Annotated in this window: 105 protein-coding genes and 1 riboswitch (1 of these 106 running past the window's edge); of the genes, 82 read left to right on the top strand and 23 right to left on the bottom strand. The window is 44.7% G+C overall.

Annotated features, from left to right (window positions below; genetic code table 11):
* The 3 genes in view from M2444_RS20105 to M2444_RS20095 are tightly spaced (at most 47 nt apart) and all read left to right on the top strand, a layout consistent with a single transcriptional unit that may run on beyond the window.
* Window positions 1-553, top strand: partial view of a glycosyltransferase family 2 protein gene (locus M2444_RS20105; protein ID WP_280787878.1) — the 3' portion only. 431 nt of this gene lie to the left of the window's left edge; the window shows 553 of its 984 coding nt (coding positions 432-984); its start codon lies off the left edge, out of view; it ends in the stop codon at window positions 551-553.
* Window positions 550-1,287: a glycosyltransferase family 2 protein gene (locus tag M2444_RS20100; protein WP_094871692.1), complete on the top strand. Its 738-nt coding sequence runs from the start codon at window positions 550-552 to the stop codon at window positions 1,285-1,287. The genes M2444_RS20105 and M2444_RS20100 overlap by 4 nt, the downstream gene beginning before the upstream one ends.
* Window positions 1,288-1,334: 47 nt before the next feature.
* The gene (locus M2444_RS20095) at window positions 1,335-2,066 is read left to right on the top strand and encodes a sugar phosphate nucleotidyltransferase (protein WP_094876884.1); all 732 of its coding nucleotides are present in this window, start codon (window positions 1,335-1,337) and stop codon (window positions 2,064-2,066) included.
* Window positions 2,067-2,163: 97 nt separating this feature from the next.
* Here the strand turns inward: M2444_RS20095 and M2444_RS20090 are convergent, their stop codons facing one another.
* Entirely contained in the window at window positions 2,164-3,042 is an 879-nt protein-coding gene (locus M2444_RS20090) for an AraC family transcriptional regulator (RefSeq protein ID WP_094876892.1), read from the bottom strand.
* Window positions 3,043-3,318: 276 nt separating this feature from the next.
* On the opposite strand from M2444_RS20090, the gene M2444_RS20085 reads away from it, so the two are divergent.
* From M2444_RS20085 to wsfD, 10 genes are all read left to right on the top strand, one after another.
* Window positions 3,319-8,478 (top strand): glycosyl hydrolase family 8, encoded by a 5,160-nt coding sequence (locus M2444_RS20085; protein WP_280787877.1) that lies wholly within the window; start codon window positions 3,319-3,321, stop codon window positions 8,476-8,478.
* 203 nt (window positions 8,479-8,681) lie between these two features.
* Window positions 8,682-8,969, top strand: a complete 288-nt coding sequence (locus M2444_RS20080) for a hypothetical protein (RefSeq protein ID WP_042191504.1) — start codon at window positions 8,682-8,684, stop codon at window positions 8,967-8,969.
* 24 nt (window positions 8,970-8,993) lie between these two features.
* The gene (locus M2444_RS20075) at window positions 8,994-9,338 is read left to right on the top strand and encodes an alpha-helical endospore appendage domain-containing protein (RefSeq protein ID WP_042191502.1); all 345 of its coding nucleotides are present in this window, start codon (window positions 8,994-8,996) and stop codon (window positions 9,336-9,338) included.
* Window positions 9,335-9,637 carry a hypothetical protein gene (locus M2444_RS20070; RefSeq protein WP_042130853.1) on the top strand — a complete coding sequence of 101 codons (303 nt, stop codon included), beginning with the start codon at window positions 9,335-9,337 and terminating at the stop codon, window positions 9,635-9,637. Before M2444_RS20075 ends, M2444_RS20070 begins: the two co-directional genes overlap by 4 nt.
* A 4-nt stretch (window positions 9,638-9,641) precedes the next feature.
* Entirely contained in the window at window positions 9,642-10,058 is a 417-nt protein-coding gene (locus tag M2444_RS20065; RefSeq protein ID WP_094876886.1) for a FliH/SctL family protein, read from the top strand.
* Window positions 10,059-10,264: 206 nt separating this feature from the next.
* Window positions 10,265-10,783, top strand: coding sequence for a GNAT family N-acetyltransferase (locus M2444_RS20060; RefSeq protein WP_094876887.1), 519 nt, complete (start codon window positions 10,265-10,267; stop codon window positions 10,781-10,783).
* Window positions 10,784-11,367: 584 nt separating this feature from the next.
* On the top strand, window positions 11,368-11,886 hold the full coding sequence (locus M2444_RS20055; RefSeq protein ID WP_280787876.1) for a hypothetical protein: 519 nt from the start codon (window positions 11,368-11,370) through the stop codon (window positions 11,884-11,886).
* Between the two features lie 123 nt (window positions 11,887-12,009).
* Window positions 12,010-12,108, top strand: a riboswitch (purine riboswitch).
* Window positions 12,109-12,186: 78 nt separating this feature from the next.
* The gene (locus M2444_RS20050; RefSeq protein ID WP_094876889.1) at window positions 12,187-13,524 is read left to right on the top strand and encodes a 5'-deoxyadenosine deaminase; all 1,338 of its coding nucleotides are present in this window, start codon (window positions 12,187-12,189) and stop codon (window positions 13,522-13,524) included.
* Between the two features lie 239 nt (window positions 13,525-13,763).
* A complete protein-coding gene (locus M2444_RS20045) occupies window positions 13,764-15,611 on the top strand; it encodes a sulfatase-like hydrolase/transferase (protein ID WP_280787910.1) in 1,848 nt (615 codons plus the stop codon).
* An 8-nt stretch (window positions 15,612-15,619) separates the two neighbouring features.
* Window positions 15,620-17,035 carry a glycan biosynthesis hexose transferase WsfD gene (gene wsfD, locus M2444_RS20040; RefSeq protein ID WP_280787875.1) on the top strand — a complete coding sequence of 472 codons (1,416 nt, stop codon included), beginning with the start codon at window positions 15,620-15,622 and terminating at the stop codon, window positions 17,033-17,035.
* 51 nt (window positions 17,036-17,086) lie between these two features.
* On the opposite strand, the gene M2444_RS20035 is transcribed toward wsfD, so the two are convergent.
* Window positions 17,087-17,842 carry an AAA family ATPase gene (locus M2444_RS20035; RefSeq protein WP_094876891.1) on the bottom strand — a complete coding sequence of 252 codons (756 nt, stop codon included), beginning with the start codon at window positions 17,840-17,842 and terminating at the stop codon, window positions 17,087-17,089.
* Window positions 17,843-18,355: 513 nt separating this feature from the next.
* Here M2444_RS20035 and M2444_RS20030 point away from each other — a divergent pair.
* The 3 genes from M2444_RS20030 to M2444_RS20020 all read left to right on the top strand — a co-directional run bounded on the left by M2444_RS20030 (window position 18,356) and on the right by M2444_RS20020 (window position 22,245).
* Entirely contained in the window at window positions 18,356-19,372 is a 1,017-nt protein-coding gene (locus tag M2444_RS20030; RefSeq protein ID WP_094879007.1) for a CgeB family protein, read from the top strand.
* A gap of 51 nt (window positions 19,373-19,423) precedes the next feature.
* A complete protein-coding gene (locus M2444_RS20025; RefSeq protein ID WP_094879008.1) occupies window positions 19,424-20,539 on the top strand; it encodes a CgeB family protein in 1,116 nt (371 codons plus the stop codon).
* Between the two features lie 242 nt (window positions 20,540-20,781).
* Complete coding sequence (locus M2444_RS20020; protein WP_280787874.1) at window positions 20,782-22,245, top strand: glycosyltransferase family 4 protein; 1,464 nt, start codon at window positions 20,782-20,784, stop codon at window positions 22,243-22,245.
* 16 nt (window positions 22,246-22,261) lie between these two features.
* Here M2444_RS20020 and M2444_RS20015 read toward each other — a convergent pair whose 3' ends face one another.
* Window positions 22,262-22,504 carry a hypothetical protein gene (locus M2444_RS20015; protein WP_280787873.1) on the bottom strand — a complete coding sequence of 81 codons (243 nt, stop codon included), beginning with the start codon at window positions 22,502-22,504 and terminating at the stop codon, window positions 22,262-22,264.
* Window positions 22,505-22,574: 70 nt separating this feature from the next.
* Here M2444_RS20015 and wecB point away from each other — a divergent pair, with 70 nt between their 5' ends.
* The 8 genes from wecB to M2444_RS19975 are packed head-to-tail and all read left to right on the top strand — an operon-like array spanning window position 22,575 to window position 29,548.
* Entirely contained in the window at window positions 22,575-23,669 is a 1,095-nt protein-coding gene (wecB, locus tag M2444_RS20010) for a non-hydrolyzing UDP-N-acetylglucosamine 2-epimerase (protein ID WP_094872670.1), read from the top strand.
* Entirely contained in the window at window positions 23,659-24,645 is a 987-nt protein-coding gene (locus M2444_RS20005; RefSeq protein WP_042191479.1) for a polysaccharide biosynthesis protein, read from the top strand. Before wecB ends, M2444_RS20005 begins: the two co-directional genes overlap by 11 nt.
* Window positions 24,642-25,481, top strand: a complete 840-nt coding sequence (locus tag M2444_RS20000) for a dTDP-4-dehydrorhamnose reductase family protein (RefSeq protein WP_094878005.1) — start codon at window positions 24,642-24,644, stop codon at window positions 25,479-25,481. The genes M2444_RS20005 and M2444_RS20000 overlap by 4 nt, the downstream gene beginning before the upstream one ends.
* Entirely contained in the window at window positions 25,478-26,461 is a 984-nt protein-coding gene (locus tag M2444_RS19995) for an SDR family oxidoreductase (RefSeq protein WP_094878004.1), read from the top strand. The genes M2444_RS20000 and M2444_RS19995 overlap by 4 nt, the downstream gene beginning before the upstream one ends.
* On the top strand, window positions 26,458-27,174 hold the full coding sequence (locus M2444_RS19990) for a glycosyltransferase (RefSeq protein ID WP_094878003.1): 717 nt from the start codon (window positions 26,458-26,460) through the stop codon (window positions 27,172-27,174). The genes M2444_RS19995 and M2444_RS19990 overlap by 4 nt, the downstream gene beginning before the upstream one ends.
* 7 nt (window positions 27,175-27,181) lie before the next feature.
* Window positions 27,182-27,757: a class I SAM-dependent methyltransferase gene (locus tag M2444_RS19985; protein ID WP_094878002.1), complete on the top strand. Its 576-nt coding sequence runs from the start codon at window positions 27,182-27,184 to the stop codon at window positions 27,755-27,757.
* 31 nt (window positions 27,758-27,788) lie between these two features.
* Window positions 27,789-28,511 (top strand): glycosyltransferase, encoded by a 723-nt coding sequence (locus M2444_RS19980; RefSeq protein WP_094878001.1) that lies wholly within the window; start codon window positions 27,789-27,791, stop codon window positions 28,509-28,511.
* Window positions 28,508-29,548 carry a glycosyltransferase family 4 protein gene (locus tag M2444_RS19975; protein ID WP_280787872.1) on the top strand — a complete coding sequence of 347 codons (1,041 nt, stop codon included), beginning with the start codon at window positions 28,508-28,510 and terminating at the stop codon, window positions 29,546-29,548. The genes M2444_RS19980 and M2444_RS19975 overlap by 4 nt, the downstream gene beginning before the upstream one ends.
* Before the next feature lie 63 nt (window positions 29,549-29,611).
* On the opposite strand, the gene M2444_RS19970 is transcribed toward M2444_RS19975, so the two are convergent.
* Window positions 29,612-30,682 carry a glycosyltransferase family 4 protein gene (locus M2444_RS19970; protein WP_280787871.1) on the bottom strand — a complete coding sequence of 357 codons (1,071 nt, stop codon included), beginning with the start codon at window positions 30,680-30,682 and terminating at the stop codon, window positions 29,612-29,614.
* A 202-nt stretch (window positions 30,683-30,884) separates the two neighbouring features.
* On the opposite strand from M2444_RS19970, the gene M2444_RS19965 reads away from it, so the two are divergent.
* Window positions 30,885-31,994, top strand: coding sequence for a YhcN/YlaJ family sporulation lipoprotein (locus tag M2444_RS19965; protein WP_280787870.1), 1,110 nt, complete (start codon window positions 30,885-30,887; stop codon window positions 31,992-31,994).
* Between the two features lie 88 nt (window positions 31,995-32,082).
* On the opposite strand, the gene nagA is transcribed toward M2444_RS19965, so the two are convergent.
* From nagA to M2444_RS19925, 8 genes are all read right to left on the bottom strand, one after another.
* On the bottom strand, window positions 32,083-33,270 hold the full coding sequence (gene nagA / locus M2444_RS19960) for an N-acetylglucosamine-6-phosphate deacetylase (RefSeq protein ID WP_094877997.1): 1,188 nt from the start codon (window positions 33,268-33,270) through the stop codon (window positions 32,083-32,085).
* Window positions 33,258-33,986: a glucosamine-6-phosphate deaminase gene (gene nagB / locus M2444_RS19955; RefSeq protein ID WP_094872656.1), complete on the bottom strand. Its 729-nt coding sequence runs from the start codon at window positions 33,984-33,986 to the stop codon at window positions 33,258-33,260. The genes nagA and nagB overlap by 13 nt, the downstream gene beginning before the upstream one ends.
* A complete protein-coding gene (locus M2444_RS19950; protein WP_280787869.1) occupies window positions 33,986-34,864 on the bottom strand; it encodes a MurR/RpiR family transcriptional regulator in 879 nt (292 codons plus the stop codon). The genes nagB and M2444_RS19950 overlap by 1 nt, the downstream gene beginning before the upstream one ends.
* Before the next feature lie 236 nt (window positions 34,865-35,100).
* Window positions 35,101-36,078 (bottom strand): LacI family DNA-binding transcriptional regulator, encoded by a 978-nt coding sequence (locus M2444_RS19945; protein ID WP_280787868.1) that lies wholly within the window; start codon window positions 36,076-36,078, stop codon window positions 35,101-35,103.
* 288 nt (window positions 36,079-36,366) lie between these two features.
* Entirely contained in the window at window positions 36,367-38,166 is a 1,800-nt protein-coding gene (locus M2444_RS19940) for an FTR1 family iron permease (protein ID WP_280787867.1), read from the bottom strand.
* A gap of 57 nt (window positions 38,167-38,223) precedes the next feature.
* Complete coding sequence (gene efeB, locus M2444_RS19935) at window positions 38,224-39,555, bottom strand: iron uptake transporter deferrochelatase/peroxidase subunit (protein WP_280787866.1); 1,332 nt, start codon at window positions 39,553-39,555, stop codon at window positions 38,224-38,226.
* A gap of 5 nt (window positions 39,556-39,560) precedes the next feature.
* Entirely contained in the window at window positions 39,561-40,460 is a 900-nt protein-coding gene (gene efeO, locus M2444_RS19930; RefSeq protein WP_094872648.1) for an iron uptake system protein EfeO, read from the bottom strand.
* A gap of 548 nt (window positions 40,461-41,008) precedes the next feature.
* Entirely contained in the window at window positions 41,009-41,176 is a 168-nt protein-coding gene (locus tag M2444_RS19925) for a hypothetical protein (RefSeq protein ID WP_179281690.1), read from the bottom strand.
* Window positions 41,177-41,423: 247 nt separating this feature from the next.
* Here M2444_RS19925 and M2444_RS19920 point away from each other — a divergent pair, with 247 nt between their 5' ends.
* The 16 genes from M2444_RS19920 (at window position 41,424) to M2444_RS19845 (ending at window position 60,543) form a co-directional block, all read left to right on the top strand.
* Window positions 41,424-41,648 (top strand): helix-turn-helix domain-containing protein, encoded by a 225-nt coding sequence (locus M2444_RS19920; protein WP_019908812.1) that lies wholly within the window; start codon window positions 41,424-41,426, stop codon window positions 41,646-41,648.
* Between the two features lie 390 nt (window positions 41,649-42,038).
* Window positions 42,039-43,028, top strand: coding sequence for a LacI family DNA-binding transcriptional regulator (locus tag M2444_RS19915; RefSeq protein WP_280787865.1), 990 nt, complete (start codon window positions 42,039-42,041; stop codon window positions 43,026-43,028).
* 21 nt (window positions 43,029-43,049) lie between these two features.
* On the top strand, window positions 43,050-44,027 hold the full coding sequence (locus tag M2444_RS19910) for an N-acetylglucosamine kinase (RefSeq protein ID WP_280787864.1): 978 nt from the start codon (window positions 43,050-43,052) through the stop codon (window positions 44,025-44,027).
* On the top strand, window positions 44,024-45,322 hold the full coding sequence (locus M2444_RS19905) for a 6-phospho-beta-glucosidase (protein ID WP_280787863.1): 1,299 nt from the start codon (window positions 44,024-44,026) through the stop codon (window positions 45,320-45,322). Before M2444_RS19910 ends, M2444_RS19905 begins: the two co-directional genes overlap by 4 nt.
* A gap of 24 nt (window positions 45,323-45,346) precedes the next feature.
* Window positions 45,347-46,273 (top strand): ABC transporter permease, encoded by a 927-nt coding sequence (locus tag M2444_RS19900; RefSeq protein WP_280787862.1) that lies wholly within the window; start codon window positions 45,347-45,349, stop codon window positions 46,271-46,273.
* A 95-nt stretch (window positions 46,274-46,368) separates the two neighbouring features.
* On the top strand, window positions 46,369-47,259 hold the full coding sequence (locus M2444_RS19895; RefSeq protein ID WP_094877989.1) for a carbohydrate ABC transporter permease: 891 nt from the start codon (window positions 46,369-46,371) through the stop codon (window positions 47,257-47,259).
* Window positions 47,260-47,293: 34 nt separating this feature from the next.
* A complete protein-coding gene (locus M2444_RS19890; RefSeq protein ID WP_280787861.1) occupies window positions 47,294-48,940 on the top strand; it encodes an extracellular solute-binding protein in 1,647 nt (548 codons plus the stop codon).
* 37 nt (window positions 48,941-48,977) lie between these two features.
* Window positions 48,978-50,711, top strand: a complete 1,734-nt coding sequence (locus M2444_RS19885; RefSeq protein WP_280787860.1) for a family 10 glycosylhydrolase — start codon at window positions 48,978-48,980, stop codon at window positions 50,709-50,711.
* A 187-nt stretch (window positions 50,712-50,898) separates the two neighbouring features.
* Window positions 50,899-51,924: a helix-turn-helix transcriptional regulator gene (locus M2444_RS19880; protein WP_094872613.1), complete on the top strand. Its 1,026-nt coding sequence runs from the start codon at window positions 50,899-50,901 to the stop codon at window positions 51,922-51,924.
* Window positions 51,925-52,094: 170 nt separating this feature from the next.
* The gene (locus M2444_RS19875) at window positions 52,095-53,876 is read left to right on the top strand and encodes an ABC transporter ATP-binding protein (protein ID WP_280787909.1); all 1,782 of its coding nucleotides are present in this window, start codon (window positions 52,095-52,097) and stop codon (window positions 53,874-53,876) included.
* Window positions 53,873-55,612, top strand: coding sequence for an ABC transporter ATP-binding protein (locus M2444_RS19870; protein WP_094872611.1), 1,740 nt, complete (start codon window positions 53,873-53,875; stop codon window positions 55,610-55,612). Before M2444_RS19875 ends, M2444_RS19870 begins: the two co-directional genes overlap by 4 nt.
* Before the next feature lie 32 nt (window positions 55,613-55,644).
* Window positions 55,645-56,034, top strand: a complete 390-nt coding sequence (locus M2444_RS19865) for a hypothetical protein (RefSeq protein WP_094872609.1) — start codon at window positions 55,645-55,647, stop codon at window positions 56,032-56,034.
* Window positions 56,035-56,318: 284 nt separating this feature from the next.
* A complete protein-coding gene (locus tag M2444_RS19860) occupies window positions 56,319-56,609 on the top strand; it encodes a hypothetical protein (protein ID WP_094872608.1) in 291 nt (96 codons plus the stop codon).
* 145 nt (window positions 56,610-56,754) lie between these two features.
* Entirely contained in the window at window positions 56,755-57,654 is a 900-nt protein-coding gene (locus tag M2444_RS19855; protein WP_280787859.1) for a hypothetical protein, read from the top strand.
* A 92-nt stretch (window positions 57,655-57,746) separates the two neighbouring features.
* On the top strand, window positions 57,747-58,211 hold the full coding sequence (locus M2444_RS19850; RefSeq protein ID WP_280787858.1) for a phage tail protein: 465 nt from the start codon (window positions 57,747-57,749) through the stop codon (window positions 58,209-58,211).
* A 379-nt stretch (window positions 58,212-58,590) separates the two neighbouring features.
* Window positions 58,591-60,543, top strand: a complete 1,953-nt coding sequence (locus tag M2444_RS19845; protein ID WP_280787857.1) for an AraC family transcriptional regulator — start codon at window positions 58,591-58,593, stop codon at window positions 60,541-60,543.
* A 129-nt stretch (window positions 60,544-60,672) separates the two neighbouring features.
* On the opposite strand, the gene M2444_RS19840 is transcribed toward M2444_RS19845, so the two are convergent.
* The 3 genes from M2444_RS19840 to M2444_RS19830 form a co-directional block, all read right to left on the bottom strand.
* A complete protein-coding gene (locus M2444_RS19840) occupies window positions 60,673-61,842 on the bottom strand; it encodes a DUF4179 domain-containing protein (RefSeq protein WP_280787856.1) in 1,170 nt (389 codons plus the stop codon).
* Window positions 61,829-62,362 carry an RNA polymerase sigma factor gene (locus M2444_RS19835; RefSeq protein WP_094878715.1) on the bottom strand — a complete coding sequence of 178 codons (534 nt, stop codon included), beginning with the start codon at window positions 62,360-62,362 and terminating at the stop codon, window positions 61,829-61,831. The genes M2444_RS19840 and M2444_RS19835 overlap by 14 nt, the downstream gene beginning before the upstream one ends.
* 419 nt (window positions 62,363-62,781) lie before the next feature.
* Entirely contained in the window at window positions 62,782-63,336 is a 555-nt protein-coding gene (locus M2444_RS19830) for a TetR/AcrR family transcriptional regulator C-terminal domain-containing protein (protein ID WP_280787855.1), read from the bottom strand.
* Between the two features lie 165 nt (window positions 63,337-63,501).
* Here M2444_RS19830 and M2444_RS19825 point away from each other — a divergent pair, with 165 nt between their 5' ends.
* From M2444_RS19825 to M2444_RS19765, 13 genes are all read left to right on the top strand, one after another.
* Window positions 63,502-64,422, top strand: coding sequence for an alpha/beta hydrolase (locus tag M2444_RS19825; RefSeq protein ID WP_280787854.1), 921 nt, complete (start codon window positions 63,502-63,504; stop codon window positions 64,420-64,422).
* Window positions 64,423-64,905: 483 nt separating this feature from the next.
* Window positions 64,906-65,196: an ArsR/SmtB family transcription factor gene (locus tag M2444_RS19820; RefSeq protein WP_481857511.1), complete on the top strand. Its 291-nt coding sequence runs from the start codon at window positions 64,906-64,908 to the stop codon at window positions 65,194-65,196.
* Window positions 65,197-65,212: 16 nt separating this feature from the next.
* Window positions 65,213-66,211, top strand: a complete 999-nt coding sequence (locus tag M2444_RS19815; protein WP_280787852.1) for an NADP-dependent oxidoreductase — start codon at window positions 65,213-65,215, stop codon at window positions 66,209-66,211.
* 135 nt (window positions 66,212-66,346) lie between these two features.
* Window positions 66,347-66,760 carry an NUDIX hydrolase gene (locus tag M2444_RS19810; protein WP_280787851.1) on the top strand — a complete coding sequence of 138 codons (414 nt, stop codon included), beginning with the start codon at window positions 66,347-66,349 and terminating at the stop codon, window positions 66,758-66,760.
* A gap of 76 nt (window positions 66,761-66,836) precedes the next feature.
* Window positions 66,837-67,331, top strand: coding sequence for an NUDIX domain-containing protein (locus M2444_RS19805; protein WP_348536925.1), 495 nt, complete (start codon window positions 66,837-66,839; stop codon window positions 67,329-67,331).
* 151 nt (window positions 67,332-67,482) lie between these two features.
* The gene (locus M2444_RS19800; protein WP_094872799.1) at window positions 67,483-68,127 is read left to right on the top strand and encodes a hypothetical protein; all 645 of its coding nucleotides are present in this window, start codon (window positions 67,483-67,485) and stop codon (window positions 68,125-68,127) included.
* Between the two features lie 138 nt (window positions 68,128-68,265).
* On the top strand, window positions 68,266-68,823 hold the full coding sequence (locus M2444_RS19795) for an RNA polymerase sigma factor (RefSeq protein ID WP_280787850.1): 558 nt from the start codon (window positions 68,266-68,268) through the stop codon (window positions 68,821-68,823).
* On the top strand, window positions 68,820-69,773 hold the full coding sequence (locus M2444_RS19790) for a hypothetical protein (RefSeq protein WP_094872796.1): 954 nt from the start codon (window positions 68,820-68,822) through the stop codon (window positions 69,771-69,773). Before M2444_RS19795 ends, M2444_RS19790 begins: the two co-directional genes overlap by 4 nt.
* Window positions 69,774-69,988: 215 nt before the next feature.
* Complete coding sequence (locus M2444_RS19785) at window positions 69,989-70,924, top strand: LytTR family transcriptional regulator DNA-binding domain-containing protein (protein WP_280787849.1); 936 nt, start codon at window positions 69,989-69,991, stop codon at window positions 70,922-70,924.
* A gap of 104 nt (window positions 70,925-71,028) precedes the next feature.
* The gene (locus M2444_RS19780) at window positions 71,029-71,874 is read left to right on the top strand and encodes an ABC transporter ATP-binding protein (protein WP_094878724.1); all 846 of its coding nucleotides are present in this window, start codon (window positions 71,029-71,031) and stop codon (window positions 71,872-71,874) included.
* Window positions 71,871-72,581: an ABC transporter permease gene (locus M2444_RS19775; protein WP_280787848.1), complete on the top strand. Its 711-nt coding sequence runs from the start codon at window positions 71,871-71,873 to the stop codon at window positions 72,579-72,581. Before M2444_RS19780 ends, M2444_RS19775 begins: the two co-directional genes overlap by 4 nt.
* A gap of 139 nt (window positions 72,582-72,720) precedes the next feature.
* A complete protein-coding gene (locus tag M2444_RS19770; RefSeq protein ID WP_280787847.1) occupies window positions 72,721-73,164 on the top strand; it encodes a hypothetical protein in 444 nt (147 codons plus the stop codon).
* A 195-nt stretch (window positions 73,165-73,359) separates the two neighbouring features.
* Complete coding sequence (locus tag M2444_RS19765; protein WP_280787846.1) at window positions 73,360-73,707, top strand: hypothetical protein; 348 nt, start codon at window positions 73,360-73,362, stop codon at window positions 73,705-73,707.
* Window positions 73,708-73,886: 179 nt separating this feature from the next.
* Here M2444_RS19765 and M2444_RS19760 read toward each other — a convergent pair whose 3' ends face one another.
* The 4 genes from M2444_RS19760 to M2444_RS19745 all read right to left on the bottom strand — a co-directional run bounded on the left by M2444_RS19760 (window position 73,887) and on the right by M2444_RS19745 (window position 81,646).
* A complete protein-coding gene (locus tag M2444_RS19760) occupies window positions 73,887-76,508 on the bottom strand; it encodes a family 16 glycosylhydrolase (protein ID WP_280787845.1) in 2,622 nt (873 codons plus the stop codon).
* A 165-nt stretch (window positions 76,509-76,673) separates the two neighbouring features.
* Window positions 76,674-78,245, bottom strand: a complete 1,572-nt coding sequence (locus tag M2444_RS19755; RefSeq protein WP_280787844.1) for a response regulator — start codon at window positions 78,243-78,245, stop codon at window positions 76,674-76,676.
* Window positions 78,246-78,248: 3 nt separating this feature from the next.
* Window positions 78,249-80,087 (bottom strand): sensor histidine kinase, encoded by a 1,839-nt coding sequence (locus tag M2444_RS19750; RefSeq protein ID WP_280787843.1) that lies wholly within the window; start codon window positions 80,085-80,087, stop codon window positions 78,249-78,251.
* A 146-nt stretch (window positions 80,088-80,233) separates the two neighbouring features.
* Window positions 80,234-81,646, bottom strand: a complete 1,413-nt coding sequence (locus M2444_RS19745) for an extracellular solute-binding protein (protein ID WP_280787842.1) — start codon at window positions 81,644-81,646, stop codon at window positions 80,234-80,236.
* On the opposite strand from M2444_RS19745, the gene M2444_RS19740 reads away from it, so the two are divergent.
* Window positions 81,603-81,902 (top strand): hypothetical protein, encoded by a 300-nt coding sequence (locus tag M2444_RS19740; protein WP_280787841.1) that lies wholly within the window; start codon window positions 81,603-81,605, stop codon window positions 81,900-81,902. The genes M2444_RS19745 and M2444_RS19740 overlap by 44 nt on opposite strands.
* A 58-nt stretch (window positions 81,903-81,960) precedes the next feature.
* On the opposite strand, the gene M2444_RS19735 is transcribed toward M2444_RS19740, so the two are convergent.
* Both M2444_RS19735 and M2444_RS19730 read right to left on the bottom strand, forming a co-directional pair.
* Window positions 81,961-82,845: a carbohydrate ABC transporter permease gene (locus M2444_RS19735; RefSeq protein WP_280787840.1), complete on the bottom strand. Its 885-nt coding sequence runs from the start codon at window positions 82,843-82,845 to the stop codon at window positions 81,961-81,963.
* A gap of 17 nt (window positions 82,846-82,862) precedes the next feature.
* Window positions 82,863-83,783, bottom strand: coding sequence for an ABC transporter permease (locus M2444_RS19730; protein ID WP_094872777.1), 921 nt, complete (start codon window positions 83,781-83,783; stop codon window positions 82,863-82,865).
* A 148-nt stretch (window positions 83,784-83,931) separates the two neighbouring features.
* Here M2444_RS19730 and M2444_RS19725 point away from each other — a divergent pair, with 148 nt between their 5' ends.
* Entirely contained in the window at window positions 83,932-84,675 is a 744-nt protein-coding gene (locus tag M2444_RS19725) for a glycoside hydrolase family 16 protein (RefSeq protein ID WP_280787839.1), read from the top strand.
* Window positions 84,660-84,884: a hypothetical protein gene (locus M2444_RS19720; protein WP_280787838.1), complete on the top strand. Its 225-nt coding sequence runs from the start codon at window positions 84,660-84,662 to the stop codon at window positions 84,882-84,884. The genes M2444_RS19725 and M2444_RS19720 overlap by 16 nt, the downstream gene beginning before the upstream one ends.
* On the opposite strand, the gene M2444_RS19715 is transcribed toward M2444_RS19720, so the two are convergent.
* Window positions 84,881-85,807, bottom strand: a complete 927-nt coding sequence (locus tag M2444_RS19715; RefSeq protein ID WP_280787837.1) for a phosphotransferase enzyme family protein — start codon at window positions 85,805-85,807, stop codon at window positions 84,881-84,883. The genes M2444_RS19720 and M2444_RS19715 overlap by 4 nt on opposite strands.
* 258 nt (window positions 85,808-86,065) lie before the next feature.
* Here M2444_RS19715 and M2444_RS19710 point away from each other — a divergent pair, with 258 nt between their 5' ends.
* From M2444_RS19710 to M2444_RS19635, 16 genes are all read left to right on the top strand, one after another.
* Window positions 86,066-87,460 carry an SMI1/KNR4 family protein gene (locus tag M2444_RS19710; RefSeq protein WP_280787836.1) on the top strand — a complete coding sequence of 465 codons (1,395 nt, stop codon included), beginning with the start codon at window positions 86,066-86,068 and terminating at the stop codon, window positions 87,458-87,460.
* A 192-nt stretch (window positions 87,461-87,652) separates the two neighbouring features.
* Window positions 87,653-89,059 (top strand): hypothetical protein, encoded by a 1,407-nt coding sequence (locus M2444_RS19705; RefSeq protein WP_280787835.1) that lies wholly within the window; start codon window positions 87,653-87,655, stop codon window positions 89,057-89,059.
* Between the two features lie 34 nt (window positions 89,060-89,093).
* The gene (locus tag M2444_RS19700; RefSeq protein WP_280787834.1) at window positions 89,094-90,302 is read left to right on the top strand and encodes a hypothetical protein; all 1,209 of its coding nucleotides are present in this window, start codon (window positions 89,094-89,096) and stop codon (window positions 90,300-90,302) included.
* Window positions 90,303-90,422: 120 nt separating this feature from the next.
* Window positions 90,423-90,860, top strand: a complete 438-nt coding sequence (locus M2444_RS19695) for a GNAT family N-acetyltransferase (RefSeq protein WP_280787833.1) — start codon at window positions 90,423-90,425, stop codon at window positions 90,858-90,860.
* A 227-nt stretch (window positions 90,861-91,087) separates the two neighbouring features.
* Entirely contained in the window at window positions 91,088-91,609 is a 522-nt protein-coding gene (locus tag M2444_RS19690; RefSeq protein WP_280787832.1) for an S-layer homology domain-containing protein, read from the top strand.
* On the top strand, window positions 91,578-91,766 hold the full coding sequence (locus M2444_RS19685; protein WP_280787831.1) for an S-layer homology domain-containing protein: 189 nt from the start codon (window positions 91,578-91,580) through the stop codon (window positions 91,764-91,766). The genes M2444_RS19690 and M2444_RS19685 overlap by 32 nt, the downstream gene beginning before the upstream one ends.
* Window positions 91,767-92,008: 242 nt before the next feature.
* Window positions 92,009-92,557: a cupin domain-containing protein gene (locus M2444_RS19680; protein ID WP_280787830.1), complete on the top strand. Its 549-nt coding sequence runs from the start codon at window positions 92,009-92,011 to the stop codon at window positions 92,555-92,557.
* 134 nt (window positions 92,558-92,691) lie between these two features.
* A complete protein-coding gene (locus tag M2444_RS19675; RefSeq protein WP_280787829.1) occupies window positions 92,692-94,965 on the top strand; it encodes an S-layer homology domain-containing protein in 2,274 nt (757 codons plus the stop codon).
* 194 nt (window positions 94,966-95,159) lie between these two features.
* The gene (locus M2444_RS19670; protein ID WP_280787828.1) at window positions 95,160-96,041 is read left to right on the top strand and encodes an AraC family transcriptional regulator; all 882 of its coding nucleotides are present in this window, start codon (window positions 95,160-95,162) and stop codon (window positions 96,039-96,041) included.
* Between the two features lie 578 nt (window positions 96,042-96,619).
* Window positions 96,620-97,549 (top strand): phosphotransferase family protein, encoded by a 930-nt coding sequence (locus M2444_RS19665; protein ID WP_094878539.1) that lies wholly within the window; start codon window positions 96,620-96,622, stop codon window positions 97,547-97,549.
* A 268-nt stretch (window positions 97,550-97,817) separates the two neighbouring features.
* Complete coding sequence (locus M2444_RS19660; RefSeq protein WP_280787827.1) at window positions 97,818-99,479, top strand: extracellular solute-binding protein; 1,662 nt, start codon at window positions 97,818-97,820, stop codon at window positions 99,477-99,479.
* 90 nt (window positions 99,480-99,569) lie between these two features.
* Entirely contained in the window at window positions 99,570-100,475 is a 906-nt protein-coding gene (locus tag M2444_RS19655; RefSeq protein WP_280787826.1) for an ABC transporter permease, read from the top strand.
* A gap of 34 nt (window positions 100,476-100,509) precedes the next feature.
* The gene (locus M2444_RS19650) at window positions 100,510-101,394 is read left to right on the top strand and encodes a carbohydrate ABC transporter permease (RefSeq protein ID WP_280787825.1); all 885 of its coding nucleotides are present in this window, start codon (window positions 100,510-100,512) and stop codon (window positions 101,392-101,394) included.
* Between the two features lie 45 nt (window positions 101,395-101,439).
* Entirely contained in the window at window positions 101,440-103,173 is a 1,734-nt protein-coding gene (locus M2444_RS19645) for a sensor histidine kinase (protein WP_280787824.1), read from the top strand.
* Window positions 103,174-103,186: 13 nt separating this feature from the next.
* On the top strand, window positions 103,187-104,869 hold the full coding sequence (locus M2444_RS19640) for a response regulator (protein WP_280787823.1): 1,683 nt from the start codon (window positions 103,187-103,189) through the stop codon (window positions 104,867-104,869).
* A gap of 92 nt (window positions 104,870-104,961) precedes the next feature.
* Complete coding sequence (locus M2444_RS19635; protein ID WP_280787822.1) at window positions 104,962-106,239, top strand: Gfo/Idh/MocA family protein; 1,278 nt, start codon at window positions 104,962-104,964, stop codon at window positions 106,237-106,239.
* Window positions 106,240-106,438: 199 nt separating this feature from the next.
* On the opposite strand, the gene M2444_RS19630 is transcribed toward M2444_RS19635, so the two are convergent.
* On the bottom strand, window positions 106,439-106,624 hold the full coding sequence (locus tag M2444_RS19630) for a hypothetical protein (protein WP_042130754.1): 186 nt from the start codon (window positions 106,622-106,624) through the stop codon (window positions 106,439-106,441).
* 524 nt (window positions 106,625-107,148) lie between these two features.
* Here M2444_RS19630 and M2444_RS19625 point away from each other — a divergent pair.
* From M2444_RS19625 to M2444_RS19585, 9 genes are all read left to right on the top strand, one after another.
* Window positions 107,149-108,060, top strand: coding sequence for a dihydrodipicolinate synthase family protein (locus M2444_RS19625; protein ID WP_094872751.1), 912 nt, complete (start codon window positions 107,149-107,151; stop codon window positions 108,058-108,060).
* A gap of 4 nt (window positions 108,061-108,064) precedes the next feature.
* Entirely contained in the window at window positions 108,065-108,706 is a 642-nt protein-coding gene (locus M2444_RS19620; RefSeq protein WP_280787821.1) for a GDSL-type esterase/lipase family protein, read from the top strand.
* 13 nt (window positions 108,707-108,719) lie between these two features.
* Window positions 108,720-110,126, top strand: a complete 1,407-nt coding sequence (locus M2444_RS19615) for an ABC transporter substrate-binding protein (protein ID WP_094872747.1) — start codon at window positions 108,720-108,722, stop codon at window positions 110,124-110,126.
* Between the two features lie 85 nt (window positions 110,127-110,211).
* Window positions 110,212-111,087: a carbohydrate ABC transporter permease gene (locus tag M2444_RS19610; RefSeq protein WP_094872745.1), complete on the top strand. Its 876-nt coding sequence runs from the start codon at window positions 110,212-110,214 to the stop codon at window positions 111,085-111,087.
* 13 nt (window positions 111,088-111,100) lie between these two features.
* Window positions 111,101-111,943, top strand: coding sequence for a carbohydrate ABC transporter permease (locus M2444_RS19605; protein WP_280787820.1), 843 nt, complete (start codon window positions 111,101-111,103; stop codon window positions 111,941-111,943).
* Between the two features lie 24 nt (window positions 111,944-111,967).
* On the top strand, window positions 111,968-112,657 hold the full coding sequence (locus M2444_RS19600; protein WP_094878533.1) for an N-acetylmannosamine-6-phosphate 2-epimerase: 690 nt from the start codon (window positions 111,968-111,970) through the stop codon (window positions 112,655-112,657).
* A 23-nt stretch (window positions 112,658-112,680) separates the two neighbouring features.
* The gene (locus M2444_RS19595) at window positions 112,681-113,553 is read left to right on the top strand and encodes an ROK family protein (protein ID WP_094872741.1); all 873 of its coding nucleotides are present in this window, start codon (window positions 112,681-112,683) and stop codon (window positions 113,551-113,553) included.
* Window positions 113,554-113,576: 23 nt separating this feature from the next.
* The gene (locus M2444_RS19590) at window positions 113,577-114,431 is read left to right on the top strand and encodes a MurR/RpiR family transcriptional regulator (protein ID WP_094872738.1); all 855 of its coding nucleotides are present in this window, start codon (window positions 113,577-113,579) and stop codon (window positions 114,429-114,431) included.
* Between the two features lie 215 nt (window positions 114,432-114,646).
* A complete protein-coding gene (locus M2444_RS19585) occupies window positions 114,647-115,120 on the top strand; it encodes a NanQ anomerase/TabA/YiaL family protein (protein WP_280787819.1) in 474 nt (157 codons plus the stop codon).
* The last annotated feature ends 223 nt before the right edge of the window (window positions 115,121-115,343 follow it).

Below are 115,343 nucleotides of genomic sequence, written 5' to 3'. Positions count from 1 at the left end.
TATTGGTGCGAAGCTGAGTCGAGGAGATATTCTACTCTTCCTGGACGGAGATATGGTTATCCCTGCAGCTCAGCTCGGATTATTCACAGCTGCTGTAGATGGTGGAATTGACGTGGCTCTTAATGATTTGGATCCACTGATGCCTTCTTTTGGATTATGCGATGATGTTACTCGCAGCAAGCTGTTTCTGAATTATGCTCTTGGACGGTACGATCTCGGAGTTAGCTCTATGACGGCTGTCCCGCACGCGCTTTCCCGGAGAGCATTTGAGATCATAGGCTACCGTGAATTAATAGTTCCTCCTAAAGCCCAAGCTCGTTCTGTATTAGAGAAGCTAAGGGTGGAGAAAGTTGGAACGGTGAATGTGATTAAGCATAACCGGCTGCGTCAAGCGAATATGGGTGCTGGAAATGCTGTGGAGAAACTGATCATAGGGGATCACGCAGAGGCTCTCCTTGAGGTGCTTTCCCGTCAAGATGATGGGGGCCTACTTAATAGCGAAACGCAGCGCGAATACCGCAGACAAGTAGCTGCTTGGAGGAACCGGATATGACGATGACTAGTATTATTATTCCGACCTACAACGCGTTGCCTCTGCTGCGGTCCTGTGTGGAATCGATACGTGCTTATACTCCACTGCCTTACGAGATCATCGTTGTAGATAATGCTTCATCAGATGGAACGGATGCCTATTGCCGTGCGAATCGTATAACGTTTATTTCATTGCCTGAGAATCGAGGTTTTCCATCCGCCTGCAATTTAGGTCTACTTCTAGCATCAGGGGATGAATTGTTACTGCTGAATAATGATGTGGTAGTTTCTCATGGATGGTTAACTAATCTGAAGAGATCGCTATATAGTGCTCCTGAAGTTGGTATTGTTGGGCCAGTGACAAACTATGCGAGTGGACGTCAACAGGTGAAGACTGATTATGAAAGTCTGTTAGATTTTCATAAGGCTGCAGAGATAACTAACCGTTCCAATCCTCAAAAATGGTTGGAGACTAAACGTTTGGTAGGATTATGTTTTTTATTCAAAAGAGAGCTACTTACTTCCGTAGGTCTGCTGGATGAGAGATATTCACCTGGACATTACGAGGATGATGACTTTTGCTATCGCGCCAGGCTAAAGGGGTACCGACTGCTTATCGCAGGAGATTGTCTGGTACACCATGAAGGAAGTGCGAGCTTCAAGCAGGTATACCACACCGGGCTACAGGAGCTGGTGGAACGAAATCGTAAGCTCTTTATGAACAAATGGAATGTGGATCCAACGAGTTTCATATAAAGTGCAGATCCGAAGGCAAAGGACTTAGATAAAGAGGAGGAAAGTAAGTGAAGGGAGTCATACTGGCGGGCGGAACAGGATCCAGACTGTGGCCGCTGACCCGGCTTATGAACAAACATTTGCTTCCGGTCGGCAAATATCCTATGGTCTGTTACGGCATAGATCGGCTTCGCCGGGGAGGGATTACCGACATTCTTCTGGTCATCAGCAAGCAATCTGCGGGTCTGTATACGGATTTTTTAGGCAGCGGTGCAGCATTTGGTGTATCTCTGACTTATAAGATTCAGGAAGCTGCTGGAGGCATTGCAGAGGCTCTCGATTTAGCAGAAGGATTCATTTTCCCTGGGGAACGGTTTGTCGTATTGCTTGGTGATAATCTATTTATGGATGATCTGACGCCTTACGTGGAGAGCTATCTCCGGCAGCCTGAAGGTACAGCCAAGGTACTGCTGAAGCCGGTGGACGACGCACGTAGATACGGTGTTCCCGTGTTCGATAGTCAAGATGCTGCATGGATCGCTTATATCGAAGAAAAACCCGAGCATCCCAAGACCAAATTTTGCGTAACAGGTATTTATATGTACGATGAAGCTGTGTTTGACATCATCCGTCAAGTATCCCCTTCCAAGAGAGGGGAGCTGGAGATTACCGATGTAAATAATATATATGCTGCTAACCGCAGGCTCAGCTATGATGTTCTCAAGGATTGGTGGAGCGATGCGGGGACGTTCCAGTCTCTGCGGGAGGCGGGAGAGAAGCTGAAGGATGCACTGCCATAAGTGGCAGCGGTAACGTGGAGTGGCCGGCCTTGGGTCGGGCACTCTTTTTTTATAAAATATAAGAAAGTGTATCTTTCACCATACGAAGCACCCGATCTCATGCTTGCGTAGAGATATTATCTTCATCAACCCGGTTCTGTTTGCGGTATTTGAGCGGTGAGGTTCCGGTCATGGTTTTAAATACTCTTCCAAAATGGGTCAGGTTACCAAATCCTGTACGCTCAGCGATTTCCGAAACGGTTAATTTGGAGTCCTGCAGCAGAGAGCGGGCTTCTTTCAGGCGGGTATTATTTACATATTCGCTGAAAGTAAAACCGGTTGTATCCTTGAACGTTCGGCTTAAATGGGAGGTGCTTATGGAGAACCTGTCCGATATGTATTCCAGAGACAGAGGCTCAGCGAAGTTACCGTTGATGAAATGGATGATTTGGGAAATTTTCTTATGGGTCCGGTTCGTTACTACAACATGCTCGTTTTGATCCGGAAGCTTTTTTCGTTGGATGAAGATCAGCAGCTCCATCAACAGGATTTTCCGATAGTAGTCGAAGCCTGGAGGTCTCTTGGTGTCTTCATGAATCAATTTGCTGAAAAGATTCTCGACAAAGTTCTGGTCGTAGCCGCTTAACTTGATCGCATTTGATCTGGAGTGAAAGCAGGAGAAGAGGTCGAATGGAAGAGGGCTGTCCGCAAAAAAGTCGCGAAGGAACTCTCTTTTAAACAATAAAGTAACTCTTTCGTACATCATACCGTTTACATTAATCAGTCTGTGCAGGTCATTAGCGTTAATGAACAATAGAACCCCGCTGACGATTTGAAAGGTTCGGTCTTCTATAAAATAGTACAGTTCTCCAGACACTAAGTAGAGAATTTCATAAGCATCGTGATAATGATTTGAAGGCATACTTGAAACATTTTTTTTCTCTCGGCTAATGTGAAAGGGATCAGACTTGTAGAAGTTGATTTCCAGGGGTGTCATCTCCAATCCGGCGGGAATGATCCTCGCACTCGTAGAAACATGATCCAAATCTGAATCAATCGTATCACGTTCATTGACCTGTTGAACAGGCTAGAAATTAAATAGCGGTAAAAGTAGAAAATCATTAACAATAACAAAATATGCAGAGATTGAATAGAAATGAATGCGCTATATTTACATATAAATTGTATTTAAGGAGGGGAAAAGAAAATCAGGGTCCGCTGCAAGTGAAAGTTAAAGCGCTTAAACTATTATTTGCGAAAAGAGGGAACGAGAGTGCAAAAGAAGGGTCATTTGAAAAGAAGGCTGCACCAATCCATTTCTTTGTTGCTCGTGCTTTTACTGCTGCCATACCAGATTGCAAATGCTGCACCTGCACCAGATGCTGTCGGTTCAGATTCAATACCCGGTGTAAAGACGATTGCCGAATGGGTGTTTGATGAGGCCGCTAAAAATGTGGGGGTAATCTCGGCTACATACGGCATCTATGAGACAGCGTCTACTTTTCGCAATATAGGCGGTGTGTTCGAGGATGTGGATGTAAGCAAGAAAGCGATCAGCTATCAGGGCTGGGATAATGGAAACGGGAAAAAGTATTGGCTTGCTGCCGTGTCTACAACCGGGTTTGAGAAGATCACCTTATCCTCTGAGCAAAATTCATCCGGGTCAGGTCCGCGTGATTTTAAAGTGCAGACGAGTGTAGACCGACAAACGTGGGAGGATGTGCCGAATACGAATCTTAAAATGGCCGTCTCCAGTTTTGATTGCCCGGGAGATACCTGCAGATTGGTGAATACTCCCCTTCCAAACAGCAATGATCGGGAAATATTATATATTCGCTGGATCGTCAGCTCCGATAGCAACACCAGGGGGAATGATGAGGGCATAGGGGGTTCGGGTTCCAGTAGAATCCGAAATATCAAGGTGTCCGGCGAGCCAATCCCGGGGAAAGAACCTGTCACTCCTACCGTAGATCTTGTCCAGCAGCCTGCAGACGGTTCTGGAAATGTGTCTCCCGAAGCTCCCGTTGAAATCAAATTCAACAAGGCCATTGCCCTTGATCCGGGTTATGCTGTCCGATTTGCCGATGAGAACGATCAACCGGTTGATGGGGTTACACTTGAAGTCTTAAACAGAGATACTTTGCGGATAAACCATCCTCCGTTGACTTATGGGAGGTCTTACACGGTAACTATACCCAAGGAGCTTATCAAGGGGGCAGATCTTGTGCCGCTAGTTCGGGAAGTCTCGTGGAGTTTTGACGTTCAGGATTCGCCTCTTGCTCCAAAATCCATCAATATGACGTTTAACGGAGATCCAAAGACGAGCATTGCTTTGGCCTGGTACACGGATGCAATGACGGATACCGTGGTGCAGGTTATAGAAGCCTCAAAGGTTATGGGGAACATTTTCCCGGAGAACGGGGCTTTGACCTATCAGGGAGAGGCCGAAGAAATTGAGACCTTTATGAGTAAAAGCGATAGAAGCACGAACCATAAAACGAAATTTATTAGTCATAAAGTCATTGCAGAACAGCTTCAACCGGGAACAGCTTACAAGTTTCGGGCAGGTAACGGCAAATCAGGTGATTGGAGCTCTATTGGCTCGTTCACTACGGATGCTGCCGGCCACCAGCCTTTCCGTTTTATCGCCGGTTCCGATTCACAGGCTTCCAGCAAGTCTGACTTTGAGCCTTGGGGTGATACCTTCCGGAAAGCAGTTGATTATATAGGCGACCCTAAATTCCTGATCAGCGCCGGAGATCTGGTGGATAACGGTGATTTGGAGGAGCAGTGGCAATGGATGCTCGGGGCAGCCCAGAATCAATTGCTGCAAGTGCCATATGTGCCTGTACTTGGCGGTCATGAGGTCATGGATTATGACGGAGATGAGACGACACCGAATAACAACTTCTACAACCATTTCAACTTGCCGAAACAGGCTGTTGCGGATACCCAAGAAGGCTCTGTGTATTCTTTTGAATACGGTGATGCACTCTATCTTGTCTTCAATTCGCAGTACTCGGGGGCACTTGCAGAGAATGGGAAAGATGTGGAATGGGCGGATGACCAATTCTGGGACCAAGTGGCCTGGATGAAGAGTACGGTCGCCCGCAGCGACAAGAAGTGGAAGTTTGTTACTTTTCACAAAAGCCCCTATGCAGCAGGCGACAACTCTGCACAATGGGAAGACGATCGCGTCCAGTTTTACAAGAAATACCTGATTCCCGCCTTTGACGAGATGGGCATTGATATGGTGTTCGAGGCCCATGATCATATGTATATGAGATCCTTCCAAATGTACAATGATGAAGTTATTCCCAAGGAGAAGCTGACATTTGATGGAGAGGGCAATGCGCTCAACCCCAAAGGCACGGTCTATCTCATGTCTAATGCATTCGGAAATAAATTCTATTATAAGAACAATCAATATGAACTGGATGAGAATGGAGAACCCCGCGAGATTCGGGACGAAAACGGGAATCCGGTTCCTTATGATGATTACTTTGCAGCTATCGACGAACAGCCGGAGAAGAAGATGTTTACGGATGTTTCCATCACTGACCGGGTGCTTTCCTTTACAGCGTATACCGCAGCCGTAGCGGATGAGAATCAGCCGGACACCGTTGGCGACGGCCTAAAAGCATATGACAAGTATGGGATCAAGCGAACGGACACCAAGCCGGACCCGGCGGAAGCGGTGAAGGTGAAATTGAACGGCCGCAAGGCGGTTCTGACCTGGAGTGCACCTTCCGCAAGTACAGAACCAGTAAGAGGATTCCGGATTTATGAGAAGAATGACAAGGTGAAGACACACTGGAGTATATATGTGCCGGTAGCGGAAGGTCAAACGGAATACACCTACACGGTAGATGATATCAATCCTGCAAAAAAATATGAATTTATCGTCAAAACGGTCGGCACAAGAATTAATTCAGATCCGGTTGAAGTCAGAACAATCGAAGGTCCAAGCGAGTCGGAGCCGCCTTCAGCACCTTCTGATTTAAAAGGAGCTGCGGTTTCTCCTTACCAAATCAACCTGAAATGGACGGCTTCGGCCGGTAACATTCAGGCAGCAGGCTACAACGTATACCGCAACGGCAGCAAAGTCGGCACGACGAAGGAAATCTCCTACGGCGATACCGGGTTAACTCCGGATACGGCCTATAGTTATACTGTGAAGGCCTATAATGCAGAAGAGATGGAATCGCTGGCGAGTAATACCGTTCAAGTAACGACCAAACCTTCATCCACTGGAGCGGGTGTCCATAAGGCATTTCCGCAGCATACGTCTTATGTGGCCGGCTCCATTAAGCCGAATCACTTGACTCAGGCCCAACTGGACGCTACGGTGGGCAGATTATATACCGAGTGGAAAACAAAATATCTGAAACAAAATCCATATCAGTCAGACCAATATTACGTATGGTATAGCGATGGTGACTGGTTTGAGAATAACGAGATTACAGTTTCGGAAGCACATGGCTACGGAATGCTGATTACCGCTTTGCTCGCGGGTCATGATCCGGAGGCTAAGAAGTATTTTGACGGGATGTATCGCTATTTCAGAGCACATCCAAGTGAAATCAATCCCGATTTAATGGCATGGCAGCAAGCGGATACCGGCACCGAAATTATTGATATCAATGGTGTGGATTCGGCAACCGACGGCGATATGGATATTGCTTACGCTCTTCTGCTTGCCGACAGCCAATGGGGCAGCAGCGGGGAAATTAACTACTTGTCCCAGGCCAAAAAGGTAATCAACGCCATTATGAAAAGCGATGTCAACCATTCCGAGTGGACATTGAAATTGGCGGATTGGGTCAGTGACAATGATTCCACGTTCGGCAATGCTACACGTCCTTCCGATTTTATGCTGCAGCATCTGAAAGATTTTAAAAATGTATCCGGAGACCCCAATTGGGATCGTGTTACCGATAAGACGTACAACATCATTAATAGTCTGTATGAAAATTACAGTCCAAAAGCCGGTTTGTTGCCGGATTTTGTATTCAAGGATGATACGGATGGGCAATACAAACCAGTAAGCCAGAAGATATGGGATACCCCGGATGGATACTTCCTGGAATCGGAAAATGACGGGGATTACAACTACAACTCTTCCCGTATTCCCTGGCGGATCAGTACGGATTATCTCCTGACAGGTGATAACCGGGCTAAAGAGCAGCTCAGCACGCTGAACCGCTGGATTCGGGCCAAGGCGGATAATGATCCGGCCATGATCCTTGCGGGATATAAGCTGGACGGCACAGAAGCAATCAATGATTATGCAGACACATCCTTCTCCGCACCGATGATGGTCAGCGCCATGATTGATTCATCCAATCAGGAGTGGCTGAATAGATTATGGGATTATAATGCGGCTGTTTCCACCGAAGACGATTTATATTTTGGCAATAATTTGCGTCTGCTCAGCATGATTGTGGCATCCGGCAACTGGTGGACACCAACCATCGTTGATACTGAGGCTCCCATGGAACCAACAATAGAGAGAGCGGAAGCGGTATCCAGCTCTGCTATTGATCTAAAATGGACACCTTCCACGGATAATTTGGGAGTAACGGGATACAGGATTTACCGCAATGACGTTGAAATCAAGACACTGGAGGCAACAGAATACAGAGATAGCGGTTTATCTGCGGATACCCAGTACAAATACTATATTATAGCTGTTGATGCAGCAGGAAATACGTCCAAGATAAGCAATGTGAGAATCGTATCTACATTAAAGGCCAGCGGGGACGGTGGCTCGGGCAGCGGCGGAGGTGGTAACCCGACTCCAACGCCAACGCCGGCAGCTCCGAAGCCAAGTGAAGGTCCGTCGACAACACCGGCACCCACACCGGAACTGCAGCCCAAGAAACCTGTTTTCAGTGATATCGGCAGCCATTTGTGGGCCAAAGAGGCTATTGAAGCTCTGGCGGCTAAAGGAATCGTTCAGGGAACGTCGAGTACTTTCTTTGAACCGGGCGCCAAGATGAAAAGAGCGGACTTTATATTGCTTCTGGTCAGAGCGTTTGATTTAAAGACTGGTTTTGAAGTGAGCTTCGCGGATGCCGATCAGGACGCATACTATTATGAAGCGCTGGGAATCGCCAAACAATTGGGCATTGCCAGCGGAGTCGGCGGCAACAGGTTCAATCCGGGAGCAGAGATTTCCCGGCAGGATATGATGGTATTTATCGTAAGAGCATTGCAGAAGTCAGGAAAATTAGCAGAAGCCGGTTCCATCTCCGACTTTGGCAAATTTGCGGATGCCTCTAAAGTGGCTGATTATGCCGTGAAGGCAGCAGCCGTACTGGTCAGGGAGGGCATTGTCCTTGGTGACGGGAAATTGCTCCATCCAACGGGAGCTGCAACCCGCGCCGAAACGGCGGTTCTTTTTTACAGAATCATTAATAAATATTATTAATCCAAAAGGCCGTCAGCCCGTTCCAATGGACCGGGCTGTTGGTCTTTTATTTTCCATATAGACGGCCTGTTTCAATCTTCTAAAGTATCCTGTGTCCGCCAATCCGCTTGTATAGAGCCCTAACTTGCCTTTATATCCTCGGCACCGTCCCGGCTTCTGCCGCATATGCTGTAGCAGGGCGTTTGAGCAAAGGAGACATGAAGGTGCAGAATAAAATAACCAAAGTCCTGCAGCACATGGCCCATACACACGAACAGATGGCGCGGATACTAGATGCTGAGCGCCACGTGGCTGTCCGTATGTCGCAAATTGTCCACGATCTGCCAGATGCAGATCCCGGTTTTGACGGTATCAGCGGGATGATCGAAAGCTCAACTCAAGTAAACAAGAATATTATTGCTTACTTGAACGCACTTGCAGATCTGGAAGAAGCGATGGCTGAAGGGGTAGGCAGAGTAATTAAGGAATTGAACGGTCAAGAAGAAGAGTAACGCTATAGGAGCAGGAGGCGGATGATGAGCAGAGAAAAGGCTTATCTGCAAATGCTGGAGTCGACCGCCACTATCCAGTGGAACATTGCAATGATTCTGGAAGCTAAGGCGGTTGAAGCTGAAAAGGTAAAACAGTGGGCACAACATCATATCCACGCTAGAGCTTTCGAATCTCATGAAGAGCAGCTAAAGGAATCTCTCTCCATTCACGAAGTTATCGTGGAGATGGTCGAAGGGCTGACTAAATTGGAGAATGGACTCTACAGCAATTTAAAAGCAGTGCTGGGCAGTGGGGAAGATGATGGTGGCGGGGAAGGTTTTGGAGACATGTCAGGTGATGGGTTCAGTTTTGGAGAAGACAGCAAATGAGCGGGGACCGTCTCTCTGAACATGCCGTCAAGCTGGAGATGATCCGCTCCATTTCGCGCAGTCAGGCTGCTTTGGCGGCCATCTTGGAGAGCATCGCCGAATTGACGGGGCAATCTGAGCTGACGGCCCGCAAATTGAGCGACAATATCAGAATCTTAAGTGGGTATCAGAGCGCGATGTGCCGGATGATGTCCGGGATTTCACTGCATCAACCGAAACGGGGAATTCCTGCTGCGCCATGGCTGAGCAAGGCATACGCCGTAGGAACCTCCAGAGATCATGGAGCACAGGAGGAATAGAGGCATGAAGAAAAAGAGCCTTAGAACATTACGTTCAGGCAGAACCCGCAGACGCACACTACTGCTCTCGCGGAAAACGAAAGTGCGTAGAGGTCTAGCCCGCAAACCCCGCAGAGGACTTTCTCGGAAAATCGTTCGTTATGGAAAGACGAAGAAGGGTCTTTTGGTACGAAAGAAAAGAAGACTTCGCCGCAAGCTTGTTCGAAAGGTGAGGGTTATACAAGCACCAGTTCATGTAGTGCCGGTTATCGAGGCTCCACCTGCTCCACAGGTCATTCCGCTCCCCCCGGATCTTGGCGTTTCGCCGGAAACGCCGCCGGCAGACGCCTTTCAGCAGGGCTACACCGAAGCATACAACGTGGGGTTCGATGCCGGTTTCGCCAAGGGCTTCGAGGACGGGCATAAGCTGGAGTTTAACTGAGCAGCGGCAGGTAAGTTAAGAGGAAGGGACCCGGAGATCTAATCTATGACGCGTTATTCTGATCTTTCGTGTCCCTCAGCTTAGAGGGATTGCATCCTCTCTGGAATCATCCTACTATCGGAATTTGTCTCCGAATATGATAGACTTCTAAAACGAGAATCTATTCAGAGGTTTTCAGATGTCGATAAGAAAGAGGGGATAGCAGGATGCAAGTAGGAAATGGAATTAGAAAAGCTAGACAGGATGAGATCGAAGAGATCATGGAATTGATCTCAAAATGTGTACAAGTTATGCAGGCCGCTGGAAGCGACCAGTGGGATGAGAGCTATCCGAATAAAGAGATTATCGAACTGGATATCGCACAGGGTACCTTATATGTATGTGAAGAAGATCAAACTATCGCGGGTATTCTTGTACTGGATGAGAATGCTTCTGAGGAATATAAGAAGATCGAGTGGAAGCAAAATCAAGGGCCACATCTGATTATGCATCGTTTAGCAGTTCATCCACATATTCAGGGAAAAGGGATTGCAACTAGACTAATTGCTTTCGCGGAGGATTACGCAGCGCGTAATGGTTACACAAGTATTCGGCTGGATACTTATGCGAAGAATACTAGAGCACTGGAAATCTATCCTCGCCTTGGTTATGACCATAGAGGTGAAGTGAGTTTTCCGAACCGCACGGCGAACTTTCCAGTATTCGAGAAGGTGCTGAGGGTTTGAGATGGTGAATTGATATAAAAGTGGTGTAAGGATACGAGATCACTCTACTGATCCTGCCACTGAAGTGTTAGCAGGAATGCAATCTAATGGATAACTAGGAAAATCAAATTATCTATGAACTGTTATTAATTTCGTGCTGAATATGTAAGAAATCATTACTTTCCAGAATAAAGATTGCGTGAGTGACATGTAAGAGGCCTCTGAAATAGAGGTTTTTTTGTGTTTTAATTTGAAAAATAAGCAATATATGATATTTCTAACTGGATTAATATGTAATTAATTGTAAGGTTGTATTTGATCGAATATACGAGTATTTTGATATGCAAGGTGAAATGTTAGACGATGTTGCATTCCCGCAAATCCTTGACGGAAAAAGTACGTTAGTTAAATTATTATTGGGTTTTTACAGACTTGAGAGATCATATTAGTTGTAATGAAATAAATATATTAGAAATAGACGTCGAAGCACTTCGTGGGAAAATTAGCTATGTCTCCCAAGATATAAATTTATTTAATATGAGATTATATCGCCATAGTTTGTTAAACAGCTGGAACCCTTGGATTTTAAAAGGAGTGATTTGTAATTGAACCGTTCGGTTAAGTTAATGGTTATTGCATGTGCGATTTTATGGTTGGGCGGTTGTGGAGGTTTTGCGAGTAAACAAGAGAATGTGTTTAATAATGAGAACAGATTATTGGAGGTTGGGGACAGTTTTACATTTTCAAATAAAAAGGGGGAAATCAACGAGGAACACGCTATTATTCAATACAGTGGATTTTCTGGGGTGTATACGGTCTGGCGAATGACTTCCCAAGAAGATATTTCATTGAAAATAAAAGTACAGGGTAATAACAAACGCGGAAAATTTAAGTTAATTCAGACTACAGCAGATCAGCAATTAACCACTATTTGGAGTGGGGAAAAGGATGAAGAAGTTATTCTAAATATTCCTAAAGGTAGTAGTGCTATTAAATGGGTTGGACAAAAGGCAGCCGGAGAGTTAAATATACAATTGGATACCGAAGATGGACTGGAGGTTGAACCTCAAGCTGATTTGTTTAATGGGGAGCTATTTGAGGGTGGACTCTTTGGAGAAGAATAATTGTGTTATGAAAAGTGACGTATTAAGGTGAAGTATGATCATTTCACAAAAATAAATCTGTATTTATGTTATATATATTGACATTAAAGTTGTCTTTCAATTACTATTGGATTATTCAACGTACAAATGAATAGTCCTTTTTTTCGTATATCCTTAATAATTGGTTTAAGGGTCTCTACCGGAAACCGTAAATTTCTGGCTACGAAAATATGTTACGGCATATTTTTGTGGCCTTTTTGTGGCCTTTTTGTGTTACACCGTGAAACGGCAAACGAATGAACAATGAGGGGGATAAGGACAATGGGGAAGATTCTGATCAAAAATGCTGAGATCATTACAATGAACAGACAGGAGGAAATTATTGTCGGGGATGTTCGAATTAAGGATGATATCATCGTAGAAATCGGCATTGGTCTGATCCCGCAGGGAGACGAAAAGGTCATCGATGCCACGAACCGTACGTTAATTCCCGGTTTTGTTCAGACGCATATTCATTTATGCCAGACGTTATTCCGTGGGAAGGGAGATGATCTGGAGCTTATGGACTGGCTGCGTAAACGGATTTGGCCGTTAGAGGCAGCGCATGATGAGGAATCCCTTTATTATTCGGCGATGCTCGGTATAGGAGAACTGATTTCCAGCGGAACCACTACGATTGTTGATATGGAGACTGTTCACCATACGGACTATGCTTTTCAGGCCATTGCTAAAAGTGGAATACGTGCTTTGTCCGGTAAGGTAATGATGGATCAAAAAGGAGGAGATGTGCCTGAAGCACTGCAGGAGGATACCGCTTCTTCTTTACAGGAAAGTGTGGATTTGCTTGAAAAATGGAATGGCTATGGCCATGGACGGATTCAATATGCGTTCTCTCCGCGTTTTGTAATATCCTGCACCGAACCCTTGTTAACCGAGGTACGAGATCTCTCCGCAAGGTATGATGTGAAGGTGCACACCCATGCTTCTGAGAATTTAGGGGAGATTGAGATTGTGCAGGCGATGACTGGGATGCGTAACATCGTCTACCTGGATCACCTGGGATTAGCTAATGAGCGCTTAATACTGGCGCACTGTGTATGGCTGGATGCCGAGGAGCGGCGGATTTTGCGGGATCGCGGAGTCCATGTAAGTCATTGCCCCGGTTCAAATCTGAAACTAGCCTCCGGAATCGCAGATACACCGGGGATGCTACATGAGCAGGTGTCACTAAGTCTGGGTGCAGATGGCGCTCCGTGCAATAACAATCTGGATATGTTTAATGAAATGAGGCTCGCGGCAATCATTCAGAAGCCTAAACATGGACCTACGACGATGGATGCCCGCAGTGTATTTCGTATGGCAACTATAGGTGGAGCGAAAGCGGTAGGGATGGAGGATAAAATAGGCAGTATCGAGGTAGGTAAAAAAGCAGATCTAGTGCTCCTGAATCTCTATAATTTCCATACCTTTCCCTCCTACGACGTAGATCCTATCTCTAGAATTGTATATTCTGCTACCCGGGCCGATGTGGAAACTACGATTATCGACGGTGAGATCGTGATGGAAAGAGGTCTGCTGAAGACTGTGGATAAAGAAATTGTACTAAATGAAGCTAACCGTTCTATTAAAAGATTGCTTAAGCATACTTCCATCGTCTGAGGTTTGATCAATCCATAGTTAACAGGGATGTTCCAAAGCCGGAAGGCAATGGGGCATCTCTTTTTTGTGGAAAATAATTCTACCATTTTGATAAAAAAAGTAAGTATTGTTATACTAGAACAGCCTGATATTTTACAAGATACTAGAATAGATTTAATATTTCGAACAAATGAACATGTAAGAGGGGATTATAAGTGAAAAAACACGGGCCAGATCGTGCCCATTTCTTTATCGTTGCTATGTTGTTATGGTTAAAGCTGTTGCTTCTGAGAGTGTTGTTCTTTGATAGAATTGCTTGGGAATGGATAGCAGCGGATGTAGCGCCAGTCCTATTTATCATGGGGATTTTAACGGTGATTACGCCTTCTAAGGTGAGAACAACCGTCTATTGGATATTTAACGGCTTTCTATCGCTGTTGCTGTTCGCAGCCGCTGTATATTTTAATCACTTTGGTTCTGTTCCAACCTATCTGGCCTTATCTGAAATCAATCAGGTATTTCAAGTGAAGGCAAGCGTAGAATCTACCATAAAGAGTATTGATTACTTATTCTTCGCGGATTTTGTCCTCTTCGCTATCTATGGTTTGATTCGCAGATGGAGACAAGGAAAGACCTACCCGCGTGAACGCTTTAGTTCCCGGAAGACAGGATTCGTGCATGTGGTGGTGATTCTGGTATCCATTATTGGAGGTTTTTCTTTATCGGCATACTCTGTCCACTCTGCACGGGGGATTACAAATGAGCTTGTGCAGGCAGAAACTGCCGGATTTCTAAATTATGAAGTCGTTGCAGCGATTAAGATTAATGAAGATAACAATCTCATTGGAACGGGTGATATTAAGGATACGATTGCGAAGGTTGACGCGCTGCAATCTTCCTATCCATATAGTGACAAGCCAGCGGGTACGACTCCTGATTATTTTGGCTCACAAAAGGGTAAAAATGTAATTGTGCTGCAATTGGAAGCTTTTCAGAATTTCCCGCTGCATCAATCCCTGGATGGTCAGGAACTGACGCCAGTCATGAATAAGCTAGCGGATGAGGGCTTTTATTTCCCGCATGTCTATCAGCAGATTGGACCAGGGAATACGTCTGACGCTGAATTCATGAGCAATACGTCTATTTATCCGATGGGTACTTTGGCCATGTCTACCGGATTCGGGGACAGAGAACTGCCAAGCTTACCGCGACTGCTAAGGGATAAAGGGTATGAGGCGTACACCTTTCATGTGAATAAAGTAGGCTTTTGGAATCGGAATGAGTTATACCCGGCGCTTGGGTTTAACGGCTATTATGACAAAGATTATTTTACGAATGATCATTTTAATGCATTTGGTGCTTCCGATGAACAGCTGTATATTACGGGTGTCGAGAAATTGGCAGAGCTGAAGAAGAAAGGAACCCCTTTCTACGCACAGATGGTGACCGCATCCAGTCATCATCCGTTCAAAGTTCCAGATTCTTTTAAGAAAATCACTGTACCTGATGACATGAAAGACACGATGTTAGGTGACTATTTGACGGCTATTAACTACACTGATTATGCTATAGGGACTTTAATAGAAGGTTTGAAGAAAAATGGAATGTGGGATAACACGGTTCTGGTCATGTATGGTGACCACTTTGGCCTTCAGCCTCAGGATGTTCCACCAGAGCAAGTGGAAAGTGCACTTGGTGTTCCATATGATTCCCGGATCAGCCGCTTTAATATTCCACTCATTGTGCGTGTACCGGGAATGGAGCAAGGGAAGGTAGTTGAGCGTACGGGAGGACAACTGGATATCCTTCCTACGATAGCTAATTTAATGGGTGTTTCACTACAACAAGAAGGTTTTACAGCCTTTGGCCATGACCTCTTGAATATTGATCGTAATGTGTTAGGGATGAGGTATTATTTACCTTCCGGCTCCTTCTTTAATGATGAGGTTCTTTATGTACCGGGCAAAGAATTCGCTGATGGTGAAGCAGTGTCGCTGGATACACTTAAGCCAGTAACAGATTTCACAAAATATCAGAGTGATTATGAGTATATTTTGAAGCTAATGAATTTGTCTGACGAATATGTGAAGCTGTTACCACAGAGATAGGGGGAATCATGAAAAAGTTCTGGAAACCGGAGTTTCTCGTAAGCCTTGCCGGCTGCGGTCTCATTATTTATCTGCTTTTCGTAAGACCATTTATTGGTGTAGCCGATAATGGAGATTTTCTGCGTATGATGAATACGATCGGTCTGAATTACTATGATACAGGCGCATCCTATGAAGACCAGTTTTTTAATTTCAGTCATTCGCGTTTTGCGTATGAAAATTTATTTAGAGGGTTTTATCCTTCTTCACAGATTTTGATTGTGCTTGTACCGAGGTTGATCGGCGGGCTCATCCATGGCAGCTTTTTTGATGTTAGATTGCTTGGTGCAGTCTACGGTCTTCTTTTACTGGTGGCGACCTGGCTGCTGGTGAAGTACAATGCTCGCGGCTCTTATGTTACGGGGCTGCTGCTGGGTGCAGCTATTTTGTTTGTATTCTATGATATTGGGTATTTGGCATACTTTAACTCCTTGTTTGGAGAGCCGGTATCGATGGTGTTCATGCTGCTGACCTTTGCACTGGGGTTAAGACTAACTAGCCAAGAAAAGCCAACGACTAAAGGGTTAACCTTATTTTTTATTGCGATTCTCTTTCTGGTCACGTCTAAAATTCAGAATGCGCCGATTGGAATTGCCTTTGCGCTAATCTTCCTACGGTTTATGACACTTGATGGTGAGCGGAAATGGAGAAAGCTCGCCTTACGCTTTTCGATTGCCATATTTCTGGTATCCATCGTTATGTACGTGACGGCGCCAAAAGAGCTGAAGCATATTAATCTGTATCAGACCGTGTTTTTTGGAATATTAAACGAATCACCCGATGTGAAGGGAGACTTGCAGGATCTCGGATTACCGGAGCGTCTAGAGGTTCTTGCTGGCACGAATTATTTTCAGACCGATACAGTCATCAAACAGGATGATCCATCGCTGGTACCGGATTTCTATGACCGGGTATCCCATAAGGATGTATTGTTCTTCTACTTAAAACATCCAGGACGGTTAATAGATAATATGGAATATGCTGCGAGTAACAGTATGGCGATTCGTCCTTATTATCTAGGGAACTATGAGAAGAGTGAAAATAAGCCAGCAGGTGCATTATCGTACGCTTATAGCGGGTGGAGCGAATTCAAGAACAAGCATATACCACATACGCTCGGATTTCTCGCTCTATTCTATCTGGTGTATTTTGCCGGGGCGCTGTTCCAATATTTCCGTAGCCGGGATGTTCAGGGAAGAGTTGCTGGTGAGCTGTTGATGTTATTGGGACTGATAGGGATATTCTCCTTCTTGGTTCCGATTCTTGGAGATGGAAGGGCGGATATCGGTAAGCATTTATTCTTGTTTAATGTGTGCTTCGATATGATGGTTGTAGTCATGTTCGGATGGATTGTACACAAGGTAGTGGGGATTGTAAGACGTTAATAGAAGGAACAAATCAAACAGCAAGTTTCCGAATATGGAAACTTGCTGTTTTTATTCATCCTCTAATAGCTCGCGTAACATGCCTTCACGGTCATTCATAAATGCTTTGGTTACGGTGTAGTGCTCCGTTTCCTCCAAGGCGACGGACCGAATGCCCTCACCTTCTAGGAGAAAAATCTCAGCTCCCGGATAGGACATCAGAATAGGGGAATGGGTTGCGATAATAAACTGTGAATCCTGTCCGACTAGCTCATGCATACGCACCAGCAGAGACATTTGCCGCAGAGGAGACAGAGCCGCTTCAGGTTCATCTAGGATATAAAGACCACGCCCTCCAAAACGATGAACGAACGCTGCGAAAAATGATTCTCCGTGAGACTGCTCATGCAGAGACTTGCCTCCATAGGAGTTCTTGATTGGTGGACCAAAACTAGGCTGTTCATCTAATTCATCAATGTAAGAAGCCACATTATAATAGCTCTCCGCGCGTAGAAAAAAACCATCCTTTGGACGTCTAACCCCTCTAGCAATTCTAAAATACTCATACAGACTCGAATGAGAGGAACGAGTGTTAAAAGAGAAGTTTAGTGTTCCACCTTCAGGGTTAAAGCCCCACGCAGCAGCAATTCCCTCTAGCAAGGTAGATTTCCCTGTGCCATTCTCCCCGACAAGAAAGGTTACTGGCTTTTGAAAAATAAGCCGATCCAGTGTTCTTACGGCCGGCAGATGAAATGGATAGGTTTGGAATGATGGAACCTGATCACGAAGCAGTTCTGCATGGCGCAAGTACAACGTGGTGTTATTCATAGTGTCCCCCTTGTGAATGCCATAGATAATCCTTTCCGCTCAGATCTGACGAGATGTAAGTCTCAAGCTAGACCTTTATAGTACGTGTTCAAAAAGTACGGTTTTCAGCACCGAGAAGATTGAAAGAAGATAGAAACTGAGGAGCGGAGCGTAGTGAAGCTACGTGAGCACCGGAAGTTTCGCCTGAATTCAATATTCGATGTCGAGTAATCTTCTTGGGATACTTTGTGATCAAAAGCGGACTTTTTAAACAGCCTCTTATAGTATACCAGCATCCTGTGAGTGGGTGAAATCATCTAAGGTTCGGGCAAGCCGGGCAAAAGACAGGGGACATCTGCCAATTTAGTTCTAGTAAAGACAGATGTCCATGAGGCGGGTGCTGACTCCGCATATAGTTATACTGTCTTGAGAATACGACGGGGCAGGGTGAAGGCCGTGAAAGCGAGAAAGAGAAAAAAACACAAGCATCCGCGAGAATATCGCGACGGTTATCACGAAGGATATCGTCTTGGCATGTGTGAGGCTGTGCAGCGTCTGAATACTCCAGGGGTCGAAGCCTGCCGACCATTTAAGTTAATGTATGTTCCTCAAGGATTTCAGGCGATCGACACTGGCGTAACGGAGGCGCTGCAGCAGCTTGTAAGTGAGCTTGTAATAAGTACTCCTGAAACAATGCTGGAAACCGCGGCACGGGAAATGCCTGGGGCAGTGTTAGTGATGAATGGGCTTCATGTATTCCCGGAAAATCATTTAGAACAGATTTCGGAGATAAGAAAGCTAGGCATCAAAGCCGCCATTTGGTTTGTGGATGATCCTTATTTTACAGAGGACACTTCAGTCATTTGCAAGCATTATGATCACGTATTTACACATGAGCTGGGTTGCGTAGAGTTTTATCAATCCCTTGGGGTGTCATCGGTTCATTATTTGCCACTATGTGTCAATCCAAAGATGTTCTACCCACGGCGTACCGGCCCGCAATATCAGTATGACATTGTATTTATTGGTAATGCATTTCGTAATCGGACAGAGCTGTTCGACGAACTGGCACCTTATCTTAAGGGGAAGAAAGTGCTTATAGCTGGGGGATTCTGGGAACGCCTCGCAACCTATGATCAACTTACGCCTTTTATCAGTAATGGCTTTATCCCGCCTGAGGAGACAGCGAATTACTACAGTGGTGCAAAAATAGTCATTAATATTCACCGCCCGTGGGAAGAGGGTCAGGATAACCGGAATAGCTACCGCCTTCCTTCTCGTTCTATTAATCCGCGCACCTATGAGATCAGCGCCTGCGGTACTATGCAGCTTACGGATGTTCGTGAGGATTTGGGCAATTATTATCGGCCTGGTTATGATCTGGATACTTTTGGCTCCGCTAAGGAACTGCAGCAGAAGATTGAGTACTATCTGAAGCATGAAAAAGAGCGGCGAATCTATGCTTTACGGGGATTACAGACTACCATGCGAAACCATACATTCACTGCTCGTTTGCCTCATTTGCTGAATGTGATTGCTTCACGTGTATGAAATCTATAAAGGGATAAAGGAGCGAGGATTATGAACAATAATGAATTTATTATGCCTACACCCCCATTACCTCTGACACCTCCGGAGGAAGAAAAGCTGCGTGGTCGTCTGAGTGGTTTCAAGGGTGGTTATGATGAGGGCTATTTACGGGGGCGCCTTGCGATCCTGAATGGTCGGCCAGAAGAAGTATTTCCTGTAAGGAATATTCATGTCATGTATGTCGCTTCTGGCAAAGGCTACCCTTACTCTCCTTTAGATGATGCGGTTCTTTGCGCATTACAAAAATTAACAGCTCAAGTCACAATTACGGATGTGCGTCAAAATCTAGTAGAACTGGCTGCAGCGCAAAGACCGGATCTGGTATTGGTGCTAGACGGTATGGATTTACCTCTTGAACAGATTGATGCTATTCGTGCTAGTGGCATCCGGACAGCTATTTGGCTTACAGATGATCCCTATTATACTGACTTTACGATCAAGATTGTGGCACACTACGATTTTGTATTCACCCTTGAACGTAATTGTATTGATTTCTATCGGGGACTTGGTTGCCCAGAGGTCCATTATCTCCCCTTTGCTGCTCATCTGGAACATTACCGTCCTACTACAACACGTTCACCAGTGAATCGGGAAGTTAGCTTTATTGGCTCCGCCTATTGGAACCGGGTGAACTTCTTCCGTGAGATTCTTCCTGATTTGATGAACTATAACACAGTGATTAACGGAATCTGGTGGGATCGTCTGCCAGAGGCTCCACTCTACGGTGACCGTATTGAAATTGGTAAATGGATGTCCCCGCAAGAGACGTCGGTAGCTTACAGCGGCTCCAAAATCGTCATTAACCTCCACCGCTCACACATTGATGAAGTAGTTAATAATAATACGCTTTCGATTCCTGCGGTTTCTCCTAATCCACGTACTTTTGAAATTGCAGCAACGGGCACGTTGCAATTAGTAGATGCCAGAGATGATATGGGATCTTTCTACAAACCAGGTGAAGAAATTGAGACCTTTGCAAGCCCTCAGGAAATGATGGATAAGATCCGTTATTACTTAACCCACGAGGAGGAACGCCGGGCAATCGCGCTGCGTGCTTTTGAACGGACGCTCAAGGATCACACTTACGCAAAACGTATTCACCAGTTGCTAACAGTAATCTACGGCTAGACTTAGGCCTAAACTGGATATGGAAATGTGCGCTTAGCAGGGGACAGGTGTCGTGCCGGCATCTGTTTTTCCTCGATATACTGTAGAACCAGACCTCAGCGTATGCCTGTAACCTGATGAAAAGAAGCTGATGCTTTCGAAGTGAGTTTTACTGCGAAGTAAGAAACGTGAGCAACGCTTCGTAAAACTTTTAGGGAGGTGAATGGCTGCTCCAGGCCCTCGTTAGGGAGCGCCGAAACGCCATGGCTGATAAAGCTACAATCGTCCTCTTTTCACATGTATCTAATACACGCAGTATTACCGGAGCGGAGAAGCTGTTGTTGTTCTTCGCTCAGGAGCTTTCTCCGTACTTTAATTGTATTCTCGTTGCACCACAGGACGGCAAGCTGACTGCTCAGGCTAGAAGCTTCGGGATAAGTGTACAGTTGCTCTCGATTCCACTTTTATATGGAATGTACACTCCTTATGCAGGGCTCGAGGCAGATGCTCGTAAATTCCAGGAAAGCAGGGAGTATCACGAGTTAACAGACTGGCTGACCTCTCTGCGCCCGGCGTTTATTATTACAAGTACCTGTGTCCATGCTTTGCCGGCAATGGCTGCCAAGTCACTGGGCATTCCGGTGGTATGGAAAATATCAGAGACGATAACAGACAATGAATATACACCCATTAGTGTAGGGCTGATTCATCGGAATAGTGATGAGATTCTGGCTATTTCACAGACGGCAGCAGCTTGCTTTCCAGAGGAAGTGAGAGTGGAGAAAGTAATCCAGCTTCCCCCTTCATGGAATGACAAAGAGATGATGATTGAGGCTTGGAGCAAGCTTCGGGGCGAACGACGGCGAGAGCTAAAGATTAAACCGCAGGAGCAGCTGGTCGGTTATATTTCTTCCTTTATTAATAAGGAAAAAGGATTGGAACATTTTGTGAAAATGGCTGTGCTTGTGTACGCGGTCCATCCTAGTGCGAAATTTGTTGTCATAGGTTCAGCTGGTGACAAAAGCTACTATGATCGCTGTGTCCGCAAGGTAAAGCTCGAGGGTCTGTATACCCGATTTAAATTTGTTGGTTATGCTGAATGCCTTCCATCTGCTTATTGCGCTATGGATGTGCTGGTTGTTCCCAGCCTGATCCGCGAAGGCTTTGGAATGACGGCTTTGGAAGGAATGGCTTTTGGAAAGCCCGTGGTCGCTTACGACTCCGGGGGCTTGCGCGAAATCCTGCACGCAGCAGGCTGCGGCGATAATCTCGTGCCCGCGTCGGACATTTCCGCGCTGGCCGAAAGAGTCAACGTCATGCTGGCGCAGCCGGGACTGGCGATAACCATAGGCGCCCAAGCGCGGGAGCGCGTCGACGCCGTTTATGGTCCGGCGGCTTATCGGAGCCGCCTGCAGGGTCTTGCGGAGATGTGGAGCCTCCGCTATTGCAGCGCACCGCCGGTGCGCGAGGCCGACAGCGTGGTGGAACCACCCGCTGTCCTGCCTGAATTGCCCGCTGCGTCGCCGGCTTTGCCGCGAAGCAAGGCCCTGCCGAGCCGCGTCGCCCGCAAGCGACGCGGCAAAGCCCGGGTGCGCCGCCGAAGCGGGCGCCCGTTGGTTTTGCGCCGCGTTGCTCGCAAGCGGCGTAAGGGTTCTGCCCGGCGGCGGAGCACCGCCGGGGGCAAGCGCCGCCGGGCCCGCCGGGGTGGGCGGCGGCGCGCAGCGTAAATGCCTCGATTGCCACTCATCGGGCCGTGGGCAAAGAACGGTAAAAATCCCGTTCATTGTCGCGAATCCGACTGAAAGTGGGCAAAGAACGGTAAAAATCCCGTTCATTGTCGCTAATCCGGCCGAAAGTGTGCAAAGAACGGTAAAAATCCCGTTCATCCAGCCAAATGAGTGAAAAGAGGGGCATAACTGCCCCAGAAAGTGTCTCATCCAGCCGGAAACGGGCAATTAACGGCATAATTGCCGTAGAATGCCCCATCCCTTTAACCGCTCAGTCCACCCGACGGAGTCAAGTCAGACCATCATCAAACAGGCAGGGGAGTGAACTCATGAAGATCATGACGATTTTAGGCACGAGGCCTGAAATCATCCGCCTCAGTGTTATCATTCCGCTTCTCGACGAACATGCTGAGCGGCACATCCTGGTGCATACCGGCCAGAACTTCACCGCCAGTCTCAGCGGCATTTTCTTTGCAGAGCTGGGACTGCGGGCACCGGATTATGTGCTGCAGGATAAGCAAGCAGGACTCGGCGGCCAGCTTGCCGCCATGTTCGGAGGGCTAGAGAGCATTTTACAGAAAGAACAGCCAGACCGTGTCTTGCTTCTGGGGGATACGAACAGCGCGTTATGCGCGATTTTGGCGGAACGAATGGGTATTCCGGTGGTGCATATGGAGGCAGGCAACCGCTGCTATGACCTAAAAGTGCCCGAAGAGAAAAACCGCCGTGTCATAGATGCCGTTTCGACCATTAATATGCCATATACACAGCAGAGCAAAAGACATCTAATCAGCGAAGGCTTCCCAAGCAGACGTATTGTGTTAACAGGAAATCCGATTCATGAGGTCATGACTCATTTTGGAGCAAAAATCCAGGCCAGCAGCATTCTGGAGCAGCTGAATCTTACCTCAGGGCAGTATTTCCTAGTCACAGCACATCGTGCAGAGAATGTAGATGATCCAGAGTCCCTTGTACAAATTATGTCAGGTCTTAACGCAGTGGCTGAGCATTTTGGAATTCGTTTAATATGCAGCATTCATCCTCGCACTCGCTCCAAACTAACCGAGCAATTTTCTCTTCCAATGAATCCTCTCGTTGAATTTCATGAGCCCTTCGGATTTTTTGATTTTGTTTATTTGGAACAGCATGCCTTATGTGCCATTACCGATAGTGGGACTGTACAGGAGGAATGCTGCTTGATGAAAGTACCAACCGTTACGATTCGCAGAACAACGGAGCGTCCAGAAACGGTGGATTGCGGAAGTAATGTGGTATCAGGTGTAGACCAGAAAAGTATTCTACGTAGCGTCAAGCTGATGACGGCACTTCGTCGGGATTGGGAAGCTCCGGAAGGGTACTTGACTCCGGATGTTTCGGTAAAGGTAGTTAAATTTTTGCTTGGAGGGAACCTGCATGTTCAATAATAAACGGATTGTGGTCACAGGCGGCACCGGTTCCTGGGGGCATGAGCTGATTAGGCAACTTCTGCCGCAAAATCCTAAGGAAATCATCGTATTCTCCCGCAGTGAGTCCGCTCAGGTGGCGATGAGCCGGGAGTTCGAGGATCAACGTCTCAGCTTTATCATTGGCGATATCCGTGACAAGGATGCGCTGATCGCCGCCTGCCGCGGCGTTGATTATATCTTCCATTTGGCGGCGCTCAAACATGTTCCGGTCTGTGAAGATCAGCCCTATGAAGCGCTCAAAACCAATGTTGTAGGCACTCAGAATGTGATCGAAGCAGCCATTGTGAATGGCGTTGAGAAAGCCATCTACATTTCTACGGATAAGGCTGCAAACCCGTCGAACTTCTATGGAATGACCAAAGCGATTGGGGAAAAATTGTTCGTCTATGCCAATCTAATTGGCTCAAACACCCGCTTTGTAACCGTACGTGGAGGGAATGTGCTCGGAACGAACGGCAGCGTAGTACATTTGTTCATGAAGCAGATCAAGGACAAGGGACAGGTACGTATTACCGATATGAAAATGACCCGCTTCTTTTTTACCCTGCGCGATGCGATTACGTTGTTATTTAAAGCTTCTGAGGTTAGCTTAGGTGGAGAAATCTTTGTCATGACGATGCCTACCTGCCGGATTATCGACCTGGCTGAGGTATTAATCGAGGCCTCAGGAGAGCCGAATGTAAGTATTATTGAGACCGGAATTCGTCCGGGGGAGAAAATACACGAGATTCTAATGAGCGATTTCGAAAGCTTAACAACCGTTGTCTACGATGAACAGTATCTAGTGATCCTCCCTACACTGAACATGCCAGAGTTAAAGGCACATTATAGCGCTTATCCTCATGTCTCTTTTAATAGCTTCAGCTCCGAGACGAATCTAATGGATCAGGAAGAGATCAAAAGCATCTTGATTCGAGGAGGGTTCCTGCAATGAAGCTGCTTATCCTTGGTGGAAACGGTATGGCGGGGCATATGCTGGCGGATTATTTCCGCCGCCAGGGCAAGCATCACGTCTTCCATACAACCCGGGATAAGAGCGATCTTGGCGGGCTGTATGTAGATGCGAACGATATAGCCGGAGTAGAGAAGCTGGTCGATATCGTCTCCCCTCATTGCATCATTAATGCGATGGGGGTACTCAATCAATTCGCAGAACGTGACAAAATTGGCGCTTACCACGTGAATGGCTTTCTTCCTCATCACTTGTGGCGGATGGCGGAAGTTGTGCATGCAAGACTTATTCATATCAGTACCGACTGCGTGTTTGAAGGAACACGCGGGGGGTACACAGAAGAGGATGTTCCTGATGGAACCTCTGCCTACGCGATTTCGAAAAGTCTTGGTGAGGTGCGGCAATCTGGACATCTTACGATCCGCACTTCGATTATTGGTCCGGAAATCCGCCCGGATGGCATTGGCTTGATGGATTGGTTTCTGGCACAGCATGGTCAGGTGTCAGGATACCGCAGGGTGATGTGGAACGGAGTCACTACACTCCAATTAGCTAAGGCAATGGATACGCTGCTGGACTCCACGGTATCGGGGCTGATCCATTTAGCGCATCCGAAGCCAGTAAGTAAGTATGAGCTGCTTCAGCATATTCAGGCTGCTTTTCATAAAGAGGATGTGGAAATCATCCCTGAGGATGAACATGTTCAGGATCGAACATTAGTGAATACAAGAACGGATGTTAATTTGCCGTTGCCTTCGTACCCATTGATGCTGCAAGAGCTGGCTGACTGGATGAAACAGTCAGAGATGTCGCCATGAAAGGTCAAAAACTACTGATTACCGGGGCTGCCGGATTCACTGGTCGACATGCCGTTCATTTGTTCTTGGCAGGAGGTGCTGAGGTTACCGCTGTGGTGCGTCCGTCATCGACAGCGGGTGCCCTGGCTTCCGCTTTGTTTCCAGAAGGAGTAAAGGTTTATTACTGTGATTTAAGCAATCGGAAGGCCGTAGCTGAGATGATCAAGGAAACTACGCCGGAGGCAGTTCTTCATTTGGCAGGAAACAACTCGGTGCCCGAGTCTTGGCGTAACCCTTTGCTCTTTATGGAGACGAATGTGATGGCTACGTTATATTTGCTCGAAGCCATGCGAAGTCTGCCTGCCAGTCGAGTTCTTGTAGCAGGCTCACGGCTTAAATTCAAACCGGGTGTGGTGGCAGGACCCCCACACCCATATAGCCTCAGCAAAACAATAGAAGAGCTGGTGTCTCTGGCGTGGGGGACGCTGTTTAAACAGCCTGTTCTGCTGGCTGAGCCCTGTAACCTAATCGGTCCCGGTCCTTCTACTGGTTTCTGCTCTTTAATGGCACAGCATATTGTTCGTAGTGAAGTAAATGCAGGAGAAGAAATCCCTCCCTTTAAACTTTCATCTCGCTATGCATTACGTGATTTTTTGGATGTACGCGATGCTGTAAGAGCTTATGACTTTATTTTGCGCGAAGGTACTAATGGAACCATTTATCAAATTGACTCAGGGACACAACGGCAACTTGGGGATATTGCGGAGCAGCTTCTAAGCCGCTCCAGTGCTTCAATTCCGATGGACTGGGGACCAGCACAAGCTGCTCTCTCTATTCCGGTTAACGGAGTGACGGGGGATAAACTAATAACTTCAGATCCCTCTGTAACACCTGAAGAAAATGTATCTTCACTGGGCTGGAAGCCGGGAATTGAGTTTAGTCAGTCCTTAACAGATATTTTGGAATATTGCCGCGTGAACTGGGAAGGACGGATGTTATGAGACCGAAAGTATCGGTAGTGATTCCTTTTTACAACTGCCCTTATATAGAACATGCCTTGCAAAGTGTGCTTTCTCAGTCTTGGGAGCCTTACGAGATCATCGTCGTCGATGACGGCTCGACCGTTCATGCAGATCTGATTAGACCGTATTTTCCGCGAATTCATTATTTGGGGAAAAGTAACGGAGGGACTGCCTCCGCACTGAATCACGGCATTTTGCATGCAACCGGAGACTATGTGGCCTGGCTCAGCTCAGATGACTTATTCTATCGAGACAAAATCAATAATCAGGTGCTGTTCATGGAGCAGAACAACCTGTTCATCTCCTATACCAACTTTCATTTTATTAACGCTCAATCTCAATTAACTCAGATGAACGCCGCAGTTCTGTTTCCCAATCAGTTAGAATATTTACGTTGCTTTCTGCAAGGTAACCCTATTAATGGCTGTACGGTGATGTTCAAAAGAGAGGTATTTGGAGCAATTGGGCTATTTGATGAATCACTACCCTATACACATGACTATGATTTATGGTACCGCGCGATTCTGAACGGGTATGCACCTGTGATGCTGAATCAGTCACTCACTGCTTACCGTAATCATGAAGGGATGGGGACGCTTAAGTATTATGATGTCATTATGGCAGAGGCAGCTGCAACCAACGCTCGCTACAAGGGTCCGCTCCAACACTTGATCTCTTCTATGGGGGGGTAAGAAGGTTATGTACCGGGAAATTGAAGTGAATGACTTTCTACCAATCTTATTGGAGCAGTTGAAATTCTGCGAAAGTATACTGGATATCGGCAGCGGCACCGGTACCCTGCTTGAAAGGTATGAAGCCGTAGTTGTCCTAGGACTAGAAATTCACAGACCTTACCTGCTGCATCGTGAATATAAATCACCTCACATCATTCCAGTGCATGGGGATGCTAGTCATATGGATAAATTATTTCTTCCTAAGACGTTCTCGGCAGTCACTTTTATCGATTCCATAGAACACTTTGAAAGGAAGGAAGGACAGAGATTACTCGGGATGGCCGAGAGAATCGCCTATAATCGGGTAGTCGTGTTTACACCTCGGGGTTTTTTTCCGCAGGAGGGAACGGACCATTATCATTTGCAAGGAGAACATTATCAAAAGCATCGGAGCGGATGGGAGCCGCAGGACTTTATAGAGCTGGGGTATGCTGTAACTGTACTTAAAGGCTTTCATCATGCTCAAAATCCATCGTTTCGTGAGGCGTATGGTGAAGGCCATGCTCCGGTAGATGCCTTATTAGCTTGCAAAACAGTATAAAGAGCGAGCTTCAGGTGAAGGAGGTGAGCGCATGAGTGAAGAACCTAAAGTGTCGGTGATCATTCCTTTTTATAACTGCCCATATGTGGATCTCGCCATCCAAAGCGTGTTGAAACAAAGTTATTCGAACATAGAGATCATAGTAATCGATGATGGATCTACGCTTTGGATGGAGAAGCTTGAGCCCTTCAGGGATAAGATTAGTTATATACGAAAAAGCAATGGAGGAACGGCCTCCGCACTAAACAAAGGGATAGAAGTGGCTACTGGAACCTATTTTGCTTGGCTAAGTGCTGACGATCTATTTCATCCGAATAAAATCAAAAACCAGATGCAAATGCTCAAAAGCACAGGGACTTTGTTTAATTATACTGCCTATTATTATATAAATGAGCAGGGTGAGCGGATTTCCGAAACGATAAGTATGATTTTTAACAGCAGGGCCCATTTTATTGAGACTATGATGTTGGGCTGCCCGGTAAATGGAAGTACGGTTCTTCTCCATATGGAGATCTTTTGTGCAGTTGGGAAATTTAGCGAGAAATTGTTGTATACACAAGATTATGATCTATGGCTACGTATTTTGCCGTATTATACATGGTCTTATGTAGAGGAACCGCTGCTTGATTACCGAGTTCATAACGAAATGGGCTCAGTGATTCACAAAGAGGAGCAGAAAAAGGAGATTGAGCAGGTACAAGCAAGACATCGCCGGGTTCTATCACGCTTGTTGCAAAAGGAGAGAGGGAAATGAAATTAATATTTCCTGTTCTAACTCTAACTAGGGGCGGGGCGCAGCGTATGCTCACGGAGCTGGCTAATCGTCTGACAGAAATGGGTCATGAAGTGACGATCCTCTTACCCAGTGATGGTGTCGTAGAATACGAGATGAGATGTAAACTGATCTATGCAAAAGAAGGAGAACTGGTAGCAAGCGATTTTCCTGCAGGAGATGTGATTATCTCCAACTTCTATACCACAGTCGAGGTATCACAGCGGGCAAGTGAAGAGGGGAAAGGTATTCATGTTCGATTGGCGCTTTGTTATGAGCCTGCCTTTTTACCTGACAATAGCCGTTCTTTTTCATCGTATAATATTGCACCTAACTTACTCGTTCTATCACACTGGCAACAAGGAATTGTCCAGATGAACCATGGGATTAAAGGGAGAATCGTGCCGATCGGAGTAGGTCCCGTTTTTAAAAATACGAAAATCCGTGATCGTAATAAAAGGCTGGTAATTTCCGCGATTATGCGAAAACCAGAGGGTGGATTCTCAGCTCACCGTGAGCAGGATTATTTACTTCAGCAATTAAATAAGGTTAAAGCCTACCATCCTGAGGTCGAAATATATTTAATTTCTCCTCCCGGAGAACAAGCGGAATCTACAACACTACAAGCCCTAGTGAACGACGAACGTTACCAAATAAGAACTCCAGCGAATGATACAGAACTCTGTTTCCACTATAGTGAGAGCGATATTTTTGTAAGTTCGAGCACGTATGATACAGGTTCGTTACCAGGGATCGAGGCCATGCGTTGTGGTGCAGCACTCGTTACGGTTTACGCCGGTGGGAATAAGGAATATTGTACACATGGTCATAACTGCTTAATGTCCTACCGATTTGAGAATCGGCTTGCAGATGACATTATAACCTTAATCAGAGACCCGTCTTTACGTCAACGATTGGCTCGTAAGGGGGAAGAGGTTTCACAGGAGTTCACTTGGGAAAAAAGTACACGAATATTTCAAAATATGTTATTTGAGATTGTATCAAGAAATCCATCTTAGTATGTCCCAAAATTATAAAGAACCTTCAAATCCACATAAAGTGGTTTGAAGGTTCTTTTGCAGTTAAAAGATGGCAAAGGAGTTCATCATTTCACGAAAAGACTGCGCATATTTTTCCGTACCGTAACGTGAAACCATATAAATTCTTCCTTGCTGACGGAGTGCATTTCGCAGTGATATATTGTTCATTAGCTCTAGCCCTTCATTGACGGCCATTTGTATGTTGCCAAGAGGATAAAATTTACCTGAAATATTATGCACAATAAAAGATCTAACGCCGTCGGAATCCGTGCTAAGCACGGGACAAGTACAGCAAATGGCTTCCGCAACGGCATATCCAAATCCCTCTGTAACAGAAGTGGATAACAGGAACCCTCCAGAATTAGCTATGGAGGAATAATAAATCGGCATCACATGGTTAGGGATGTTGGTAAAGGTACTTAGACGGTCGTTCAGACCTAACCTATGCAATTCTTCTTGGAAGAGCTGCTTTTGATCCTCTGTGGCTAATTCAGGATCATGAAACATCCATAGATGAAGGTTTGGTTTGTGAAGGCGAATTTGATGGGCAATTTTCAAATACTCCCGCCAATTTTTGTTGCTTTCCAGACGCCCGACCCAAGCGATGACCGGATCAGCCGGAGGATCGGCAGGGATATGCTGAAAGGACTGAACATCAACAATATTGGGAATGACATACCGATGTAGCCATGGACAGATTTCAATAAACAGCTCCAGTAAATGATCCGTTGGTGGGATTAAGACTGCGTTACAGTAGGAGCGGAAATAAGGGATAGCGTCTTTGATTAGATCTTCCGCATGGCTCCGTTTTCCAAGTCCTTGAGATTCGTATATCAAAATACCGCCATAACCGAGCTCGCGCAGACGCTTAAGCAATAAATAATCGGATGTAACAATAATGGCATCATAGTTATGTGTCTCAAGAACTTCTTTAATCTCCTCATCTAAAGAGGAAATGAAGACCGGAAAGTTAGCCTTATTCTGGCTTCCTGAACCAGGCATTAGATATAAAACATGACATTCGATCCCATTCCGCTGGAGACTCTCACACCGCAGCTTATTTAAAGTTTCCACCCCGCCACTCGGTATATAAAACGTGAATAAAACTTTCATGCACGTGCCTCCTGACTTTTGCGGAGCAATACCGACTTCGTTGAAATACGGCTTACTGTTTATAAGATACGCCGATGTGCATTCGCAGGTGACGGTAAACAGACATAGTTCCAAATCCTTTCAGGATAGCTTGTTCTTCGGAAGGTCATGCTAACGACTGTTACGCTGCACACATACAACAATAGAGATGGAGGATGAATTCATGATGCGATCCAAGATCAGCATGTCAGTCTCAGCCGCATTACTTCTAGGCTTGGTGAGTATTACAGGGTGTGGGACGAACACGGCAGAAAAGACTAATGTGCAAACTAATAGTGTCCGTGGGGTAAATGACGGACGTATCGGTGTAAACTCCGTACGCGGAGGAACAATGGGTACGCATAATATCACTAAAATGGAGGTCAGTCAGGAGCTTGCTGATCGTATTGCTGCTATGCCTGAAGTTCGTACAGCGAACGTAATGCTTGCAGGTAAAAATGCGTATGTCGCCGTAACGTTACATGATACAACTACTGGTCTTCGGGCCAAAGGTACTACATCGTATCGAGCCAAATCATCTACAGTTCCACACAATTATGGACCGACTGGAGTAATGTCGGGTACAGGAAGAGTGAAAATAGGGCGCGATGGAATGAATGATACAGGGGCCGTAACGAATGGAACGAACGGAGCTCTGAGAGGCACTGTGAATACAGTCCCTGGTACAACAAGCACTGGACCTGCAACACTTGGCATGGGTACTCACAGAAATGGAACAACCGGAATGGGAAGTCTGGGAACAGGTACTGGGACAACGGGGACCAGAACCCATACTTATAATAATGGACCTCTGCTGAATAGCAACGGTTCGAAACGTGATGTCAATATGGGAATGGGCATTGGTAATGGAATGGGCATGGGAACTAGAAATTCTACCGGAACCGGAACCGGATCAGGGATGACAGATGGTTTGGGGACTGGAATGGGTATTCGCAGTACCACTCCAAACTACACCAATAGTACTCATGGTACGAATTATAGAAGTAATTCAACTCACATGAACGGTACTCATTCGACTCACATGAACAATACAAATAACACGATGAATATGAAAGAAACAGATACGGTTACTAAAGAAATTAAAGCGAAAATCGCTGCTGAAGTTAAAAAACATGATGCAACAATTAAGGATGTATATGTATCAGCAAACCCAGACTTTGTAGAGCGTGTTAACGTTTATGCAGAAGAGGCCCGTGCGGGTCATCCGATCAAGGGCTTTGTGGATGAATTCCGAACGATGGTTGAGCGAATTTTCCCAACGCGTAATTATTAATCAATAGTTCGATTTTATAAACAAAAAAAAGCAACAGTCCTCTCCTTTGTGGCGAGAATTGTTGCTTTTTTATTATATAGCCACCTTATTAAATGGTAATTGGGCGACCGCCAATCCATACGCCTCGCAAATTCAATTCAGCGTCAAGACGCAGGATATCACCGCGTTTTCCGGCTTCCAAGGTACCGATGGAACGCTCCATTCCAATGGATATCGCCGGAGTAAGGCTTGCAGCATGGGAGGCCTCTTCTAGGCTGAGCCCTACTTCCTGTATGAGATAACGGAAGCCACGAATCATGGTAAGTGTACTACCTGCCAAAGCGGCAGGGTTATCTTTAAGTGTTGCGATGCCATCTTGAACTAGCACAGGTAAATCACCGATCGTATATTCACCATCACTTAGACCTGTTGCAGACATGGCATCTGTAATCAATAACAAATTGTTATCTTTTTTTAGATTAGCCACTAGAGAAATCGCTGCAGGATGAACATGTATGCCATCGGCGATGATCTCCGCACGTATGCGTTTATCGAATAGTACAGCACCAGCAGCTCCAGGCTTGCGGTGATGTAGTGGTGTCATTGCATTAAACATATGCACGGCTTGATTTAATCCGGCATCTGCCGCAGCTATAACCTCTTCAAAGGAAGCATCAGTGTGACCAAGAGCCGCGGTAATACCATGCTTACGTAGCCAGAGGATAGCTTCTAGTGCACCTTCACGTTCCGGAGCCAATGTGACTTGCCGGATCATGCCTGGATAATCATTCTCCCATTGTTCCAGCCACTCAATATTAGCCAGAACAATATGCTCAGGATTCTGAGCTCCAGACCATTTCGGGCTGATGAATGGTCCTTCCAAATGCATGCCCACGATTTGTGTGTATGGCATCTCAGTAGCGCGATATGCGTTTATTTCAACAAAGACTTGGTCAATGGCTGACTTAGAGGCAGTCATAGTTGTAGCCAGCATGGTAGTTGTTCCCTGGGAGCTGTGAAATTTAGTGATGGTATTTAAAGATTCAGCATCACTATACATAAAGTCGTGGCCAGCTCCACCATGTACATGCACATCCACAAATCCAGGGATAAGCAGGTCTTCCGAAGCTTGACCACTAGCAGGCCAGTGAGCGTAAATCTCTGGAAGCCATGCTGCCTCGCCGGCATAATGAATCTGCTCACGAGATACTGCAATTACGCCATGCTTAATTAATCCTTGGGGGGTTAGCACCTTACCAAACAGTAATTTTCCTAGCGCTTCGTTTATTTCAGCCATTTTCCTGCTCCTTCATCTACAAGGACAATTACATTCGGATGGCTTTGCAGTAAAGATGCAGGGCACTGGGTAGTAATCGGACCTTCAACGGCATTCCGGATGGCTTCAGCTTTGCCGGCACCACGTACTAACAATAGAATCTGGCGAGCTTTCAGAATGTCGCCGATGCCCATAGTGACTGCTTGCCGTGGTACATCGTCCAAAGAGTCGAAGAATCTGGCATTTGCTTCCAGTGTGTCTTCAAGCAAATCAACGACATGTGTTTTGCTGCTCAGATTAGCATCTGGTTCATTAAAACCAATATGCCCGTTGCTTCCAATCCCAAGGATCTGCAAGTCAACCGGTCCGTTCTCTTCCAGCATTTTGTCGTATGCGCGGCACTCCGCTTCCATATCTGCAGCATTGCCGTTAGGGATATGTGTCTGCCCTGGGTCAATATCAATATGATTGAATAATTGCTCGTTCATGAAACTGCGATAGCTTTGCGGATGATCAACAGGAAGTCCGACATACTCATCAAGATTGAAGGAAGAAGCTTTCGAGAAGCTTACAAGTCCTTTTTGGTGCATTTCAACCAATTTGGCATAAACACCAACTGGGGAACTCCCGGTCGCTAGACCGAGCACCGCTTTTGGATTGCTTTGAAGCAGGCTGGCAATTAGGTTCGCACCCGTTTGTACAAAATCTTCATCACTGTTGAATTTAAGAATATTCATTAAGATTGACCTCCTCGTTTGTTTCGGTAATGTTGGACATTCAAATAAGATTGCTCCAGTCTAGGAATAAAATCCCCAAAACGGGTGCTGACCATTCCAGTAAACAAAATATCAATGATGTGTAGCTGGGCAATTCGTGAGGCCATATCTCCTCGGCGCATTCCTTTTTCCAGAGAAGAGGAGAACAGTGGAATATCAGCCAGAGTTGCCAAGGGGCTGCTGCCGTAAGAGGTTAAAGCGATTGTGCTTGCTCCGCTGGCTTTGGCACAAGTTAAAGCATCAATGGTCTCTGGGGTTTCCCCGGAATACGATACTGCGAATACGACATCGCCTTCAGAGAGCGAAGAGGCAGATGTAATCTGCATATGGGAATCGGCGAAAGCGGTGCAATTCACGCCAATGCGGATCAGCTTCTGATAGAAATCCTGTGCAACAATGGAGGAAGTTGCCATGCCGTAAAGATCCACTCGCCTTGCTTGGCACAATAAATTAACGGCTGCTTGTAATCGTTCCAGATCTAGGAGTGAAGTCGTATCCCGAATGGAGGTCAGGTGGTTCGTTTGCATCGCTTCCACAATAACGGAAAGCGGATTACCTGCAACGATATCTTGATAAGAAGAACCGCCATCCTGAGGCCCTGCATCGCTATGAGCAATTTCAGCTGCCAGCTTTACTTTGAAATCTGGGAAGCCTTTAAAATGCAGAACCTTACAAAAACGTGTGATAGTAGCAGGACTAATACCGCATTGCTCTGCGAGTTCTGTGATGCCCATATGAACGATTTCACCTGGCGATGACAGGATCCGTTCCGCCAGCTTGCGCTCCATTTGGGAGAGCTTGGACTTTTCATGCTCAAGTGCATATAAAATTGGGGACATCCATTCACCTCGACTTCTAATGTAGCTTTTTAAAATTATTTTTAAAATTATTTATTGAAATAAGAAAATTATTTTCATATTCAGAATAAAACAAAATCTAACCGGATGCAAGGGGTAAAAATGAATACAATAAGGATAAAATGCGAGAATTATTAGTCTCTCTTCTATTTAAATAAAAACGGCCCACTCACAGAAGACTGCGAGGTGGACCGTTTTTGAACAATAACTGAATCGAGCTATACCGTAGAACGTTCAATAATGCGATACTCAAGCTTACGGTGTACAGGATGACTATCATTATTTTGGATCTGATCATAGATGATCCGAAAAGCTGTAACACCCATTTCAGGTAACTGGTTATCTATGGTGGTGAGACCTAAAGTTCGTCCGATCGGCTGGTCGTCAAATCCGATGACCGCCAGATCCTCAGGAATACGGATTCCGTTCTTCCACGCTTCGATGATCAGACCGGCTGCCACATGATCGCCTGATATAATCAGGGCATTGGGTCGCTTATTCATTTTCAGCAGTTGGTGCAATACACGACCGCCATCCTCTTCATTCATACAGTCATACATCATCCATTCTTCATGAAAAGGCTGTCCGGTAGCGGCTAGAAAGTCACTAAAGGCAATTTGCCGGATGGAACTACTGCTGCCGTGCTGCCTGCCTTCACAGTAACCGATCTGTTGGTACCCCTTGTCACTCAAGTACTGCAGGCCGGAACGAAAAGCAGAATAATGCTCAATATACACGGAAGAGAAGCGGCATTCGCCTCTATCTTGGCAGATGACTATCGGGCCATATGCTGTATATTCTTCAATGACTTCTGAGCTCATTCTCGTAGATACAATTACCACGCCGTCAATTTCTTTGTTGCGCAGCATCTCCAGTACCTTGAGCTCTTCTTCATGACGATAATTGGTCTGGCACAGAATGAGTCGGTAATGCGCTAGCAGCGCTTCTTGGGCTAAGCCTCCAATAATTACAGAGAAATAAAAAAGGTTGATGTTAGGGATAATAACTGCAATGGCTTGGGTACGGCCGGTAATTAGATGTACGGCGTTCATATTACGCGTGTAGTTTAATTTTTCTATGGTATTTAGGACAATGGTTCTTTTGGCTTCACTTACATAAGGATGATTATTGAGTACTCGCGAGACCGTTGTCACGGAAACACCAGCCATACGGGCGATTTCTTTTATATTAGTCATTCGAGAACAACAGCCTCCCTTTGATGCTTGTGTGTTGTATATAGTCTTTTTATTCTATTATATCGTCCGTAAATTACATCGCAAATAAAAAGCTTGCTATGGAATCCATTTCATAAATTAGACTGTAGTTGCAAGAGATTACCGGACTAAACCGGCGTAACCTAACGGGCGTGACGGACCGGTATTATCTAGTTTCATTTCTAATATAAAGGCCATAGGATCGGCTTCATTTAAAATTTACAAAAAACGGTTATCATCGTTAAAGATGACAACCGTTTTTCTTTGTAGCTATACAGTTTGTGACGCTTTTGGTGCTCTATTGCGCAGTATCTCCCACACAATAAATGCAAGGATAAGCAGCTGAGGCACTAAAGTTTCCCAAGTTGGATACATCCCTAGCCAGCTAATAGAAGGTAACCCATCCTGTACATGTGCGGGTAGTTTCCCTGCGACTTGAAGGGAGTGAATGCTCTCTCCAAGAAAGCGGAATACTAAATAGTAAATAAGAAGTGTAGCTGTACGGAAGAAGGCGGCAATCGGCAATTTCGCACTTAAGGCAATAATTGCGTAACCTACAACTCCTAGAATCACTAGAGCACTACCGATCCCTAGCAGCAATTGAGACACTTTAATGGAAGGGGCCATCCCTACATAAAAAATGGTGGTTTCTGCTCCTTCACGTAAAATCGCAAGCGCTGCTACGGAGGACAAAGACCAAAGATTGCCCTTTGCTAATGCTCCATCCACTTGCCGTCCAACATAGTTGTTCCAATTTGCGGTATTTGATTTACTATGCAGCCAGCGTCCAATGGTAAGCATCATAATGACGGCTACAAGACCTGTGATGCCTTCAATCATCTCGCGTGCTCCACCAGAAGCTGCGCGGGAAATGGTATAGGTGAGTATAACGGCTAATGCGATACTTGCTACAAGTCCTACAGCTGCGCCAGACCAAATCCATTTCTGTGCTTTTGTGTTGCCATCACGCTTCAGGTAGGCAAGAAGGGCAGACAATACGAGGATCGCTTCCAGTCCTTCACGCAGAAGAATTAGCGCAGCATCCCAAGCGTTATAGGTTGTCTCACCAGCCAAAGGAGTCAGCTCAGTGACCATATTATCCATGATCTTTAAGGCTTGATCTAGCTTAGGTGGATTAGAGAGCAGGTAGCCAGTGACTGCTGCACTTTCGTTCTCAATATTGGTATAGACCGCTGGAGATGCAATCTGTACTTGTCCTTCAGCAGAAGGCCAATCTACGATGAATTGCTCCATGATATTAGCTGCTTCTGCGCTCTTTCCTGCTTTGGCAGTGGAAGAAGCTTTGTTGAGATGGCTGATCAATCCTTCAATAGATGCTGGTTTACCGGAAGTATCTCCAGCATCTATTGCTTTGCCTTCACTGTAATCGGCAAGCAGCTGATACAAGGCTTCGGCTTCTGATTTCGCCGACTCCTCGCGGAGCGGTTCTGCCTGCAGCGCGATGCGCAGCAGGCTAATCTTCGTCTCCAGCAAGCTGTAGACGGCGGAATTATCGGCCCGGATGTTGCGCTCTGCCGGCTTCCATCCGCTGACGATGTCGCGGTACGCTGCCGCTGCCGCGTTCCAGTCGGCGCTGCGCACCGCATCCCGCGTGCGCTCTGCCGCGGGCAACAGTTTCGCCGCCGTCTCTTGGCCGGCGGCTCCGGTGTCACCGCCGTCCGTGCCGGTGGCGGCGGTGACATACGCGTCCACGCTTCTTGCGAGCGTGGACAGTGCCGTTTTGGCGGGCGCACCATCGCCCGCCGCAAGGGCCGCCGCCGCGTCTGCAAGCGCGGCGTCAACGGCGGCAGCCGGACCGGCAAGTGCCGGGTCCGGCGTGTTCGCGTTCGCGGTGCGCCACAGCGCTGCGAACGCTTCTACATCGGCGGCGGCCGCGTCCCAGCGGCTCTGGCCGGCTTCGACGAGCGCGCTGCCGACAGGCGGCAGCAGCTCGTCGACCGGGCCATCACCCTCCGCCCCCGCCGGGTTAGACAGCATCAGTATACATATGATGCTAAACAGAATCAGTCCGGCTGCCTTCGATAGCAGCCGTTTATTAAGAGAGTACATCGGGATAATCCCCTTTCAATAATGGACAGGAACATTTGATTGGAAAATAGGGCTGACTTAGCCTAAAAGTGCTTCCCCGATGTAGCCGCCTTTACGAATACCCGGGAAGCAGGCAAATACCGCACTGCCTGTATGAGTCATATATTCGTTTAGCCGATCACTCTTGGAGAGACGCTGCTGGATCGCAACAAATTGCTTCATTAAATCCCGTTGAAAACTAATGAATAATAATCCTGCATCGAGCTGACCTGTTGCGGCATCTAATCCGCTGGAAATGGAGTAGGAGCGGCGCAGCATTTTAACTGTGCCGTCACCATGTGCTAAGGCAGAGTGTGAATCCGGCGGGATAATAGGCTTCCCGGAAGCATCAGCCGCTTTAAGATTCAGATCATCGAATTCATCCTTTGCACCGATAGGTGCTCCGCTATGACGATAACGGCCGAAGGTGGATTCTTGATCGCTCAGAGAGGAACGGTCCCAGACCTCAATTCGGAAACGTACACGGCGAACTGCCATATAAGTGCCGCCGCTCATCCATGAAGGACCGTCACTGCTGCTGTTCCAGACCACTTCGTTCATTTCTGCTTCATTCGCAGTATCAGGATTACCCGTACCATCTTTGAAACCAAGAAGATTACGTGGCGTCGCTCCCTTAGGATCTGCTGTTCCTGTGCGCTGGAAGCCTTCCTGTGTCCAGCGGAGTACGGCTGTGCCACGGGCGATACGTGCCAGATTTCGGATGGCATGGAAGGCCACCTGCAGATCATCAGCACATGCTTGGACACAAATATCTCCACCACACCACTTAGGATCCAGGCTGTCTCCCGTAAATGCTGGAAGATCGGCTAATAGGGTTGGACGCTTGGAAGATAAACCAAATCTGTTGTCAAAAAAAGAAGGGCCGACACCAAAGGTAAGTGTACAGCGCGAAGGGGTTAAACCATCCACTTCACCTGTATCGGAGGGTGGGAGATTAGGGTTGTCATTGACGTCTCCAATGAGGCTGCCAGTAGTAAGAGAAGCTGCGGCAGTTGTCCATGCTTGCATTAGCTTTTTTACATCGGATAGCTTCGTTGTGGTCAGATCAAAGGCTGCGAAGTAAATAAAATTTTGCGCAGGGGTTAGAATGCCGGCCTGATGACTCCCGTAAAAAGGAATGGAATCAGCATCGGAGGCTACTGTTGGCTCAGCTACGGCATTGCGTGCAGCCATAATTCCCCCAACACCTCCACCACCTAATAATAGACCAAGGCTAGTGGCGCCAGTAAGCCGCAGCATATCGCGGCGGCTTAGTTTTTTATCTAATATAAGGTTACTCTTGGATTGTTCATTGAGAGGGGCACCTTCTGCATTCGCTGGTACACCGGTAGATCTATTTTGCTTATTCATGATGATCACACTCCTAGAATAGTTCCCATGTTGGACAATGGCTCAGCCAAGGCATCCAAATTCTGACTCAACTTACGGACATCTTCTTCCTTTAGCTCTTCATAGGAAACATATCCATCTCCAGATTTGAAAGGAGCAAGCTCAGCTTGCAAAGCTGCAAACCGTTCACCAATCGTTTTTTCCAGCTCAGCATCTTTTTTCGCCAGTTCTGGCTTTAACAGCTCGTATATCTTTTGGGCACCTTCAACATTAGCGACGAAATCATACAGATCTGTGTGGGAGTAACGTTCTTCCTCACCTGTTACTTTAGAAGAAGAAACCTCATTAAGCAGTTCTACAGCACCAGTAACGAGCAGATTGGCGTCGATTTCTACGGTCTCTACTTTTGCACGTAGAAGCTGGGCATCTTTCAATAATTGGTCAGCAACTTCGGTCATATCTTTGGTTGTGTTATCCTGCCAGAGTGCCTTTTCAAGCTTATGGAAGCCGCGCCATTCAGCAGCATCTACGTCATTCTCGCGGGCATCAATATTCGGATCCAAATCACCAAGTGCTTCTGCAATCGGCTCAATTCGCTCATAATACATGCGGGCTGGCGCATAAAGTGCCTTTGCATCCTCAATTTTTGCTTCTTTAACTGCGTTCGTGAAATTTTCTGTTTGCTTTACAAATTCATCACATTGCTCGATGACGTATGTACGATATTGTTCAACCGCTGATGTAAAGTCGGCAGTAGTTGCTGTAGTGGTATCAGATGTATTTGTTGCCTTGGTACTGTTAGCAGCAGCATTTGCAGAGTTATTATTGCTAGTGTTGCTATTACTGTTATTGTTGTTACTGGCACACCCGGTAAATAGTATGGAGGCTGCAAGTAGACCTGCAGGCACGGCATATGTGAATTTCATTGAATGAAGCACCCCTTTTTTATATGTGAATGATAATCGTTATCATTTATGCTGGACTTATCATAAGTCCGTATACATTTACTGTCAATATAAAAATGTGATGTATTTCATAGTTATATTTTGCACGACAAAAAAAATCCCGGGACTGGGAGTTGAGTTTGTAGAAATATATCTAATTATATGCGGGAATTAGCAAGTAACAATTCGTTTGATTTGATCATTTACTTGCGCGAACACAGTAGCAATCGGACACAGCGGCCCTTAACCTTAAATGCAGCTTTTTTCGAGATTTGGATCGCTAACGGCCCTCATAGTCGCTATTTGCCTATAAAACACCGCAAATAACGTCATCTGGGTCGCAAGCATCAGAAGGAAATGACGAATACACTGTAGGAGCGGCAGTTCACGACCAACAACACAAAACAGCGATTCTCCAATAATGGATGAATCGCTGCTAATGTTGCTTACAGTTTTTATAATTAACCGGACCGTCTCATTTATAGGAAAAAGCTACTTATTCGACAGCCCCATTCTGTGTCGTCTTTATTTTATTGTTCATTATGGGATTCATGTTCCGTAGAGGGTTGATTTTTGAATACTTCTGCGGCTTCCTCAGCAGAAAATTCTGGTTCGAATTTACCGACTAGTGGCAATTTGTTTAATTTCGTAGTTTGTACCTCTGCCTTAGTAGGTTGATTATTTTTCGAGTTGCTCATACTTACACCTCCTTTTAATAAGAAACAACAAGTTGTAGTTTGCCCTGTAAGGAGATGATTCTATCCAAGAGAATTTCAAGTTTTGCGGGTGAATGTCCTCACTAAAGCGGTGTAATCAGCTTCTTATGGTTAAGCCCATTTTGTAGTTATGACAGCACCATTAACTTCATCAGTACATAATATGTTTTGACTGTATCCCTTTACCTTGTTATACCAAACAAACCCAGGGCAAGGAGGGGTGACACCATTGAAGGGTAACGAACACCACAGCAAATTTCTGTTGACTCATCGTGAGCGCGAAGTTTTCGAGCTTCTCGTGCAGGACAAAACGACTCGTGATATCGCTGGCTTGTTATTTATCAGCGAAAAAACAGTTCGGAACCACATCTCCAATGTAATGCAAAAACTAAACGTTAAAGGCCGTTCACAAGCGGTTGTCGAGCTGATCAAGCTTGGGGAGCTGAAAATATAGCTGGCCATGTCTTCGGAAGTGACGCGTTTAAGCCTTCTCCACCTCTAGGGGTGAGGGAAGGTTTTTTGTTGTCGTTCTTGAATAATGATATTTCCTTAAGCGAATTATATCCTGCGGAAAGACTTTGCTATTCCGAAGATTTAGATTGCGGAATATTAAGTTTGGCTGCAGTTTATGGATTGACGGATATTGGGAATGGTTGTAAAATCATCTTAAAGTTAAAACCTTTAAACTTTTGAAATCATTTTGATACTTTCGATAAAGGTGAAACTGACATTCAATGTTCGATTCTCAGTCAGGATGTAGTTTTGGCGAGAAGAGTTAGTTCTTTTTTATTTCCTTAAAAGTTATAACGTTTAAACTATTGAACTTGGAGGCATAGAAGCTTAGATGAACATTCATGATGTAGCCAAAAAGTCGGGGCTCTCTGTAGTGACCGTATCCAGAGTTCTTAACAATTCACCTTCTGTGCGTGAAGGCAATAGGCGGAAAGTGCTGAGTGCTATGGAGGAGTTAAATTATCAGCCCAATTCAGCGGCGCGGAGTCTCGTGCGTGGTAAGACGGGAGTCATCGGTATGTCGATTACCAACTTTAACGACTCCTTCTATGACCGCGTGATTCGCGTGGTGAACCGGAAGCTGGCAGAACAAGGTTACTTCTTGGCCCTGTCGATAGCCGAGAATGAGGATGAAGGCGTTAACTTCCTGTTTCAGAAGGACCGCGTTGACGGGATTATCCTGTTATCTCCGCTTGAGGAAAAAGAATATGTGGAGGAGCTGAAAAGAAAAAATATTCCGTTTGTCTTGCTGGATAACCAGCTCCAGCATGAGGATGTTCCCAGTGTCGTCGTCGATAACTATCAAGGGGGGTATGAAGCTACCAAGCACTTGATTGGTCTTGGACACACCCAGATCGCCTATATCGGTGGCCCTTCGGTGTTCCTGAGTGTAGCGGAGCGCAAGCGGGGTTATGTACAGGCACTGGATGAATCGGGGCTAACGCCCTTCGGCACGGAATATTGCGGATTTACAGTAAGTAGCGGTTATGAGGTGGCAAAGAGATGGATTCGTGAAGATAAGCTGCCGACAGCCATTTTTTCCGGAGACGATTTTATTGCACTCGGTGTTGTTCAAGCCCTGCGTGAGGAAGGAATTCTGGTACCTCAGGATATCTCAGTGGTTGGCTTTGATGATCAGCAGTTCGTAGGTGAATTTTATCCCCGATTGACGACAGTCAGACAACCTGAGGCGCAAATGGGCAGCATTGGTGTTGATTTGCTGATGAAATTAATCAATGGGGAGGTGATGCCTGCTGGTGTAACGAAGCTCGCTCCTCAGCTTCTCGTGCGTGAATCCACCGCATCTGTAAGGTTAACCTAAATATTAGGAGTGAAACGAACTGTGAAGTACTTTTTGGGAGTCGATGCAGGGGGCAGCAAAACTTATGCAATGATTGCAAATGAACAGGGATCGGTCATTGGTGCAGGCAGGGGAGGGAACGGGAATCATCAAAATAATCGTGAGCAGGCGGAGAACAGTTTGCAACAGGCTGTATCGGAAGCGATTCTGGCGTCAGGACTGACAAAGGATCAGTTGGAGTATTCCTGGTTTGGCCTGGCTGGAGCGGATAGAGAATCCGATTTTCAAATTTTACGACCCATCATCAGCAGACTTGGCCTTCCCCGAACTGAGATTTCCTGCGATACCTGGATTGCCTTGCGATCAGGTACAGAGAGTAATTATGGGATCGTGCTGATCTGCGGCTCGGGAGTGAACTGCGCCGGTAAAAATCCGCGAGGCGTTACATATCAATGTGGTGGATTTGGCTATCGGTTCGGTGATTACGGCGGCGGCTATGATCTAAGTATTGAGGTATTCCGTAGCGTTCTTCGGGCAGATGATGGAAGAGAGAAAGAGACTGTCTTAAGCGAACGTTTAATTCATTTGCTGGGCTATTCCAGTGTTTCGGAGTTAAGGGAGGATTACCTGGATCATTCGAGAGAACTGCCTCCCCAGATTGCTGAGCTGCTGTTTCAAGCGGCAGATGAAGGAGACCAGGTTGCCACCCTACTGCTGACCAAGCAAGGGGATGAACTCGGTTTGGCAGCGGTCTCGACAATCCGCCATTTGGCTATGGAGGAGGATTCCTTTGACATCGTACTTGCAGGCAGCTTATTGACCAAAGGGGATCGCTCAGGCATCATCCGGCGGGCCATTGAACAGAGTGTGAAGCATTCGGCTCCAAATGGCACTTTAAAGATTCTAACCCGGGAACCGGTTGTAGGCGCGGTCGTTCTGGCAATGGAAAGCAGCGGTATGCGTGTGAATCAGGAGGTTCTTGATCGTCTATCACTGGGTAAGGAGGGGCTATTATTATGAAGGAGACTTTGAAGCTCGTTGTCATCGGAGCGGGTTCATCATATACGCCTGAGCTTATTGAAGGCATCATCATGCATCATAAAGAGCTTCCCATCCGCGAAGTATGGCTGGTGGATATTGAGGCGGGAAGGGAGAAGCTGCATACGATTGCGGAACTAAGCAAGCGTATGATTGCTGCGTCCGGACTGCCAATTACCGTGGACCAGACGCTTGAGCGGAGGGAGGCCATCGCCGGAGCAGACTTTATCTGCACTCAAATCCGGGTAGGTATGCTGGAAGCGCGAAAGTGGGATGAATTAATTCCGCTTCAATACGATGTCATCGGTCAGGAGACGACGGGTCCTGGAGGGATGATGAAAGGCCTACGGACCATTCCGGTCATTCTGGATATTTGCAAGGACATTGAGGAGCTAGCTCCGGATGCCTGGTTGCTGAATTTTACGAATCCGGCTGGTATGGTGACTGAAGCTGTTCACAAATATTCATCGGTAAAAAGCGTAGGCCTGTGCAACTCGCCGATCGGTTTTCAAAAGTGGCTCTCTGAGTTTTTCGGACTTCCTATGGAGAAGATCTACGCGGAGTTTGTCGGCATCAACCATCTGCACTGGGTATCCGATATCGTAATTGACGGTAAAAGCAAGCTACAGGAGCTCATTGATTACCCCCAGAACTACAAGGCGAGCAATGTGCCGTTTGATTCCTGGGACCACCGGTTTCTGAATGCTTTGAAAGCCATCCCTTCTTATTACCTTAGCTATTACTACATGACGGACGCGATGCTTGCGGAACAGAAGGAAGCAGCAGCAACGACCGGATCGCGCGCTGAGGTAGTGAAGAAGGTGGAGGAAGAGTTGTTTGAGCTGTACCGGAACGTAGAGCTTAAGGAGAAGCCAAAGCAACTGGAGCAGCGTGGTGGAGCCTATTACTCGGAGGCGGCAGTGCTGCTGATGCGCTCCATTTATAATGATTCCCGCGATATCCAGACGTTGAATGTAAGGAATAACGGAATGATTGACTTCTTGCCGGACGATGCCTCCATTGAGGTGAACTGTGTGGTAACCAAACAAGGTCCGCTGCCGATTCCGCTGCGCAAAATTCCGCAGCCCGTCAAAGGCCTGCTGGCCGCGGTCAAGCAATACGAGAGCCTCACCATCGAGGCGGCTGTGCACGGAGACCGGGATATGGCCCTGCAGGCTATGGTTCATCATCCGCTCGTGCCCTCGGTCACTGTAGCTGAACAGCTGCTGGATGAAATGCTGGAGAAGAACAAAGCGTTTTTGCCGTTGTTTCACTAGAATCGTCCAGAGGAGGAAAAGCGGATGAACACGGCCGAGAAACCAAGTAGATGGAAGAAATTCACCAGCCAATTGGATTTGCAGTCCATGGTTTGGCCGGGAATTATCTTTGTATTCATTTTTAGCTACATTCCGATGTATGGCGTGGTCATGGCGTTCCAGCAATACGATATTTTTGGCGGCATGATGAAGAGCCCCTGGGTTGGATTTATGCATTTCAGAATGTTCTTCGAGGCACCGGAGTTCTGGAATGTGATGCGAAATACCATTGTGATTAGCTTGCTTAAATTGATTATCTCTTTTCCGGCACCGATTCTTCTTGCACTGATGCTGAATGAGATCGGTAATATGGGCTTTAAACGCGTTATCCAGACCGTCAGCTATTTACCTTATTTCCTGTCTTGGGTTATTGTATCCGGTTTTGTATTTTCGCTATTATCTGTTGATAACGGAACGGTGAACTATGTGCTGGAGCGATTCAATCTGGTAGGGAAGCCAGTTAACTTTCTGGCATTACCCAAATACTTCTGGTCTATTCTAGTAAGTGTAAATGTGTGGAAGGAGGTCGGATTTGGGAGCATTGTCTATCTGGCCGCGATTGCAGGCATTGATCCGACTTTATATGAAGCCGCTTCCATAGACGGAGCAAGCCGATTTAAGCAAATTCACTTGATTACACTCCCCAGCATTACCCCCATTATCATCATCTTTATGATTCTTGCGATCGGCAGTCTGCTTAGTGCGGGCTTCGAGGACATTTTGCTGCTGGCAACCAATCCAATCCTGCGACCCTACTCCGATGTTATCGACACCTATGTGTACCGTGTTGGGATATTAAATGCCAGATTCTCTTATGCGACAGCGGTAGGGCTTTTCAAAGCGGTGATCAGTGTCCTTCTGCTGGTGATGGCCAACAAAATAGCCCGCCGGGCAGATGTTAGTCTCTGGTAGGTACTACTACTCATAGCGAATGCTTCCGATGCAAGTTTTATTGGAATGTATCGACTGTAAGTAATGCTCCATAAACCTTTTAGGAGAGGTGAACAATGAGACTAAGCCTAGGCGACAAAATCATGCAGCGGAGTATTTATATCCTTTTGACGCTGCTGGCGCTACTTATGCTGTACCCATTTTGGAACGCGCTGGTCATTTCCTTTAATCTAGGGAGCGATACGGCGCTCGGCGGTATAACCTTGTTGCCGAGAGCATTTACCCTGGAAAATTATTATATTGTGTTTCAGGATCATCGCCTGCTGAATTCTTTTCTGATCACCATTCTTAGAACGATGAGCGGCACGGCGTTGTCCGTCTTCTTCACGGCCCTGTTAGCTTACGGAATGTCCAAGAAAACATTGCTTTTTCGAAAACAATATATGGTGTTCTTCATGATTACGATGTTCTTCAGTGGAGGGCTCATTCCTAGTTATTTACTGGTTCGCTCTTTGGGTATGCTGGACACCTTTTGGGTTCTGATAATCCCCGGTATCATCAGCGTCTGGAACATGATTGTCATCCGCACCTTCTTCAACGCTTTGCCGGAGGGGCTTGAGGAATCGGCCAAAATCGACGGTTGCAGTAACTACGGCATTTTCTTCCGAATCGTTATTCCCGTCTCCGGTCCGGTGCTGGCCACGATTGCTTTATTTACTGCGGTCGGTTACTGGAACGACTGGTTTACGGGAGCGATCTATATTACGAAGGACGAACTGCTTCCTATACAGACCCTGCTGCGGCAGGTTATGAACTCCAACATAATGACCCAAATTGGCTCATCGAATGCCATCGCGCTGGATCATATGAACCGAAATCGGACGATTACTACGAAGTCACTGACCATGGCTACGATGATGATCGCTACTATTCCGATTATCCTGACGTACCCTTTTCTCCAAAAGTACTTTGTGAAGGGCGTAATGATCGGTTCATTGAAAGAATAGCAGTGTCCATATTATGTAGAAAGAAGGGAAAAGAATGGGCAATCGTATGAAATGGGTATCGCTTCTGCTGACTTCGCTGGTGCTTCTTCTCGCTGCCTGTAGCGGAGGGGGGAATTCTAACACTTCACCAAACACAAGCGAGAAAAATCTGAATACCGAGGTCGCCACTGATGACGGCAGCGGGATCAAGCCTGTCACCTTCAGCTTCTATGGAAACTATGACTGGCTTACGACATCACCATGGGGGGATAATGAGGCGACAAAATGGATTCAGGAGAACCGTAAGGTTACAGTTGAACCGATTCAATCGGGAGGTGCGGCCGGAGAAAAACTCAACACGATGATCGTCGGCGGAGATTTACCGGATGTCATTTTTACTGACCGGGGATCCTCAGTGGAACGGCTGGTGCAGGCAGGGCAACTTGTTGCGCTGGATGATTACTATGACAAGTATCCGAACTTCAAGAAATATGTGAAGGAATCCACCCTGAATTTGCTCCGTTCAGATGACGGGAAAATCTATCAAATCCCGAACTGGTATACCTCCGGGCAATTCGGCAACGGCGGATGGATGGTGAATAAAGATATTTATAATGAGCTCGGCAGACCGGTGCTGGAGACCTTTGATGATTTGTATCAATATTTACGCTTGGTGCAAGAGAAGTATCCCGATGTTGTACCTCTGGAGGTTGGCGAGAAGGGGGCAGGTCTGGAGATTATGTATGGCGGTTTTAAGGAGCATTCTACCAGTAAGTTCATTTCACTCATGGGATATCCGGAAGGCGACAAGCTGTCATCTATCTTGGATGATCCCGCTTACGAGGAGATGGTGCTGTATATCAATAAGCTGTATCGTGAACGGCTGATTACGCAGGATGCACTGCAGCAAACCCAGGATGCGGTCAAAGAAAAGGTCAATACCAGCCGGGTAGCGGTCATGGTCGAATCCAATATCACTACGTATGGAGCCGAGGGACATCGTGCACTGACTGCGAACAATCCGGACAGCGGTTATGAAATTATTTGGCCGATTCATAAAGCCGGACTAGACAAAACGCAAGTGTTTGTAAGCGGTTTCGAGACGCTGGGTTGGAACGTCAGTGTCATTACGAAAAAGGCCAAGGATCCGGAGGCCATCTTCGCTTATTTTGACTGGATTACGGGTCCGGAGGGACAGAAGGTGCTTTTCTTCGGTCCTAAAGGCTTGTACTGGGATGAGGAGGATGCAGACGGAGCACCAATTCCGAACGAGAAATACAAGACGACTCCTGCTAACGAGCGTACCGAAACAATGAGAAAATTCGAGGACTTTAACTGGGCGGGAAATACGACCTTTATTGATACGGCGAAAATGAGCTTAGAGGCACTGCTTTCCGCGAACCAGAAATCATGGGAGACAGTGGCGCAGTCCACGGTGACCTGGAAAACCGCGCTGGACATTACGGAATTTGTGAATACCGATCCGCTTCCGGATACGGAGATTGGCATCATCGCACAGAATATCGGGGATATTTATACCCTTGCTTACGCACAAATGGTTCAGGCGAAGTCGGATGAAGAGGTATTGTCGGCACTGGAGACAGCCAAAAAGAACACCCAAAAAGCGGGGCTGGATAAGCTGCTTGAGTTCAGAACCGAAAAATGGCAGGAGAATGTCAAGAAAATCAACGCGACGAAATAAGACTTTTATGAAATTTTATACTTGTGGAGGCGATATTATGGCATTTGCGCTGAGATCGAGATGCATAGCAATGTTAAGCTTCGTATTGGTTTCTTCGATAGCAGGTGGTTCCGTGCCGGCTAAGGCCGATGAGGAGAGTAATCCCCCTTTTGAAACGGAAGTTATTGTACGGACCGTAAACCAGTTTAAGAACACTGCGGATGTCCATAATTTCATCCAGCTGTCCACAAGCTACGGTGTCGATGTCATCAGCATGAACGTGAAGCAGGATGAAGATGATGAGGTTCCGTCTGGAAGTGTATTTTATCAGAGTGATATCGCTCCGATCGCGCAAGGCTACGAGAATTTCGATGCTCTGCAGGCTGTCATTACAGCAGCCCATGCTGCAGGAATCAAGGTTCATGCCTGGATTCCCCAGTTCCATGATCAGCAAGCCTTCCTTGCTCACGATGAATGGCAGATGCAAGCGCTGGTTAACGGGGTTCAGATTCCATTCACAGGTTCTAACGGCAACGAATACTTCGTCAATCCGATTCACCACGAAGTGCAGCTGTATGAGCGTTCCATCATTCAGGAAGTGATCGAGAATTATGCTGTTGACGGTGTTGTGCTAGACTGGATCCGCTTCGTCAATTACAACATGGACGTCAGTGATTACACGGTTGCGAAGTATCAGGCACAGTTCGGGTATTCCCCGCTCAGCATTGACTTCGATACGGATTCGCCTCAGCGGGAACAGTGGAATGAATGGAGAACAGAACAAATTGGACAGTATGTAGGCGATATCCGTGAGGATATTTCTGAATCCACAAATCCGGATGTGCAGTTCGGTGTGTATATTTTGCCGCCGGAATTTACAGAGGTTGGACAGAATGTAGCCAAATTCAAGGATGATATCGACTTTGTCGCACCGATGGCGTACTTTGATGACTGGGAGTTCAATAGTGACTGGGTATACAGCACTTCCTACGGCATCCTGAAGGATACGAGCGACCGGATCAGTGGCAGTGATGTGGAGATTGTAGCCACACTGGATAATGACTGGACTGATGATCAATATCAGGAGATTTACAAGGGAATCCGCGAGAATTATCCGGACGTGAAGCGCCTGTCGTTCTTTGCCTACGGGGCCTGGCCAGAAGATGAATTGGCCAATATCAAGGAACGTGAAACCTGGCCGACGCCAGGCTGGACGCCTCCGGTAGAACAAGACTATCCGGCTCAATTACCAGCTGGATGGAAGGCTCGAAATATCGGTTCCATGCCGGGGAACGTTACCTACAATTCATCCAATAAGCAATTTACACTCAATAGCAGCTCTACGGATATTTGGGGAAACGGAGATCAACTGAATTATATATACCAATCCGCGAGCGGCAATGCGGAGATTATTGTTAAAGTGCAGTCCACTAGCCGATTGGACGGCTGGGCCAAGGCCGGCATTATGATTCGGGAGTCGTTGGGTCATAATTCGAAGCACGCAGATATGATGCTTACCCCCGAGAATGGGGCAACCTTCCAGTATCGTGCAGAGACCGCGGGCAATACGGTCGACCATACTGCGGCTGCCTCGGCTCCAAGATGGCTAAAGCTGACCAGAAGCGGAAATACCTTTAAAGGGGCTATTTCGGGGAACGGGAATAACTGGCAAACAGTTGGAACTGTTCAAATCCCGATGAATCGCAAGGTGTATATTGGCATAGCGCTCAGCAATCCGGGGGATGATTCGAGGAATAAGGCCGTATTTGGAAATGTGAAAATTACGGATTAAGTCTAATGCAATCGCTTGGGGAGCTGAAAATATAGCTGGCCACGTCTTCAGAAGTGACGCGTTTAAGCCTTCTTCACCTTTAGGGGGGGAAGGTTTTTTGTTGTATATGCATGTTTGCTAAAAGAACATTCAATTGATAATCATTCTCAATACATATATAATTAATCCAAAGTAAGGGGAAGTAGGGATGAGCATGAAGCGTAACGATGGTCTGATTGAAGCAGAAACGATTGATGCCCATAAGACGCTTAGATGCGAAGGGTTTAATATTACTTACCAGTTGGACGGAAGCCACTTTGAGATAAAACCACCGGTCGAGCTAGGGGAGGGCAGCTGCCGGAGCCTGCTTACTCAGCGTTATCTTCAGATGACGGATTTTGATCTCCAATTTAATCGGGATATCGAAGCGAAGGGTGAGTTTAGAACACCTCGTACGGAGCTGATATTCTGTATGGGACATGGAATTGAATGGGGGACCTCGCTGAAGCAGGACTACTTTGCCATAGATACAGGAGAAAGTGTGCTGCTTCACGGCGGAGTAAGAAGTGAAAATTGTATATACCTTAGCGGAGCGGGCTACAGATTCCTCAGCATAGATATGAGTCCGGCACAATTTGAGCGGATGACCAGCGGACTGACCGAGGATACACGGCTCCAAGCCGGAGGAGGAGCTGGGTTGTTTTTTGGCAAAAACGCTATCACACCATCTATCCGACTTATTCTGTCTCAAATTGCGGACTGTTCCTATAGTCAGGGTATGCGGGAACTCTATCTGGAGGGGAAAATGCTGGAGCTAATGGCTGTCTATCTCAATGAATCTTTATTTGAAGCTGATCGGATTTCCCACACAGTCAAGCTATCTAGAGATGATATGGAGAGCCTGCGGCTAGCCAAGGAAATTCTGCAGCGTGATTATTTACATCCACCGACACTAGCAGGGCTCTCTCGAATTATTTGCCTCAATGAGTTCAAATTGAAGAAGGGCTTTAAGGAAATGTTCGGTTATACTGTCCATGCCTATGTGATCGAACAACGGATGCAAAGGGCACAGCAGCTGCTAGAACATGGAAATATGACGGTAAGTGAAGCAGCATCCAGAGTCGGATACGTGAATGTCAGCCATTTCTCAGCAGCCTTTCGTAAAAAATTCGGTGTGCGTCCTGGAGCATATCTGATCAGTGGTAGACAGCGTTCTTTAGGAACAAGGATGTAAGCTCACATCGAAAACAGATGCTCCTGATTTGGTTGATTATAATCCCGGAAACGGTAGCAACCATGAAGAGCGTTCCTTTACACTAGTGCACAGAGAATCATTCTCAGTGCACTTTTTTGTGCGTAATTATAAAGAGTGGGGGAACAGCTGTGAGTAAAACCAAAACTGGCATGTCGAGACTGCTAGAGATTACCGGAGAGAAGCGGGGCTTGCTGATCCTATCTGGCATATTGTCATCTGTCAGCGCCGTGTTAATGCTGGTACCATTTTTGTCTGTTTATTTCATCTTGGCTGAGCTACTGCGGCATGCCGCGTCTCCTGGACAGGTTGACGGTGATGCAATGATCCGCTGGGGATGGATTGCACTTGGCGGATTGACCGGAGGGTTGGTGACCTCATATTGCGGTATTATGTGTTCGCATATTGCGGCTTTTCGTATTCAGTATAATCTGCGTGTGCGAATGACTGAACATCTAGGCAGACTGCCGCTCGGCTTCCTGAATGGAACTTCGACCGGCGCAGTGAAGAAGACGCTGGAACAGAATGTCGACAAGGTGGAAAATTTCGTAGCGCATCAGCTCCCTGATCTGGTCAGCGCGCTGGCGTCCACGGTGCTTATGATTGTGGCGATGTTCTGGCTGAGTCCGCCTTTAGCTGTTGCCTGTCTTCTACCGATCCTAATAGGAATGGTTGTGCAGTCAGCACTTATGATGAGTAGTAAGGGGAAAACTAGTGTGAAGCAGTATCATGATTCTTTGGAGCAGATCAATGCTTCAGCAGTGCAGTATGTGCGGGGGATGCCAGCGGTGAAGGTGTTCGGGCAGACGGTGCATTCCTTCCGAAGGTTCTACAGTGATATGACCAGATACCGTGATTATTGTCTGGAGTTTACGGACCGTTATCAGTCAGGCTATATTCTGTTCAAAACATTGCTGGCCTCCTCATTTACCTTTATTTTACCGGTGGGTGTCTTTATGCTAAGCGGCCAGCCGAATTCCATGTCCTTTGCGCTTGTGTTGCTGTTCTTTCTAATTATGGCACCAGGCGTATCTTCTCCGCTCTATAAGCTACTTATGCTGGCTTCGAGCACTCGGGATATCGGCGAAGGTGTAGAGCGGATGGATCGTCTATTGGCACAGCAGCCTGTACCAGAAATAGCAAAGCCGCTGTCACCGCAAGCTTTCGACGTTGAATTTATGGATGTAACCTTCTCCTACAGTGAAGAAAAGGGGGCTGCGGCTGCGCTCAGCGAGGTCTCCTTCCGGGCAGAACAAGGGAAGGTTACAGCGCTGGTTGGACCGTCAGGTTCAGGTAAATCGACGGTGGCCAGCTTGGTGCCGCGGTTCTGGGACCCGCAAGAGGGTGCGATCCGTATCGGTGGAGTGGATATCCGCCATATGGCGATTCATGAACTGATGAATACAGTTGCCTTTGTATTTCAGGAGACCTTCCTGTTCTATGACACTTTGTATGAGAATATTGCCGTCGGTAAACCGGGAGCAACGCTGGAGGAAGTTCAGGCTGCAGCCAGAGCGGCACAATGCGACGAGTTCATCTCTCGGCTTCCGCAGGGGTACGATACGTTAATCGGTGAAGGTGGTGTCTATCTCTCCGGCGGTGAAGAGCAGCGTATTGCGGTAGCCCGGGCTATCCTTAAAAATGCTCCGGTACTTGTGCTCGATGAAGCAACTGCTTTTGCCGACCCGGAAAATGAGCATCACATGCAGCTGGCACTAACGGAGCTTATGCGCGGGAAGACGGTTATTGTCATTGCTCACAGACTCTCCTCTATTCGTGAAGCCGCACAAATTCTGGTACTGCGAGATGGGCAAATCGTGGAGCGTGGAGATCACGATAGTTTGATTGATCGCGATGGACTTTACACTCAAATGTGGCATGTCTACAGTGACGCCGGAGATTGGCATTTGGAAAAAAGGGGGGAACAGCTATGAAGGTATTGCACAATATTACTGCTGGCAAACCACAGCAGCTGCTGAAGCCTGTATTTTTTTCCTTACTGGCTAACTTAGTCAGTGTGCTTCCGTATGCGCTAGTGATTGAGGCGGTGCGGTTGATTTTTGCTCCTTATATTACGGTGGGTGCAGAGCTTCAGATAGAACGGCTTTGGTGGATTTGCGCGGGACTAGCTGCTGTCATGGTACTGATGTTCCTGAGCGAGATTCCCGCTTACCGCACTGCATACCGCGGGGCTTACAATGTTGCGGCACAGGGACGGGCGGAATTAGCAGAACATCTGCGTAAGCTTCCGCTAGGCTACCTGACTCGCCGGGATCCCGGTGATTTGGCGAATATGATGATGGGCGATTTCACGCTGGTTGAGACAGGCATTTCACATCTGCTGCCACAGCTTGCAGGGGCTTTTGTACTGCCGATATTTGCACTTGCAGGTTTACTATTCCTCGACTGGCGGATGGCGCTTTCCATGTTCGTGGCGCTGCCGGTTGCCCTTCTGATCATGTATCTATCGGGCAAGCTGCGGCGGAGACTCGGAGCGGATCATATGAAGGCCAAGCTGAACGCTGCGAACCGATTGCAAGAATACTTGAACGGCATACGGGTGATGAAAGCCTATAACCTGACGGGAGAACGATTTGTCCGTCTGGATAGCTCTTTTAGAACTTTGATGAAGGAAAGTGTGAAGCTTGAAGGGATATTCGGACCGGTCATTCTAACGGCTATGGCTCTTCTTCGTGCGGGTCTGACCTTAATGGTATACGTTGGTGTTCATCTATTGTTAGGCGGGGAGCTCGGTATTCTGCAACTGGCGGTATTTCTTATTGTCGGCACACGCATCTATGATCCACTGACGACGGCGCTCGCCAACTATGCCGAATTCCGGTACAACGAACAAGCGGGTGAACGTATCGTAGACCTGCTTCGCCAGCCGGTCATGACGGGGACTACAGCTCCGCTTTCCGAGAGCAGTACTATTCGCTTTGACAATGTTACCTTCGGTTATGGAGGTGAGCCTGTTCTCAAACAATTAAGCATAGAGATGCCGCAAGGCTCATTAACTGCAATTGTGGGTCCCTCCGGCAGCGGAAAGAGTACAGTGCTGCGCCTGATCTCGCGTTTCTATGATCCTGACGAAGGAAGTGTTCTGCTAGGCGGACGCAATATTAAAGATATTGATCCAGAACATTTGCTAGGGTCTGTGTCGGTTGTGTTTCAGGATGTGTACCTGTTCCAAGACACCATTGGAAACAACATTGCTTTTGGGCGGCCGGGCGCGTCGCAGCAGGATATTCAACAAGCAGCAGAAATGGCCCATTGCCATCATTTCATCATGAAATTACCGCTTGGTTATGACACGCCGGTAGGCGAGGGTGGCAGTACGCTTTCCGGAGGGGAGAAGCAGCGGATCTCCATTGCTCGCGCGATTCTTAAGAATGCTCCAATTGTATTACTAGATGAAGCTACTGCATCGCTTGACCCGCAGAATGAAGCCGAGATACAGAAGGGAATTGATACGCTGATTACGGGCAGAACTGTTATTGTTATCGCGCATCGGCTGAAAACTATACGAGGTGCAGACAACATTATTGTGCTGGAAGATGGCCGGCTGGTCGAGCAGGGACGACATGAAGCCCTACTGTTGCGCGGCGGACTGTACGACCGGCTTTGGAAGCTACAACAGCAATCCGTCGGATTCCGCATCACATCTTAGGCAATACTCGGCACATTTTAGGAGGAAAACGTATGGCTATAACAAAGGATGAATCCGCTTGGCCGATTATAAGCCTTAGTTTGGGGGAGGCGTTTGATCAGGTGACCGTAGAAGAATATATCGCTTATTGGGAAGAGCTGCTCGCGCGCCGATCTGCCTTCGGTCTGCTGATGGTGCATTCTGCTGAGAAAAACACACGTCCAGAGCGTGCGGTCACACAGCTGTATATGAACTGGTGCAACATGAACAAGCGGGAAATCGCCCAATATTGTTCAGGCATCGCGGTCGTAATGCAGAATGCTAAGTTGCTTGCTGTCTACAAGCCAGTTACAGCGTTGTCCACTAAAAGAACCTACGGCTGCTCCGGAGGCGCTTTCTCCGGAGAGGCTGAGCATAAGGTGGCTGGAGGAGCAATTGGCTAAGGCACCTTCGGGTACGAAAAGCTAATATAGCTGCCCATAATTTTGGGGTACACATTTAAGCTTTCTTCACCCTTTTGGGTGGGGAAGGCTTTTTTTATCTAGAAAGATAAGAATCCGCCAACCCCTCACAACCAACGTGTCAGAGTAAGCTTTTATATAGACCATTCTCTAGTCCTATGGAATATCCTACCCTTCAATTCCCTAATCCTAGTTTAGATTGGAATAAGTGGTTTAATAAACCTGTAGATGAACACTGCCAATGGTTATTTCAAGTGGTCGAAGAGATGATGGAATTCTTTATTATTGACTTGCTGAAGTTACCTGATGTCAAACCAATCCTAATAGATTTAGGAATAATGCCTGAATTTATATTACCGTTTATCCCGGAAGAGAGAATGATATGTTTTTATACATCCGATGCGGAGATTGAGAAACACAGTAATAAATCTATGATTAAGTTCTCCAATGAAATAAAGAACGCTTGCACTAAGCTGGGCATCAAAACCATAGAAAGAACACCAAACATGAGCGTAGAAGAACAATTTAGGTTAGTTTGTGAACATTTTAAAATGTAAGGATGACCGAAAGGTATACCTACTCAAAGAAACCATTCCTTTGTCAGGGATGGTTTCTTCATAACTAGAAAAGTACACAGGTGTGCCCGTATAATAAATAGGAGCAAGTAATTGGCAGTAGACTGATGATGAGGGGAGAGAAGACATGTTTTTCTTTAAGAAAAATAAAGGCATCACAAAAGAGGAGCTGCATGCCCTGGTTGAAGGCTTGGAGCAGGCTTATATGGATAAGGATGAAGAAGGTTTGAGCAAAAGATTTCATCCAGATAAGAGGGGAATGTCCTTTTTAAATCACTTTCAATTAATGATGACATTTCAAATCTATAATATAAAATCTGAAATTCTTGAATTTGAATTGCTGTCAATGGATGCCACTAAAGCAGTCTTTACATACACTCGGAAGCACATTCATACCTGTATCAACCCCGCCGATGAACGTGAGGAAAAAAGAAATCAAATTATCAGTTATTTCGTTGAGGCTGTGAAGGAGAATGGTTCAATTTGGATTACGAGGTACAGCCCTTATAGCACGATTTTTGTAGATAAGAAGGGTGATTTCCTTAGTGGTGTGGATGCTGTCATTCCTCCTGGAGAAGAGATCAATTCAGGCATTGCGCGATTCATCCCTTATTTTCAGCTTGACAGCTATGTACCTGCAACATTCCATGTCTACAGTAACTGTCAATTTATCGGATATTATCCGCTAGGAGAATACCATCGGTACGAACCTTCGCATACGTTCACGATTAATTATTTTGATGAAATAGCAGCGTCTTCTGTAGAGAAGCATACAGCGGACTATATCTCCCAAGAAACCTTGTTGACTGCTCAAGTACTGCATCAGACTGTTAATAGCTCTATAGTGGAGACGCAGTTGATGAACAATAATGTATTAGAGCATGAACTTGTTACCAGCCTGCTTACGAAGGATGGGTTCTATATGATTAGATTTCTGTATGACAAAGGGAAGCCGATCCCGCCAGAGGAGCGAGAAAAGTGGAAGCGCGAGATGGTCACTTTAATAGAAAAAGAGCACAGCAGTTAACACAGAAACTTGCCGTTACAGACAGCACGCGAACCGTATCCTAAGTAACGATAAGTTTTTTTGGTAATAATGAGAGAAAAGGAGAGATGAAAATGTCCTATATCGTTGAATTCAAAAATGTGTCTACGGTTGGGTTAGAAGCTTCACCTGTAGTAGATGCACTTGCTGGTCTGCGTGCTAATGAGGCCCGTTACTTTATGAACAAATACAAACATGAGTTTACGGTTGTACAAGCCAGTGAAAGTCAGGAGACCCTTGATTATGTGAACCGAATTTTAAAAGAAGAACGTGATATTGAGTTTGCGGCCAAACCTTTAGAAACGTCGCGTTTTCAAGTGGGAAATATTAAATTTGCTTATGTCTTTTATGAGGATGGTCTTGCAGTCAACGTTATGTATACGGTGGATGACCCTAAGAAGCGGGCTGTTGGTTTTAAGCTTTCTGAGGGGATGGAGATCCCAAAGGAGCTAGAAGAGAAGTTTAAGTTTGCTAGGCAGAAGTCCAAGCTAGCCGGAACAATTCGGGGTTCGTTTTTTGTAATTAAAGGACAGTATTAAGGTTAGCAAAATTGCAACTTAATCAATGAGAGGGCCATCCTGTAAAAGGATGGCCCTAAATCTTGCCGGTATAAATAATTTGCTTAGGTTATCTATGGGATTGGACTCTCATTTAAGAGGCCGAATTTATTATATAGAGCAACGAAAACTGGAGTAGTGGAATGTACGGTATAAATCCCGCAGATAAGAGCTGAGGTAGCTATGGCTATATCGACTTGGTTGGAGACTCTCCGGGGGCGTCAGATTTGATCTATTAAAATTGGTTTGACTAGTCACCAATCATTTGACAATGATAATGGTTATCGTTTACGATTTTGGCTTGTATAGGGATTTGCAGCTGCAAAGGATTAGCAAGCTATTGGACTTGGGAGGATTAACAGTGAACTGGGAAGAATACATCCAGATATGGGACACTTCATGGATTCAACTGGTGGATATTCGCCAACATGTGATACGCAGAGAGAGTAAGCAGCAACATGTACTCCCAGCTAGTAGTTTTATATTTGTCGTACGTGGACAAGGTACGATCTGGTTGGATGGTAATCGACATCCATTAGAACGATTCTTTGTTTTACATGCGGGAAAAGGAAGTAACATCAAGTTCGAGGTTGGACATGAGGATGTAACCTACTATTACATTTTATATAGAGGTACTATTTCTACTAAAGCTAGTAAAACATTATTGAAATCCTATCATATAAGTAACCCTTTTCATCTGCAATACACATGTAAACCTATTTCTCCGGTTGTTTTATATCGTCATGCGGAATCGATGTATGAGGAATGGAATCGCAGACAGGCTATGGAACGGTTCCAAGCGAAAATCCATTTCTATCAGTTCGTATATACTCTTGCACAGCAGTTACAGCTTCAGGGAGTTGCCCTCAAAGAAACAGATTTAGTTGAACAGATCATTCAATACATTCACAAACATTATAATGAGCCTATTTCACTTGAATCTATGGCCGAAGAATGGAATTATAGCATTCAGTATTTATCGAGGCAGTTCAAACGCCGGACAGGGAGAAGTCCCATTGAATATGTAATTCAGACGAGGATGGCTAAAGCGAAAGAGATATTGATTCAGACCGATGCTACCGTACAGGAGATTGCTGTAAGCGTAGGTTATAGTGATGTCTTTTATTTTACACGTCTGTTTAAAAAGCAGGTCGGGGCGACGCCCGTTCAATACAAAAATAAGGTGAAGACAGGTTTGATCGTTTCAGATAGTCCATGGCAAGAGTTCTTATCCTCCATGGGCAAAGATTCCTCTTCTTGTTATATTGATTATGATAATCATTATCAATATAAACTTGAAGGAGATAAACAGATGTTTAAGGGGACCGAAACGAAAATAGGATTAACGCTAATGCTTGTGTTTACACTGTTACTTTCAGCTTGTGGAAATGGGAGCACTAGCCGTAATAGCAATCAGATAGTAGAACAGACACAGAGTACGCCTTCCAATCAAGCCATTGAAAATACGGGTTTACGGAAAATAACAACAGTCATGGGGGATGTTAATGTTCCAGCCAATCCCCAACGTGTTGTAGTTGATTGGGATTTGGGGCCAGTCTTAGCAGTTGGGGTAATACCGGTTGGAGCATCAAATACACAATTGGAGTATTCTCAGTTTCTCAAACCTTTCTTAGATGAGACAGTACAGGATATAGGGGCAGAAGGAAGTATTTCTTTTGAGAAAGTATTAGAGCTAGCGCCAGACATCATCATAACCTGGAATAAAGATGCTTATAGTAACTATTCTAAGATCGCACCGACCGTATTATTTGATACAAGTAAATACGCAACGATTCAAGAAGAGATTACAGCTATGGGAGAAATCCTTGATCGAGAAGAAGAGGCTAAACAGTTTGTGGCAGGTTTCGAAAAACGTAAAATAGCTGCCCGCGAAAAAATTAAAAATGCCATTGCAAAAGATGCAACTATTTCTATCGTAGATTATATCACGGTAGAGAAATTTTTAATGGTCATTGGTAATCAGGGGGAGAGAGGCGGCAGAGCTACTTACGATATTTTGGGTATGAAACCTACTCCAAAAGTTCAAAGTGAAATCCTTGATAAGGAAATGAGCCGTGTTGAAGTTTCTTGGGAAACCGTAAATGATTATGTAGGCGACTATGTCATTGTCCTTACTGTGAAAGACAAACAGCCGCCTAAGTTACCAGCAACATGGAAAATGTTAGATGCAGTTAAAAATAATCGAGTGATTGAGATTGATATGGAGAAATATTTTGCAGCAGATTCCTACTCCTCCTTGTTACAAGCGGAAGATATTGCCGACAAAATATCGAAGCTGGCTTCATCTAAATAACCTTATTGGAATTGAATCTATCTGAATTCATTTAAATATCAAGACAAAAGACGAAGCCAATTATGGCTTCGTCTTTTGTAGGTTTACACATCCTTTTATTCCTGGAGTATTAGGTCTTTTTTACAAATGCTATTGCACCGAAAGTACAGTCTCCAGCTCAGGAATATATTCCTTGACCATATTGTTGTCTTCCCACAGTCCTGTATTCCCAGCTGGGGCTTGACCTTCGGAAACGACTAAGTACGGTTTGATGGTTATGGTACTTGGTATAGTCTTGAAGGGCTCAAAACGAACATTATAAGATTCGCTTAAGGGGTGAGCACCGATGGGCTTCAGTTGAACACCACGTTCATCCACAATGTCAAACTGAAGAGCGATGACGCTTCCGTTAGCACCCTTATATTTCGAAGGGATAGAAGCAAGCATTTCTTCTTTGCTCTGGCCCGGTTTGGTTGTGTACTCAATGGATAACTGCGTTGTGATTGGGGTGATTTCCACCTTACTAATCTGCAAGTTAATGTTATCGTGATGCTTGGTTTCCTCTGAAGTTAGTGCGGTAACGGGCGTTGATTTTGTGACAGGCAGAACGAATTCGAACGGGGCATCGTAGCCTTTTAACGTTACATTTACAGTCAAGTCAAACTGATCAGGGAACTGGACAGTCTGTGTTGTCGTGCTCGGCTCATAATAAGTGTCCAAAACCTGAACCATTATGCTGGAAGCAGTCTCACCGTCCATGTGTTCGTAACTCCAGAGCAGAGGTTGCCCTTTATAGAGAACCTCAAACTTATCCACCGCTCCTTTATTGGCATCTGAAGGCGGCGAATTGGGCTCCGAAGCCAGACGGTTTCCAGCAGTGGTTATGTTCATAAGAATCCGGGTCCCGTCAAATAACAACGTTGGAATATTCATAGTAACATTGCCATGGGTCACGCTTTGGTTTACGTTTGTGATGAAATCCTCGGCTTGTTGAACACCGGGATCTCCGTTGTTTTCGCCCCATAATGAATAGATTTGTCCCAGAACCGGAATTTGCTTGAGTGCATCAGCCATTGCGGGCGATACAAAGCCGGAAGCAAGGACTGTAACTCCAAGAATTGCAGCGGCTGCAGTGGAAATCCACCATCTATTAAAAGATTTTGATACATTTTTCTTTTTCTGAACGTGGGAATTGGAATTATCGGTTTCCCTGATGATTTGGTAAGTCTCATTCAGCTTGGAGCGGGCAATATCCGATAACTGATCGGGAAGTAGGCTTTGGCAGCTCTTTAATTGTTCTTCTAACTTAGTGTTTACCATGTCGCAACTCCATTTCTTGAATGAATTGAGATGAATGCTTTAGCTTTTTGCGGGCGCGATGCAGCCGGGTCTTCACGGCTACCGTAGAAATTTCGAGAATGTCGGAAATTTGACTGATCGGCATGTCTTGTAGGTAATGAAGGTGAATGACAATCCGTAGATTCTCCTCAAGATGTTGAACGGCATCCCATATTTCGATTTTCTCATAATCCTTTGAAATGGAAGGGACTTCGGGAAGCTCTCCATAAGGGAGGGCTCTTGAATTGTTTTTGAGCATTTTATTGCATTCATTAATCAGAATCCGGAAGATCCACGTTTTGAAAAAAGCGGGCTCTCTGAGTGTATGGATGGACTTAAAGGCTTTAAGCATCGTCTCTTGCAGGGCATCTGCACAATCTTCTTCTTTGTTGACGATGGACCTTGCAGTTCTATATAAAGGTAACTCTATCTCCTGCATCAACTGCACGAATGCTTCTGGGTCCCCAGCTTTGGCTTTGACGACAATAGGATTAATATGCAAAGATTTACCTGCTTTCTTGACTAAAAGTCTTAGGATGTTCGTAACGTTACTTAAATATTAGATCGGGTAGGTAGCTAGAAGGTTACAACGAAAATTAAACCTAAGATATCCGGGGACTGCACCGCTTGGGCAAATCAGCCCACACGGGATTCTCCAAGCATTCTGGGTTCACAAAATAATGTAGTATCTGGTGGGACGGTGTTGCTTACTGAAAGCAAAAGCCCCCTCCGCCGTTTTAGCGGAAAGGGCCAGTCGTCCATGTTATTTGGTATTTTTCAGGCCTTCATATTTTTGATATAAATGACCAGAATAGATTTAGCAATAGCTATTAGTTCGATATGAATATGGTCCTAAAGCAATTTGGGGATTTTTTGATAGATATGAATTGGAATAAATTAAAATTAAGTTTCATCAGCCTACTAACGTGAGGCCATCGCGATATTCTGCTCCAGTAATTCGCCCACTTGTTTTGCTGTATCTTCTGTGCTGGCTTTTAATTGATTCAGAACAAAGGATTCTACGATGCCTAGAACAGCCATGCTTAAGAACTTTAAAAGGATTTCTGCCTCTTTTTCAGGGTTGATTTTAATTATTTTTAGATTGAGTTGATGCATGATGAATTGCAGAAGCTGTTTTCGAAATGAGACGGTACTTTCACTTGCAAACAAAGCTGCAAAGAAAGCTTTATGTTCCTCAAAATAATTGAACCAAATCACGGTACCCTCGATAAAACCCTTCTCTTTTTTTTGCTCACAAATGACTCCTAATTCCTCTAATTGTTTATTCACGATAGTATCCAGCAAATCATATTTATCGACATAATGCAGATAAAACGTCTTTCTGCTAATGTCGGCTTTTTCAGTGATCGCTTTAACTGTAATTTTATCAAATCCATCTTCAAGCAGCATGGTTAAAAAAGTCGATTGAATTACTTTTTGCGATTTTATGATTCTTCGATCTATTGGATTGTTCATGAGAAAACTCCTTTTTAATATACACATTTGAAAGAATGTGTATTACTACATGAAAACAAAGATGTGGTCATTGAAAGCATTATAGTCCTAATGTATTTTAAATATACACGGGTGTAATAAAACACTCAAGTGTATTATATTAAATCATCCATTAGGAGGCCACATATGTTAGTTATTAAAAAGAAAGTTAAATTTATGGCGCATGGATTAAAAGTTGCAGGTATTCTAAATGTGCCAGAAAATGCTGAAAATAAGAAACATAACCCCGCAATCGTTTGTGTTCATCCAGGAAGTAGCTGTAAAGACCAAACTGCAGGTATCTATGCGGAGAAGCTTGCTGAACTTGGATATGTGACGATTGTATTTGATGCATCATATCAAGGTGAAAGCGAAGGTGACCCTCGATATATTGAAGTTCCGGCTGCGCGTGTTGAAGATATTCGTTGTGCCGTAGATTACCTGACTACACTTGATTTTGTTGATGAGAACCGTATTGGTGTATTAGGTGTTTGTGCCGGAGGGGGTTATGCTGTAAATGCTGCAATGACAGAGCGTCGTATACAAGCAGTTGGCACTGTCGTTGGAGCTAATATCGGGCGTGTACAACGTGAAAGCGGAGATCCAATTAAAGCTTTGGAGGCCATTAGTCAACAACGTACTGCGGAAGCTCGTGGAACTGAGCCAATGATAGTGAATTGGATCCCTAGCAATCAACTGGAAAGAGAGAAGGCAGGTATAACAGATATAGATATTGTGGAAGCAGTCGATTATTATACAACGCCTAGAGGGCAAAGCTCTAACTCTCCAAATAAATTGAAATATACCAGTTTAGATTCAGTCCTAGGTTTTGATGCTTTCCATTTCGTTGAAGAGTTGCTAACACAACCTTTGCAAATTATTGTAGGTGATAAACAAGGTGCATTTGGTTCATACAAAGATGGTCATGAACTGTACAATAGAGCCGCGTCAACGAAAAAGGACTTGTTCATTCTTGAAAATGTAAGTCATTATGACTTATACGATCAACCAGAACCAGTTAGACTAGCTGTTGAAAAACTGAATGCCTTTTATAAAGAAAACCTTTAAAAATACAGCTACATCCGAAAATTGGAGTACGAATTGATATAGCGTCAAGATTACACTGGAGGAACTTCCCTAATCGATTTGTGGAGCAGATCGGCTTTACTTTGAACTGCCGTTTATAGAATAACTCAAAAATTATCGCCGTTCATGTTCCCTATTGGGAGTCGGACGGCGATTTTTTATAAGCCAATCAATCCATGCGATAAGCTTATTTACCAGTACTTCAAGTGCAGGCAGCTCACTCAACGTCAATTGTTCTTGATACGATTTTAGATGTTTCGACAATTCTGCTTTGAGGGTTGGGAATAAGAAAATGTAAAAAATTTACTTGTGGTCTCGATTTTCTTTCCCAACGTTGCAGAGCATATCTTGTTATGACATACTCGTCAGCAAATGGTTCACTAAGTTAAACGATTGAACGAGACGAAAGCGGTGAGAATCATTAATAAGCAGCAACAAGTCGAAGTCATCAAAGATGATTTCAAGATGTGCCAGAAGGTCTTTTTAGCTATTGGTAATGAGACAAGACAATCCATTATTACAGTACTTATGGAGACTACCTGTACGAACGGATTACGCGTAGGTGAGATTACTGAACAAACGCATCTTTCACGGCCGGCGGTCTCCCATCATCTAAGAATCTTAAGAGAAGCCGGAATTATAATGGTGAGGGAAGAAGGCTCTAAAAATTATTATTTTATGGACGTTAGAACAAAATTAGGCGTGTTAAAAAATCTAATAAACCATCTCGATGAATTTATGGAACAATATTATTAGAAATGGAGGGTTCTTGATGAAAGCGATGATCATTGAAAAATACGGGAGAGGTCCTCTTCTATTGGCAGACATTCCAACACCTTCAGTAGGTGATTATGATGTGTTAGCAGAAATTCATGCGGCAAGTATTAATCCTATCGATTTTAAGGTGCGGGATGGTAAAGTTCGTATGCTGTTGAAATACGATATGCCGCTTGTTTTAGGAAATGATTTTTCAGGTATAGTCACCAAAGTAGGAAACAAAGTAACAAAATTCAAAATAGGCGATGCCATATACGGACGGCCAAGAAAAAATAGAATTGGAACCTTCGCAGAATATATATCCATACATGAGGACGATATAGCCTTAAAGCCACAAAATCTTTCTTTTGAGGAGGCGGCGTCAATCCCATTAGTCGGGCTTACAGCCTATCAAGCATTACAGGATATATTACAGCTATCGGCAGGGCAAATGGTATTGATTCAAGCGGGTTCGGGCGGCGTTGGGACCTTTGCTATCCAGCTTGCTAAAGCGATGGGAGTTTATGTGGCTACAACTACTAGCAATGCTGGAGCTAATCTGGTCAAATCTCTTGGGGCAGATCAAATAATTAATTATAAAACAGAACAATTTGATAAAGTCTTACAAAATTATGATGGAGTATTCGATACGATTGGCGGCGAGACCTTAGAAAAGGCTTTTAAAATAGTCAAACCAGGCGGACAAATTGTATCGGTTTCTGGGCTGCCCAATGCACGCTTCGGAATTGAATATGGGTCTGGATTTATAAAAACGAGTCTTTTTCGATTGGTTACCCGTAAGCTAACAAAATTAGAAAAGCAATATAATGTAAAATACAGATTTTTGTTCATGAAACCTAGCGGCAGACAACTGGAGATCATTTCGGAGCTTATAGAAGCAGGGAAAATAAAGCCTGTAATTGATCAAATATTTTCTTTTGAAGAAGCTCAAAAGGCGATGGAGTATTCCGAATCGGGCCGGGCAAAAGGAAAGATCGTATTAAAGATAAAGTGATAGTAGAAAGATTGATAATCAGAGCTTTTTAAGCTCAGAATGTGATGGCAGTAACTAGGAATCAGGGGAATATGAATTTTTAATGGAATAGTGTGATTAAATCAGAATTTATTTTTTTGTTGGGATGGATAAAAGATGAGTGAACTCGCTTATGGAGGAATTGTTATCAATAATGCTGGTGAGGTATTGATGAGAAGCCCTAGCGGATTTTGGGGAGGCTACGCTTGGACTTTTGCTAAAGGTGGAAGCGAACCTCAAGATCAATCTCCTGAAAATACAGCATTGAGAGAAGTGAGAGAAGAGACTGGGTATGTTTGTGAAGTTGTCGCACCGATCCCAGGGGCATTTGAATCAGAGACATGTATAACTAAGTATTTTTTATTAAGACCTATAGGAGAAGTACATAGTTTTGATCATGAAACACAAGAAATTCGATGGGTAAGCAAGGAAGAGGCATTTAAGTTAATAAATCTGACAGTACCAGAAAAAGGACGATTAAGGGACAGCAACGCTCTTAAAAGTGCTATAGAAGTTATGCAATCCTTGTAAAGGATCCATTAAAGACTCTTCCCTTAGAAGCATTAAATGGTACAATATCCCATATAGAAATTAATGACTATGGGATGTGATTATTCTGGAAAAGATAAGACTGCGCGCTGGTGCATTAATAATTGAGAAGGGTTCCATTTTACTAGTGGAGTTTGAGAATGACAATCTTGATGGCGTGCACTACAATCTTCCAGCAGGTGGCCTTGAGCCAGGAGAAACACTGATTGAAGCTGTAAAACGGGAAGCGAAAGAAGAGGCTTGTGTTGAGATAGAGGTCGGTCCCGTTGCATTTGTTTACGAATATCAACCTACAAAAAGTAATTACATATACGGGGATACTCATTCAGTAGGAGTTACATTTAGTTGTAAATTGAAAGCGGGATCAAATCCAAGACTTCCCGAATCACCAGATTCTAAGCAAACTGGTGTAACGTGGGTTCCTATTTCGGAGCTACACTCTATTCAACTGTATCCGGAGATTAATCAGGACATTCTTAATTACTACAATGGTAATAAGTATAGAAATTATGTTGAGGAACATGAAATTCAACAGAGTAAGTCGTTACGTTAACAGAACTCCCCACTCGTAGAATATAACTACTTGTGTCAAGAAAGGAGAACTTCTATGTGTTTTTACTGTTATAGGAAGATAAGAATCCGCCATCTCCCCGAAACCAATGTGCTAGAGTAAAGTTCTTTATAAATCAAATGGGGTGTACCGGATGAAGATAAATAATAATTATTTGAAGGAACGATTAAAACATGTTTACTGGCTTAATGGGGGGCCTTGTGCTGGGAAGACGACCATGACCAAGAAATTTGTAGAGGTACTTGGCTTTCAAACATTGGGGGATGATGTCTTAAAATACAGACCATTCACTAGTCCTGTTGAATACCCTGCCCTTCAATTTCCTAATCCTGATTTGGATTGGAATAAGTGGTTCAATAAACCGGTAGATGAGCACTGCCAGTGGTTATTTCAAATTGTCGAAGAGATGATGGACTTCTTTATCATTGATTTGTTAACAATGTCTAATGACAAACCAATAATAATTGATCTGGGAATAATGCCTGAGCGTATACTACCGTTTATCCCCGAAGAGAGAATGATTTGTTTTTATACGTCCGACGATGAGATAGAGAAATTATATTACTTCAGAGAAGATCATAAGATGATTTTAGATTGTATTAACGCCTACACGATAAATCCAGAAGAAACGATTAAACACGGGAACAAATCTATGGTTAAGTTCTCCAATGAGATTAAGAATGCTTGTACTAAAATGGGGATCAAGACCGTTGAAAGAATACCAAGTATGAGCGTGGAAGAACAATTTAGGTTAGTTAGAGAACATTTTGGATTGTAGAGATGACCCAAAGGCAGACCCCTTCCTTGTTTAGGAGGGGGTTGTCTTTATATATTGGTGTAAATTTTTAATATAAGTGCAACGTATTCTAAGAATTTTCTACTATATAGATAAGAGTGTTTAAAAGGAGAATAACGGATGGAAGACCAAGGAATAATCCACCTATACATACAGCGTTCACAGCAAGCTATTTTAGAGACTAAAAATAAATATGGGGCTTACTGCAGGGTGATTGCAAGAAACATTATTTCAAATTTCTCGGATATTGAAGAATGTGAGAACGATACATACTTAGCAGCATGGAATGCGATACCGCCTAATCTGCCTAGGAATTTTTCGGTATTTTTAGGGAGGATCACCCGTAATATTGCGCTTGATAAGTATGGTTATAATACAGCGAAAAAGCGTAGTCGTGAGTTTGAAGTCATTCTAACGGAACTAGAAGAATGTCTAGCTTCGCCTGATACTGTAGAAACAGAGTATGAAGAAGGTGAGATCGCAAACTTAATAAATCAATTTTTATATGGCATAGATGAGCAAGCAAGAAACATATTTATTGGAAGGTACTGGTATTCCTATTCAATAGATGAGCTTTCTATGAGATTTAATATGGGTAGTAGTAAAGTGAAATCTATATTATTTAGGACAAGAAATAAACTTCGAGTTCATCTCGACAAAGAGGGGGTTAACCTATGAAAAAAGAAGATTTATTTAAGGAGATCGGACTCATTGATGAGAACTTAATTGAAGCGGCTGGGCACAATGGAACAGAGAAAAGGAAAAAAGGAATTTCAAAAAAGTGGGTTGTTTTGGTTGCCTGTCTTGTCCTATATAGTTCAACTGCGTCAGCTTTATTAGCGACAGAATATTATAAAAATCAAAATTCAGAGCCTTATATACGTTATTTAAAAGCTGAAGATATGGAGTTACAGCCTGCTACTAAATATGATGCGGAAAAATTTCTACATGCTTTAAAAAGTGATAATAATGAATATGTATATATTGCTATTAATAGGCTGGTAGAAACCTTTAATAATTCCACGTTGAGAGTAAAAGCGTTGAAAGAACTTCAGCCATTTTTAAAAAATGAGAATCAAAAAATCGCCGATGCAGCTGCTTTTGCTGTAGATATTTTATCGAAAAGTTATAAAAGCCCTTATATTGTTAAGTTAGCAGACGGAAGTATGATATTTACGTTGTTTAATAACTATTCGGACTATGGAAGTCAAAATGTCATTTGGAGAATAAAAGATAATAAGCTTAATGCGTATTTTAGTTTTTCAACACCCTCTATGTATATTAAAAAAATGATTCCTTCACCCAATCATAAGTTAGTTGCGATCGTAACATGCTCTAATAAAAGTGATTTCATTCAAATTAGCAATATTGAGGAGGGAATGATAAGTCCCGAATTAATAGAATCTGCAAGAGTCAAATATGGTGCACAAAAAGAAATAGATACATGGATTCGCACAGATCACGAGAATTATAGCAATGCAGATAACCTAGTGTGGAAAGATAATGATACTCTAGAATTCGAGGGTTCTCTTGCCTACCAGAATACTGAGATTATTGAAAATGTTACTGTAAAGTATCAGTTTAGTAAAAAGATAATAGAAGTAAAAGAACTTAATAAGGCTAGATGAGAACATGCTCCGGCAATAAAAGAATTGACATGCATCATCATTGGCAGATGATCTAAATATGATTTCTGACACTTCTCATTGAGAAGTGTTTTTTTCCGTCGTTCTTTATACTTGTGTTGTTAACAGTAAGTATTTTCAGTAGAAACTGACAAAAAAGTATCCGAACATTATAATTGTTATAAATATCCTATAGTAGCTCTGACCAGGGGGACGGCATGCAATTTCAACCAATATATTTTGATGGGGAATTACTTCTACCGAAGATCGAATTAAACATGACAGAGAACCAATCGATTGGCATTATAACAGATTTGAAGCGAAAGCAGCTATTAATGAATCAATTATTGAATCATTCCCACTATTATTTATTTCAAGCTGGGCAAAACGAGTATATGCATTTAACGGTGGAAGAGCTGATTCATTTTCTAATCAAAGTAACGGAGAGGAATGAGCGTGTCGCTCTGTTACTAGATTATTTTGCTTTAAAAGAAGAACGGAAGGTAAGGATCAAGGACCTAAGCTCTTCGAAAAGGACGTATGTGACATTGCTGCGTGTCTTTTTTGCGCATCAGCCTACACTTGTACTGGAGGAACCCTATTTTTACTTAGAGGAGCAAGATCGTCGTCAATTTAAACGGATACTAGATGACCTTTCGAAAGAAAAGGAGATTTTAATTTTAACTTCGAATTTAGAGGATGCCATTATTTCGTGTGACGCCATTTATCGATTGAACGAACTTGGATGTCATCCATTGGATATTCGGGACTCAGAAGAGGATAAGCAGGAAGTACAGAAACAAGATGAAGCCAATATAACCTTGCAGAAGATATCTACCAAAAGAAATGACAAAGTGATTTTATTTAATCCGCCTGAAATTGATTTTATAGAAAGTATAGAGGGATCGATCCTTGTTTATGTGGGTGGGGAAAATTACGACTGTGCTTTGACTCTAACCGAGCTGGAGCGGAGATTGTTAAATTTCGGTTTTTTCAGGTGTCATCGATCCTACATCGTTAATCTGCAAAAAGTTAGAGAGATTATTACATGGACGAAGAATAGTTACAGCTTGCGTTTGAATACAGGTAAAGATGCCGTGGTGCCGTTATCTCGTTCAAAATTACAGGAGCTAAAAGCACTTCTTAACATTTAAAGGGTACCATTCAAGCGGTAATAGCTACATTTCGGCGGGTTTTGATGGCTGCAAGTATGTAATCTCTATATATTTAGGTCATCAATGCTAAGGAAGTGGTATTTGTGAATGTTATCCAGGTAGAACATATTCGAAAGAGATTTGGAAATAAGGATGCGTTAGCAGATGTGTCATTTTCCATTCCGAAAGGGGAGATTTTTGGTTTCCTCGGTCCGAGTGGTTCAGGAAAAACGACATTAATTAAAATTTTAACGGCGCAATTAAATCCGACAAGTGGACAGGCAAATATATTTAACCAGCCAGCGGAGAGGATGCAGCAGTCTGCACAGAAGATGCGCTTTGGAATTCTGACGGATAACAGTGGTCTTTATGAGAGATTATCCATTGAGGAAAATCTAGAGCTGTATTGTCAGTTGTATGATCTTTCCAGATCTGCGGTCGATAAGGTGCTGCAGTTTGTGAACTTAAGCGGAGAGCGCAAAAAGAAGGTTAAACTCCTATCGAAAGGGATGCGACAGCGCGTTCTGCTGGCCTGCGCAATTATCCATGAGCCAGAATTATTATTCTTAGATGAACCTACTTCGGCTTTAGACCCGGTAAACTCAGCGCATATTTATAAAGGCTTACGCTACTTAAATAAGAAGGGAACAACGATTTTTCTGACTACGCATGATATGGCTGAAGCAGAATTGATGTGCAACCGCGTAGCGATTCTGTATCAAGGGCAAATCCAAACGATCGGCTCACCGAAGGAGCTTAAACGACAGCATCGAGAAAACATAATTTCTGTTGACTTAATCAATGGGGAAACGTACGAGCTCCCGATCGATGAGGGAACGGCTGATCAAATAACGGATTGGATGAGACGGGGGCTAATTGACCGGTTAGAAACGAAAGAGCCAAGTCTGGGTGATATTTTTATTAAAATGACAGGAAGTGAGCTATTATGAGTATCTCATTAAAACGTGCCCAGGCGATTTTTGTGAAGGATTACAAAGAGTTTTCACGCAATTATGGGATCTCCATTATGTTAATTTTGCCTATTATGTTTGCCGTTCTTTTTCGAAGCGCAGGCGCGTCTTTGCCTGGAGCCAGCGGTTTCCTTTATAATACCTCGTTTGTATTACTAACATGTTTCGCACAAGCCTGCTTGATTGCGGAAGAAAAGGAGCGTAACACCTTACGGTCATTAATGATGACTCCGGCCACGACCCTTGATGTTCTAATCGGTAAAAGCTCTTTAGTCTTTGTTATGTCTGTAGTTGTTCTGGCTATAGCTACGTTTATATTTGGCTATAAGCCAGCCAGCATATGGGCATTTGTGGCAACAATCTTTCTTTCGATTATTCTATATACAGCAGCCGGGACGATATGTGGTTTATTCTCCAAGACGCTGCTTGATGCTTCTTTATCCATACTTCCTGTAGCGTTCATATTCACTGGGGCACCATGGGGGGCATTTCTAGAGAATGATTATCCGATCCTCAAAGTGCTGGATTACATGCCAAGCAGTCAGCTTGTGCATTTGCTAGGGATAAGCAATATAGGCTATACGACGGGAGATTTATTAAAACCCCTGCTTATTACTTTGGCATGGACGGTTGTATTAACAGTAGTATCTGTCATTTTGTATCAACGGCGGTTGAAGGACGAGTAAGGGAGCTGTGTAGGGACTTTAGCCAGCCTTCGGTGGGTCTTTGGTAGGGTCGAAACCAATGGCCGACTGTGACTATACGACGATTATTTTCCAATTGAGGCTGTGATGTTGTCATGATGAGGCCTGGTGGGTAATAAAGATGATTAGATCTTCGAAATTGGCTGAATTTGGAATGGGAGCCAAGGAAACGGAGGGGAAAATCATGGCGGCACTGACAGTAGCAGGCATCAGTCCGTTACAGGCCATTGCGGCCTACGGCGGTACACAGAGTGATGTCAGTTCCCTGGAGAAACAGCGGAACCGGCTGATGATGGAACTGGATAAAGTGAATGCAGTACAAGGAAGTGAGATGCAGACTCCCTATCGCCGGGAGCAGCTTCAGCGGCAAATCCGGCTGCTGGAGTCCCAACTCGTACAGAAAAGCGGGAGTAGCACCTCCGTAAATTTTGTACCGGCTTCTCCGCTTCTAGATCACCTCCCCCTCTGGCGGAATGAGTGGAAGGGAGGCCTCAAGGGCATCGGTCTGACCGATCCCCGGACAGCGACGGTGAACTCGGAGGGCCATTTCGACGTGTTAATTTAGGCAAGCCAGCGAAGGTGCGAAAAGTGTCCGGTGATGAACCGGCTTTTTCGCACGTGGCTACAACCAAGGAATACCCCGGAATTTTAACGAAACTAGATGTTCCTGCAGCAACATAGGCTGTATTCGAAGCCGTTGGACCTGTTGACCTGTATTAATATGGCTGAGCTATATTTACGAAACATTGAGGTCCAGTATGTGCAAGACATTCTGCAACACGCTGTAGTTCAGAAATTATATTTGGAAGAGGAGGAGAATGACGGGTTCTGGGACGGCTCCAAATGCTACAGCTTCCGTCAAGCACATACGGACGAGGTCGGAGACCTTCTACCTGGTCAGATTGAAATTAAGACTCTGGATGGAGTGTATTATTTTTATACACTGGGCAATGGAACTTATGTTTCCCGGTATTATCAGCCGCCCGATCAATATGGCAAGCAGGACCTATCCTTTTTGAACCTTAGGCGTTGGGAGGCATCAGAGCGGTATTTTACACGATTCAAACCATTTATTGATCAGAGGATAGAGGCTGGTGTCAATAGTTAGTTTGATGGCGTTCTAAGAGGTGAGCTTTGTCGTCAAGGAGGTCGAGCATCACGCATGGCAACTGATCTTCCACCGAGGAGACCAGCACATGGCAGAAACAACAAAATAGGCGAGAGGGAGGCTTTAACACTTCCTCCTCGCCTATTCGTGTTCATGCATTTTGCTTAGGGTTCAACTACTTATTCTGGTGTTCCTTGGGTTACCCCATGGATATACGTGAACGTCGGGGAATCGACGGCCCCTTGTCCTGGATTATAGGTGAAAAAGTACTCGATGGTATCGCCATTTTGCAGATTATTTACAGGGTAGGTATAGTTGCCGTTCCCTGCCGGAGTCATGGCTACGTTCAGCTGACCGCCGTTATTGAGCTTATAGTGTAAGTCGGCAAAGGTTGCGCCGTTCACATAGAACAGCAGGTCATTGCCTGTTTTCTTCAGACCCCGGACCTCATCGCCGATGATGATAGTACCGGATGGTGCTGGCACAACCGTGATGGTGGAGACGGCTGTCTTATTGCCGTCGGCTGTTGTAGCTGTAACAGTTGCCGTGCCCGGAGAAATTCCTGTCACGAGACCATTTGGACTCACAGAAGCTACGCTGTTCCCTGAAATGCTCCAAGTGACCTGCTTATTCGTTGCATTAGACGGAGCTACACTTGCGTTCAGTTGTACACTTTTTCCGACTTCGACCTGTGCAGTGTTCAGATTCAGCGTTACTCCGGTAACCGGCACGTTATTACCCGGATTCTGGCCGTTGCCTTCTTTATAGACACGCACATAATCCACCTGCATTGTTGCAGGGATATCGGATGGGTCCGGGGTATGGCCGCTGTCAAAAAATCCGCCGATCGCCAGATTCATAATGAGATAGAAGGGCTGATCGAAAGGAGCATTGGGATTGTTCGGTGCAGCTACAGAATACCATTTATCTCTGCTCACTTTAAAGAAGAAATTGCCGTCCACATACCATTTCATATTATCTTCTTCCCAGACCATGGAGTACACATGATAATCATTGGCGAAGGTCTGGCCTTCAGAGAAGTGATATTCACCCGCAATATATCTATTCACCGGCCATTGTCCGCCAAAATGTATGGCGCCGCTGGTCGTGCCAGGCAAGCGTCCTTTGGCTTCCATAATATCAATTTCGCCGGATGCGGCCCATGCACCATAGGCTGAATCTTTCGGAAGCATCCATAGTGCTGGCCAGACACCATTGCCTGTAGGCAGCTTGGCACGGATGTCTACTCTGCCGTACTGGAAGGACAAATGATCCTTGGTGTTAATCTTACCGGAGGAATATTGTGCATACCGGTTTGGGTCCTGCGGAAAGGATTTGGAATCGTGTAGCGCCCTGATATTCAGCTTTCCGTCCTGCACAAATATATTTTGTGCACTGTCTGTATAGTGTTGAAGTTCGGCGTTACCCCAGCCCCAGCTGTTGGGATCATCAGTGATATAATACCCTTGCTCATAGCTCCATTTGCTCGTATCGAGCGTGGTTCCGTTAAATTCGTCCTGCCAAATGAGATTCATACCCTCAATGGTCGGGTCGGTTGGCGTTCCAATGGCAATGTCATCATGATCAGAGACATCCGGACGCGGGGCATCTGGATTGCCAATAAAGGTGTAGTTGACGTAATTGTTGCCCACATTACCGCCCGGCTGTCCATTTAATGGATAGCCTATACGGATTTGTATATCCTCTTGGACGGGCTGGAACCAAAGGCCATAAATATAGTCAGCCCAGTATCCCCACTGGTTAGCATCGGACATGTTGTTATAGCCGTTACCAGCATATACAAATCCACTCTGACTGGAATCACTCATAGCCACCCATTGTCCGTTAATATTGATCTGGTATACGTATTTTCCAAGCTCGGTACCGATTGGCGCGCCTCCATCAATCTTGGGCAGCGGTACACCTATGACACCTTTCGCATCTGCAGTAAAGGTCGTTCCATCATAGGGAGTAAGAACATAAGAATTTCTTACAGGTTGATTAAAGGTGAGGGTATAGACGACGTTAGCCGAAGAGGTTTTGGATTGTAACTTTACATTGATCGACTCCGTTATGGTGAACCAATAGCCACCGCCTCCTTCGGTGAATTGTCCGAAGTTGTTATCATAGATCCAGCCGCTGGCTGCGTTATTGTCAATATCAATCCAGGTACTGCTGTTTACAGGTTTTACATATACCTTCAAATCGTCAGCCACTGCTTCATACGTTACAGAGGAATCGTTGTTGAAGGCAGGATAAGTAAAGCCTGCACTGCCGGTAAAACCTGCCGTAATCTGCGGTCCTTGTGTAGGTGCCATAGCCGTGATGGTTGTTTTGTTTATGTTCTGAAATACTAGGGTGTAGTCTAGCGTTACCCCATTAGCTTTGGAGTACAGCTGAATCTCAGTGGTTGCGGAGAGCGTGAACCAGTAGCCATTCAAGCCGCCGTCGCTCCAGTGTCCCCAGTTTTGGTTATAGGTATAGCCGCCAGCACTGTCAATATCAACCCAGTTGCCAGCTACTTTTACTTTTACACCCACATCATCGGAAACTTCATTCCAGGTGGCGGAGCCTGCATTGAATGTAGGCATGACAAATCCGTAGCTGGCTTGCCCAACCCCGGATTTTGAGATGACAGGCCCGTCTGCTGCTGAAAAATAAGCCATAGAAGTAACGGTCTTCCCTGCTGCCAGAACCTTCGATGTTGGCAACAGGCCCATACCAGCCAATAGTACTATTGCTAAGAATAAACTCAGTGCCCTCTGCTTAAAACCACTCTTCGTTTTATAAAGTCGCTTCATACTTGCCCTCCTGTAATAAAGTATTAGTTATAGAAACCGCTTACATGTAGGAACACCTTTATTCTATCGAATATAATAATCCGCTAAAAGGTACAATTATTTTTGTTATAACCCAATTTTTTGGCTTTTGATAATATTCGTGTATTTAAGCAGTGGCCCCCTGATTTATAGCGCGGTGTCCTGATACTTCTCTTCTCTGTCATGCTTCCGGCGAATCATTTGGCGGTACTCTGTAGGTTGCATGTCCATGACATCCCGGAAGGCCCGTGTGAAACTTTTGTAGCTTTCATACCCTACCATAGTGGCTACCTCGACGATTTTATGATCGGTCTCAGCCAGTAGCCGACGAGCTTTATCCAAACGCACATCGCGCAGGTATTCTGCAAAACCTTTGCCGATATTCTTCTTGAACAGGTTAGAAAAATAAGCATAATTAAGTGACACATGGTTGGATACCATCGCCAGATCCAGTGGTTTATGATAACTTTCGTGTATAAAACGAATGGCCTCATTCAAATCCTGCGAGTTACGATAGCTGCATTTATATTCATAATAGAATTGGTTCAGCCGAAGCAGCTGTTGTTGCAGCGCCTGAATATAATCACGAATGCCTGGATAGTCGAACAGATTACGCAAACATTCGATGTCCAGCGCTTCTTCCCCCATATATGGGCGGATCACACGCACGTATTCCTCCAGCATCTGCACGATGGCGCGGCATAGCTGCTGGGTGTATTGGATGTGATAGCGTTGCAGCGTATCTTTGTGAAATATCTTAGAAATGCCTTGGGTGATGGTGCCGCTGTTCTTGCTGCCGACTAACTGGAACAGGGCATACAGCTCCTCATAGGGAAGCTCCCACTGCTGCTCCAGCCGCTGAATATGCGTGGGTAGAATATAGCTCTTCTCTGGAAAAAGGTAACTGTGGCGATACAGCTCCAGCGCTTGTATATAGCTGCGGGGCAGTTCCTTCAACCCTTGCTGCGGGCTGGTCATAGCGGTGATGGCATCGATCTGGCTTGCTTTGAGAGCGGCCGGAAAGGCGTCCGTATCTACGGAAGCATCCACAGCGAGGACGAGATATGGGCGGTGCTGCAAGCATATGCATCCTTGTTTGCCATATATCCGATAGGCAATAGATTCCATGCTGTGACTGCTATGGGCTCCCGGTTGGTTAATCCATAGTTCCTCCCGTAGCAGGCACAGACGGTAATTACTCCACAACTTTGGATTCTGCTGCTGGGTCTGGAGGAGCCATGCCTCATCGCTCACCGCCCCCTGCATATACATACTCAGTTCCTTGCGGTCTGTCTCTTGAGCACGACGGGAGATATGCTCCATATTGCGCGAGAGCGCCTGCCGTGTTTTGATTTCATGCGCTACATGTTCTACCGCGGTTTGCAGATCTTCACGTTTCACAGGTTTAAGCAGGTAGCCCTTTGCCCCAAGCTCGATGGCTTTTTGAGCATACGCAAAATCACTGAAGCCGCTAATAATCAGGTATTCCACCTCGAAGCGTTCCTCTTTGCTCTGCGCCATCAGCATTAATCCATCCATATCAGGCATCCTGATATCTGTAATCACTAGTTGAATGCTATGCTGACGCAATACTCCCAAGGCCTCGATGCCGTTTACGGCACAGTAAATGTTGTCCAGCTGCAGGGGGAATTGGCGCAGCATGGCCTGGAGCCCATCACGAATATGCTTTTGATCATCAACAATCAGAATATTGATCATACTCTACCATCCTCCAAGATTCACATTTTCCCAAGGCAAACGTATGGTTACACAGGTGTAGGCACCTTGCACACTGTCAATCCAAAGACCGCAGCCCTTGCCATAATGAAGCTGTATGCGTTTATGCACGTTCTCCAGGCCCAGTCCGTTTTTGCTGGTAACAATCGGTGAATCCGTGTCGCCCAGCAGCACAGCTTGCAAACTGTACAGCATTTCCGGGTCAACACCTGCACCATCATCTCGTATCTTTATTAGCAAAAGGCGGTCATTCTCTACAGATACGGTAATTTCGATGTTTACACTGCCTCCCGAAGGGGCTGCGTGATGAACGGCATTTTCGACGATGGGCTGCATGCACATTTTCGGAATTGTATAACGCAGCACCTCTAGGGGGAGATCCGCCATCAATACAATATTGCCGCCCTCCATAAAGTTTATGAAGCGGATATAGCTGTGGATGTTGGCAAGTTCATCGCTAAGGGAAACCGTATCGCTGCGCCACTGCATGCTGTAACGCAGTTGTGAACCGAGAGACACTAACGCATCGGCGATTGCCGGCTGTCGTTGAACCTCTGCGAGCATACGAATAGATTCCAGCGCGTTATATAAAAAATGTGAATTGATCTGTGAATGCAGGGAGTGCAGTTGTGCATTTTTGGCAACCAGTTGCTTATCTACCACCTGGTTCATCAGATGTTTGATCTCGTCTAACATGTTATTGTAGCTGACGGCCACTTCGTCAATTTCGTCACCGGTTTCGTTCGCCCCGAGACCGGTATCGATTTTTGCATCCAGTTGGCCTTGCCGCACCTTGCGCATAGAAATCAGAACCCTGTCCAGCCGCCTAAATATCCGCCGGGTAGTATGTGAAACGAGCAGTAACATCAGTAGCAGAACACATAATGTGATCGCTACAACAAGTAGATACCAGCTCCGCGGGCCACTCATCAGTGCCTGATGAGAGGCAATATCCACGACATAAGCGTTCAAAGGGGCAATGTAGCGATACAAAGCGTAGTAAGTCTGGTCGCCGACCTCGACCTTAATAGGGCTACTCTGCTGAATGACATCCAGCCGCTGATGAATACTGCCCAGAATTTTATCCAACTCCTCACCGGCAGTTTGAGCAAAGACATGCTCAGGATTGTATACAGATCGGGAAGGGGTGGTTCCGTCCATCACTACAGAAAAGAAATCTCCCCCGCTATCCTCAAGCAGGTCACTGAAAAAGACGTTATGCTGGGCGCGAATTTCCATAATGGTAGGGCGTTTCTGCTGCTGTCCCTGAAGGCGTACCAGCCGGTAATAGGATAATGTATGGTCGCCATCCTTGAAAGCAAATAAGCGATATGCCGCACCGCCTTCCTCCCGAAGGGTCACCCAGTAGTCCTGCGGCTGAAACTTATCATAATGGTAGATTTCAGGCCAAATCTCAAATAGGTTTGGATTATCGACATAGAAACTGAGCTCACTGATCATCTCGTGGCTTTGAATGATATTATGCATTTGCTCAAATTGATTTTGTCTAAATTTCACAAGACGCAGGCCATCCCCCCGCATATTGGAGTGAATAAAATCTACAAATGCCTTTTGATTCAGCGCAGTAGAGGAAGCGTTCTCAATAATACCCATTCTGCTGCGTAGCTGTTCATTAAGTCGTGAAACATGACTGCTGCCGGTGGCCATAGCGTCCTTGTATAGCTGGCTTTCCTGCGTGCGGATAAATAAAAAGGATACCACAATCGCAGGAATGGCAATCATCATACTGAAGGCCAAAAATAATTTTTTGGATATGCGGGAATTGCGGTAAATCTTTTTCATTTTAGTCAGCAAATATTTCATTTAATAGCCTCCTACCCTTGTAATATACCATATATTACAAATCGTCTGGTAGGGAACCAGGCTGACTCGCCAATGGGGAGAATCCACCAAAAAGGGAATACCGACCACCCTTTCGGTGGCCGGCAGTAATCTTAATATGGGCATTATTACTCTGCCATTTTGGACTTTCGCACATCCAGTTCAGCTTGGCGGAATTCCATCACCTTGTCAAAGCTATAACTCTCGCGGCGGTCAAGGAAATTCTCGAAGATTTTATCGAATTCTGCCTCATTTTTAGCTGTAATCAGCTCAGGCAGCACTTCCTCCCAGTTTTGAGAAATACGCGACCAGGCTACCGATACATCAGAATCGCCTTGTGGATCTAAGCCCTTGTAGATACCACTGTCAATATCAGCCCGTTGGTTGGCGAAGTCCTCCATTTGCTTAAGAACAGGGGCTTTCTCGGGTCTCCACTGGTTGATGATTACAGGGTTTCGCATCATCCAATAGGTATCCATGATGCCATATTCTTTCTCCATTTTCTCAATATCATTTTCGAGTAATTGTACCATTTCAGGCTTCAGCTGTGGTTTGCCGTCTACCGTTTCCCATGTTTCGCCTTCCTTGCCAAGGAATACATCGCGCTGGCCTTCTTCGCTGGCCAGATAGGTCAAAAAGCGGATGGCCCGTTCAGGGTTTTCGGTGGATTTGCTAATCATCGTTACCATCCAGCCGTCCATGTTACCAGGGAATAGCTTAGGGTCATCCCCTTTGCTGTTCTTAGGGCCATCAACTGCGATGTAGTAAGAATCCGGATTTCCACTTGCAGCCAGCATAGGATTGACAGCCGCCATCCCAGTCCACTCGCGAACCATCATGAAATAACGTGCATTGTTCGTTTTTTCCTCGACCTGAGTATCGGAATCTACCAGAAAGTCTACATTAATCAGCCCGCGCTCGTATGCCGTGCGGAAGGTTTTTAACCAGGTAATATAATCGGGATCAGTCATGCGGTCATATACTTTTCCGTCTTTCTCCTGCGGGACGGCCAGTAAATTCTGCAGATATTCGGTCATTCCGTAAGGGACATTCCCTTGCGCAAAGAAGGGGCTGATAGGTTGGCCTTTATACTGTGAATACTTATCCTTTACTAATTGCAATGCACCTAGAAAGCCCTCTGGCGTGCTAAGATCCGGGCTGCCCATCTCTTCATACAGATCCTTCCGCACCAGGAAAGTCTGGTTGGCGGCTGTCATGCCGGTTTCATGCATCAGGTTGGGGCTGTAGGAATCATTCGGAACACCATAGGTATTTCCATTTTCCTGACGATACCATTTCAGTGTGCCATCGCCGGCGACCTTGAAGAAGTAAGGATCATACTTGTCAGCCAATTCATTCAAGGCATAGACATGATCGCCTTCCCATAGCTTTTTGACAGCCGTTTCCCATGAACCCATCGAGATCAAGTCTGGCAGCTTGCCGGAGGTCATCATCAGGGTAATATGCTCGTTCGCTTCGCCGGAGGGTACTTCTAACTTGATGTTGACACCTGTTTTTTCCGTTACATACTTGGAGACCAAGCTGTCTCCCCAAGTGTGGGCGTACCAGTTAGCGCCTACAAACCAAGTTAGATCTACAGGGCTGGTGTCGAGCTTCCATGCCGGTTCATCGGGATTGAGCGTTGCTTCGCTTGGCGGCGGGGATGTACTGTCCGTGGGTTGTGGTGATGGTTTGTTATTGGCTGAATTGTTGCTACAAGCGGCCGTGCCTAGTGTCAGAATTAAGGCCAGAACGAGGGTCAAGCCTGGCTTGATCAGATTGCGTTTCATCACATAATCATCCTTTCTCTGCTGCTTCTGAATTTTTTAAAATATCCGTTTCGAGACCTATGCACTTATCCCTTAATGGCGCCAATCATCACCCCTTTGACCAGATAGCGTTGGATAAAGGGGTAGACTACGAGAATTGGTAATGTGGCTACCATCATGGATGCAAATTTAATAGAGTTGCCGGGAAGCCTAGCGCCGAATTGTGCCATCGCTTGCTGCTGCATGAAAGACATGGAATTCTCTGCAATAATTTTGTACAACATGGTCTGCAGTGGAAGTAACTCTTGCGAGCGAATATAGATGACGCCCTGGTAATAATCATTCCAATGATAGACCGCTGAAAAAAGCGATATGGTCGCAATAACCGCCATGCTGTTGGGCAATACAATTCTGAACAGAACGCCATAGTCTGAAGCACCGTCTACCTTCGCAGATTCCTCCAGGCTATCGGGAATGGTGCGGAAGAAGCTCATAAAAATGACCATATTAAAAAAAGTGTACATGGAAGGAATTATAAATACCCAAAAATTATCATATAAGCCCAGCTTTGTCATCAGAATAAACGTAGGGATCAGACCACCTGAGAACAGCATTGTAACCAGTGCGATTTTGAGATACACTTTGCGGCCGATTAGATTAGACTTGCTCATTCCGTAAGCTATAACAGCGGTAAAGAATACATGCATCGCTGTTCCGAGTACCGTGCGCAGCGTGGTGATGTAAAAACCGTTCATCATCGTCTCATCATTGAATACAACACTATAGCTGGCCAGTGATAATTCTTTGGGAAACCAGTTGACGGTGCCCAGTGATGCCTGCTGCGGCGCATTAAGTGAGTTAATGAATACAAACCACATCGGGTAGAGCGTTAAAAAACAAACCGCCAGCATCAGCAGGGTATTGCAGACTTCAAATACTCCAATTTGCCGAAACCTTTTGCGTCTTTCCATACCTCTGTTCTCCCCCTTTAAAAAATGCTGTCGCCGGTTAGTTTTTTGGATGAGTGATTAGCCAAAAATAACAAACCTAGCGCTACAATAGAGCGGGCGAACAGGACGGCTGTTGAGAAAGAATGGCGCCCGGAGACCAACCCCATATTATAGATATACAAGTCCAGGCTTTCCGCCATCTTCATGTTCATGTTGTTCTTCAACATAAAAATCTGCTCAAAGTTACTGCCGAGTATCCCGCTGACCGCGAGGATGAACAAAATAGCGATGGTGGGGCGTATGCTCTGAATGGTGATATGCCACATACGCTGCCGTCGATTTGCGCCATCCAGCTCGGCCGCTTCGTACAGTCCCGGATCAATCCCGGATATTGCTGCTATGTAGATAATGGCGCTCCAACCCGTTTCTTTTAACGTGTCGGTGAAATAGGTAATCCACCAAAAGTACTTAGGGTCGCTGTTAAACAGGATTTGACGATCCTGGAATCCGATTGCCATCATCAACTGATTGATCACACCGCCCTCACCCAGCCAATTGAGTGCAATGCCACCAAAAATCGTCCAGGCAATAAAGTGCGGCAGGTACGAAATGGTTTGTACAGTTCGCTTAAATCGAAGACCCCGTATTTCATTGAGCATTAAAGCAAACAAGATGGGAATGGGAAAACCCAAGATCAGCTTGATGCTGCTCATCCCCAGGGTATTGCGGATCGAACGCCAAAATCGATCATCCGTCAAAAAATCGTGAAAATGCTTCAACCCCGCAAACGGTGATTCTAATAAGGGTTTGGCGATGCTGTAGTCCATAAATGCAATAATGAGCCAAAACATGGGGAGATAACAAAAGATAAACATCCAGAGGATTCCCGGGACAACCATGCTTTGCAACTGCCACTGTTTAACAAGCGCTTTCATTTGTTCCGTTCTGTATTGGAACATGTACCGTGCCCCCTTTCTATTTCATCGTATGAAAAAGCGTATAGGAAAAAAAGCCCAGGATTATCGACCCTATCCCATTTTTTTAGATTGGTTTGACCAGACGCAAAATTTAAGTATGCTGTGATTAAATGAAGGGAGTGTGCGAAGAATGAACAAGCTCGTATGGGAACAGAATTTCTTAGATAGAAATGGCGATTTGAAGCTATGGAATATCCGCCTTGGTAACGATTTGTTAGATAATGATGGAAATCCCTTAGACCCAGGTTGGGGCAACGGTGAGCAGCAGTATTACACGGATCATGCCAGCAATCTATATATCGATGAATTTGGCTTAAACTTGTGCGCGCGTAACGAATCCATCGATAAGGATGGACGGCATTTTGCATATACCTCGGCCCGTTTGGATACAAAGGACCATTTTTCCTTTTGCTATGGGAAGTTAGTCGTGCGTGCTAAGCTGCCGGTAGGGCAGGGAATATGGCCTGCCATCTGGCTGCTTCCGCAGGAACAAGCTTACGGTTCTTGGCCGGCTTCTGGTGAGATAGATATTATGGAGGCCAAAGGCCGCTTGCCTAAGCAAATATCCGGAACGCTGCACTACGGGAAGGATTGGGAACATCAAATCGTGGAGGAGTTCACACACCAGTTCGAGAGCGGAACCATTAATGAATTTCGTGAGTATGCACTGGAATGGGATGCAGGTTCAATTCGATGGCTGGTAGATGGACATTGCTTTGCAGAACGTCGCCAGGAGCCGGGTGTAATGCCCTTTGATGAACCCTTTTATCTGGTGCTTAACCTTGCGGTGGGCGGCTGGTATGACAATGTGGCGGTGGACGAGGCTGCACTGCCAGCGGTGATGACGATTTCAGGGATATGGCTGTACCAGTAATTAAGACAAATAGATATTTGGCAATCTATAACGATTCCAAAGAAAGGTCCATCCTACAAGGGATGGACCTAGAGCTTGCTGTTACAGACAGCACGGTGAACCGTATCACAAGTATGGGAGAGTTTTTTGGAAAGCCTCGCAACGGTCTTGAAAGTGGTGTTTCGGCTGTAATGAACTTCGGCCTTTTGCTTTTACCAGTGCTTAGTTAATGCTGTTTTTTTGCACAAAGCTCCTGCCACTTCATAAGCCAAAAATACTGTTCATCACAAAATTCTTTAGATACAGATTGCATCCCTTGACACCGCACTATTCTTGATATAATTTGAAAATGCCTTATTGCAATAAAATCCAAAATAGCATGAATTTCATTGTTACTTAGCACGCTTACTTTACTGTAGCCTGAATAAAAACGTTCGCACAAACGCATGGTTTGATCATACATGGATTCATGAAAGTGATTAAAGTTGGTATCGTCAGACATGTATGCAACATCCATACTCGGATAATCGCCTGAAGCGTCGTCAAAATCTAAGAGAACGTACTCTCCGCTTTGATTTCTTATCATATTTCCCGTGTGAAGGTCACCGTGACAAAATTTTTTTTGGAGTTTCGTTATGCGCCCCCATAATAGATTTCCATACTGTTCGAGTTCAAGGGTTTTTTCTGAATGAAAATCTAATTCTCGCATAATAGAGATATAGTCGTCGACATACTCGGTTTTTGGTCTGTTTTTAAGCTTATCGGGATATTTATCCATCAAATTATGGAGTTGCCCGATCTGTATTCCGATGCTTTCCGCCTCGATCTTACCATCGGGCATGGCTCCCTCAACATAATCGTATAATATTCCTACACAGCAACCATCCTGACTACTGAGAATAATATGGCTTTCATTTTGCTCAGTTCGAATAATAGAAACCGCCGGATATGAATTTTCTTTCAAATAATCAAGAATACGAATCGTCTGCAATGCGTCATCTGTTTTGAAGCTGCGGTATATTTTAAGCGTATACCTTCTATCCTGACTCTGTAAAAAATATACCTTACCGATCATCTCCCGATGAAGTTCGATATGCTTAATATTTATAGGATATGAACGGTTGATTTCGTTGATAAGGTTACCATAATCCATATAATACATTCTCCTTTTCGGCATCCGCACACTAATGTTTAAATTATGGCATAGTCATCATCCAACTTGATGATAATTGTTGTATTTAAAAAAAGTTTCCTGGTTGAGGAAGTGATACATAAAATTGCCGCTTGCGACCGTGTGGGGAGCTTTATCATAAGAGACGCCAATTTTCATTCCCTATATCCCATCTGGTAGAATAGGGAAAACTATATTTCTATATTCTAGCAACTTGATTGTAGGCTTGGGGAGGTAGACATGGATAAAGAGCTAATCGCACAACTGGCACAGTGGCATGAAGATGATGAACACCAGAAGATAGTTGATACCCTGATGGAGATTACTCCAGAGGACAGAGATTACGAGGGGGTCAGCAGTCTGGCAAGAGCGTATAACAATCTGGGACGTTATGAAGAAGCGCTTGAACAGTTTGCGATGATTGCGGAACGGGGACAGGATGACCCGTTGTGGCATTTTCGTGTGGGATATTCCTACTATTATCTGAATCGGTATGAGGAAGCAGTAAGAGTGCTAGGTATCGCTCATGCCCTCGATCCTGACGATGAGAAAACGGCCATGTTACTGAACTTCAGCCAGCGCAAGCTGCGCAAAGAACAACACGCCGCATCCAGACGGGCAATTAAAGATTCGCATAATGATTCGAGGTCGGCGGCAACTCCCTTTGAAGGGATGGATTTCTCCGACTTCTGGGACGATAGCGATTATGCGCTAAGAGAATATGTCTCTGACCCGCCTACGGACGAGCTGATTGCTTCTGTAGAAGAAGAACTCGGTTACAAGCTTCCTACTTCCTATATCCGTCTGATGAAGCAGCATAATGGGGGAGTTCCTTACAATACTTGTTACCCAACAGAGGATGCGACCTCATGGGCTGAGGATCATATTGCGATTACAGGCATTATGGGCATCGGGCGCGAGAAAAGTTATTCACTCTGCGGAGATCTCGGCAGTACGTTCATGATTGAGGAGTGGGGGTATCCTGCCATCGGCGTGGTGATCTGTGACTGCCCTTCGGCAGGCCATGATGTCGTAATGCTGGATTACCGGAACTGCGGGAGGGACGGGGAACCCGAGGTGATTCATGTGGATCAGGAAGATAATTATGAGATTACGTTCCTGGCTGAAGACTTCGAGACATTTATCCGCGGGTTGGTGAGTGAGGAGGATTACGACACCTCTCAAGAAGATAAAGAAGAGGATCTGCGAAAAGTAGCCGTAGGCAAATTCTCACCTTTGCTGGCGCAGCTGTGCAGTCGTGTGCCTGAGGTGGAACAGCTTGACCAGAAGATCCGTAGAATCTGTACCCGGATCGTAGAAGAGAAGGGACACTTTTCCTTTCATGCGGATGAGCTTTCTACTCTGATGTATGATGTGCAGTTTTGGCTGTACACAAGCTCTTATCCGAATACGAGTCGTCAACAATATCTGGATGTGTATGAGAAGATAATCGCTTTTGGCGGCGAGTTCGGTCAAGGCGGGTATGCGCCCGGCTGGATCAGCGACTGGCTGGATGGGCGGATTTGGGAAGGGCTGATCGTTCAGGAGAACGGGATGCTTCGCTTCTCGGATCAAGCCCGATCTGAGGTCATTGCAAGGCTCGAGGCGGAATGCGCAGACGCGAAGCTTGATTGATCACAAAAATAATCACAAGCTGGACCGTAGCACATATAGTAAGATATCTCTTTTCATAAAAGTAAGAGCAACCCATACTTCATGTAAGGGTTGCTCTTTTTGATGATGAATCAAGCCTAAAGTTAAGATTGACCCTAATTTTTACATATGAGAAAATAATGGAAATTTTAAAGATGAAGGGAAAATAATGTTTTGAGCAATCTTTTCCGATTCATTCCTATTAGTCAACTAGCAGATAAATTTCCGGAAGGCTCTTGGTGGGCGAAGTTTTACCAGGATTTCAGTGACGAGCAGCTTGCTGCTTATTGTGAAGGGGATTTAACACTGCCTTCTCTTAATCTGGATTGGGAGCAGGCTTTTCCGCAACAAAAAGAGGTAATTATCATTTTTATAGATGGGAATTTTACTATAGACAATCTCTATAACAAAGAAACAGACGGTGCTATAGGACTTATGGTGACCGGTAATATGAGTGCGAAAAATATAGCTGTAGGCGGTCAGGAAATTTATGTTTCGGGCAATCTGATGATTGAGGAAATATTGTGCGGCTCCTACAATCATGGGGAAACGATTGTGAAAGGTGATCTCAGCGCTGCAGTTTTAGTTCAGGATGATGAGTACAGCATCAAAGTTGACGGACAGAAATCGATTCCCTGCTTAGTAAATGTGTGGGAAGGGGACGGCGTATTTCAGGAGCTTCCGGTGGATATTCATGAGGTGTTAATCGATGAAGTTTTTCTGGATGTGGAAGAGGGGGAAGAGGAAGCCGACTTTTCCTTTGGCACACTAGTGAACATAATTAAAGAAGGGCGTTCCGTACTGAAAAAAATAAATGAATCCCCGACTAACAAGAAAGTTGTTCATTTATATTTCACCCACAACACGATCAATGAGGAAAATATATTGAAGTTGACGCAGTGTATTTTAATGCCGAGTGACAAGCCGTCTTTTAGATTTTGGGAGCAAGACGTTTTTTTCAAAGTTCAACTGGAGCATATAGATGCTGACGGAGAAGAGCGGGATCTTAGCATTTATATGAATGATAACCGGCATCACTATTATATTTGGCTGGAGCAAGATCATTCTGTAGGTTTGTTGAGGAGAACCATAGATGAAGGATCTGAGTGGGAGGACATTTCAGAAGAGTCTCAGGAACAACTAGCAGAGATTAGCGATTGCTGGACGATGTTGCTGACCTGCGCGAATATGGCTGAGCTTTATTTACGAAACATTGAGGTACAGTATGTGGAAGACATTTTGCAACACCCCGTAATTCAGAAATTAGTTTCGGAAGAGGAAGAAGAGGTGGATGACGGGTTCTGGGACGGCTCCAAATGTTACAGCTTCCGTCAAGCGCATACGGACGAGTACGGAGACCTCCTGCATGGTCGGATTGAAATCAAGACACCGGAGGGAGCATATTATTTTTATACACTGGATAATGGAACTTATGTTTCCCGGTATTATCAGCCGCCCGATCAATATGGCAAGCAGGACATGCCCTATTTGGATCTTAGGCGCTGGGAAGCATCAGAGCGGTATTTTACAAGATTCAAACAATTTATTGCTCAGAAGATAGAGTCAGGCGTGAATAGTTAGATCTGGATATGCTTCAGAGGAAAGGATGATAGAAATGCCAAATGATAGCCAAGCTAGTCCTTCAGCTGGTTCAGTTAGAGAAGTTGGTGGTTATCCTATCGACCTGACAGGTCCTCTCAGTCACACTCTTGTCATTAAGCCCGGTGTGGGCAGTCTATCCATTGGACCGTCGCAATTGGGGAAGAAGGCAGACCTTCATGTCTCACCTGATACGCATATTGATTGGACCGTATTTGATGTCTTTGCCACCCCGGCGGGCTCTCCTTGGCCGCGATTTCTGCATTATACAGGCAGTGACCAAAGCTTCTTTGACTGGGCACAGAAACATCCCATTGAAGAGATGACGTGGACTCCGATTCTGTCTGCAGACACGGTGGCGGATGCCACTCAGTCCAATTTGTATGGCTTGCATATCGAGTTGGATCAGTCCGGGAGGTCTCTGAGCTTGAGGCTTCCGAAGCGGCATTTCCGCCTGAGTGTATCCGGCGATCTATCACGCTTCTCGGCCACAGGAGATATGCCATCTTCTCTGACACTAGCGCCGCGCACCGGCCGACGCAGGAATGATACTCCTTTCTTGCTGCCTGACATGGGTGAGCTGCACAAGGTAACGAGCCTTACGCTACAGAATACGCCGTTAGGTCAGCCGATTTCGCTGGAGTGTCTGAACCGGTTCCCAAACCTAACCTCACTGAGTTTGTGGGGAAACTTTTGCGACCTGGACTTAATGGCTTATCATACCCAGTTAACGAATTTGGAGCTGCGCTTCATGCCTGATCTGGGTGGCTTGCCGACCTTGAACGTGTGGCCGTTGCTTAATAGATTTATCGCCTATAATGTGGAAGAGATTGCTGGCAAGCGTCTAAAACAGCAAATGAAAACTCGCGCTGTAACCCGCCCTTGGACCGACCATGCTTCAGTGAGCCAATTACGAAAGGCTGAGTGGTGGACGACTGAGTTCAGCCGCCCGTTTTCGTCCTGGCCTAAACGTCTGGCCAAGCTGGCTAATGAAGCTTACAACGTTGCACAGGCAACTTTGTCCAAGGCTCGTAGTTTTGCCGAAGCCGAGGCAGCTATTACAGCTTTCACGGTGCGCTTCAACAACCTCAAAGGCATTGAAACCACCGAACGTGAAGACCTTGGTGAAGCGGTGTGGCAACTCAGTCAGTCTGATCACCTGATTGGTCAGCCAATAGCAGAGGAGATGGCTCAACAGTGGTTCGATGCAGCGCGCGAGTACTGAATGAAATAAAAGTTCAGTCCAACAGAGCTTGCGAGCTGTTCGCTATTGCAAGGGCAACATCATACGCTACGTTGCAGCACAATATTTAAAATCTATTTTTTGATAGGAAGGAAGCCAATTGTGCTGTTTCGAAAAGCTATTACAACGGATATACCGCAGTTAATTGAATTTCGCAAGATACTGCTATCTCATGAGGACAATAGTAGCATGGATGAAACTTTTAGAAACTACTTTGATTCCTCATTATCGGATAAGTCACTCGTTGTATGGGTTGCTGATGATGACGGAGTAGTTGTATCAACTGTATGTTTTTGCTTATGTCGATTTGCACCACGGTTTGACAATCCTTCTGGATGGGTTGCATATATGACTAATGTTTTCACAATCCCTAATTATCATCGCCAGGGTATTGTATCCAAACTTGTTAGTGAAGCAATAGACGATTTGAAGGTACAAGGAATTAGAAAAATTCTGCTACATTCGTCTGATATGGCTAAACCGATGTATGAAAGTCTAGGTTTTGTTGAAGGAAAGAATTTTATGTCAATTAATATTTGATACTAGAACGTCCTCTAATAAGCATTCTCTACCAAAAAACTGGTACCCGGATAACGGGTCCCAGTTTTTATTTGCGTGGAGGTAAGAACCCATTATGGAAATTTCGCTAGAAAAAATACTCGACTCCATTCGTTTGTAAAATGTAGTCCGGGTTACAGACTGATCACCTTATAGGATGTAACAATAGTACAAGATAACATCGAGATAGGATAACGGCATGATTAAGCATGGATAAGTTGGGGGAGGCGACAGTAATTAGTGAAGGTGGCAGTTCAAGTAATACAGGTAATGATGGCGGAAAAGTGACCTCAACGAATGGCATATTAGTATTGACCGATACGAAAGATCTCCTATCTGATCGACAAGTTCTAATCAGTCCAGTTTCCGAAGTATTGAAAAATGCTACGAATAATTTTACCAAATCAGTAACACTGACCTTTGTTTTCGATGAGGCAGGATTAAAGAAGGCGCAGCGACCGGTTGAATTCTACTATGACGAAATGAAGAAAGAGTGGTTGCAAATTGACGGCGGCGAGGTTGATGGCAATAAGATCACTGTCGGAGTCGATTACTTTACAAAGTTTGCTGTGATGGCTGTAAGCAAAGAGAAGGAACAGTCCGGATCGGATCAACCGACATTTAGCGATATAACGGGTCACTGGGCCGCGTCTGAGATTATTGAAGCTGCACAGAGTGAAATCGTGAATGGTTATGTTAATGAAGGCGTTGAAGCCGCAAATAGATGCTGAGAAGTTGATGTTTACCGATTCGGTGAAGATTGGCATATGGGCGCAGCAAGCGGTAGAGCAATCTGTACAATTAGGTATTGTTAAAGGCTATTCGGACGGCAGTTTCCATCCAGACGCAGAAATTAAACGTCCTTGTAAATTGTGCGCTTTGGAGTAATACATCCACAAATTCATTGCTGTATGCCCACGGTTCTGTGGGAAGCGCACGCTATGTCGCTTACTTTGAGTGGTTATCCTTTCTTATTACATAAAAATCCATATTGTCATATGACAAAGTGATGACAGCACTCACTATTCGACAATTTATTTATTCTCTATGATTGAAAGAATTGAGGCTTAAAGTGGCAGCTTGCCCCTTTAGTTCACTTTATAAATGATTAACCCAAGGAGTGAGCGTGTGTGGAACAAACGGTAACTAATCGAGTTACGGGTGAACAAATTACGTTTATAGAAACGGCAAAGGATACGAAGGGTGAATACTTATTAATTGAAGTTGCACTCCCCCCACATGGCAAAGGTCCCCCACTACATATTCATGACCGTTTTGAAGAAGAATTTGAAGTGATTTCTGGCAAGCTCACGGTAACATTAGGTAAAATAAACTACATCCTGGTAGCGGGAGAACGTCGTGTTGCCCCGATGAAGACACCACATACTTTTACCAATAATGACGATGATCCGGTTGTATTCCGTGTACGATTAACACCACCAAGTCAGTTCGAGCAGTCTGTTCGTATTCATTACGGGCTAATGGAGGATGGTTTAACTGATGCAAAAGGCAATCCTAAATTGCTCGCACACACCGCTTTAGTGTTATCACTACAAAATACACTCATCGCTGGCATTCCACTCTGGATACAGCGTAGTATTTTTGGTCTAATCGTTAAACGCGCACATAAAAGGGGGTTATATGAAGCGTTAGAAAAGTATACAGGGGAGACCGTATAGTCTCTATGATCTGTCACCAAAAATTATGGTGATTATGATTTTCGGCAAGCCGATTTGATGTCACATGGGCAGATCAGCACTTTGCTGGAGTAGAATAATCTATTTTACAATTTGAAAGAGGTGGGATTCCCCTATTGAAACGTTCTTTATCTTTATTAATGGCATTGATCATTCTATTTGTAAGCCTTCCCGCAGCCAAGGCTTCGGAGGTTCCCTATTCCCTGTCTCCAAGCGAATTTATCAACGCTTCGGTTCCAGGTGCAAGAGCACTCGCTTACCATGAAGGCTATATTTATGCAGCTCAGCGAGATCCGGGCGGCATCTATCGCATTTCGGTCGAGACGGGAGAGGTCACGAAAGTGCTGGACAGAGAGTATGTTATGACCGTCGCCTTGAACCAAGCCGGAGATCTGTTCTTCACGACTGATAACTATGATAGAAATATTTATAAAATCAACAAAAGCGCACTCGTCAATTTTCCCCTCCCGTCGAATAGTGGCACCGCATATTACAATACGGGTTTTAATTTCGTATACGGTATGGCCTTCGATGCCACTGATAACCTTTATTTCACGGACTACACAAGTAAAGGCATTTACAAGCTCGCGCCGGGAGCAACATCTGCAACGTCGGTCATTAAAGGACTCCCAACAGCCGTGCAAGGAATAACGATAAGTTCCGCTGGTCATCTATACGCTATTGAAGACTACAATAATAATATCTATCGCATTAACAGCGATCATTTATTGAACAGTACTGTAGCTGAGTCCGAATTCGAGCTATTGTTGAATATGCGAACCATTCCCAATGGTATCGCTTATTTGCCGAATGGCAAAGCGTACATATCCTACGGGTCACAAGTTTTCCAAAGTCCTGAACTTGGCGAAAATGATACGGAAAAACCAGTTATTACGCTTAACGGTGCTTCAACACTGCTGGTTAGGAACGGAACGTCCTTCTCTGATCCTGGTGTATCGCTATCTGATAATGTCGATATCGATTTGACAGCCAAAGTAACTTACAGCTTGAACAATGTCGAGCTTCCGGCTATCGATACGACTGTTGCGGGCCGGTATACCATTCGATATGATGCCACTGATACCGCAGGCAACGAAGCTGTCGCGGTAAAGAGAACCATCATCGTTAATGAAGACAGCACTAACTTGGCATATGGCGTACCGGTTACAGTCGACAAAGGAACCGCCAGCGGTCAGACTGGCCATTTGACTGACGATTTATTGGAGACTGGCTGGATTGGCAGTCAATCCGATGCGCCTTGGACAATCACACTCGATATGAGTGCAGGCGCGGCTTATAATGAAATCCGTGTTGTCGATACCGTCTATCTGCAATCCTACGAAGTGAAGGTCAGCGACAGCGTGACCGGTCCGTTTGAAACAGTCACTGGCACGACTTACGCTAGCCTCGTTCATACGGATGGACAATATAATGGTTTTACGACAGATTCGGTCTTTTTTCCTGAAGAAATCTCTAAGCGCTACATTCAGATTGTGATCTATGTAGTAGGGGAAGATGGAAGCACGGGTCCTGATCTTCAAGAAATTAAAGTGTTCAATCAACCGATAATACCAACGCCAACACCGACACCAACGTCGACACCGACAGCGACGCCAACACCGACACCGACACCAATACCGACACCAACGTCGACACCGACACCAATACCGACACCAACACCAATAACAGAACCGACGACAGCGCCAACAACAGAACCACCAACAACAGCACCAACAACAGCACCAACAGCAGCGCCAACACCAACACCGACCCCAGCGCCATTTTTCAACGAAAAGGTTAATATTGATGTTGTTAAGGCTATTGTAAAAAAGGTAAAATCTACACCTGCGCTAGCATTCAAGGATGTATCTAAGGACTCACCAAACGCTAAAGCAATCGAAGTAGCAACTAGACTTGGAATTATTACGGGGTACAGCGACGGCTCATTCCATGCGGATGCTGCGGTAACAAGAGCAGAATTTGCGACCATGCTATTAAAAGCGCTTGGTTTAGGTGCTAAAGACCCATCCAATTTCAAAGATATTAAGGATCACTGGGCATCAGATGCAATATCGGGATTAAAGGCTAGTAGCATTACCAACGGTTACTCGGATGGAACATTTAAACCGAATAATTCTATTAGCAGAGCAGAAATAGCGGCTATGCTTGCTGCAGTCATTAACCCCAATTTAGCAAAAGAGACTAAGTTCAAGGATATTCTCGGTAATTGGGCAGAGGCTGAGATAAATATGTTATCTGATATGGGGATCGTAAAGGGAACTGTTGACGGTTTGTTTAAACCAAATGCTAATGCTACGAGATCTGAGGCATTACTCATGATCTTGCGCATGCTAAACAGCAGTCTTGATTTTTCCTTAGACATAGAGTAACGAGTATTTATACTGTAGGAAAAAATCACTCCCATAAACAAAAGGCACCCAAACGGGTGCTTTTTGTTTTGCTCTTTAGATGATAAAGTGAACCTTATTATAGATAACAGGAATTTTTTGGACAAATCAAAGCATTCCGGGTCAGGAATAGATTTATTGGTTTCTCTACAATGAAATGGAAAGGAGATGAGGCCTTGGAGACGATTAGGCTGCTACAACAAGCGATAGATTACGTGGAACACAATCTGAAATCCGCCATTGAGATCGAAGACATTGCTACGGCTGCAATGACATCGAAATTTCATTTTCAACGTATGTTTCATGCTTTAACCGGATTTACGGTTACTGAATACGTACGAAACAGGCGTCTTACGCTAGCAGCCGAGGAGTTAGCAGGAACAGATAATAAGGTCATCGATATTGCGCTAAATTATGGTTATGAGACCCCAGAAGCATTCGCTAAAGCATTTCAACGAATACATGGGGTGACGCCGCACATGGCGAAGAAAAAGAACGTGAAGCTTAAATCTTTTCCTCGAATCTCCTTTCAAATTCAGATTAAAGGAGAAACTGAAATGAACTATCGAATTGTGGAAGAACAGGCTTCAACGGTTATCGGAAAGGACGTTATCATCCAAAAGGATGCCTATACAGAAATACCTATTTTTGTAGAGGGGATTTGGATAGATGGGACACTTGATCGGATTAATGATTTGGTTGGGAAACCCTCAGGCTCACTACTGTATGGCTATTATTTCGACTTTAGGGAAGATGGAACCCAACGTTATTTAATGGGGATTGATCTGCCAGAAGGTAAAGAAGTAACGGAGGGGCTTGTTACTCTTTATGTCCCTGGTCAAACCTATGCGGTATTTGATAGCCGTGAATCAATTCCAGATGACTCGGAAATTGGACTGGAAATCCAAAATGTTTGGAGGCGAATTTACTCAGAATGGTTCCCCTCGGTAGGATTTGAACAAGTAGAAGGTCCATGTATGGAAAAATACTTCTGGATGGATGATACACTGGAAGAATCGATATGTGAGGTTTGGATTCCTGTTAGAAGAAAGATTTAGATCGTCTGGTGAACTGTATCATAAAGCTATTAAGGGAAACGATACTTTGATAAATCAGGAAGTACGTATCTGTTTGGGATTGAACAGCATAAAGCGGTAGGGTACCGAAGTAAGCGATCTGAAACAATAATTGATATTCTTAGGAAAACAAGCACGACCACAGTTATAGAAGAGGACTTTAAATTCGACAAGAGAGGTGAGGTTGTTCATTTGAACGGAATTGAAGCAAGGTATGATTATGGAACACAAGGAGGATGTTTGCGTTGGGTGCAAGAGGGTACTTATATTGAGGTGGATAGCTTTCGATTGTCTAGGAAGCAGATGGTTTTATTAGCAAAATCAATGGTTGAATAGGTGATTTTTTCATCAAAAAAAAGGCCTTTTGGAATAAAATCCAAAGGCTTTTTGTATGCTTATTTTTTTCAAGACCTTATTCAACATCATAATTGATCAGAAAGAAAAAGTCTATACTTTGGGCTGGATTTTATTTACTATTGTGAAGCCGGCAAAACTTAATCAATGGAGTGTTGTTAATGGACGTTACCTATCATCTCGATCAGGCCGACTTACAGGATTATATTAAACGGATTTTTGGCACCAGTTATGTAGTTAATTGTGTTTCACGAATGCATGGTGGCGCACAAAAGGTGGTCTACAAGATGGAGTGCAGTAATGGATTTTCCTGCGTTTTGTATGTGTGGGATCTTTCTATGAATTATTTTGAAGAAGAAAAAGCGAATGAAGATATAAATGAACAGTCCTATGGAAGTGAATTATTTGAATTAAACAACAAGTTCTTAATACAACATGGAATCCAGACCCCTGCACTTTATGATCTAAATAAGGAAAAAGATCGTTACCCATTTGATTATGCGCTCGTTGAATATATAGATGGACGTAAGGCAGAAGACTATTTTCATCATGCTGATTTACGTGTTCAAGATAAAGTGTTTCAGCGGCTAGGGGATATGCTTACAACTATGCATACCAACGAGAGGCGAATTTTTGGGAAAGTCAATGCTAACGAGATCAGCACAGAACCATGTCATTTGTTAAAAATGGAAAATGCGAAAGTACAGCTAGCTTATGCCTCTCAACATATGGAGAAGATCAGGGCTAATCAAAGTAAACTACTCGATAAGCTGTACGCGTTAGAAGCAAGAATGAAGCCTAGAAAGCAGTATGGATTTATTCACGGGGAAATGGGTCCTGACCATGTATTGGTTAATGATAAGCTGGAACCCTTTTTGATCGATATCGAAGGGGCCATGTTTTTTGATATTGAGCATGAGCATAGTTTTTTGGAGATGCGATTTGGGGATTTCTACCGGTACCTTAAGAACGATAGGCTTGACCCTGACAGACTGCTATTTTATCAACTTCACCACCATATATCATTAACCTCAGCGGGTTTAAAGCTACTGCATAGAGGATTCCCTGATCAACAATTCGCAAAAGGTTTAGCTGATTATCAATCTGAACGCGCGCTTAGGTTTATTGAAAGCTGAGGGAATAACCATTAGCCTTTGGGAGCTGAATATTCGAGTTATTACACGATAACGTTTCAACGAAGCGAAGGGGGAGTCAACCTAACCTAGGGGAGACTCCCCCTCTCTTGTGCGTTCTAGGGGCAAGCCTGACGGTAGTCAAGAGTTGTATACGAAAGTAAAGACTAGTATATAGATGGGGATCACTCCCTTTCCTATACTAGAACTAGGAAGAGAAGCTGCATGAAGCAGATGCACTACCTATTTTGAGACCATGTGGAGGGGTAATATGAAGAAAAAAAGTAGAATACTTCTGATCGTCGCATTGATCCTAAGTTTAACTATCACGGCATGCGGCAAAACCACAAATGAAGGGGAGAAGCAGCCAGAGAAGCAGTCAGATACACCTGTGGAACAAAAAAATGAAGTGATTGAAGTTTCAACAGTTTCGGCAAGCGATCAGTATCTCAAATTCGATGAGGGCGAGAGCTTTGAGAAGAACTCGGTCTATGAAGCGTATGAGAAAGATATCGGCGTGAAGCTCACGAATAAATGGGTGTCCGCCGATGACGTTCAATTCAAGGAGAAAGTGAAGATGTCCATCGCCTCCAATGATCTTCCGGACTTCATGAAGGTTAATGCTACACAGCTGAAAGAGCTGACCGAAGCGGATATGATTATGGATATCACGGACGTATATGACAAGAATGCGACGGATGAGACGAAGAAATTCTTATCGATGGATGGCGGAATGCAACTGAAGACCGCCACTTTCGACGGTAAACTCATGGGGATTCCAAGTTCTTATAATCCGTACCAGTATCAGTTCCTCTATGTACGCACGGACTGGCTGAAGAAATTGAACCTGCCGGAACCAAAGACGATGGCGGATCTCATGACGATCGCCGAAGCGTTCAAAACAAAAGATCCAGGCGGCACTGGGAAACCGTATGGAATTGCAATTAGCAAAGATCCATTTAACCATTCCACAGGTGTTACAGGACTAATAGCATTCTTGAATAGTTACCATGCTTATGAAAATCTTTGGATGGAAGACGGAAATGGCAATTTGGTCAACAGTGACATTCAGCCTCAAGTGAAAGACGCCCTTAAGGCGATGCAGGAAATGTTTAAGAAAGGATTGATTGATCCTGAGTTCTCTGTTAAAGATGTGGAGAAAGCGGCAGAGCTCCTCTACAACAACAACGCAGGTATCGTATACGGCCAGTCTTGGGTGCCGGCTCAGCTCGCTAAAGGCGCAGTAAAGGATGGTAAAGTCGTACAAGAGTGGGGCGTATTCCCGATTCCATCGGTGGATAGCGAACCTGCACTATCACAGATCGGTTTGGGTGTTGACGAATATTATGTTATCTCCAAGCAAGCGAAGCATCCGGAAGGCGTTATTAAATTGCTGAACCATTGGATTGTCGTGGATAATCATCCGACGCCAGAACAGAAAGTGTATGAGTATGGTAAAGACCTGAAGGAGAAAGGCAACAACTACTGGCTTCTAAGCCCGCTTCGTGTTGGTAAACAAAAGGATAATAACGGTGAAATATTGCCAAAAGCGATCGAGAACAAAGACGAGAGCATTTTGGAGACGAAAGATCAAAAAACTCGTTACGAGCGTGCCATGAAGTATGTTGACGGTACGGATATCAACATGTGGTGGGAATATCTGATCTCAGGTCCAAAAGGTGCATATTCACTTGTTCCTGAAATTCAGAACAATAAACAGTACCTACAGAACAAATTCTACGGCGCACCGACTCCAACCATGGCAGATCGACAAGAAATCCTGAAGAAGAAGCGGGATGAAGTATACTTCAAGATTATGATGAATCAAGTATCCGTGGATGAATTCGATAAATTCGTGGAAGAGTGGAAAAAGCTTGGCGGCGACGAAATGACCAAAGAAGTCAATGAATGGTACGCGACTAACAAACAATGATAGCAGGAGAATCGAGGGGTTGGACACAAACGACCTCTCTTTTCTTTAACCTAGTTTTTAATTTTTTAGTCCTATAGCGAGGTGAATGGCATGAATGTATTAACGCGTATGTGGAAAAGGGAGTGGCCGCTTCACTTGATGTTGGTTCCTGGGATCGTATTGGTCCTCATCTTCAGTTATATCCCGATGGCCGGCATTATGATGGCCTTTCAGAAATACGTACCGAATAAAGGGTTGTTCGGCTCCCCATTTATTGGTCTTAAAAACTTTCAGTTACTGATGGATTACCCCGATATCGGCCGGATATTCTTCAATACAGTATACATTGCGGTGATGAAAATTGTAGCAGGCATGGTCGTTCCGGTCACCATAGCGATACTGCTGAATGAGCTGCGGAAAGAATGGGTCAAACGGACCTTCCAGACGCTCGTGTACTTGCCGCATTTTCTCTCATGGGTCTTGTTAAGCGGTATTCTAATCGATGTATTGTCTCCATCTTCCGGTATTCTCAATCAAGTGCTTGGCTTGTTTGATATCGACCCTGTTTTTTTCCTGGGAGACAATAAATGGTTCCCTTATGTCATGGTCATATCGGATGTATGGAAAGAGTTCGGATTTGGTACGATTGTCTATCTGGCTGCGCTTACCAGTATTAATCCGTCACTATACGAGGCAGCGGAGATCGACGGCGCAGGACGCTTTAAGCAGACGTTACATGTGACGCTGCCGGGGATGCTTCCTATTATTGTCCTCATGTTCACGCTTAGTATCGGGAATGTACTGAATGCCGGATTTGATCAAATCTTCAATCTATACAGTCCTCCGGTCTATGAGAGCGCGGATATTATCGATACCTTCGTATATCGTATGGGGATTGAGCAAGCACAGTTCGGTTTCGCTACGGCCGTAGGACTACTGAAATCAGTCATCTCTTTCGTATTTGTATCTATGTCCTATATCTTAGCCTATCGTGTAGCGAATTACCGCATTTTCTAATGCAATCGTCGGTAATTCAGAAGGGAGACACATCGTGCGTACTAACAGATCATTCGGAAGGAAATTGTTTTTGATATGTAATTTCATTTTTCTGGGATCCGTATCTTTCTTATGCCTCATGCCTATTATTCATATTTTGGCGCTCTCGTTCAGCTCCGGGCAGGCAGCATCCGCCGGAAAAGTCATCCTGTGGCCAGTTGAATTCACAACGGCTGCTTATGCTAACGTATTTGGAAAACCTGAATATTTACGTGCATTCTGGGTATCGATTCAGCGGGTCCTTATGGGAACGACAATCAGCATGTTCCTGACGATTATCACGGCCTATCCATTATCCAAAGATTCTCGCCAATTTCGGCTGCGGACCTTCTATTCATGGTTCTTCGTATTCACGATTTTATTCAGTGGCGGGCTTATTCCAAACTATTTAACCGTGAAGAACCTTGGGATGCTCGATACAATCTGGGCTTTGGTGCTGCCAGGAGCGATTATGGTGTTCAACGTTATTCTGCTGCTGAATTTCTATCGCAGTCTGCCCAAAGAACTTGAGGAATCTTCGCTGCTCGATGGGGCGGGTCAATTTACTACCTTATGGAAAATATATGTGCCGCTATCGTTGCCGGCATTGGCAACGACAGGTCTTTTCACCATGGTGGGGCATTGGAATAGCTGGTTTGACGGTATGATTTATATGAATCATCCCGAGAATTATCCGCTGCAGACCTTCCTGCAGACGATCATTATCAAAATGGATTTCCGCTTTATTAAACCTGAGAGGGCAGAATTAATGCTCAAATTGTCCGATCGTACGAGCAGAGCCGCTCAAATTTTCGTAGCAGCATTTCCGATTCTAATCGTGTATCCGTTCTTGCAGCAGTTCTTCATTAAAGGAATTGTGATGGGGAGTGTCAAAGAATAAAATAGGGCACTCAAACTAAGACATTGCATTGCAGGAGAACAAACGATGAAAATCCGATTCTTGATTAAAGATTCCTCTATATTCCAGAAAATAATGGCTGCCTTTCTGGCAGCCTTGTTTCCGCTCATGGCGATTACCTGGTTGATTAATGAGAAGGGTTCGGACAATATTCGGAGTGAGATTTCCGAGTCTATTCTAAATACGACTCGCTTCTATCTGGATTCACTCGACAAGGAAGCAGACCGGATCAGCCGTTATTTGCCGAACTATGTGATGGACAAAGACTTGATGGAAATTGCAACTACAGGCAATTACATGAGTTATTACGATCGTGCGCAAAAAATATTAGATATCCAAAGACGGCTTGAATTGATGAAGAACTCAAGTCCATTTATACAAGAAGCAAGGGCGTATATCCCTCTTATCGACCGAACGATACTTAGCAATAAATTTGAAACTTCGACGAATATGCAGGAATATGCTTCTATGCAGCAAAACAAGAGATTATACGAAGAACCTTTCATTTACTGGAATGATCGATTATTTATTTCCATGCAATACCCCATTAATACCGTTAAAAATCCGATTTATATCGTAGCGGTTGAATTATCGACTACCAAAATCAGAGAAACGTTATCTCAAATCGGCAGCTCGCGTGGTGGACAGAGCGTATTACTCAATCTGGAACGTGGTTGGGAGATCGAGAGTGACATGGATCCTGAACTGTTGGAACAAATGAAATCCTTCGCTGCGGATAAGCGGGAATTGCAAAAAGACGAAGGATACGAAACGATTATGTATAATGGTAAGCGGTTTCTTACGGTATATAAATACTCCAGTCTCTGGAATTCCTATTCGATTATGTGCATTCCCGAGGAGAAGATCTTGGGTTCCCTTGAGATCTATCGAGCATTGTTCTGGTGGGCTTGCGTGCTAGCTGTAGGTATTGTCGTTTTCTTCTCCTACTTTCTATTACGATTTATCTATCGGCCATTAATGAAACTTGTGCATTCCTTTCGGCGCGTTCAGCAGAATAGGCTGGAACCGATCGTGATCGATCGCGGAGCTGATGAGTTCGGGTATTTGTACCACGCTTTTAATAATACGATCCGATCCTTGAAAACACTAATCGAGGAAAATTACGAGCAGCAAATCAGGAACCAGCGTTCCGAACTGAAACGATTGCAATCGCAAATTAATCCTCATTTTTTATATAATTGTTTTTTTGTATTGTGCCGGTTAATTAAATCCGAGAATCAGAAGGAAAAGGCTTATCAATTCTGCCTGTACATCGGACAATATTTTCAGTTCATTACTCGCGATGACGAGGATGATATTCCGCTGGGGCTGGAGGTCAATCATTCTCGCACGTATGTAGACATGCAAACCATATGTTACGGAGACCGTATTCAAGTCAAGTTCGAAGGTGATGTTCCCGATTTCTTCGTGCCGAGGCTGATTCTGCAGCCGATCATCGAAAATGCTTATAAGCATGCCTTGGGCAATATGATTCAGCAGGGTGAGCTATGGGTTCATTGTGAGCGGGTGGGTGATGTATTCTCCATCTATGTCGAAGATAATGGCCGAAGCATCTCCGATGCGGAGATCGAACAGCTTCAGAAGCGGCTGCGTCAATCCACCACTCGGATGGAGGAAACAACCGGAATCATAAATGTACATCGCAGAATACAGCTGCGGTACGGTGAGGAATATGGCATTACAGTGTCACGTTCTGCTCTTGGTGGACTTCAAGTAAGAATCAATCTGAGCGCGAACTAGAGGAGGAATCAGCATGTACCGACTGCTAATCGTCGATGACCTTCCCATTATTGTCGATGGTCTTCTGGAGCTATTCAATGAGACCGATCATTTACAACTCGAGGTTATGAAGGCATATTCAGGTGAAGAAGCACTGGAGGTACTGTCTCATCATCGTATTGATATCGTGATTTCCGACATTAAGATGCCTGGACTGGAAGGGATTGAGCTGCTTCGGGAAATCAAATCCCAGTGGCCGGCCTGCAAAGTTATTTTCTTAACAGGATACAATGATTTTCATTATGCTAAGAGCGCAATTACGTACGGTGGGTTCGATTATATTCTAAAGGTCGAAAGTGATGAGAAAATTATTCAGTCCGTAGAACGGGCGATTGAGAAAATTGAAGAAGAAAATAACCAAGAACAGATGATTGCTAGAGCGCAATCCAAAATGAGACTGGCATTGCCCTCTCTGCAAAAAGAGTATGTGTGGGAGCTCTTTCAAGGCAAGCATGTATCGGATAGCCAATTAAAGCAGGCGTTCAAAGAAATCGATATCCCGCTTGATGCGACATTGCCGGTTTACTTGCTCATAGGCAGGGTAGACGCATGGAAAGAAATGTTCACGACGCCGGATAAAGCGTTATTGACTTACGCCGTACAGAACATTTGCGATGAGTATTTGTCCACGCAGGTCAGATGCTATTCCGTTGTATTCGAGTTATCCAAAATCATCTGGATGATTCAACCGAAAATCCCGGATGGATCGTCTATCGAATACGGGGATCAGGATTGGATCAGAGCTCATCGGTATACGAGCGGTATTCTGGAGACTGTGCAGGGAAATTGCAAGAGATTGCTGAGTTTGTCGGTTTCTTTCCTTCTTGGAAGTGAAGCAACGACATGGGATAACATATCTGATCGGTTTCACTCGATCAAATACGGTCTGGTACAAGGACATGGATTATTTGATGAGGTCATATTGACCGATAAAGACATTCAAAGAGAAGTGAACGGTGATCTGAGTGGGAACTACCGCGATGCCTTCTATCACGCCCGTGTTCAATTGCTGATGTCTTGTCTCGAGAATAATCATCGGGAACAATTCAACAAGCTGTATGCCGAACTAACGTCCATTTGGAATGATGAGGAGTCGCCGAATGAGCGGAAGATCGAACTGTATCATTCACTTTCAGCTATTTTTCTGTTCTATATCCATAAGAATCGGGAAATTCGGGATTATATCAATACGCTGATGGATCTGGATAAGTTATATCGCTATGGAGATTCCGCATCATGGTCGGAGCTGATTCAATACTTCTCGCAAATGGCGGATTGCTTCTTCGAATGGAATGCGCTGCGGGGTACGCAATTGCCGACAGAGGTCGTGAATAAAGTACATCGATATATTGAAGAACATATTTCCACGGATATCTCCTTAAATGCGCTGGCCGATTACGTTAGCTTGAATCCATCGTATTTATCCCGGCTTTATAAGCAAATCACTGGAATGGGGTTATCTAAATATGTGAACGATTATCGTAACCTGATCGCCAAAGATATGCTGCTCAACACATCGATGAAAGTGAATGAAATTGCTGCTGCCCTGGGGTACAACTCCGCGCTTGCGTTTATTCGCTTCTTCAAGAAGCAGAACGAAACGACACCGCAAGATTTCCGTATGGCAAGAATCCATATACAGAATCAAGGTCAATAAATGTATATGAAATGTCAGTAATGATCTCTTTTGCCTCCGTTCCTACCGCCTTACAATGGAAGTACACTAGGTGCGCAAGAGGAGGAGTAGTCTTGAGAACATTAACAGCTGTATTACTTGGCGCTGGCAGTCGAGGAAGATATATTTATGGGCCCTACGCGGAGAAGTTCCCGAATGAATTAAAGATTGTTGCCGTAGCTGAGCCGGATGATGAACGTAGAAATCGATTTGCAGAGATTCATAGAATTGCCCCAGAGCATGTTTACGATTCTTGGGAGAAAGTATTCGATCAGGGTCAAATTGCGGACGTGATGATAATTGCTACGCTCGATCGGATGCATTATATACCAGCGATGAAAGCGATGGAGCTAGGCTATCATGTCATGCTAGAGAAGCCGATGTCTCCTTCCATGGAAGAATGCATCGAATTGGAGCAAGCTTCGCTTCGGTATAAGCGATTGCTCGTCGTAACCCATGTCCTGCGATATTCCCCGTTCTGGTCTGGGATCAAAAAATGCATTGAAGACGGTGAACTCGGAACGATAGGTACGATTCAATTAACCGAAAATGTGGGCTACCTGCATATGACACACAGTTATGTCCGCGGGAATTGGCGCAATTCGGAGGAGACGAGTCCCATGATCCTGGCCAAATCATGCCATGATCTGGATCTCATCTCCTGGCTTATGAATCAACCGTGTACAAGCGTGAGCTCGTACGGATCATTACTGCATTTCAGGGCGGAGAACGCTCCGGAAGGCTCCACGGATCGCTGTATCAACGGCTGTGAGGTTGAGAAGGAATGCGCCTTCTCGGCGATGAAAATATATATTCAGCCCCCGGGACATCCTTGGGCACGCTATATGACGAATGATTTGTCGCAAGAAGGGATCTTGAAGGCGCTGAAGGAAGGACCGTGGGGTCGCTGCGTGTATCACTGCGATAATAATGTTGTGGATCACCAGGTGGTCAACATGGAGTTCGAGAACGGAGCGAACGCATCGTTTATCATGTCAGGGCTGACACAGAGCGGCACGCGTCGGGTTCAAATTATGGGAACGCAAGGCGAGATCATTGGGGATATGGACAAAGGATCCTTCACGCTATACCGCTATGTATCGGGCGAGAAGGTTGAGATTGGCTGCAATGTGGAAGGTGATGGTCATGGAGGCGGCGATGACCGTATGGTAAGCTCATTCCTGCGGAATGTGCGTCAATTTGACAGCAATCCATCGCAAGGCTTGACCTCGGCGACGGCATCCCTGCAGAGTCATTTGATCGCATTCGCGTCGGAACATTCGAGATTGAATGCAGGTCAGGCTGTCAAGCTTTCGGACTTGCAGAAGAAAGAAGAATATAAGATAAAATGATACTAGGAAGATAAGCCTTAGATTTATCGGAAAATGAAGAAATAACCCCTTAGCCTTCCTCACCCTTAGGGTGGGGAAGGTTTTTCTTTACATAATCTCAAGGCATAATAAAAGACCGCTCTACTGGAATAACTTCCGGATGTGCGGCCTTAGGACAAGATTCTATTATAGGGTCAATCTGTATCTAAAGGTGGTGAGATTAATGGAATTTAACAGTCTTGATACGAGCTTCTTCTTCATAGGTGAGTGGTTTTGGGGATCTTGGAGTGTGCAAGTGGCGTTGCACAGAATATTCCATTTTTTGATAATCCTCATTACCTGAATTCATCGTTGGATTCCAATTTTCCGTTACCCAATTTTTAAGTTCCTTAAGACCTGCTAGCATTTCCTCCAGCCTCCTTTGGCGAAGAAACAATGTATTTTATATTGTTCTGGTTACGCTTTCATTATATCATGGAAATTAGTTTTTTAAAGCTGTGTCCACGTGAAAAACACAGTTTTTAAGTGAACATTGTGTGTTAATTAGGGTTTGTGCTTCCTATGGAGAAAATTGTCTCCTGGTAGGAGACAATTTCATTAGATTTAAAAGGATAATCAATTGCCCCTAAGCGTTGCGAACAATTTCTAGTAATTACTATTCCGGCGAATGATTTTAAGCTCGTAGATAGTGTTACTCTGATAATAAGAACAGCAGCTTATAGCGTACGATATTCTATTTTTAAATGGAAAATAAGGTCTTCTTTTATGGGCATTCACTTAAATGAAATTATTTTTCTAGTAATGATTGTTCTTCTGGTGGAAATAAATTTTATTTTATAAAAAATAGAGAAAATAATTTACAGAATCAAATTTAAGTGATATCTTGAATATGTAGAAAAGAAACCGTTCACATCTTAAGGGGGATTAACAATGATTTTGGAAAAGTTTCACGGAATTATACCTGCCTTCTATGCTTGCTACGATGATCAAGGAAATATTTCGGAATCCCGGACGCATACCTTATGTGATTACTTATTTGAAAAAGGAGTTCAAGGTGTTTATGTGGGAGGAAGTTCTGGAGAATGTATCTACCAGAGTCTGGACGAACGCAAAGCGGTACTTAGCTATGTAGCTAGTAACCTGAAAGGTAAAATGACACTGATTGCTCATGTTGGAGCCCCTTCCACTAGAGATAGTATCGAATTAGCAAAACATGCGGCGAGCTTAGGATATGATGCACTATCCGCAATCCCACCTATCTATTTCAAATTACCTGATAGCGCAGTCTCTAAATATTGGAGCGATATTATGGACGCAACTCCGCTACCGTTCATTATCTACAACATTCCTCAGACTACAGGGTATACACTGACCCCGGCTTTATTCCAGAAGCTTCTTGCTAATGATAAGGTTATCGGTGTTAAGAATTCTTCTATGCCAACTATGGATATTGAAAGATTTAAAAGAGTGGGCGGAAAAGATGTAGTGGTCTTTAATGGACCGGATGAACAGTATGTAGCGGGAAGAATCATGGGAGCCGATGCAGGCATTGGTGGTACTTATGCGGTGATGCCGGAGTTGTTCTTGCAGGCTAATAAATTTGTACTCGCTGGGAAGTTTGAAGAAGCAGGACAACTTCAAAGTGATATTAACGATATCATCATCGCGCTTTGTTCCCTCAAGGGTTCTATGTATGCGGAAATTAAAGAGGTTCTGAGATTGAGAGGTGTAAACATTGGTAGTGTAAGAGCACCGCTTGAAGGGGTAGCCGCTGAAGATGCGGGTCCAATCGCAGATATTATGAAATTGATTGATCAAGCAATCGAAAAATATTGTGGTTAATGAAATGAAGAGAACGATCGTATGCTTTGGTGATTCCAATACTTGGGGCTACGACGCAGAGACGGACCAAAGGTTTAATGATGAAATACGTTGGACCGGACTTCTTCAATCAGAATTGTACAACACTTATCGTGTCATAGAAGAAGGGCTTCCCGGTAGAACCAGTGTTAGTGAGGATCCGTTATTTGAAGGGTTAGCCGGAATATCTTATCTCTATCCATGCCTCATGTCACATGCACCACTTCATTTGGTAGTAATCATGCTTGGGACGAATGATACGAAAGAAGGATTTGCATTAACTTCGTATAACATCGTACAAGGTATTGTTAGACTCGCTCATAAAGCTAGAGGGAGCGGGGCAGGACCAGCGGGAAAAGCACCGGAAGTACTTGTGATCGCACCGCCCCCCATTGGGGCAGCGTATATTCATACTCCCATTGGTAAGCCAATGGGGAGTAATTGTAGCGAGAAATCCATAGAGATCTCTCAGCATCTCGGGAATTTTCTTAGAGGGACAGACATCCACTTTATGGATGCCAGCAAAGATGTATCGATGAATGAAATAGACTACATGCATCTTGATCGACAAGGGCATCGGAACATGGCTGATTTAGTGAAATATCATGTCAAACGGATATTAGAATAGGGGAGGATTTAAAATGAAGAAGAAACGTGTACTCTCAACAATGGTTGCATTAATGGTAATTATTTCATTGATTTCAGGATGCTCTGGTAACAATGCAGCAAGTTCTAATACATCCGATAATACTGCTAAATCTGGCAAGGAAAAAGTCGCGATTAAAGTATGGCTGACCCCTCAGTGGAAAGGTGTTGTGGATGCAACGGAACAAGGAGCTGACTATGATAGCTTCCTTAAGGCTGCAGCTGAGAAATTCAAGGCACAATATGATAAATATGATGCTGACATTCAGGTTGAAGTTATTGCCGGAGATCAGCGCGACCAACTCCTCAACGTTAACTTGAGCGGAGGAACTCCACCAAATGTCTTCTTTGAAAGCGTATTCCCAATGGGCGATTATGTTCATCGTGGAGCTTTGGAGCCTTTGACTGACATCATCGATGAGGGCGCAAAAAGTGATATCGCACAAAATTACTGGGATGCAGTAACGTTCGGAAAAGATGTGTACTTCTACCCATTCCAACACAATCCGGGCACTTTGGTCTACAACGCAGACATGTTTAAAGCGGCTGGTTTAGACAAGTTCGTAGGTGGAGAGTCCGAAATTAAGACTTGGAACTTGGATGAGTATCAACAAATCTTGGACGGTCTGAAAAATAATCTTCCGAAAGACAAATATTCTAATGCCTATCCAATGGCACTGTACGCTGTGAATAACCAAGGAGATACATGGAACCTTGCATACTTAAGAATGTTCGGCAACAAGTTCTTCGATGATCAAGGGAACATTGTTCTGAATGATGCGAATGGAGTTAAAGCTGCAACATGGCTGAAAAAATTATATGACGGCGGATATACAAATCCAGGCGCTGAATCTGTATCCTCCAATGATGCCAATGCCATGTTCCAGAATCAGCAGCTGGCGATCAGTTTCACCAATCCAATCTTGTTCAATGGAACAAAAGCAAATATGGAATCCGGCACGTCTGCTAAGTTTGATATGCGTCTTGCTAATATTCCGTCCGAAAGCGGAGATCCTCTATCCTTTACTTATGTAGTTGGTGCTAGTGTATTTAAGTCCAAAGATGCGAAGAAGACTGAAGTGGCTAAAGATTTCGTGAAGTTCTTTTCAAGTGATCCTGAACTAGTTAAATCCTCTAAGAATGGTATTCCAGTGAGAAGCTCGGTGGCTGAAGAACTTAAGTCGGAGAATCCTCTCTTTGCTGCTTATGATGCCAACTCAAAATATTTGTTTAACTTCACGGGCAACGTTCCAGGATATAGCCAATTAAGAGAAGTTTTGTACCCTGATCTACAGGCGCTTTACATGGGAGCAAAGACACCAGAACAGTTTGTGCAAGATTATCAGACTAATGGTAATAAAGTGATTGATACGAATAAAGCTAGCTCTGTCATTTTCCAATAATCTAAGAACAGGTAAACAATAAACGATTAACAGCCTTTAGAGTCTGAAGAGGCTCCAAGGGCTGTTAATTAGAAAGGTAAACGATATGAAACTACGTAGTAATTACCTAAAAGAGAATATTACAGGTTATCTGTTTATTTTACCTCAGATGATCGTATTCTTAGCCTTTCTTGTCTATCCGATCTTAGAAGGGATGCGCCTGAGCTTATACCAAATTAATTATGATAGTGAGAAGTTTGTGGGTTTGGCTAATTACACCACATTGTTTAATGATCCGGTATTCTTCAAGGCGATCTTCAATACGATTATATTCGTAGTCTTTATCGTCCTGCTTACAGTGGGCTTTGCCTTATTTGTAGCCTCGGCTGTATTTGATAAGAACGCTAAGTACGTTTCCTTTATAAGAGGGAGTTATTATATCCCGGTCATGGTATCCATGGTTGTTATGAGTATGGTATGGAGCTTCCTGCTGAATCCTGCTAACGGACTTATTTCTTTTATATATAAAGATATGGGACTTGGGACGATTAATCTTCTAGGAAATCCAAAGACAGTTTTGCCAGTGGTGATCTTTGTGACCTTCGCGACTAACGTGGGCCAAGCCATTATTCTGTATATTGCTTCGATGATTGGTGTATCTAAAGAACTTTTTGAAGCAGCAGAAATCGACGGTGCAAGCAGATGGCAAGTGATTACGAAGATCCTCATTCCTTCTGTAGGACCAACAACGACCTATATTACGATTATCAATATTATTGCTGTTCTAAAAATATTTGTAGTCATCCAGTTATTAACCGGCGGCGGTCCGAACAATTCATCGGTAACCTTGATGTACTACCTCTATAATAATGCCTTTAAGTACAACCAACTCGGCGTAGCTTCTGCGGTAGGCGTTATCATGTTCGTGATTACATTGTTATTATCTGTGCCTCAGCTACGAAGCATGATTAAGGTGAAGTGAGGGGGAATACAACATGTCGAAAATAAGAAATAAGAAGAAGAGAGAGAAGTTTGATGTGATATCGAATGTGATCATTGTCCTCTTCGCGCTCCTTAATGTTTTTCCATTATATTGGTTATTCACAAGTTCTCTCAAGAACAGTTCAGATGTTGTGAAGATGCCTCCAGACTGGTGGCCTAAATCGATTACTTTCTCCAACTATGTGGATGTGTTTCAGAACCAACCGGCTTTGAGATGGACGTTTAATAGTATTTATGTTTCAGGCGTATCTACGATTATCGTTATTATTGTAGGCGCTATGGCTGCCTATGCGTTCTCAAAGATCAATTTTAAAGGTAAAGATATCATCTTCATTATTTTCATATCGAGCTTGATGATTCCTAAAGAAATTATGATCGTGCCTTTATTCCGGATTACACAGCAATTTGGAATGGTGAATTCGTATAACGGTATGATTTGGCCGAACGTTGCGGGTGCATTTGGAGTGTTCTTATTAAAAGGATTCTTCGATTTAACCCCTAATGCTTTAAGAGAAGCCGGGAGAATAGATGGTGCAAATGAATGGAGGATCTTCACTCGCATCATGGTGCCTATTATTAAACCTGGTATCGGAGCCTTATTTATTCTGAATTTTGTGCAAGTCTGGAATGATTATTTGTGGCAGCTGGTTATAGGCCAAGAGAACAAAATGAAAACATTAATGGTTGGTACTGCAACCTTAATGCAGGATCTGAATCCTAATTTCGCATATAAAATGGCCGGAGCCACCATTGCTGCAATTCCGATGTTGCTAGTGTTCATGTTATTTCAGCGGTTCTTCACCAATGGAATTACAGCAGGAGCAGTGAAAGAATAAATAAAAATGTGGAGTGGGTTACTGATGAATACTGAAAATAATGTACTTAAAAAGATAAAACATAAACTAGTCGTCTCCAGTCAAGCCTTACCCGAAGAACCGCTGCATAGTCCGTTTATAATGGGAAGAATGGCTTATGCAGCATACTTGGGCGGTGCTTCAGGCATTCGGGCAAATAGTGTAGCAGATATTCAAGAAATTAAGAAAACAGTGGATTTACCTATCATTGGGATCATCAAAAGGGTATATGAAGGTTCTGAAGTGTTTATTACACCAACCCTGAAGGAAGTAGATGAGCTTTACCGCGAAGGGGTAGATATCATTGCTATGGACGCGACAGACCGGACTCGGCCGGATGGATCAACCATCTCAGAACTATTTCCTCACATAAGAGAGACCTATAAAGATCAACTGTTTATGGCAGATTGCTCTACATTTGAAGAAGCTGCTAAAGCTGTTGAGCTGGGATTTGATCTTATAGGAACCACCTTAAGTGGATACACAGAGTATACGAAAGACCGTTCACTCCCGGATTTTGAGCTAGTCAAACAAATCGTGACCAACTTCTCTGTGCCTGTGATAGCTGAAGGCGGTGTTTCCACTCCTGAAGAACTGAAGACAATGTTCGATCTGGGTGTTTATTCAGCAGTAGTCGGCTCAGCGATTACAAGACCAATGGAGATTACCAAAAGGTTTGTAGACGCTATTCAGTAGATTGCCGGAGAGGGTAGATAAGGATGAGAATTCTCGCTGTAGATATTGGCGGTACCAATACCAAGATGTGTATATGTGATCAACTTGGGAATGTTCATAACTTTAAGGAGTATGCAACAGAGAGCCTCTTGGGAGGGCCGCATGTAATCTCAAGATTACTTGATAAAATTGCAGAAAATGATGATTTTGATGCCATTGCTATAAGTACGGCCGGTCAAGTCAATGCTGAAGAAGGAATTATAGTCTATGCTAACGAAAATATACCTAGATATACAGGGATGAAGATTAAGGAAATTGTAACTAATCATTTTCATAAACCTGTTATGGTAGAGAACGATGTGAATTCAGCAGCATTAGGCGAGGCTCATTATGGTGCTGCCCACAACTTTAACAATTTCTTATGTTTGACGTTTGGCACGGGCATTGGTGGTGCCATAGTAATGAACCGGCAAATCTATAAAGGAGCAGATGGGGTGGCAGCCGAATTTGGTCATATCCTGACACATCCATTGTCAGATGCGGTGGAGGGACTGCCTTTTTATGAGAAGTATGCTTCAACCACTGCCTTGGTAAAGGCGGCTCAGCAGGCAGATCCTGAATGTATAGACGGAAAAGTCCTTTTTGATAAAATCAACAAAGGGGACGAAGCTCTAAAACAGATTTTGGATTCATGGGTAACTGAGGTGTCCGTGGGCTTAGCTTCAATTATTCATATTTTCAATCCATCCGCTATAATTATTGGAGGCGGCGTTATGGAGCAAGAAGATTTAGTTCAAAGGGTTGAGGAACGGACGAAATCTTTAATTATGGAGAGTTTCGCGGGTGTAAGAATTGTTAAGGCCTCACTTGGGAATAAGGCAGGCTTGCTAGGCGCTTCCTCTTTATTCGCACATTAAATCATTATAAAGGAGGGGCTTATTTGCGAACAATCAGTATTTTTTCTTCGATTCATTCCAAGTACAATAATTTGACGAATACGGAGAAGAAGGTAGCGGACTACGTCCTGGAGAACACGAGAAGTGTTGTCTATATGTCGATTACTGATCTTGCAGACGCGTGCGATGTAGGTGAATCAAGTATTTTTCGATTTTGCAAATCTTTAAGTTATAAAGGGTATCAAGAGTTCAAGATTGCACTTGCTCATAGTATCACTGTGGAGAATGAGATCCCGCAGCTTACGGATCAAATTCTAATGGATGACACTACGGAAGCCGTGGCTTCTAAAGTGCTGACCACAAATGTAAGTGCACTGAACGAGACCTATAATTTAATTGATATACAGAAGATCAATGAAGCTATTGATTATATGATAAATGCGGAACGAGTATCTTTTTTCGGTGTAGGCTCTTCATTAATCACGGCGATGGAAGCTAAAATTAAATTTATGCGCATCACAAACAAAACGGAGTGTTTGATGGATTCACATCTGCAGATGATGTCTGCGGCGCTAATGTCTAACCGAGATGTAGCTGTAATCATTTCTTACTCCGGTTCAACTAAAGATAGTATCGAGGTTGCAAGAAAAGCAAAGGAGCGAGGCGCTAAGGTGGTATCCATTACGAGATTTGAGAAGTCACCTTTAACGTCGTATTCGGATCTTACCTTACTTTGTGGTGCTAATGAGGGGCCTCTGCAGGGCGGTTCATTATCTGCAAAGATCTCACAGCTCTATCTGCTGGATATTCTATATGTAGAATATTTCAAAAGAACAAGTGAGCAGTCCATTATCAATAAAGAAACAACAGCTGCGGCAGTTAGTGAGAAGCTACTGTAAGTGCGGGTTCAAAAAGTATGGTTTTCAGCACCGAGAAGATTGGATGAAGGTAGAAACTGAGGAGCGGAGCGTAGTGGAAGCTACGTGAGCACCGGAAGTTTCGCCTGAATTCAATATTCGATGTCGAGTAAGCTTCTTGGGCTACTTCGTGATCAAAAGCGGACTTTTTGAACAACCTCTGTAAGCGAATTGAGTGGTGAGGAGAATGAGACAATATGATCTTAGGTTCATTATCATCTTGGGAAGAGCATAGCAGATACGAGAATTCAGTCATTGTAGAGGCTATTGCGGAATTGAAAGTCATCTTACAACACGAACCGGATCTCGGGCGAATCGAGATCCGCGGTAACGAGATATACGTTTCGATTATGGCGCTTGAGGCGAAGTCGCTAGAGGAACAGGTTGCTGAGAAGCATGAGACCTATATTGATGTGCATTATTTGATCGAAGGGGAAGAAACGATCGGCTGGTCACCCTTGCAAGAAGGGACCGAGGCTATTAAGCCTTACGATGCCGAAGCAGACTATGCACTTTATCCTCCGTCATCCGATGAAATTGTGTTAACTTTGAAGCCGGGGATGTTCGCTGTCTTTTTCCCGCATGATGTACACAGACCTGGGATGGGTCAACCGGGTAAGCAGATTAAGAAGGCTGTTATTAAGATACATGTAGGGTTATTAAATTCATAGGATCTGAGCAGATGACTTCTAAAATCATAAGGAGTCATCTTTTTTATTGCATGGGAAATTATACAATGAAAAAATTATAGATAACTTCGATGGAAAAACTAAGGGGGATTAAAGTTATTTCTCTACTTCAGGATGGCGTAAAATAAGTTGTGTACCAGGATTTGGAGCCTAGCCAGGCAACAAAAAAGTAGGGTATTCTCGGGATTGCGAAGTCCACCAAGAA

Origin of the sequence: Paenibacillus sp. PastF-3 (assembly GCF_029893135.1) — a bacterium.
In the GTDB taxonomy this organism is placed as follows: Bacteria; Bacillota; Bacilli; order Paenibacillales; family Paenibacillaceae; genus Paenibacillus_AQ; species Paenibacillus_AQ nitricinens.
The sequence above is the reverse complement of the archived record's forward strand: the minus strand, read 5'-3'. Positions and strand labels throughout refer to the sequence as shown.

Excerpts from the sequence above, each read along its gene's own strand:
- M2444_RS20100 (WP_094871692.1), top strand. The coding sequence starts at position 550 with ATGACGATGACTAGTATTATTATTCCGACCTACAACGCGTTGCCTCTG.
- M2444_RS20090 (WP_094876892.1), bottom strand. The coding sequence starts at position 3,042 with ATGACACCCCTGGAAATCAACTTCTACAAGTCTGATCCCTTTCACATT.
- M2444_RS20075 (WP_042191502.1), top strand. The coding sequence starts at position 8,994 with ATGAGCAGAGAAAAGGCTTATCTGCAAATGCTGGAGTCGACCGCCACT.
- M2444_RS20070 (WP_042130853.1), top strand. The coding sequence starts at position 9,335 with ATGAGCGGGGACCGTCTCTCTGAACATGCCGTCAAGCTGGAGATGATC.
- M2444_RS20065 (WP_094876886.1), top strand. The coding sequence starts at position 9,642 with ATGAAGAAAAAGAGCCTTAGAACATTACGTTCAGGCAGAACCCGCAGA.
- M2444_RS20060 (WP_094876887.1), top strand. The coding sequence starts at position 10,265 with ATGCAAGTAGGAAATGGAATTAGAAAAGCTAGACAGGATGAGATCGAA.
- M2444_RS20050 (WP_094876889.1), top strand. The coding sequence starts at position 12,187 with ATGGGGAAGATTCTGATCAAAAATGCTGAGATCATTACAATGAACAGA.
- M2444_RS20045 (WP_280787910.1), top strand. The coding sequence starts at position 13,764 with ATGTTGTTATGGTTAAAGCTGTTGCTTCTGAGAGTGTTGTTCTTTGAT.
- wsfD (WP_280787875.1), top strand. The coding sequence starts at position 15,620 with ATGAAAAAGTTCTGGAAACCGGAGTTTCTCGTAAGCCTTGCCGGCTGC.
- M2444_RS20035 (WP_094876891.1), bottom strand. The coding sequence starts at position 17,842 with ATGAATAACACCACGTTGTACTTGCGCCATGCAGAACTGCTTCGTGAT.
- M2444_RS20030 (WP_094879007.1), top strand. The coding sequence starts at position 18,356 with ATGTGTGAGGCTGTGCAGCGTCTGAATACTCCAGGGGTCGAAGCCTGC.
- M2444_RS20025 (WP_094879008.1), top strand. The coding sequence starts at position 19,424 with ATGCCTACACCCCCATTACCTCTGACACCTCCGGAGGAAGAAAAGCTG.
- M2444_RS20020 (WP_280787874.1), top strand. The coding sequence starts at position 20,782 with ATGGCTGATAAAGCTACAATCGTCCTCTTTTCACATGTATCTAATACA.
- M2444_RS20015 (WP_280787873.1), bottom strand. The coding sequence starts at position 22,504 with ATGGGGCATTCTACGGCAATTATGCCGTTAATTGCCCGTTTCCGGCTG.
- wecB (WP_094872670.1), top strand. The coding sequence starts at position 22,575 with ATGAAGATCATGACGATTTTAGGCACGAGGCCTGAAATCATCCGCCTC.
- M2444_RS20005 (WP_042191479.1), top strand. The coding sequence starts at position 23,659 with ATGTTCAATAATAAACGGATTGTGGTCACAGGCGGCACCGGTTCCTGG.
- M2444_RS20000 (WP_094878005.1), top strand. The coding sequence starts at position 24,642 with ATGAAGCTGCTTATCCTTGGTGGAAACGGTATGGCGGGGCATATGCTG.
- M2444_RS19995 (WP_094878004.1), top strand. The coding sequence starts at position 25,478 with ATGAAAGGTCAAAAACTACTGATTACCGGGGCTGCCGGATTCACTGGT.
- M2444_RS19990 (WP_094878003.1), top strand. The coding sequence starts at position 26,458 with ATGAGACCGAAAGTATCGGTAGTGATTCCTTTTTACAACTGCCCTTAT.
- M2444_RS19985 (WP_094878002.1), top strand. The coding sequence starts at position 27,182 with ATGTACCGGGAAATTGAAGTGAATGACTTTCTACCAATCTTATTGGAG.
- M2444_RS19980 (WP_094878001.1), top strand. The coding sequence starts at position 27,789 with ATGAGTGAAGAACCTAAAGTGTCGGTGATCATTCCTTTTTATAACTGC.
- M2444_RS19975 (WP_280787872.1), top strand. The coding sequence starts at position 28,508 with ATGAAATTAATATTTCCTGTTCTAACTCTAACTAGGGGCGGGGCGCAG.
- M2444_RS19970 (WP_280787871.1), bottom strand. The coding sequence starts at position 30,682 with ATGAAAGTTTTATTCACGTTTTATATACCGAGTGGCGGGGTGGAAACT.
- M2444_RS19965 (WP_280787870.1), top strand. The coding sequence starts at position 30,885 with ATGATGCGATCCAAGATCAGCATGTCAGTCTCAGCCGCATTACTTCTA.
- nagA (WP_094877997.1), bottom strand. The coding sequence starts at position 33,270 with ATGGCTGAAATAAACGAAGCGCTAGGAAAATTACTGTTTGGTAAGGTG.
- nagB (WP_094872656.1), bottom strand. The coding sequence starts at position 33,986 with ATGAATATTCTTAAATTCAACAGTGATGAAGATTTTGTACAAACGGGT.
- M2444_RS19950 (WP_280787869.1), bottom strand. The coding sequence starts at position 34,864 with ATGTCCCCAATTTTATATGCACTTGAGCATGAAAAGTCCAAGCTCTCC.
- M2444_RS19945 (WP_280787868.1), bottom strand. The coding sequence starts at position 36,078 with ATGACTAATATAAAAGAAATCGCCCGTATGGCTGGTGTTTCCGTGACA.
- M2444_RS19940 (WP_280787867.1), bottom strand. The coding sequence starts at position 38,166 with ATGTACTCTCTTAATAAACGGCTGCTATCGAAGGCAGCCGGACTGATT.
- efeB (WP_280787866.1), bottom strand. The coding sequence starts at position 39,555 with ATGAATAAGCAAAATAGATCTACCGGTGTACCAGCGAATGCAGAAGGT.
- efeO (WP_094872648.1), bottom strand. The coding sequence starts at position 40,460 with ATGAAATTCACATATGCCGTGCCTGCAGGTCTACTTGCAGCCTCCATA.
- M2444_RS19925 (WP_179281690.1), bottom strand. The coding sequence starts at position 41,176 with ATGAGCAACTCGAAAAATAATCAACCTACTAAGGCAGAGGTACAAACT.
- M2444_RS19915 (WP_280787865.1), top strand. The coding sequence starts at position 42,039 with ATGAACATTCATGATGTAGCCAAAAAGTCGGGGCTCTCTGTAGTGACC.
- M2444_RS19905 (WP_280787863.1), top strand. The coding sequence starts at position 44,024 with ATGAAGGAGACTTTGAAGCTCGTTGTCATCGGAGCGGGTTCATCATAT.
- M2444_RS19900 (WP_280787862.1), top strand. The coding sequence starts at position 45,347 with ATGAACACGGCCGAGAAACCAAGTAGATGGAAGAAATTCACCAGCCAA.
- M2444_RS19895 (WP_094877989.1), top strand. The coding sequence starts at position 46,369 with ATGAGACTAAGCCTAGGCGACAAAATCATGCAGCGGAGTATTTATATC.
- M2444_RS19890 (WP_280787861.1), top strand. The coding sequence starts at position 47,294 with ATGGGCAATCGTATGAAATGGGTATCGCTTCTGCTGACTTCGCTGGTG.
- M2444_RS19885 (WP_280787860.1), top strand. The coding sequence starts at position 48,978 with ATGGCATTTGCGCTGAGATCGAGATGCATAGCAATGTTAAGCTTCGTA.
- M2444_RS19880 (WP_094872613.1), top strand. The coding sequence starts at position 50,899 with ATGAGCATGAAGCGTAACGATGGTCTGATTGAAGCAGAAACGATTGAT.
- M2444_RS19875 (WP_280787909.1), top strand. The coding sequence starts at position 52,095 with ATGTCGAGACTGCTAGAGATTACCGGAGAGAAGCGGGGCTTGCTGATC.
- M2444_RS19870 (WP_094872611.1), top strand. The coding sequence starts at position 53,873 with ATGAAGGTATTGCACAATATTACTGCTGGCAAACCACAGCAGCTGCTG.
- M2444_RS19865 (WP_094872609.1), top strand. The coding sequence starts at position 55,645 with ATGGCTATAACAAAGGATGAATCCGCTTGGCCGATTATAAGCCTTAGT.
- M2444_RS19860 (WP_094872608.1), top strand. The coding sequence starts at position 56,319 with ATGATGGAATTCTTTATTATTGACTTGCTGAAGTTACCTGATGTCAAA.
- M2444_RS19855 (WP_280787859.1), top strand. The coding sequence starts at position 56,755 with ATGTTTTTCTTTAAGAAAAATAAAGGCATCACAAAAGAGGAGCTGCAT.
- M2444_RS19850 (WP_280787858.1), top strand. The coding sequence starts at position 57,747 with ATGTCCTATATCGTTGAATTCAAAAATGTGTCTACGGTTGGGTTAGAA.
- M2444_RS19840 (WP_280787856.1), bottom strand. The coding sequence starts at position 61,842 with ATGGTAAACACTAAGTTAGAAGAACAATTAAAGAGCTGCCAAAGCCTA.
- M2444_RS19830 (WP_280787855.1), bottom strand. The coding sequence starts at position 63,336 with ATGAACAATCCAATAGATCGAAGAATCATAAAATCGCAAAAAGTAATT.
- M2444_RS19825 (WP_280787854.1), top strand. The coding sequence starts at position 63,502 with ATGTTAGTTATTAAAAAGAAAGTTAAATTTATGGCGCATGGATTAAAA.
- M2444_RS19820 (WP_481857511.1), top strand. The coding sequence starts at position 64,906 with ATGTGCCAGAAGGTCTTTTTAGCTATTGGTAATGAGACAAGACAATCC.
- M2444_RS19815 (WP_280787852.1), top strand. The coding sequence starts at position 65,213 with ATGAAAGCGATGATCATTGAAAAATACGGGAGAGGTCCTCTTCTATTG.
- M2444_RS19810 (WP_280787851.1), top strand. The coding sequence starts at position 66,347 with ATGAGTGAACTCGCTTATGGAGGAATTGTTATCAATAATGCTGGTGAG.
- M2444_RS19800 (WP_094872799.1), top strand. The coding sequence starts at position 67,483 with ATGAAGATAAATAATAATTATTTGAAGGAACGATTAAAACATGTTTAC.
- M2444_RS19795 (WP_280787850.1), top strand. The coding sequence starts at position 68,266 with ATGGAAGACCAAGGAATAATCCACCTATACATACAGCGTTCACAGCAA.
- M2444_RS19790 (WP_094872796.1), top strand. The coding sequence starts at position 68,820 with ATGAAAAAAGAAGATTTATTTAAGGAGATCGGACTCATTGATGAGAAC.
- M2444_RS19785 (WP_280787849.1), top strand. The coding sequence starts at position 69,989 with ATGCAATTTCAACCAATATATTTTGATGGGGAATTACTTCTACCGAAG.
- M2444_RS19775 (WP_280787848.1), top strand. The coding sequence starts at position 71,871 with ATGAGTATCTCATTAAAACGTGCCCAGGCGATTTTTGTGAAGGATTAC.
- M2444_RS19770 (WP_280787847.1), top strand. The coding sequence starts at position 72,721 with ATGATTAGATCTTCGAAATTGGCTGAATTTGGAATGGGAGCCAAGGAA.
- M2444_RS19760 (WP_280787845.1), bottom strand. The coding sequence starts at position 76,508 with ATGAAGCGACTTTATAAAACGAAGAGTGGTTTTAAGCAGAGGGCACTG.
- M2444_RS19755 (WP_280787844.1), bottom strand. The coding sequence starts at position 78,245 with ATGATCAATATTCTGATTGTTGATGATCAAAAGCATATTCGTGATGGG.
- M2444_RS19750 (WP_280787843.1), bottom strand. The coding sequence starts at position 80,087 with ATGAAATATTTGCTGACTAAAATGAAAAAGATTTACCGCAATTCCCGC.
- M2444_RS19735 (WP_280787840.1), bottom strand. The coding sequence starts at position 82,845 with ATGGAAAGACGCAAAAGGTTTCGGCAAATTGGAGTATTTGAAGTCTGC.
- M2444_RS19730 (WP_094872777.1), bottom strand. The coding sequence starts at position 83,783 with ATGTTCCAATACAGAACGGAACAAATGAAAGCGCTTGTTAAACAGTGG.
- M2444_RS19725 (WP_280787839.1), top strand. The coding sequence starts at position 83,932 with ATGAACAAGCTCGTATGGGAACAGAATTTCTTAGATAGAAATGGCGAT.
- M2444_RS19720 (WP_280787838.1), top strand. The coding sequence starts at position 84,660 with ATGGCTGTACCAGTAATTAAGACAAATAGATATTTGGCAATCTATAAC.
- M2444_RS19715 (WP_280787837.1), bottom strand. The coding sequence starts at position 85,807 with ATGGATTATGGTAACCTTATCAACGAAATCAACCGTTCATATCCTATA.
- M2444_RS19710 (WP_280787836.1), top strand. The coding sequence starts at position 86,066 with ATGGATAAAGAGCTAATCGCACAACTGGCACAGTGGCATGAAGATGAT.
- M2444_RS19700 (WP_280787834.1), top strand. The coding sequence starts at position 89,094 with ATGCCAAATGATAGCCAAGCTAGTCCTTCAGCTGGTTCAGTTAGAGAA.
- M2444_RS19690 (WP_280787832.1), top strand. The coding sequence starts at position 91,088 with ATGGATAAGTTGGGGGAGGCGACAGTAATTAGTGAAGGTGGCAGTTCA.
- M2444_RS19685 (WP_280787831.1), top strand. The coding sequence starts at position 91,578 with ATGAAGGCGTTGAAGCCGCAAATAGATGCTGAGAAGTTGATGTTTACC.
- M2444_RS19660 (WP_280787827.1), top strand. The coding sequence starts at position 97,818 with ATGAAGAAAAAAAGTAGAATACTTCTGATCGTCGCATTGATCCTAAGT.
- M2444_RS19655 (WP_280787826.1), top strand. The coding sequence starts at position 99,570 with ATGAATGTATTAACGCGTATGTGGAAAAGGGAGTGGCCGCTTCACTTG.
- M2444_RS19645 (WP_280787824.1), top strand. The coding sequence starts at position 101,440 with ATGAAAATCCGATTCTTGATTAAAGATTCCTCTATATTCCAGAAAATA.
- M2444_RS19640 (WP_280787823.1), top strand. The coding sequence starts at position 103,187 with ATGTACCGACTGCTAATCGTCGATGACCTTCCCATTATTGTCGATGGT.
- M2444_RS19630 (WP_042130754.1), bottom strand. The coding sequence starts at position 106,624 with ATGCTAGCAGGTCTTAAGGAACTTAAAAATTGGGTAACGGAAAATTGG.
- M2444_RS19625 (WP_094872751.1), top strand. The coding sequence starts at position 107,149 with ATGATTTTGGAAAAGTTTCACGGAATTATACCTGCCTTCTATGCTTGC.
- M2444_RS19620 (WP_280787821.1), top strand. The coding sequence starts at position 108,065 with ATGAAGAGAACGATCGTATGCTTTGGTGATTCCAATACTTGGGGCTAC.
- M2444_RS19615 (WP_094872747.1), top strand. The coding sequence starts at position 108,720 with ATGAAGAAGAAACGTGTACTCTCAACAATGGTTGCATTAATGGTAATT.
- M2444_RS19610 (WP_094872745.1), top strand. The coding sequence starts at position 110,212 with ATGAAACTACGTAGTAATTACCTAAAAGAGAATATTACAGGTTATCTG.
- M2444_RS19605 (WP_280787820.1), top strand. The coding sequence starts at position 111,101 with ATGTCGAAAATAAGAAATAAGAAGAAGAGAGAGAAGTTTGATGTGATA.
- M2444_RS19600 (WP_094878533.1), top strand. The coding sequence starts at position 111,968 with ATGAATACTGAAAATAATGTACTTAAAAAGATAAAACATAAACTAGTC.
- M2444_RS19595 (WP_094872741.1), top strand. The coding sequence starts at position 112,681 with ATGAGAATTCTCGCTGTAGATATTGGCGGTACCAATACCAAGATGTGT.
- M2444_RS19585 (WP_280787819.1), top strand. The coding sequence starts at position 114,647 with ATGATCTTAGGTTCATTATCATCTTGGGAAGAGCATAGCAGATACGAG.